The following is a 111,414-nucleotide window of genomic DNA, read 5'->3' as shown; positions in this document are numbered from 1 at the left end:
ACGATGGCCATGCCGCGATTGAGGCGCAGGGAGTCGAAACCGCCCATGACCATGCGCCAATCGGCGTCGGCTTCGACGTAGCCCTTGCCGTAGCCGGCCTTTTCGATGCTGGTTATCTCCAGCCGGGCGCAGGTGTTTGCCCAAACAATCGGCTCCATCCAGTCGAGCGAGTCCACCACAAGAGTGCCGTACGGGTGGTCTCCATGCAGGGCCTGGATGGCCTCAATGATCTCGGACATGGACGTGACCAGGCTGGAAAACGTCGGCACGTCGATGGCGGCTGCGCCATCCTCAACGCGAAGCAGGATGGGTCTGTCGAACGTGCATGCGAACGTCGTCTTTCCCAGGCCCTGCACCCCGTAGATGAGCGCTTTTTGCGGGCCGAACGTCGCCGCAGCGCTAGTGATGGTGTCAAGCGAGAAGGTCATGGCCTAGTCCTCCTTGCGCTTGTAGGTCACCGCCGGAGCGCCGCCGGTAATGGTCATGGCGGCGCGCGCCTGGTTGGCGAACGCCTTGTCGCCGTACTCGAGGAACGCGTCCAACTCCTTCTTGGAGCGGGGCTCGAACTTGAAGCCGAATGGCTTAAGGAATGCGTCGTTGCCCATGGCCAGGCGCAGGGTGTTCAGCTTCCCCTGGTCGAACTTCACGTACTCCTTACGCTGGATGGTCACGTCGATGCCCTGGCCTTCGATCTTCGCGGTGTTCTTGCCCGGAGGGAACGTGGCCAGCTCTTCCAGCCGGCGATGGATTTCACGCAGCCTGGCGGTGGATTCGTCGATTTCGTCCTTGAGCTCCGCGCCTTCACGGATGAGGGCGACGGCTTCCGGTTCCTTCGGGAATTGAAGAACGCTTGCTTGGGCCGTCTTCATGGGACTTCTCCTGGTGTTAGAGGGTTTATTCTTGTCCAGCGCACTTCTGCGCTTCCAGAACGCGGGCCTCACGCACGCCCTGGGACTGGCTCGCCATCCGCTTCACGTCGTTCCAGTCAATCCCCAGGGCCATGCGGACAGCATCGCGCACGGCGTTCCGGTCTGACGGGTCATCTATCTTGACGTTGTTCAGTTCCACGACTCACACCCCCGAAAGGCTGGCTGGGAAGTCTATGCCAGGAGTCAGGCCGTACAGCGCAGCCGTGGACGGCGCTCCCCATTGGGCCGGCGGGACACAAAACGCCACAACAACTTGGACTTCCCCTTCCGCATCCGGTCCAAACTCCTTGGCGAACAAGGTGGCCTTCTCGAAGGTCTGGAACTCGTCCACCGTGAACCACCCGAGGTCCCGGCGCATACGTTGCTGCACAAAATACAGAGCTTCCATGGTTACCCTCCCACCTTGTTTTTGTGTGGTCGCTCGCTTTCTCTGGTGGGGGCGGGAGCCGGCCTTTCGGCTCAGGGGGATGCGCTCCCGCCCTTTGGCTGGGGGGAGGATGACGCCACCAGAGACAGCGAGTTGTTTTTGTTGGCGGCCCAGACCACCCGTTGGTTGGGCCGCCGTTGTCCATATGGCCGGGCTTCCCCTGTCCGGCCGGTTGCCACGCATGTAAAGCGCTGTGGTGCTAGGTCATTTGGCTCCTCCTCGGGGTTGGCGTTTTGTTCAGGGCCTCAAATCGCCTGGTTGCAGACGGGAGCCAGAGCGTCAGGAGTAGTTCCGCATCCGCCGGCATCGCCGGTGCTCCACCCGTCCAGGACGGTCTTCACCGCCCCCTCCATCGGGGTTCTGCATCTTCATTCAGGCTCCGACCTTCCGAGGCTCGGAAGAGTGGCGGGCCGGGAGCCTACTCCGGCTTTTTGCTCCCAAGAACACACCATTTGTAACGTGCATCCCCGTGATCGGGCATTCGCCGTGGCGCGCTTTCCACGCCGCCGCCACTCTTCCAAGCCTCGAATTTTCAAACATCGTCTCAGCTTGCGCCCGCTAGCTTGTGGTCTTCCCTCTCTCCCGCCTCGCCCGCCGTTATTGGGGCTCGGGGCCTTGCGGCCTTGGGTCTGCCGGTACCGGCCTCACCGCGTTTAGCGCTCGGCGGCGCGCCGTGGCCGTTGGGCCGGTGCGCGTCGTCGTCGGCTTACTTTTACCACATGGCAAAACAAGGTCAATAATTATTTTGCCAATAGGCAAATTAAAGGGCGCAGTTTTCCATCACCTAGAGCACAAGCCCATTTCAGACCATGGCCAGGCTGTTCAGGCGAGTTCAGTTCGCGGGCGAGGGGTCAGGCGGGAGGAGCGTAAAACGGCAGGAGCAACCGAGAAGTTCAGGAGCAACCGAGAAGTGCAGGAGCAACGAAAGTCGGGTTTACTGGTGGTAGGTCGGCGTCGGGCGCTCGTAGTCAGAAGGGAAAAGAAAAGGCCCTCCGGGGAGGGCCTTTTATTCTTCGCGATTATATTCGTCAGTTCGTTTACTTACTATCTTAATGTACTCGTCTTTTTTCATTGAACATTTTAAGAACAGGTCAAACTCCTCCACCTCAAGTCCCAACTGTGTGGCCATTGACTTATACGTTTTTGGGGGAACGCCTTTTTTCCCTTTAGGGATGGTGACGCTGGCGACATGTACATCTCCAACATACACCTTCCCCTTCAACTCCTTGGATCCGTCGAATTTCGCGCAAGCTTTGTTTTCGCAGATCTTTTTGATCTGCTCGCAATTGAACGATGCATTAAGCATGGCTTGCAATTACACCACTCAAAAAGTTAAACATAGCAAAAAGGCGTTTTGACATTTTAGCCTCTCCCATCAGTTCGTAATATGTTGATTCGACCTCTCTTTTAAGCATCTCCACAGCTTCGTATGGCGATTCATCCGTACCATAAAGTAGTGGCAGGTCTGGACATCTTGCTATCCAATACTCCTCATCCGGCTCTATTATCACATGAAGAGGTATTTTTAAAAACAAATCTATCAAGCGATGAATATCAATCGTCATAGGCCCGTGGCCATGTATAAAAAGAGTTCCCGACATGGCCTTGAAAAAAATACGCGTTCCTGGAGTAAGCAAAGAAGAAGAAGAAGAAGGTTTTGAGTATGTGGAAAGATTATGCCGTGAGCGCTCTTCTTCAGCTATCTTTTTCAAATCAACAGCAATCATCTTATTGGTTCTCAGGTGTGACGTTTTGAGAAACTATTCTTGTCCGTTCTTCAAATTGTCCAATCTGTTCCCCTAGCCATTGATGCAATATTTTTGCAGTTACATAATTAAAAACCACACCAGTCTGAACACATCTAACCATCAATTTTTCTTCAATATCTTGCCTTACCCTATCGGTTATTATGCCCTCTCCTGTAACTTCTTGATATGTGTTTTTTGGAACTGGCAACCTGTCAACAAAAAAGTTCATATTAAATTCTCCAGACGGAGTCACCCCTCCCCAGACACCATTTATATACTTTAGATTATACTGCTCGTCATAAATAAACTTGAACCGAATCTCATTTTCTTGCTTTTTCATAACAATCCTCCAAGGCGGGAACGCAACGATACTTTAAGAGCAAAAAAGTCCACTCGCCACGCCTATGCAACATTTCCCCCTTCTTGGCAACGGATTTTCATGTTAGGTGATAGTCTATCCGGCATTCCACACCACCCCCACCAACTCCTCCACCGTCCGCACAATAACCCAGCAGCTTCCATAGATTATGGCGTTGACGCACGCGCCGGGCACGTCTCCGTCCTGGCATAAGTCGGTGCGGATGCCCGTCAGCGTTGGCACCGAGGCACCAAGTGGCGGACATCGCAAGACACTGGTCCGGCGAGGTAGATGGCGGACATTATTTCCTCGTCAAATCCGACCATGCCCACACGCACTTACCCACGATAGCCCTGGTGATGTCGTCCTGGTAGTCGGTGCCCAGATTGTACAGCATGGGCGAATATGACCGCTTGTCGGGGTTGTCCGAAACAAACTGGAGCATGGTGTCCCCGTTCTTGCGCTGCACGTAGACGCGCTTGACGGTAACGGAATCGTCAGGATCGCGCACGAGAAAAATTTGCCCATCTGGCTCCGGCCGGCGGTCGTCCTTGTCTACCAGCACAATATCCTGGGGATGCAGCGTCGGCACCATGGACTCCTGGCCTCGGCCGATCTCCACGGCCACCAGGTTCGTCCTGAATTTGACGCTCGGATGGTCGCGGAAAACGAGCACCCATGACTTGATCTTGTCTTCCGGCACCATGCCCGGCCCTGCAGCAACCGGCCCTTCGGCCAGTGGCACGGCCAAGTATTTCTCGGCGAGGGGCGGGGGCGCGCCGTTTTCGGCGCTGATGATTTTGGGTTCGACCCAACAGACATCGCGGGAAGATGGTTCGCCACCAAGCTCCCCGTAAGGCCGCCCAGGCTCGTGAAAAGAGTAGATCCCGGCCGGGCCTTCGGAAAGTGGGTAGGCTTGGTCCTCGCCAGGGAAGATGACTCGAGCCCCTAGCATATCCAAAATTGGCCCGAGCTTATCGAGTTTGGGCACGCGTTCTCTTTTGATCCAGCGCGTAAGAAGGCTCGGGGCTTCACCTGCTGCTTCCGCTAGACGTGAGACATTCCCCTTGGAAACGACAGCCCTTTCCAAGCCACGCAGAATGTCCTCATACGCTCCCATTTTGTCTTGATGCATAAGCTTTTACCATTTGGGAATAGCCAGTTGGCAAATTTGGGTTGCTTTTATTTTGCCTATCGGTAAAATGTCTCCATGGAACTCAAAGAAGCCATCGAGGCGTGCCTGGCGGCACGAGGTTGGACGGTGACCCAGCTTGCCGAGGCCTCGCATGTCCCTATCCCGTGCATCTCGCGTGTTCGCACGGGGGAACGCAAGGGGATGCACTCGTCAAACCTGCTGAAGCTGGCCCCATTCCTGAACCTTCAGGCCGGTGGAGCGCTCAAGGAGCCAGCATGCCCGAACTGATCCCCCACACCTGCCTCAACTGCGGCCTGGCCAAGCGCCTCGCCGGCGACTGGCCACGTCGCGGAGCGGCGACCTGCGCCATTACTCCCGACATCGCCAGGGCCATGTTGCCCGGCGCGTACCGGGCCGCGTCGTCCGTCCGTGCCCTGCCGATCTACTCATCCGAGCCTTACGAAGCATGTGCTGCGTGGCGCCCGGTGGAAGCGGCTTGGTGGGTTGATGAGTGTACGGAAAAGAATTTTCAGCCAGGCCGTAAGGTCGAGGAGTAGCTTATGAACCCTCGCGAACAGTTCTTCAAGCGGTGTGGCGTGTCCGCTTCCAATGTCATCCAGCACTATTTGTGGGACCTGTCGTTTGCCGACCAGATATCCACCATTGTGCAACAGGGGTTTGGTGTTTTGAAGTGGAAGGGCATGGGAAAAAAGAATTTTGAACGTGTGGCGTTCGCCCTGGAGGCCCTTGGGTATGTAAAAAATGCTCATGATTGGATGTGCACTGCTCCGAAAAAAGAGAGCTAGTTTGCCGCCCAACATCACCACTGAATATCACGTTTCCCACAGGAACCCCTGGCGCTGGTGCCCCTGGCCCTCATCGAGGTGCGCCCAAATGAACGCGACGATATTTTCGATTTCATCTTCAAGAGGGCCAGCCAGCGGAAGATTGCGGAACTCGGGGAGTTTCCCCGGCTCCTTCATGCGGAGAAGCGCCAGGGTCCCGGAAGGTCCGGCCTGGAACGTGACTCGGATGTCCATGGGAACAACCTGCACGAGGGCTGAAACCCCTGCCAAGGAAATAAACAAGAGGATTTTTCCATGAGCGGAGAAGACCGCGAAGCACGCAAGAAGCATTTCCACCGTTCTGCGCATGTGCTCTATCACATTTTTCGGTACGACGGCCTCTTGACCCCGAAAGAGGCCGAGTTTGCCACGGAAATACCCAGACAAACCTGGGAAAAGTATATCCTTGGTGAAGTGGCATGCCCCATCGAAGCGTTCGCATCTCTGTATCAACATTTCCCTCCGACTCGTGCTCACTTACACGATGTCCTTTGTCCTCGCGGACATAAGATCGTCCCTGCTGACGAAGCCGATCAATCTATTCGCCAAACAGTCGAGGGGTCCATCTGTGAAACGATACGTCATTTGTCCAATCTCGAACGTGTCATCATCGAGAGCTGGGAAGATGGTAAGCTCACCGAGATCGAGCGTCAGAATATCCGCGAGCACGTCGTGAAACTCTCCCAGGCGGTCGGCGGCATCGAGTTGCGCGCCTACGCAGGAAACCTGGCGAATCTCGAAGCAGCAAAAGCGGGTGACATTGGTCACGTCATCGAACTCGGGCAGTCAAAAAAAGTCCGTGTCTGAGGGGTTGAATAGCATGGACCAGATCAACCCAGCCGGCCTTTCCTCCGTCTCCACTGTCGATCCGCTTTTCAAGAGCACGCTCGGCGCGGCCGACTCTGCCGCAATGAAAACGACTAGGCTCCAGAAGCAGAACCGGCCCTGGATATGCTCCAAGCGCAAAGTGCGCGTGACCAACGCTCAGTGCCGAGCTGCCCATCTCGCCGGCGAGGACCGCCTGTGCGCGGGCTGCTCCATCCCGAATATTTTGCCAAAAACTGAGGAGGCAGAAGTGCCCAGCGTGAAAAAAGGAATCTGCGAAGGCTGCGGAGACGAAAATGTCATGGTCTACCTCACGAACGGAAAACGTCTGTGCCATGCCTGCCGAGCGCTCCATACGTTACCCAAGGCCCAGCTGGCCGACGAGCTGCCGGAGCCGAAACAACCCGCCGAATCAGCGCGCTCCGTGGAGATTCCCCCTTCCTGGGACGACTTCACGCCGTACACCTCGTCCAAGACCAGGCCCAACAGCTGTCACGCCTCGATCCGGGCGGGGAAAATCGACCTGTCCGTTGCTGTGCTCGAACTTTCCGGCCTCGCTGTCGGCGACCGACTGGAACTCGCTTACCGCCAGGGGACCAGCGAAATCGCCATCAGGAAGGCCCCTCCAGGAAGTCCTGACCAGAACACGGCGAAGCTGTGTGGAAAGCCCGGATCGAGCCGTTACATCTCTTGCCGTGCGCTGATCGAGCGGTTGGGCGTCGAAAACCGAAAGCGGCTCCCCGTCGAGTTCTACCCCTGGGGCATTGTCATCAAGGCCGGAACGGAGCCGGCTGCCTAGAGCCATGATCGACCTCAACAGCTACTCATCCAACGCCGTGTCCGAGCGCGTGGACTGGCACATCAACACCGCCATCGACCGCGAGGCGCAGGCAGAGCCCAAGCGCACGTACCTCGGTGCGTCGATCCTGGGCGACCCCTGCGAGAGGGCCGTCCAGTTTTACGCCATGCAGGCCCGTCAGGATCGTGTGCCTACAGGCCACAAGCACGACATCTTCGCCCGGGGCCATTGGATCGAGTCGCTCATGATTCGTCGCCTGCGCGGCGCCGGCTTCCTGCTGGCCGACGTGGACCCGCGTACCGGCCAGCAGTTCGAGTGCTCCTGGCCAGGCATGGGCGGCCAGGTCATGGGGCATCCTGACGGGATGCTCCTGCACTGGTTGGGCGAAGGGGCCTCACCCGTGGAACTCCCCGCCATCTGGGAATGCAAGGGGTTGGGCGCGAAGTGGTGGAAGAAAGGCATCAAGGACGGGCTGCGCTGGGCGTTCCCGCGCTACTTTGGCCAGGTGCAGCTCCTCATGGGGGGCTTCAACCTGCCCAGGACGCTCTTCACTTCCGTCAACGCCGACACCATGGAGCGCCACCACGTGGTGGTCCCCTTTGACCAGGCCGCCTACGACAACCTCCTGGCCCGGGCCGCACGCGTCTTCCTGGCCATCCAGGCCCAGAAACTGCTTCCCCGCGGCTACGGACAGGAAACCCGCATGGAGTGCCGCATGTGCAACTTCGCAGCCACGTGCTGGGCGACAAAATGAGCGAAGAGGAGCGGCCGCCCATGAGCCGGGTCATCGACCTGAACCTCGCTCGTCGCCAGGACGAGGATCCATCGCCTCCGGCCAGGCTGTCTTTCGGCCAGGTGGTGGAGGGATTCCGTGACGCCATCGCAGCGGCCGGCCTGGGGCGGCCCGAGATCGTGGCAGATGGGAGCAGGCGCGTTCATCGGTTTGACCTGCCGGACGAAAAACCGGGCAAGAGAGGCGGCTGGTACGTATTTTACCCTGACAATAACCCATGCCCGGCTGGTGCGTTCGGAGCATGGAAGCACGAATTTTCCGAGTCATGGAGTTCCAAGGCCAATTGGGAACTGTCTTCGCAGGAGCGGGACCAACTCACCGAACACCTACGCCAAGCGAGGCTTGTTCGGGATGAGGAACGCAGGCGCGAGGCTGACGAGGCGGCAAGCAAAGCTACCGCGCTACTCTCAGCATCACCTGACGCGTCCGATGAGCATCCCTATCTTCAGCGCAAGCGGATCCATGCCCTGGGGCTCAAACTCGGAGAGCGCAACCAACTCCTGGTGCCCATGTTCGACATGGCTGGCCAGGTTAGAGGGTTGCAACGAATCACGGAGAACGGCGACAAGCTGTTCCTGAAAGGCGTGGACCCCAAAGGGGTGTTCGGCTGGATCGAGGGCGACAAATCCACGATCTACCTCACCGAAGGCTACGCCACTGGTGCAAGCGTCCACATGGCCACCGGTCAAGCCGTGGCCCTGGCGTTCAACGCCGGCAACCTCGAGCCGGCCGCAACGGCGGTCAAGGAGGTTTTCCCCCGAGCACGCATTATCGTCGCAGCGGACAACGACCGCTGGACAACCAAGCAGGACGGCACACCCTGGAATGTGGGCATTGAGAAGGCCCACCGGGCAGCAGAAGCGGTCGGGGCCACTATCATGGTCCCGGAGTTTCGTGACCTGTCTACCAGGCCCACGGATTTTAACGATTTGCACGTCCTGGAAGGGTTGGATTCGGTCCGCACCCAAGTCAAGGGCTACAGCACGCGCATCCGCGAATACGACCTCGCCCAGCTCAACGGGCGCCAGGTACCCCAGCGGGAATGGCTGGTGGAAGACGTGATTCCGATGAACGGTGCGTTCATCCTGGCCGCCCCGGGGGGGACAGGCAAGGGGCTCCTGACGCTCGATCTGGCCATCAAGGTTTGCCTGGGGCCAGGGAAAGGGATCGACTTGAACGCCTCGGCCGGAGCCCTGGGACACAAGGTCCTGCAGCATGGGCCCGTGATCATCTTCTCGGCGGAAGACGACATCGACGAAATCCATCGCCGCGCCGCCGGTCTCTGCGGTGAGTTTCCTCGAGGCCTCTACGTCCTCTGCCTCCCCGACATGGACGGGCTCAAGGCCATCGCCACGGAAACGCGCGGCGGTTGCGAGCCAACGGCCTGGTGGCTTGAAATGGTTGAGCAGATCATCCAGATCAAGCCCAAACTGATCATTATCGACCCGCTGGCCTGCTTCGTGTGGGCAGACCTCAACGATCGCAAAGTGGGCGCGTCCGTGATGGGTATGCTCACGCACCTCGCCAAGCAGGCTCAATCCGCCGTGGTTGTCATCCACCATCTCAACAAGCTTCCGGACGGGATCAAGGATCTGGACGCCGCCAAAGCCAAAATCAGCGGCTCTGCGGGGTTCGTAGACCACGTGCGCGGGGCCTACGTCCTCTGGCCGGAAGAGGAGAGCAGAGCCAAGAAACTCTGCAAGGACCTCAAGGTGGACTACAAGCGCGGAAACGTCGTTTGCGGGGGGCTGGCAAAGTGCAACTACCCTGGAGACCAGGAACTCAAGACGTTCCTGCGGGACGAACGGGGCCTCCTGGTGGTTTCCACCGACCGCGTGAAGCAGATGGAGGCCGTGACCATTTCGAAAGCGCTCAAGCTGTTGGTCCGAGCCATCGAGCACGCCGCAGCCCAGGGCCACCCCTTTCAGCACAGTGGACGATACGGACTCTATGAGCGTCGGGAAATGCTCCCTGAGTCCCTGCGTGCGTTCGGAAAAGACAAACTCCTTTGGCTGGGGCGTGTGCTCCTCGATGAGAATAAAATCGCCAAGTACCGGGCAGCCGGAAGCAAGGCCGAGGTGTGGCTCGACATTCCTACCGGACCCTTCGCCCAGGGGATCGGAACCCTCGAGCATGGCGACTACGAAGGGTTGAATAATATCGAAGGGGAAATTGATAATGGTTGAGAATATCGTTTCGGACGAATTAGCCGGAGTTGTCCGGAACGCCCGTAACGGAGGGGTAAAATCCAGCATCCATGCAGGTTCCCGGTTACGGGCTGGATCGCACATACTAGCGCCTAGCCTCTTAGGCTAGGCGCGTATGTGTGCGCGCAGGCACGCACGAGCGCACGTGAAAAGCAAAAACGAGGCCAAAATGAGCGACGAGAACAAGAAAAAGTGGTCGATCTGGTTCAGGCCAGGGAAAAAAGGCTGGATCAAGGTACTCGCGAGAAAACTTCCGTTGCGAAGCAAGTCTGTGTTCCATCTGTCGTGGTCAGAAACAGAAGGACGTTTCGCAGAAGGAACGGACTTCAAAAGGCTTACGAAAGATGAACTGTCCAAACTGGTTGAATTAATGGCCGAAGCCAGGGAGGCAGGATGGTTACGCTAAAACTTCCCTGGCCGGTCTCGACCAACAAGGCCTGGAAGCCCCGTGGGAACCGTCTGAGGAGAAACCCGAAGGCAAGCGCCTACCGTATCGCGGTCAAGAGCATCGTCGTTGCCGCGAAGATACCCGGGCTGCCGCTACAAGGGCCGCTGGAAGCTTTTGTCACGCTTTACCCGCCAGACAGGCGACGGCGCGATGATGACAACTTCGCGGGCAAAGTACTCTTCGATGCTCTCACCCATGCCGGCGTGTGGTTTGATGACTCGCAGAAGCGAAAGACGGTGGTCGAATGGGGAGACGTTGTAAAAGGCGGATGCGTAGTAGTCAAAATCGCTACGTTTGGAGAAATGGCGGCATAACGCCTATTGCAAAACATTCAACAGACTCAGGAGACAGTATGACGACCAGCGAAAACATGCAGGCTGCTTTGGAAATTGTGCGCGCCCAGGCCAGCGTTCGCCCCATGACCGCCGAAGAGATCGTGGCCATGGCCAAAAGCATCGCCCAGGGAATCGACGGCATGAAGGGCCAGGCCCTGGACGAAATCGCCGCGGCTGCTCCGGCCATGGACCCGAAGAAGGCCATTCGGGAGAGCAGCATCGTGTGCTTGGAGTGCGGAAAGACCTTCAAGATTCTCACCAAGAAACACTTGAGCACCCATGGCCTCACCCCGGACGAGTACAGGGCCAAATACGGCTACAAGAAGGGCCAAGCCCTGGCCGCGAAAGCGCTCGCCCGTGAACGCCGCAAGAAGATGCAGGACATGCGGCTGTGGGAACGGCGCAAGGCCGAAAAGAAGGGCGCGTAGGCGTGAACGGTCAACCGCACATGACAGCGGCCCGAACCAGGGCCGCCCTTTCAAAGGCCAGACCGTCTGACCAAATCGTTCAGGCCCTGGTCTATGCGCGTCGGAAACACCCGGCCTTCTGCCGTGGCCACCTGCATGCCCTGGTGGTCTTGCTTGAGGAGGTCTTCGAAGTCGTGTGGGCGCTGCTGCGTCGAGACTGGCCGAATCTGCGCGAGGAACTGGCCCATGTTGCGGCTGTGTGCTGGCGATGGCTGGAGATGATCGAAACGAAGGCGAAGAAGAGTAAATAAGAACGCCTCTTTACATTCTGGACATCCACGCGTGCGGAGCGTGACGACGTTGCATAAGTCGACCAAAGGAGGCCATGTGATTTGCCCAAAATGCGGAAAAGGAAATCTCAAAGTGGTTCCAGGCCGCACGCTTAACGAGACGCCTGGCGAGACGATTCAAGAGCGAGCCTGCGACAACTGCGACTTCAAAGGCGAGGTGACAGCGGTTGTAACAGCCGAACTGGTACGCCACGAGCGGAGGGGGAGGCCTCGAAAAGCCGAGGTCAGACAGTAATTTCTCCATTTTTCTGATTTCTTGCTTTTTTTCTCTGCCGAGGACTCGCACAAGCTTGGCATGAGCACCGAAATTGATTCCCTTGTCGTCGGGACGGGCATGTCGCAGGTTATGAACTGGCCGCAAACTCTCTCCCGGCTCAAGGCCGACGAAGGCTTTCGCGCCACGCCATATCGGTGCACAAGAGGCAGGCTGACGGTCGGCTACGGTCACAACCTCGACGCCAGGGGCGAGATACCGCCCAAGCGCCCTCTTTCTCGTGAGCAGGCCGAAGCGCTTCTGGTCGAAGACGTCAAAGCGGTCGTCGATTTTGTTTTGCGCCGTTGGCCCTGGTGGGCGGACCTCGACGACGCGCGCCAATTCGTAATGCTCTCCATGGGTTTTGTTCTCGGCGAGCACGGAATGGCGGCCTTCAGGCCTACGCTCAAACTCGTCCAGTCCGGGGATTACGCCGGAGCGGCCAAGCGCCTGCGCGGCGCTCTCTGGTATCGCCAGGCCCGCAACCGCGTTGAGCGGCTGGCCAGAATGCTCGAAGCCGGGAGGTGGCCGGAATGAGCGACCACAGGACCATCGAAGAGGCTCGTGCCGACAGGAGCTGCGATCGGTGTCCGCATCGCGCTCGCTTTGGTCAGGGCGAATGCCTGCACCCCCGTCGCGACGAATCCAACACATGCCCCGGCCAGGAAGTGCCGGACGAGGAGTAGGCCATGGGCGGAGAATCGAAATCCTGGTGGAAGTCCAAAACCCTTTGGACCAACGTCGGCGCTGTCATCGGGGCCGCAGGCCTGGCCGCCGTCTCGACCATCACCCCCACGACGGCCGTTGGCGTTGCCGGGCTGGCCGCCCTCAACGTCGTTTTGCGGGCCATCACCGGCCAGCCGTTGGGGAAGTAGCCGTGCGCAGCTTGCCCGTGCCTTATCCCATAATCCGTCCGTGGTTGACCACGGGAACGGTGATTTTGTGGAGCGGCGATTCGTTGCTCTCGCGAGCCATCCGTCTTTTCACGCCATACAGCCATGCCTCCATGGCGATTCGTGGCCTGGACAGTCTCGACCGCAACCGGGTTTTCCTGGTTGAGGCGCTGGAAACAGGCCTCGAGCTGCGCCTGCTTTCCGAGCGCATCAAGGACTACGAGGGGCGGGCGTTCGCGTTTCGGCCTTTCGGGCTCACGAAGGGGGCACGGGGGCGCGTCAAGTCCTTCGCCCTCGACCAGTGCGGGCGCGGCATCCGCTACGACTACGGCGGTTTGTTTGCCAACATGTTCGGGCGCGTGAGCCAGGACGCCAGACGGTACTTTTGCAGCGAATTTGCGGCGGTCGCCCTTGAACAGGCCGGTATCAACCGAATCGCTTCATTCCGCGACGAGCGCGCAGCCAGGCCAGGAGACATCCCCGAGTGGTTTGCCGGGGAAACCAGAGAAATTGAGGTGTCCAATGGTTGAGCGCTCCGAAGTGGCGTCGGTGATGATGCAGATGGCTACACCCGTGTTGCTGGGCACCATTCTTTGGCTTGGCAAGCGCTGGGTGGACAAGATCGAAAAGGCCATTGAGGACGTGGGTAAACAGTTGCAGCAAGCCAGGCTCGATTTCGCTTGTGATTACCGCCTGAAGCGAGAGGCCGAGGCGGACAGTGCCAAACAGTGGGACAAGATTGACCAACATGAGACCCGCATCACGCGCGTGGAAACGCTGGTGATCGGCGACGGCAAGTAGCCGCAGGTACAACAAATTTTCGGGGCCGGGAAAGCCCTTGGCATCAAAAGGAGGTTGTTATGATCAGGCGCATCAGGGAAGGTATCGGCAGGGTTGTAAACCGCGTTCGTTCGGCCTTCGGCAGGCGCCGGCAGTCCGAGCCTCTGGCTCTTCCGGCCGGCCAGCGCGGCGGGGCTCAGACCTCGGGGTCCTAGTCTTCGCGGAACTTGCGCACCAAGCTGTTCAACTTTTTGTCCGGCTTGGCATTGGCTCGCATGGGCACATCAGCAGATGGAAGGTTGATGCCAAGCCGGCGGGCGAGCTCTACCCCGTCCAACACCATGGCGTCTCCAGTCATGCCCAGAGCCTCGTTGAACGCCCGCGCTTGCTCCTCGCTCTCAAAACCCAACCGGGAGTAAAACCAGGGGTTGGTCATGCCGTCAATCTTGCGGGCAACATTCTTTTCGCGGTCACGTATGGCCTTGTGCTTGGCGTCTTCGGCCGCTTTATCCATGGCGGCTTTCAGGGCGTCCAACTCGCGCGTCGCGTCCATCTCCGGGTCTCCGGTGTACTCCACGTTGGCCAGGGGGTCCGGGACTTTTGCCTTTTTTCCCAGTGAGAACTGCGTCTTCCCCATGGCTGGGCTGTCTCCTTTCAGAGAAAAGGCCTTACCCGGCTTTTTTGAGGCTTCTTTCATACCGCCATACCTCCATGTCAGCATCTGGAAACCATTCCAGGATACGCTGATAGTCCCTCGGGAAATGGTTTTTAATGTTCCACAGGTAGAGAAGATAAATCCCGTCGAAGGTTCGGCCAAAAAGCTCGTAGTCGATGGGAAGCTTGATGCATTCTTTTTGCAGGGCCTCCACCAACCTGTCCTTTCTCCAATCCCAGACAGGATAAAAATAACGCCTGGTCTCGTTTATGGCGCCATGTGTCTTGAATACCAGTGCCCGACGCGCAGAGTCCGCCGCCCTCACACCGAGGGCGGTCCAACACCTTTCGGGCAGATCGGCCGCGTCTTCCGCCGCCCGACTCAGGTCGTCATAGGTCATCTTGGGCAACTGGGCAGCGTTGATCACCGGCCAACGCTCAGGAGGTTGGAAAACTCCCTCGCGCAGCATGTCAAAGAGCCTGGGGTTGGGAAGCCGTATAATGTGCTTCCCCAGCCGGCGCTCGGCGTAAGCCAGGTAGTCTTCCACAAACTCCAGCCCCGGCACCAGGTAGTAGTAGAAGGGGGTCAGCTCAAAGTGGTCTCGGCATGCCAGCCAGGTCACCCAGGCGTCCTTGCCCCCAGAAAAAGAGAGCAGCACATGGCCGCCAGGCGTGTGGGCTTTCACGTGGGCAATAATTTCTTCGTAGCTTTGGCATTCCATAAAAACTATGGCAACCACAAATAATAAAAATAGTCAAGGCAAAAAGCCGCCAAAGGGGAGAAAGAAGGCCACAAGGCTCAAGTATTCTCAAAAGGCGATGATTGAAGCCATCAATGACACTGGCGGAATTGTCACGAACATATGCGAGCGGCTTGGTTGTTCTCGGCAAACTTTTTATGACTACCTGCGAAGATTCCCGAAAGTAGAGCAGGCATTGCAGGATGAACGTGACAAGATTCTCGATCTTGGGGAGGGATCACTCTATGCGCTTGTCCAAGGTGGAGATTTCAACGCTACGAAGTACCTCTTGAACTGCAAGGGTAAAGACCGTGGGTGGGGTGAAACCCAACAGATACAGCAGGAAACAACATCGCGTCGCGTTGTCTTCGTAGCGCCAGAACAGTTTGAGAGTCCCGAAGAATGGGCCAAGAAGCACAAGAATTCCTAGCCATCGGGCCGCAGCCGGGGCCGCAGGCCTCCCTTCTCTCCTGCCCGTGTGACGAGATCATGTACGGCGGCGCACGGGGTGGGGGGAAGAGCTACGGCATGCTGCTCGACTGGACAGCGCACGAGGCGCGCTACGGTCGCTTGGCCAAGGGCATCCTTTTCCGCCGCACCATGCCCGAGCTCGAAGACCTCATGTCGAAAGCCGAGGGCATCTTCCCGGCGTTTGGCGGGGCCTTTAGGAGTCAGCGAAAGACGTGGGTCTTCCCGACCGGGGCGACGCTCAAGTTTCGGTATTTGGACAAAGACTCCGATGCCGACAACTACCAGGGCCACGAATACAACTGGATGGGGTTCGACGAAATAGGGAACTGGCCTTCGTTCGCCCCCCTCGACCGTCTCCGCTCCTGCCTTCGTTCAGCCGAGGGCGTGAAGGTTCGCATGGTCCTGTCCTGCAACCCCGGCGGCGTTGGCCACAACTGGGTCAAGGCTCGCTACATTGATCCGACCCCGGCAATGACACCTCGGAAGACCGAAGGCGGGTGGGCGGTCTTCATCCCGGCCAAAGTTCAAGACAATCTTATCCTCATGGCAAACGATCCTGGCTACGTGGATCGAATCCGCCAATCAGGCCCGGATTGGCTGGTGCGGGCATGGCTCAACGGCGACTGGGATATTGTGGCCGGCGGCATGTTCGATGACCTCTGGCGGCAAGACGTGCATGTGCTCGCCCCCTTCCAGGTCCCGGCCACGTGGCGCATTGACCGTTCCTTCGACTGGGGAAGTTCCAAGCCCTTCAGCGTCGGGTGGTGGGCCGAGAGCGACGGCACGGAAGCCGTCATGGCGAACGGGGTGCGCCGCTCTTTTCCGCGCGGTTCTTTGTTCCACGTCGCAGAGTGGTACGGTTGGAACGGAGAGCCTGACACCGGGTGCCGCATGATTGCCGCCGACGTCGCCAAGAAGATCGTCGAGATGCAAAAGGCCATGTTCCCATTGCGCACCGTGCATCCGGGCCCGGCCGACAGTTCCATTTACGACGCCGAAAATGGGGTGTGCATCGCCGACGACATGGCCAGGGCCGGTGTGCGCTGGGTGCCTGCCGACAAGTCCCCCGGCTCCCGCAAGAACGGCGCGGAGAGAATCCGCAAGTACCTGAAGGCGGCCCTGTCCAGCCCCATGGAAGAGCCAGGCCTTTTTGTTTTTGACACCTGCCGTCATTTCCTTCGCACTTTTCCCACCTTGCCCAGGTCGCGCGTGATCCTGGATGACGTGGACACCAAAGCTGAAGATCACCCGTACGACATGACCCGGTATCGCGTGCTGGGCGTGAAGCGCACGGCGTCCGCCGTACAACAGACCGGAGGTTGGGCCAAGAAATGAGCCTGAATACCAAGAAGACCGTGGCCACGGCCCGAGACGAGATGACCGCCTACCTGCCCAAGTTGCAGGTGGTGAAGGATCTCATGGGCGGCCAAGACGACATGCGCAAGGCCGGCAAGCGTTACCTCGTGCAGTTCGAGCAGGAGCCGGCCGGGAAGTGGGAAGCTCGCGTCGCACAGGCCACGCTGCTCAACGCCTACGAGCGTACCCTGGCTTACCTGTGCGGTCAGGTCTTCTCGAAGGACCTGCGTCTTCAGGGAGACGGCGAGACGGAACAGGAGGCCAGCCTGGGCGAATTTGCGGCCATGGTTGAGAACGCGGACGGCGAGGGAAACAGCATCTCCGTTTGGTCCAAGCGCGCCTTCCACCGGGGCCTCAATGACGGCTTCGGGGCCATCCTCGTGGATGCGCCGGCCATGGTGGTGCGCCAGGGTGAAATGGGGCGCGAGTACCTGAAGGGAGAAGACGCGGTCGGAAACGAAGTGTGGGCCCCTCTCACGGCTGCCACTGCCGAGGCCGAAGGCCTGCGCCCGAGGCTCATCTACGTGTCCGCCGAAAGCGTGCTGGGCTGGCGCTACGAGCTCGTGGGTGGGGCCAAGAAACTCGTCATGTTCCGCTTCCTGGAGTCCTACAAGGAGGCTGGGGAGTGGGACTCGGGAGACGAAGAGAAGCCCCAGGTGCGCGTGCTCACACCCGGGCGTTGGCAGGTCTGGCGGAGGGTGAACGACGAGAAGGACGAATGGGGGCTTCACTCCGAAGGGGCATTGCCCATGCGGGACCTCCCCGTCGTTTTTTTTCGGCCGGGCAAGCCGCTCTCCGAGGTCACATGCGAGCCGGCCTTGCGCGCCCTGGCCGACAAGAACGTCGAGCACTGGCAGAAGCAGGCCGAGCACAACCAGCTCATGACCTGGGTGCGCAGCCCCGGAATGTACGCCGCAGGCATTGCCGAAGAATCAGACGTGCCCTTCGGCCCTGGCATCATGACCAAGCTCAGTGACCCGACCGGACGCATCGCGGCCATCGGCCAGGACCCCTCTTCTGTGGCTGCTTCCCGACAGGAGCTTGAAGACCTTGTGCGGCAGATGGCGCTGTTCGGCCTGCAACTGCTCATGCCCAGAACCGGCGACGTGACCGCCACGGAGCGGTCCCTGAGCTCAGCGGAGAACGATTCAACGCTGAAGGGGTGGGCCCTGGAGTGGAAGGACGCGCTCGAACAGGCCCTGGTCTTCGCGGCCGTGTTCATGGGGAGCACAGTCAAGCCGCCGTCCGTGGTGGTCAACACCGAATACCGGCCGCCCATGGCCGGCGACGACCTGGCCTTGCAAATCCTGGTGGACACCTACACGAAGGGGCTGCTTTCCAGAAAGACTCTGTGGGCCGAGCTGGTGAAGCGCGGAATCTTGAGCGACGACTTCGACCCCGATGCCGAGGCCGAGGCGATCACGAAGGATCAGTACCAGGCCCGTCCGTTCGGGAATCTGGCTGGTGATCTTCTTGGCGGGAAGGAACCCGGCCCGCAGGCTGGCCAGGCCCGGGGCCAGGGATCTTGATGTCCAGGCCCTCCAGGAGCTTTCGGGCCTTGCGGTGTTCTTCGGCGGCCATGCCGGCTTCCGCTTGCGCGATCTTGGCGCGACGTTCCGGCGTCATGATGGGGATATGCCCCGGTTTGCCTTCGTCCATTTCGGCAAGAAGCCGCTGGGCGAGTTCGGGCGTGATGGTGCGTTTGCGCATGATGAAGGACCGGTAGCATGGCCGTTTACAGCCCACAAGACCTCCTGAACCTCTACGCCTTGGGCCGGGCCATGGTCTGGCGCTACAAGATGGACCGCTACACGGACGCGGCCCTTGAAACCATGCTTGCCGACCTGCAAGCAGCCAGGCGCGAGATCATGGCTAAGTTCGCCGCGCAGTATTCCGGCATGGGCGACTGGACGGCCGACCGGTTGGAGCAAGTGCTTTACGCCCTGGACGACATGACGGCAGGGGCCAGGCGCGCCCTGGGGCAGGATATCCTTGAATCCTCTGCCCAGGCAGGCGCGTCCTCCTCGGCCTGGCACATGGCCACCATCACCGTGGAAGGCGCAGCCGCGGCTACGCTCTTCAACACCGTCTCCTTGCCCGCCGAACAACTCCGGTCGCTCTACGCGGAAACGCCCCTGGGCGGGGAGGCGCTGGCCGGGTGGGTGAATCGCACCTTTGACCACGCCGTGCAGGCCAAGATGCGCAGCGCCCTCAACACCGGGGCGCTCCTTGGCGAAGGCTATCCAGGCCTGGTGAAGCGCCTGGAAGAAGGCTTTGACCAGCTCACGCGCACCGAGGCTATCACCCTGGCCAGGACGTACATCCAGAGCGCCAACGTCGGGGCGCAGCGCCGCGTGTTCGAAGCCAACGCCGGTGTGGTGCAGGGCCTCCGGTGGACAACCACACTCGACACGTCCACCTGCCCTCGGTGCGCGGCCCTGGACGGCAGGATTTACAAGACGGGGCAGGATCGGCCGCCGATGCCGCTACATCCCCGCTGCCGATGCGTGATGACCCCAAGCCTCATGTCTTGGCGCGACATGGGCATACCACTTGACGAGCTTGAAGAGGCGGCCAGGCCCTTCACGATCCGAGGGCCGGGCAACGTGGACGAAGGCGGCCGGCGCGCGATCATCGAGGTTGGACAGCACAAGGGCGACTTCGGTGCCTGGTGGGAGAAACTCCCCGAGGAGCAGCAAGCGCGGGTGGTTGGCCCGCGCCGGACTGAGCTCGTGCGAAGCGGCCGGGTGGCCTTCCAGGATTTGGTGGATGGGAAAACGGGGGAGCTGAGGACGCTGAAGGAATTGGAGGAGCTATGAGCACATTTCGCTTGATCGTGTCGGTGGCCTTGTACCAACTGCTGATTTTTGTAGCCCCACGGGGTGAGCTTGCTCGGCTCGGGCAGGGACTTGTGGTCTACGGGAAATATGGGCGTGAAGCGTTTGTTCGGTACTGCAAGCAGATTGCAAACGGGGACAAGTGGTCAAGCTGACGTCTGCCCTTCTGTTTTGAATGTGATGCTTATCTTGTAGGTGCACCTGTTTAAGCACTTCCTATAAATTTTTCTTCCTTTTGGGGAGCCTTCGTCGCCGCGACACATGATCTCTCCCTCTTGCTCCGTCTTGCCGTCCCTGACCATATCTCGCAATATCCATCCGATTTGAAATCCTCCATTGTAGCATTTGTTGTTTGTGCAGCGAATGTATTCACCTATGTATTTTTTGTCTGTGATCGTGTACTTTCCTTGGTCGTATTCATCTTTTTTGGGGAATCCGCCAACGAAACTAATCTCATACTGAAGCTTTATTGTGTCAATAGTGGGGAAAGCCTTTTCAAAGGCAACCGGTTCGCCAAACACAAATCCACCCTGGTTGACGATGTCTTGCGCCCCTAGTCTTTTGTTTCTTTCGGACATGCTCACCCCTTCGATTGAAATGACACTTCGGATATCTCCCCCAAAGCCTTACCAAGCGCTTTCGCTACCGGGCAGGACTTGGCGTGGCCGGATGACTTGCTTCTTTTGCACGAAAGGCAGGTCTCGCCAGGGCCGGCCCACTCCAGCGGCTCAAGAGCCTCGAAAAGGTCAGGAGCGGCGGCAATCAGCAGAGCGTTTTCGCGGCTGACCCGAAGCACTCCTGCACAGGGCTTGCCATCGTTTGAACAATTGTCGCAAGCTTGGTTGGTCGCAAGAACCTTTTCGCAAACGGTCAGCACCACTTCGCCAATATGCTTACCTTCGGCGTTGTAGATTTCCTGGGTAAGTTCGCCAGCCCCGCCCCATGGAGTACACGAATTGTCTGGGGTTGATCCGCATTCGTCCCAAAACGCCCACGGTCCTTTGGTGAAACCAGCCATTGTCCACCCCCTCATCTTTAGATTGTGAACACCTTCCGAACCTTCCCCCTGCCTAACATCCGCGAGAACCGCTTGAAGTTCCGCGTCTCGTTCTGGACTCGTCCTGCCACGATGGCCGGGCTGATGCCCAGGGCCTTGGCCGTGTGCAGGATGAAGCTCAGGGTAGCGCGCTCGCTCGCCGGGACGGCGTCCCAAGTTTCGGGCGGTATGGCCATATCCGAGGCCAAGGCGTCCGCGTCGCGTTCCTTGTCGTCCTGGCTCTGCGCATCGAGGTCGTCCACCACGAACCCGCCGGGCTCGACATGGCCAAGCGCCAGGTGGGCAAGCTCGTGCCCGAGGGTGAACCAGAAATTATCTACGCGGTCGTAGCGGATCGTCATGCCCACGACGGCGGTCCCGTCGTCCCGAAGCATGGCCGCGCCATCGAGGTAGGTCTTCGGCAGATGCGGGAGCACCACGAAGCGGATGCCGAACCCGGCGAGATAGTCCCTGGCCCTGGCCGGACCGTCCTCGTGCACACTCAAGGCGTAGAGGCCACGAAAGAAAGAAGCGTTCAACCGGGACTTGTCGAAAGTGCCCGGAATCTCTTGCTGCGAGGCGGTGATTTGGACCTGCGACACCCAGGCAAGGATGCCGTAGGCGTCGCCGCGCGTGCCCATACGTGAGGACGCGCGAGCGCAATGCGCCAGGCGGCCATCATGGAGACCGGCGCGAGCAAGCATGTCCTGGACCTGGGCTGTGATGTCCTCAGCGCCAGCGACAGCCTCAAGCCAGCCCCGCTTGACCATCTCCTTGACCGGGAATTTCTCCCAATCCAGGCCTTCCGAGTCCACGGGCATCTCCTGGGCCAGCGTGTCCAGGGGGATGGCGAGGGCTGCATGAAGCTGGCGGATCATTGGCAGGGTGAGGGGACGCTTGCCGGAAAGGACCTCGGACACCTTGGCCTTGTTGCCGATGTAGGGCTCCAAGTCTTTCCGGGTGAGTCCCATTCGCTCCATGGCGTAGTCGATGGCTTCGACGGGCGTCGGCCTAGGGATCGGATAGTGCTCGTCTTCGTAGAGTTCAACGAGGGTGACCCAGAACTCCAAGCGTTCGGCGTCTTGGTCGTTGCGGTCGTCCTTGTCCATCAGTTCATCAATGATGGCGAGCGCATTGTCATAATCAATTTCAGTCTTTATCAAGCGTTCCATATCCACCTCCATCTGAGGTGTAGCACAATTAAATTTCGTCAATATTCTGTATCTTGTCGTATTCTGCGTGTGTGCCAATAAAGCGCACGAAAGCGATTTGGGCTTTGAAGTCAATCTTTGCAACAAGGCGGTATTCGCCCACGTTGAAAACGTAGCGCTTGCCGCCCACAAAATCCACAGATCGTGAAAAATACTGCTTCAACTCGGCAAGTCCTGCCCACCTGCGTCCTATAATGGTATCATACCAGTTCACGAGCGGGCCTTGTGCGGAGGCGTGCTCCGTCCAAAAGGCTTCCAGCGTCGCACGCTTTATCACCCGCATCTTCTTTGCCTTGCCGTTCATGGAGAGAGTTTATCATCCTCGGGCGGCTTGTCAAGAAAATAGTTCTCATTTTTGAGAACTATTTTCTTGTGCGTCAGGCCGGGGCGACCGGCAAATCATCCGGCCAGGGGTCGGGATCGGGGCGAACATCGGGCAGGGGCGCGAACTCGCCGGCCTGGTTCCAGCGCGCGCCGCAGCCGGGGCAGGTGTAGACCGTTTCGCGGCCGGCGTGGCTGTCGAAGTGCTCGACCGTGACGAATTCGAAACGGCAGAGCGGGCAGGTGGTACGAGGTTTCATACGTTATTAGGCCGTTTCGGCGGGCGGCCGGGCTTCGGGCGGTCGCTCTTCGCGTAGGCGGCGACCGCTTCGGCTGGGAATTGCCAGTCCCGGCCGGAACGAATTCCCCCCAACGTCGCGGCGATTTGGCGCACTCGTGTCGGCGATATTCCCAAACACTCGGCGACCTGGGCTGTCGTCATCATCGCCCCGCTGGGTTCGCTGGCGGCCTCGTGCGGGGGGATGATGCGGCGCCAGCTTTCCGCCCGAAATTGCCGACCGGGGGAAACGGGAAACGTGTGATCGCGAATCACGTGATCAGGACCTTCCTCGGGATCCAGGCGCACCCCCTCGACGTGATTCCCCTCCCGCATCCAGTATTCCGGGAGGAGTCGGGCCACCACCGGGGCCATGTGGCTGTCCAGGGGGTATCCGTCCAGGGCGTAGAACAGGCCGCCGTCGGTTATCCAGGGGGCCATGGGCAGGGCGAGGGCGCAGGATTTGCGGCCGGCGTAGGGGATTTTTTTTGGGTTCACCAGGGCGGCGGCCAGTTCGCGCAGCAGCGCCTCCTCGCCCCAGGCGGTGACCACAAACGGACAGTCTAGTATGTAATGCCTGTTGGAGACGATGGGTTCTGGACGATAAAATTTGGAGAGCGTCGCGTGTTGGTGGCTGTACCGCTCGACCTCCTCGCGCCTGGTGTTGCACTCGTGCAATCTCGGCTGAGAGATGGGGACCTGCGCCACATGGAAATCTATGAGGCGCTGTTGTTCGGCGACCCGGCCCCACAATTTTATTGCGAACCCGAGTTGTTGCGCCAGCTTGCCGCGTCGATCAGAGTCAAGCCCCTCGCCCAGGCAGGCGCAAAACAGGCCGACGATGTGCGAGGTCATCGGGAACGGATTTGTGTGGCGAATTTCCCCTGTCGAGGCGCTCCCGCCGAAACCAGATATGGGCGAATATATTTGGAATGTGAGATACATGCAGTCCCCAACGGTCGAGAGAATAGCCCCACAAAAGTGGGGAACTTTTCTTTGCCTTTCGATTTCGTCTTAGAGGTCCATCCCCACGAAAGTGGGGAACGCTTTTTGACCGCCTGGTTTCGCCTTGGAGGTCCATCCCCGCACAGCGGGGAAAACGAACGGGCTAGGCGCAGTTTTGCAGCTCGTCGTAGTCGGCCAGGTTGCCGCCGATGGAAACAATGTATTGGGCATACGCGCGCATGGCGGTAAAATCGGTGACGCTCTCGTCGCGATCCTCAATTTCTTCACGCTCTTGCTCCGTATACTCGGCATGGGCACGCAGGTAACGAGCGCATTCCAGTTCGTCATAGGGCAGGTTCTCGTGATTCATATCGAGGAGGCCGGAGTTGCCCAACCAGGTGATGGCGTCCTGCAGGGTGGCGAAGGTGTCGGTGCTCATGGTGTGTCTCCTGGAGTTGCCGGCGAGGGCCTGTTCCCGTCGCCGTTGAGAAAATATTTGCGCTAGCGTAAACATTTTGTCAACAAAAAAACTTGCGCTAGCGCAAGAAAATAATCAATCGCAAAATCAACATGTTGCAATAGCTACCCCACCATCTTGCCGGCTGCTTCCGGTTTGCCTCCCTTCCCTCGTCTCCTCCTGGTTGCCTCCCTCTGCTGCTCTCTCCTCCTCGCCTGGCGCTCTCGCTGGGCTGCGCTCCACGCCTCCAGGTAGGCGCACAGGCCGCTCCACGTGTACAGCCAGTCACGGCCCACCTTTGCCCCCCCGAGGGCATGGCGCAGTTGCCACACCCTTACGGGGGTCACGTCCAGGTGCCAGGCCACTTCGGGGGCTGTCAGTCTGTCTTTGTCATCGGCCAAGCTCATCTCCCTACGGCGTTGCTGCCGCCAGCCCCAATCCTGTTCAGCTTCTCCAGGAGGTCAAGACGTTTGAAGACGATATGCAGGTTCCCGTTCTTAAACCACTTGCATTGGAAATATGACGTTTCGCACCCGCAAAAACTTTTCCATTTTCTCCAAATCTTGCTTTTTTTCTCCTCTCCCGTCCCGCATCCCTAGAGGCAAATCAACTCCAACCGCCTGGCGGGGCCGGGCGTACTCCCCGGAGGGGAACATGGCGCTTGCCTTCAAAATTTCCGACCTGACCGCTGCGCCCGAGGCGCTGCGTTCGCTCTACGTCCAAAAGGACGGCGGCTACGTGCTCGATGTGGAGGGCGTGGTGCCCGAGTCCGACGTGAAGGGCCTCAAGGCGAAGAACGACGAGCTTCTTGCCGAAAAGAAGAAGCTGCTCGGGCAGTACAACGAAATCCTGGAAACCCAGAAGCTCACGGACGCGCAGCGCGCCGAGCTGCAGGGCAAGGTGGACGAGCTCGAAAAGCAGGTTATGACCGCCGACGAGCTGGCCGCCAAGAAAGTCAGGCAAGCCAAGGACGAAGCGGCTTCCGAGGTAGCCAAGGTCAAGGCCGATGCCGACCACTTCAAGGGACTCTACACCACGAGCACCATCGAGGGCGCGCTCGTGAAGGCCGCGCAGGAGCACGGGGCCGTGAACGCCGGCCAGGTGCACGGGCTTCTCGCCGGCCGAACCGTGCTTGAGCCTGTCTTGGACGACGACGGCAAGCCCACCGGTCGCTACGAACCCAAGACCACCGTGGTCACCATGGACGGCGACAAGCGCGTGGAAAAGGTGCTCCCGGCCGGGGAAGCTGTGAAGGCCTTCTTGGGCCTCCCGGAGAATAAGAACCTCGTGCAGACCAATTTTCAGCCCGGCGGCGGGGCCACCGGTGGGCAAGCCTCGCGGGGCGGGGTCTCGGACAAGAACCTTTCGAGCGTGAGCAAGATAGAGGCCGGGCTCAAGGCCCTTGGCGTTTAGTCGCGCTCGGACAACCCCATAAGGAGTAAGCCAGATGGCTTCCCAGACCCTTGTCGAAGCGAAAAAGCTCATCAACAACCAGATCGTCGTGGGCGTGGTGGAGGACATCATCTCTATCAACCCCCTCTACGGCCTGCTCCCCTTCACCGGCTACGACGGCCAGGCCATTCTCGTGAACCGCGAGAACGCTCTGGGCGACGCCGGCTTCTTCGGTGTGGACGCCACCATTACCGCCAAGGCCGCCGCGACCTTCACTCAGGCCTCCTACAGCGCCACCAAGCTCATAGGCGACGCCGAAATGGATGGGCTGGTCCAGGCTCAGTCCGCTTCGGCCGGAGTCAATCAGATCGCCGTGGAAATCTCCTCCAAGGCCAAGACCATCGGCCGTTTGTTTCAGACCGGCATGGCCACCGGGACCGGCGTTTCCCCGGACATGAACAGCCTGCACACCCTCTGCGACTCCGGCCAGTACACCACGGCCAGCGCCGGACAGGCCCTCAGCTTCGATCTCCTGGACGAACTCATGGACCTTGTGAAGTCGAAGGACGGCATGGTGGACTGGATCATGATGGCCCCGCGCACCATGCGCTCCTACAAGGCCCTCCTGCGCGCCCTGGGCGGGACCTCTGCCGATTGGGTGGTCACGCTGCCTGACGGACGGACCACCATTGGCTACGAGGGCACCCCCATCTTCAAAAACGAGTACCTTTCGGTTGCCGAAACCGCCAACGGCGCGGCCTTGACCGGCGGGGTGTTGACCTCGGTCTGGGCTGGTAACTTCGACGATGGCACCAACAAGGTCGGCGTCGCCGGCATTCACCCCAACGGCGTCCCCGCCGGCATCGTGGTTGAGAACGTCGGAGCCCAGGAAAGCAAGGACTCCAACATCTGGCGCGTGAAGCAATACGCGAACTTCGCCAGCTTCAACCGGCGCGGCCTGGCTCGGCTCGCCTCGATCAACAACTAGCCCGTGGGGGCCGCTCCGGCGGCCTTACCAACAGGAGAAACCCATGCGTGTGAAGCTGAAAGGGCAGGAATCCCCGGCGGCCCCTGGTTCCATCGAGAATCACTTCGGGTACGCCTTCGAAGTCCAGGAAGACGGCTCTCTGGTGGCCGACATATCCGACGCGCTGGCCCCTGGAGAAATCGCCTCTGGCCGAATGGTCGAACAGAGCGAAGACGGGCCTCCCAAGTCCCTTTCGGACATGACCGTCAAGGCCCTGCGCGAACTGGCCAAGGAAAAGGGCGTGCCCATCCCGGCCGATGCGACCACGAAGGATGCCGTCGTGGGCATCCTTGAGGCGGCCGGCGTGACCCTGGAGTCCCAGGCGTGAATTTCGCTGCGTTCTCCTCCTCCCCCCTGAGAGCCCAGGAACGCCCTGGGCTCGACTGAAGCGAGGAACCAAGCATGGCCCTGACTGTTGAAACCGGCGCTGGTGTTTCGGGCGCGAACACCCTGGCGGACGTGGCCAGGGCCGACGCCTATTTCTTGGCGCGTGGCCTGACGACCTGGGCCGGCGAGGCCGCCGCGAAAGAGGCGGCCCTGGCCCGGGCCATGGACTGGCTCAACGGCTTGAGCTGGAAGGGCTGCCCCGTGACCTACAACCAGCCTCTTTGCTGGCCCCGATACGAGGTCCCCATCGAAACGGGATGCAGCCGGAGCTACTACCAGGACGGCTTCGCCATGGGATCCGGCCTCACGGGTTCATGGCCTTCCGGCGAAATCCCCGCCCAGGTTCTGGACGCGCAATGCGAGGCCGCCCTGCGCTACCTGACGGGAACGGACATGATGCCCGACCTCAACCGTGGCGGCCGGGTGGTCATGCAGCGCGTGGACGTTATCACCACGCAGTACGAAGCCGGGGCCCCGGCCGGGAAGACCTACCCGGCGATCATGGCCTTGCTGCGGCCGTTCCTGCATTCGTCCGCCGGTGCGCGGATGGTGAGGGGGTAGCGCGATGGCGGCGCTGGTCTTGCGCATAAAGCTGTCCTGGTGGCTCAGGGTCTACTTGAACACCCTGTGCTCCTTGTGCCTGCTCATGGGAACCAAGCCCGACATGGGCAAGGTGGCCCGGCAGGTGGACCGAGGGGTCAGGTTTGAAATCGTGAGGGAGAAGGTGTGAGCGTGCAGCGCAACAAAGACCTATCCCGCGTGGTCGCCAGGACGCGCATTCGCGTCAAGGGCACCCCGCATTTTTGGGACGTGTTCTTGTGGCCTGACCGAAGCGCCATGCGGGTGAACACCGGGGAGGAAGACCCTCACGCTGCCGCCTTGCATCAGGCCGTCCCGGTGCTGGCGGACCCCGAAAGCGGCGACCTACTCCCTCGGCGCAAGATGGGAGAGGTGCATTTTTGTTGCGGCTGTTGGAGCATGGAGGTTGTGGCCCACGAACTCATGCATGCGGCCTTCTGGAGGCTGGCGACGCTCTGTCCGAGCTATCTTGCCATCCTCCGAGACGGCGACATGAGCCAGGAGGAAGAGGTCTGCTACGACTTCGGGCGCTGGGTGCAGCACGTCTACAAGTTCTTGTGGAAATACGACCAGCCCCAGGGGTGGGAACGCAAAGAGGGAGGCGCGCAATGATTCACGATCCGCGCAAGGCCGCCACGCTGGAAGAGGCCGCAAGGAATCCGGACGGGACCTACAACGGCGCTCGCGCCCTCGCGTGGTTGTCGGAAGCACTTTCTCCCGGCCAGGGCCTCTCCGAGCAGGAAGTGCGCAAACTTTGGGATGAGGCGCAGGCTACTTTGCAAGCACTACAGGGGGACGCCTAATGGGCGGGGCCGACGTGGTGGCTGTGATTTCGCTCTCGACGGCAAATCATGGAGAGGGAAACCCCGTGTTTAGTGGGTGCGCCCTCCTCTTCGGGCTGGGAGTTGTCCTCTACGCACTTTGGATGGAGTGGAGGGATAGGCGCTGATGGACTGGGACGCCATTTCCGCCGAAGCCCTGAACGCCATCACCGAGGTAGGGGCTGACGCCATCATGCGCCGGGCCGGTGAGCAAGGCGAGTTCGACCCGGAGACGGGGCGATATGCCGAGGGAGATCCCACGGAAACGTCGTGCAAGGCCGTGCTGACGGACTATTCCCTGAAGATGATCGACGGGGACCTGATCAAGCTCGGCGACCGCTTGGCCATCGTCCCGGCTCAGGGCCTGGCCGAACCGGACCCGACCAGGGACACGCTCATCATCAAGGGGGAATCGTGGAACGTCGTGCGGGCCAAGGTTGTTGACCCCGGCGGCGTGGCCATCCTCTACAAGGTGCAGGTGCGGAAGTGAGCAGGCCCATAGACCTCGAATCCCTGCAAGGGAAAATCAGTGCCAACGCAGACGACTTCGCCAAGGATTTGTCCGTGATTGCCGACGCCTATGCCGATTCGTTCGACCTTGTGGTGCAAAAAGGCATCATGATGTTTTTGCAGCAGGTCATGCTGCGCACGCCCAAGGACACGGGGCGCGCCACGGCCGGGTGGCAGGTGTCCGTGGACAGCCAGAGCGACTATGCGCCGCCCCCAGGCGACTACCGGGAATTGAACCCGAATGACGTAAAGCCCTTCGGCGTGGCCCAGGCCATCTACAACATTGAGAACAACGTGGCGTACATTCTCCCTCTGGAAAACGGCCACTCCCAGCAGGCCCCGCGCGGTTTCATCGCCCTGACCTTCGCTGAGTTGTCCGACTACTTCCGGCGGGCGGCCGAAAGTCTGGGGCTGGAGTACGTGGAATGACCCCCGACGCCATCACCAAGGCGATTCAGGCCTACGTGAAGGCGAACTGGACGGCCACGCCCGTGCAGTATGACAACCTGCGCTTCGATCCGCCGGCCGGGCCCTACATCAGCGTAAGCGTTCAGCTTGGCGGGGTGTTCGAGGAAGAAATGGGCCCCAATGGGGCATCACGCCAGGTCGGCGCGCTTAAGGTGCGCGTGTTCACCCCGCTGGGGATAGGCACCCGTGACGGCGACCGCCTGTCCGGCACGGTGAAAGCCCTCTTCAGAAGGAAGGATGTGGAAGATGTCTACTTCGATGAGCCCTACGATGATGGGCACCATGGCGATGACGGGCACAACCGCTACATGCACGTCGTCAACTGCCCCTTCTGGTACTGGGTGTAGCGGCGGCCAGGAATACCGCTGTCGGGCGTGTGGGAGGAAGCTCCTCCGGGCCCAGGCGGAATGGGTGGAAGTCGTCTGCCCAAGGTGCAAGGCCATGAATGTTTTTGGAGGCGGCCGGCAGTAGGCCGCCCATGCGAGGCCCGGAGTCTCTCGAAGACCGGAGGCCCTGGAACAACCAGGACTACCCGTTTCGGAGGCTCCCATGGGCACCCTCGCAAACAAAGTCGCCCTCGCACGGGCGCAAAGCTGCTTCGTCGTCATCGAGTCCGCCAAAGGGGCTCTCGAATTCCCTCTCTCCACCGGCGTCGAGGCCATTGACTGCGCCGGCTATGCCGCCATCGACCAGGACCTGAGCTTCACGGATTCCGAAGAGATTCAGAACACCCGTGGCAAGCGCAACCAGTTCGTTGACCAGACCCCGGCCGGGACCTTCTCCGTCCCCTTCTACGTGCGCCCCTCCGGCACGGCCGGCTCCGTCCCCATGGCTGACGCCCTTTGGCAAAGCCTGTGCGGGAAGAAGACCGTCAACGCCGGCGTGAGCGTCGTGTACTCCCCGGCCATGGAGAAGCCTTCCGTCTCCGTTTGGATTCGCCAGGACCACACCGTGTTCTTCGGCTCCGGCGGCGTTGCGGGGGGGAATCCTCTCTCCATCACCAACAAGGGCGCGCTCAAGTGCGAGGTCAGCGGCGAGTTCATGAAACTCGGCAAGGCCGGTACCTCGCAGCTTGCCTCCGCCGCCGTCTCTGCCGCCTCGTCCATCACCGTGGACGACGGGAAGAAGTACGACGTTGGCGCGCGTATCTGGAACAAGACCAAGGCGGACAGCGGCACCAATGGCTACGAAGTCACCGCCGTTAACAAGACCACGGGCGTGCTCACCCTGGGCGAAGGCATCGGCACGGATTGGGATGCTGACGACGTGATCGAGGGCTACCTGCCGACCGCGAACGCCCCGGGCTCCCCGCTCGAAACCCGCACCATCCAGAACATCACCCTGTTCGGCCAGACTCGCACCTGCAAGGACCTGAAGCTCACCTGGGACGACAAGCCCCAGATGGCGACCGACGAGATCACCGCGAGCGGCTTCCCGGAAGACTACTACGAGGATGACCGCACCATCGGCGGGAGCTGCACGGCCGGATTCCGGCGCAACGACCTGGCCCTGTTTGACAGCATCTACGGCGGCGAAGAAGGAGCGGTGTCGCTCCTGTTCGGTTCCGCGGCTGGAAGCAAGTTCCAGGTCGACGACCCCCGTTGCCAGTTCAAGATGCCCAAGCGCTCGACCAGCAAGCCCATCGTCAACATCGCAATGGAATGGACCGCCCTGGAGACCAGCGGCGACGACGAACGGACCTACACGTTCAAGTAGCCGTTGCGCCTTAGATATTCGGTGCGCGGCTACTGTCCATGGCAGGAAGAGGGATTCCCGGCCCCTGCCGCGCTCCGGAACCAACCGGGAGTTTCCTGGGAGGAAACACACCATGAGCACCGCTCTCAAGGCCTTCTCGACCGCTCCTTTCGACGTTCGCATCCTGTCCGTCCCCGGGGCAGTGTTCACCGTGCGGCGTCTTGGCAACAAGCGCCTCAAGGAACTGCGCGTCCAGCATACCACCAAGTCCTTCGATCGGCGTTCGCATGCCCCTGTCGAGAAGCTGGATCTCGAGGCTTTCTTCGATGCGAAAGCCGAAGAACAGATCACGGGATGGAACGACCTGGAAATCCAGGGAGAACCGATCCCCTTTTCCAGGGAAAATCTCCTCGGACTCTGCGAATTTCACTACGGAATCGTCGCCGAGGTGATGGCGGAGGCGGAACGCGTTGACCCGATGCTTGCGGAGGAGCGCGAAAAAAACTTGTCGACTGGGGCGAATGGTTCCTCGACGGAATAGACTGCGACGAGTGCGAGGCCACCTACGGGGGGGAGTCGCCATGCGAAGACTGCCCCTGGCCGGACCTCAAGCCTCTCCGCTCAACCATTGAGGACGACCCAGCATGGAAGATTTGGCTCCTGTGCGACGGCTTCGAGCGCCCGCCGCCGGGCGGCATGGGGGCACCTGTCATCAACACGTTCCCGGCCACCAGGGCAATGGACCTCTGCCGGGGATATGACGAGACCCTCGAAACATTCGAGTTGGTCATGAAAGTGGAAAGACGCCTTTTCCCGCTCCGGGCCGAGCAAGCGGTTGAAGCCGCCAAGGCCAGGGAAGATCAGGACTGAGGCGAGAGCAAGCGGCCTGCGGTCGCATAGCCTTGAAGCTCTTTGACAACCGAAGGATGCGTTATTCGCTGAAAAGGGCGGCCCGGTGTTGGCCGGGCCGCCACTACAGGAAAGCCTTGTACGAAAAGCCCAGGGCTTCCCCGAGCTTCTTGGCCATGGCCTTGCCGATGGGTCTGCGGTTGTTCTCCATGTCGGAGATGATCGTGGCCCGGACGCCGATCTGCGTTGCAAGCTGAACCTGGGTCATCTCGCGCAGGCCACGCGCTCCTCGGAGGATCATTCCAGGGGTCTTTTCGGGGAAGGCCTCCTCAATGGAGACGTTCGGCCCGGCGGCCTCCTCGATGGCGAGCGTGACAGCCTCAACCTTGGTGGCGGGAATCACCACGGTAAGGGCCACGGTCCCGTCAGTACGGGGCACCTTCGTGAGTTCCAACATAAAACACCTCCACTGTCACAACTTCGCGCTCAACACGCCAGACCACCACATACGTGGGTCGCCCCTTGTTCAGGTGGCAGTGATAAATTTCACCTGGGCGGCCCTTGAGCCGGCCGAAGTGGGGCATGGCCGGCTGCAAGGGGCCAGACGTCCGCATTTCAACCAGCAAGGCAAGCAACCGGGCGCGAATTTGCGCCGGGAGCTTCTTGGCCTGCTTGTTGGCCTTGCCAGAAAGTTCAACTGTCCACCTCATGCGGTCAATATACACTTTTTTTGTGTAGTGTCAAGCACGCAAAAAAAACCCGCCTCAAAAAGGCGGGGCCGGTGAAAGGCGGGGCCGGTGAAAGGCGGCAAGCTACCCCTAAGCGTCTAGGTACTGCTGCGCAGACTCAATGAATTTTTCAGTAAATTCGTACAGGTCGTCAACGGAATCAACCATGAATTTTTCTTCCTTCTTATCTTTCCCAAATATTACGACATACTTCTTCTTCCCGTTGAAATAGAACCTGCAAATCGGCTTCCTGTTGTTATCGTCTAGGATTATTGAGCAATAGCTTTTTGCATCTCGAATGAATATCCTGTCTGGGGAAACAGTACGCCGGAGTATTGTTTGGACAACAAGGAATGAAATAACTTCGTCGTCTGTGGTTTCGATTCCGTCATGGGCTCCTGACTCTAAGTCGTCCTGTTGGGGACCCGCAGGTTCATCCCTTTCATCGACCTTTGCAGACTCAAGCCGCATGTTGATTTGATCGTTAACAAATTCCTGTATGGCGCGTCTTACAATCGAAGAAAATTGCTCTCGCACCTTCGCCGTAAGATGGCCAGTGTAAACGCGTGTTGCAAAGTAGCGTATGAAAGCGTCTGACGGGGAAGACACCTCTTCAGAGAATACCTTTTTCACCTCGTTGATGTATTTCAAGCTGTTAGCAGATGACAAGGCGCTCTCTATGTCCCATCTCTCTTTTGACAATTTTTGAAGGTCTGGGAGATGTCTTTCGTTGAAGTTGTTGAGGTCAATGACCATGAACGGCTTCGTGTCCATTATGTTCGGCTGTTCAAGGTCAGAAAAGAACATATACTTTGCCCCGTCAGTAAGAATTCCAATTTTCACCGTCAGATGTGAGGGAAAGTACCTGAGAAGCTGATTGCACTTCCCGGCATCGAGCGGACACCCGAGCGCCTTGCACTCAATGATTATTACGGGCTCTCCGTTCCTGATAATCGCGAAATCAACCTTCTCTCCTTTCTTCGTCCCTACGTCAGAGGTAAATTCGGCTACAACCTCATTTGGGTCGAATACATCGTACCCAAGGGCTTGGATGAAAGGCATGACAAGTGATGTTTTCGTCATGGCCTCGCTAAGTTGCTTGTCTTGATTTTGACGGACCCTGCTGCTCAACTCGAATATTTTTGTCTGATCCATTAGGGTTCCTGCCCTTGCGTTAAAGTGGTGCTTGTCAACATTAAGGGGCTTTCAATCCGCATTTCGTACAGGAAGATGCTGCTGCATCATTCCATGTGTTACACACTGGACAGCGTTTCATTATGTGTCCAGAAAATACCATGGACTCCCATTGCCCGTCTAAACTTGACGGCGAACATTCTTCTTTCGTTGGACCACGCTTCATTTTCCCCTGCCTTATCTCCCTGGACAATGCACCAAACACACCCCAGCCCCCGCTATTTGTTGGAGTGCCGCATGCAGTACATCGATATGGAGTTCCTGTGGAATCTGCGCACCGCATTATCCAAATAATAACCCAAACGCCGCAGGTAAGTATGGTGAGTATCAAGTGAAAGAGGTGGTTTGGCCCAGACTCACGGACATGAAGTGTCTGCTTTCCGCAATTCTTGCATATATATGATCCGTATTGTGGCATGCCATGCCTCCTTTCCCTCTCCCCATACCGACCAGCCGACGGGAATGGCAAGACGGAATCGAGGACACGAAACCAGCGAATGACGCACCTCCGGTTGTCCCGGACACTGAACCGTTTGAGGTGCAACATGCCTGGAATTCGTATTAGCGTAGATATTTCAAGGGGGACATCCTCCCTATCAGAATTTCGCCAGGCATTGAAAGAATCCGGCGCTGAAAGCAAGCTCACCGAAAACGAAATCAAACGCCTCGAAGAACGGTTTAAGCAAAAGCTTCAGGCAGACAAGGCTGCCTCCGCCCTGGACCAGTTCACCCGTTCTGCCGGCCTGAGCGCCAAGGAGGCGCAGGGGCTCTCCGTGTCCCTTGGCTTGGCCTCTGACGCGGCTAAAAAGCTTTCTGTTGGTCAAGACGCCCTGGCCAAGACAATAAGCGACCTCGACGCCAAACTGGCAAGCCTCAACGCCGTGGTCACGAAGACATCTGCGGCGTTCTCCTCGTTCAAGTTTGACGAGGTGGCCAATCAGTCAAGCAAACTGGCCTCCAGCCTTGGGGCTACTTCAGATGCGGCCAAGAAGCTTGCACAAAGCAAAGAAGACCTCGCGCGGTCAGCCGGAGCGCTTGACTCCAAAACGCAGGGCTTGACCGGCTCGATTGGCAGTGCGGTTTTGAAAATCGGAGCCCTAGCAACGGCCTATATTTCTCTTCGTGAGGCCATGCGCGGAGTTAAAGGTTTTGTGGAGATGGGAATAGGGTTCAACTCTTCCATCGAATCCGCCCAACTCGGTATTGCTTCCGTTTTGTCCGCTACCCAAAATATCGCCAACGCAGAGGGTCGGCGACTGAGTGGCATGGAGAAGCTCAATGCCGCCCAGGCCATTTCCCGCGATCTGATGAAAGACATTCAGCGCATGGGATTGGAAACGACCGCAACAACCCAACAACTTGTTGACGGTTTCCAGGCACTTGTCGGCCCCGCAACGTCCGCAGGCCTTACTCTCGACCAGGCAAAAGACACTATGGTTGGGATCGTTCAGGCCTTCGCGGCCCTGAAAATTCCCATGGAGCAGCTTTCCGCAGAAGCCCGCAGTCTCTTTGATGGCGACATAAAACTTGGCCAGGACCGCCTGGCCGGTGTTCTTGGCATTACCAAGGAGATGGTGCTGACATGGCAGAGGCAGGGGACCTATGTTGAGAACCTGAACAAGAAGCTTGAGTTCTTCAGGCTTGCCGGCGCGGAATCGGCCAAGACGTGGGCAGGCCTGGCATCCAACACCAAAGAAGTGCTTGAGGTGTTCGCCGGAAGCGCCACACAGGGTCTTTTCACCGGGGCAAAGCAGGCCATGTCCGAGTTCGCGGCCTTCGCCCTGGACACGAAGAACGCCGGACTTGGCGGCGAGATGCAGCAGATATCCGCAGGAATGCGTGAGATCGGCGAGTATCTTGGAAAGGAACTGGTTTCCCTGACGCGCGAGTTCATCGACTACCTGAAATCTGCTTCCAAGGACTTCGACGCGGACGAAGTGCGAAAGAAGATGGAGGAGATCGGCAAGTCCGCAAAAGAGACGGCAAGCGCAGTTGGCAATGTTGCCGTAGCGGTGGGCAAGCTGTTGAACACAACGCTCACCGGGTGGAACTCTCTTCCCGAGCCGATAAGAGATGTTGGACTTGTCGCAGCGCTTATCGGCGGCGCTAAGATAAGGGCTGCAATCGTTGGCCTTGCAACTGCCGTTGGCTATGTGAAAGAGCTCTGGCAATATGCGTCCAATATAGCGAGCCTCGACAATCCAGGGGCAGTTGCCGGAATAAAAAGGGCAGACTTCAATATAAGCAGAATCGATGAAGACATCTCGAATGCCAAAGGTTTTTTGAACGCCAACGGACGCTTCGTTTCAAAAGATAAAGAAATTGAACTCCTGAAAAAGCAAAAGGAATATTGGGAGGATTGGAAAAAAGGTGCGAAATCAGCACTAATCGCGGAGAAAGAAGTGGCCGGGGTATACAGCACGGAAAGGGCCTCAGCGGAAAAAGCGTTCGCCGACGGGTCCGTGCCCAAGGGTGCCGGATACAAAGTGTCCCCGATTGTAGACAAGGCAAAGGAGCAAGGAGAAAAGGAGGCAAAGGAATATACTGATGAATATCTAAAGGGATGGGCCAAGGGAACAACAAACAAGAAGGAAAGAGCCTCCAGGGAAAGAGACAAAGCCATCTGGGAACTGATGGATGACTACAATTCTGGGAAGTACGGCAAGGGAGAGAAGGGACTTGAGCGGTTCAATTCGCTCAAGGGCATAATCGACAACGAGTACAACGCAGCCATCGAAGCGACAGAAAAGGGCGGCAAAGGCGTTGCCAAAGCCGACGCCGAGGCCGTCAAGCTTATCAACGAGGCCAGGGGCAAGGCCCAGGCCGCCGAAGCGAATCTTCTCGGCGACCCGTGGGGCCAGAAGGAAGCCCAAGCGACCACCGAATACCAGAAGTCCCTGGACGAACTGAACGTCAAACTCGCCGGCTACAAAGGCACCCAGAAGGAGGCCCTTTCCGAAGGCCTCAAGTATTGGGCCGAGTACGAATACGGCATCAAGAAGGCCCAAATCGCTTATGACGCCTGGAAGGAGGACATGACCTTCTGGGCGAACAACTTGAAGTTTGTGGGGCAAATGAGCTTCGACCCGTCCAAGACCATGGCGGGCGATACCATGGGCATCGACCAGCAGACCACGGACACCCAGCGCCAGATCGACTCGCGCGCTTCGGCCCAGGCCCGGCGAATATGGGATGATGCCGTCGAAGCCAGCCGGAAGGACGGGGCCGACATTTCCGCCATATGGGCCGGCGTCAACGACAAGTGGCTTGCCACGGAAAAGAGGCGTCTGGACCAGACGGAGGCCAACAACCAGGAGGCCGAACTCAAAAAGGTCAAACTCCACGAAGATAACTTGGGCGACCTGGCCAAACTCGATGACGCGTATCAGGCGCGCCGTGAAGAGGGGTTCAAGAACCTTGAAAAGGCACTCCGCGAGCTTGGCGTAAGCGAGACCCACATTGCCCAGGAAGTTTCGCTGAAGAAGGACAAGAACGCCAAGGAATTCCTTGAAACACGCCTTCAGTATGAAAACTCCTTCTCAGACTATCTATCCGATGCTCTCGCTCTTCAGTATGGAGCATACAAGAGCGCTTACGGAAAGCAGCTTGACCTATGGAAGCAATATTCCGATTCAATCATTAAGTTGTTTGACGGGATTTCAGATGCCATAGGCAGTACGTTTGGTGATGCCCTCGGTGATGTCATTACTGGACAGTTCAAAGGAATTGAGTCCTACACTACGTCGCTGCTCAACTCACTGAAGCAAGCGTTTAGCCAATGGATCACGGAAATGGTCAAATTGGCTGTGCTGAACCCTATAAAGGTCAGCATACTGGCATCCATAACGGAGTCGTCTTCCGATTCTTCGTCGTCTAGCTTGCTGTCGAGTATCAAAAGCCTTGGAAACAAAATCTCTAATACCGACAGCCTTGGAGACACGTGGAGTTCAATAACAGACCTGTTCTCCGCTGGTTCTGTAGCCGCAGACGCCGACACCGTTGTTAGCTCGTTAGCGTCCGGCGAAGCGCTTGTTGATACGACTGGAATTTTTTCGAGTTCGTTTACAGAGGCAACTGCTTCTGCCGCGTCTGCTATAGAGTCCGCAGGGGGGCTCTCCCTTAGCGCGATTGAGGGCGCGGGAACGGCCGCGCTTGACGCGACAGCCGCAGCGGCGACTACGACAACTGCGGCCGCTACGACACTCGGCTCTACCTTGGCTGCTGCGGTTCCTGTTGTAGGGGCTGTTGGGGCGTTGGTTGGTCTGGGCGTCAGCCTTTTTGGAAGCACTGGCCAGACAAGCACCACATGGACAAACCTCCCCGGATCGCAGGCCGCGATTGCCCTATACAACGGGCAACTTGTAACCGGGAGCTATGGGACAACCAAAACTACAACGTCCGGGATGTTTGGCTCATCGTCAACTTCCCACGCTATTTGGTTTTCTCAGGCCGACGCGGAAATGGCTGCTCAAGAAGAGGCTGCGTGGGAGGAGGCAACGGCCGGATTGACGAGTTTTACGGACGCTCTTGGGCTTTCCGATGAGCAAATTGCAAAAGCGTCCGAGGGCTTTACTTCCGACTTCATGAGTACGTCCGTTACAGACGCGTACGGAATCCTTTCCAATATGCTGGCGAAATATATCGCTGACAACCTTGGAATGGGGGAGGACCTGGCGTCTGTTGTTCAAAGCGATGAGTCATATCAGGATGCCCTGTCTCGCCTGGCTACGGCCTTGACAGGCATGGATTCCATAGCTCGCGCAACAGGATTCGATTTTGACAATCTTACTGCTGGAATGTCCAAGCTCAAAGCGGCCGACTATGTTTCGCAGCTTGCTGATTCGGTTGGGTCGCTTGAGGGCGTTCAAACGGCGCTGGGCCTCCTTGTAGAGCACACAACCGACGACGCTGGTCTAATACGCGCCCAGATAGCGCAGACAGAGCAGTCTGTAAGCCCAACACTCTCTAAGCTTGGTACGGACATAGAAAATTTTTGGAGTGCATTTGATGCTGCAACGGCAAATGGAGCCATTGATCCAGATGTATTTGCCGAATGGGCTGACGCCGCAAGTAAAGTTGATAGCATTGACACCCTGACAGATAGCCTTGAAGATGCTGAAAACGCGGCCCTACAAACGGCATCTGGCATAAGACAATTTCAGCTATCCCTTGAAGCTCGGTTCCTTACGGCACAAGGACTGACCTATCAGGCATCTATCGTTTCTATGCTCGCCTCACAAGAGCAAGAGCTTACCCAGGCGCGCGTTGACGGTTATGATGCGGCCACAATCGCCCGCCTTGCTGAAGTGCAGCAGATGGAAATGGCCGCCCTAGTTGCGCAGCATGCTGAAGAGTATGCGGATGCGGTGCGCAGCGCCGAATCCCGGATTGCCGACGCCTTGGGCGACACGGCGGCAGCGATTGCGGCCCAAGTCGCAGAGAATGAGCGAGCACTTGTGGAATTGACAAAAACCTACGACTGGTCTCCGGGCAGCAGCGAAGAGTACCTATTCATCGCCACATGGCGCGCCCAAACGCTCGAACTGGTGAACACGATTCAGGAGGTGGCTGAAGCCACGGCCAAAGCCACTGAGTCCATGCGTCTTGACCTTGACGCACGCCAGGCCACCATTGCCGGCTACGACCAGGAGGCCTCCGCGATTCAGAAGGTCGCCAGCTTCACCAATGAGCTGACCCAGGCTTACGAAAACGGCCTGGACAGCGACCTGATTTCCGAGTTGGTGCAGACTCAGCTCGACGAATTGGCGAAGTATTGGTCAGACACGATCAGCGACATGAAAACTGCGTTGAACGACCTGTACGCAACACAGTCTTCTCTTCTTGGCACTCTCACCGGAAACACGCAGACCGCCGTACAGCAACTCTACGCGCTGTTTGACAGGTATAATGCCGGAGAAACGGATCTTGCCGATTCAATCGTCTCCTCCCTTGAATCAATTGCCTCCGCCGTGTCCAGCATGGTCGAAAGTATAAACTCGACAATCTCAAGCATTCGCACTGGAGATGACTCTACCCAGACAGCCGACGTAAAAGCGGCCACAGCGAAGAGCTATTTTGACGAGCAGTATGCTGCGGCCGCTGCTGGCGACACAACCGCAATGTCCAATGTCACGAGCTATGCCACGCAGTACCTTACGGCGCTGAAGTCTAGCACGGCGGACGCATCTGTGTACCAGACTGGCGTGGATTACGTGACAAACCTGTTGGGTAAGCTCGCGTCCGGGGCCACGTCTACGACATCTGGCCTCACCGACATCGCTACTCAGGTGACGAACGACCAGATAGGCGAGGCCGAAACCGCTTTGAAGCAAGCGGAAGTCGCCCAACTCAAGACCACCTACGAGACGTTGTACGGGCAAGCTCTCGCCGCGTTCAAGGACAGCTACGCCGGGACATACACAAGCGGAATGGCCGCTACTGGGGCGGGGTGGCAGACTGTTTCCGACATGTTCAATGTGTACGCTCCATACAATGTAAGCCAGCTACAGCGAATATTGAACGGCTCGCTTTCATGGGCGGATTATGTTGGCTGGTTCATGAACGCCTACGGAACTGGATCGGGCTACGTCGATTGGGATAGTGCCATAGCTCTGTGGGCAAGCAAGAGCGCTCTTCCTGGAAACGTGTCTGCCCTCTATTCTCAGGCACAAGACGCATACACCTCGTGGCAGGACCTCAAGAGCCAGTATGGGTTCGCCTTTGGCGGTGTTGTTTCTACTGGAACTACCAGTGGGGACAACACGATGCTTTTCGCAAACAACGGCGAGCGCGTTTTGACGGCGCAACAGAATCGCGCGTTTGAAGCCTTGGTTTATGGTAGTGGAGACAACAGCCTCATAAAAGACCTACTCGCAGAAATAGCGGCCCTGCGCCAAGAAGTACGCGATCTGCGACGCGCCAATACGGAAGAGAACCGGGGCATTGCAGGCCAAGTGTTGAGCCTGAACAGGCGAACGGATGAGTGGACCGTAAACGGCCTGAAGACAAAGAGTGACGATGAGTCTGCGATTCGAACAACGGTGGACAATTGGGACGCTGAAGGCCTCCCGGCTACCCGCGAAGAGGCGACAGCATGAAGACTATCATACCCGTCGTGATGGATGATGCGCGCCTCATTGACTCTTCTCTCGTAGAGGACGTTGAGGCTTATGACCCGGATACTGTGTACAGCCTTGGAGGCACATGTCACGTCGAACACATAGTCTACACATCGCTTGAGAACTCAAACGTAGGTATTGAGCCGAGCGCTAACGTATCGGAAACATCGCCAGTATGGTCTAAAGGCACATACACAAATAAGTGGAAGCCGTTTGACGATTATACGAATACGCAAGGAAAGAGCGCTGATGGTTCCCCAATAACGTACACGCTGGATAGCAGTTATTGTAATGGAATTGCTCTGTTGAATCTGGACGCTGCGTCTGTATCTGTGGTTGTAAAAAACGCATATGGCGATGAAATTTTTTCACAATCAACGTCATTAATGACTACAGTAATAACGAACATTGAAGAACTCTTTTTTTCTGCACGGAGGTTTTCTAAGTCTGCGTGGATAGAGTTCCCGCTACGGGCGCATTCCACAATAGAAATAACAATTACTGGGGCGTCTCCTGCCGCCGGTATGATAAGACTGGGGGAAGTTAAGAATTTAGGAAGAACAAGGTATGAACCTAAATTTTCTACAACTGACTATTCTGTATATTCTACCGACACGTTTGGGCAGATTTATCTTTCACGCGGGAACTATGCACGAAACCTTAGCGGAGACGTTTATGTAGACTCTGTAGACATACAGGACATAGAAAACACCAAGTCTGAGCTTCGTGCCACGGTTACAGCCTTTTTCTGCGCAAATAAAGACGACAAGTACAACCTTTATAACTATATGATTATTAGCGGGTATTTGAAGAACTTTGACGTTGTTATACCGAGAATGACAGTTCTTGAGTGCAGCGTAGAAATATCTGGAACGGTGTAAGGGGTGTATCATGACAATACCTTTGGTAGACGAAATGGCCGAGTTTCCTAATGAGGAGCTTTCGACATTTAGGGCAGACGCGCTTGAGTATCTTGCCGCACTTGTTGTTTTTTCCCAACAAATAAACACCTGGACGACAGCGGTCAACGCGTTCGGAGACAGCCTTGGCTCCCTTTCGAACGTGATACTTAATGGAACGGTCGCACCGGATTCCACGCTGGGGCAGGCCGGAAACTACTTTCTCGACACTAGCAGCGGCGACCTCTACTATCGGGCCTCAGACACCTGGGAGCTTAAAGGGAACCTCCTTGGGCCTGCCGGCGACCCGGGCCTTATATACGCCGCCGATACCGGCGCAACCGACGCCTATGTCATGACGCCCGACCCGGCCCTGGCCGCCCTCGACCCGGCTCGTCTCTATCTATTCAAGGCTGCTAACGCCAACACGGGCGCGAGCACGCTCAACGTCAGCGCCCTCGGAGCCAAGGCCATCGTGGACAGCGCCGGGGCCGCCCTGTCCGCCGGGGCCATCGTCGCCGGTCAACTTGTCCTGGTGGGCTACGTCTCCGCTCTCGACTCGTACATGCTGGTTGGCGGTGGAGGCTCGTCCGGGGCGGCCAGCGCCGGGCCCTGGACCGACTTCGGCGCCCTTCCCGCCCGCACCGATGATTCCACCGTCTCCGTCGCAGACACCGCCGATAATCAGGCGGTTTTTGTGGCCGGGCGGCCGATCCGGTTTCGCGCCAATTCGTCCACGTCCTGGGTCTACGCCCTGGTCACGGCCTACAACGCGGGCGTGGTAACCATCGCCGGAGCGCCCTACACGTCCACTATCGGAGCCGATTCGGGGCGCGAGATGCACTCCGGCGACATGGCCCGCCTGGTACAGGAGACCGTCGCCTTTGCCGGCCGCTTCGCGGCTGTGGCCACCACCCAGGCCATCCAGGATATGCTTTTGCTCCGGTACGTCTGGACGCGCGGCGCGGCGCATTGCGTGGGCTTCCGGGTGCGCCCGCTGGTGGACGATTCCGGGGCAGACCAGCCCCACGTCAACGTCTCGTGCAACGGCGCGCTGGTCGGGACGGCCAACGCGGGTGCCGGCCTGGCCGTGAGCGATGCGGCCTGGACAGCCACCACCACGGACATCTCCGTGGCCAACGCGGCGATTGGGTTTGGTCAGCCGCTCGAAGTGGTCATCGACGCGGCCGGAACCAACGACGACGCACGCGACCTCACCGTAATCGTCAACCTGGTGTTGGAGTAGATTATGGGCGTGATCGTTTCTCCTCCCGGCCAACGCGGGCGCGATCCCTACACCAAGTTGCTCCTGACCGGCGACGCTGTGGCAGACGCGTCCCTGTCGGGCCGGACCCTGACCAACAACGGCGTCACCGTGATGGACGCCACCGGAACGGACAAGCCGGCGGGTGTAGCCAAATCGTTATATTTCAACGGAAGCAGCGCGAAGCTGGCGATTCCGTATTCCGACGACTTCAACTTCGGATCTGGCGACTTTACCCTTGATGCGTGGGTGTGCCCATATAACGCATTACATAACAACTATGCACTATTTCAACAATACCTTGATAACAGCAATCGGGTTGACTTCATGATTCTTGGAGGGAATTTCCTTAGATGTCAGCACGAAGTCGGCGGGTCGCAGTATTATGCACAAGGATCTTGCGCCGCTCTGGCAGCGAATGCATGGTCGCATCTGGCATGGGTACGATCTGACGGCGCGATGCGTATATATAAAGATGGGGTGGCCATTACGTTCAGCGCCGATACACTCGCCGGGAGTGAGCCGTTTTCAGTGTCTGATTCTGCCGTGTATCACATAGGCTACTGGACTGTTAGCTCGTATTATTTTCCGGGCCAAATCGCTAACCTGCGCATCTCCAAGGGCATCGCCCGCTGGACGCGCGATTTCACGCCGCCACAACGGGCGTACTAGAGGGGGGGAGCTATGGATCGTACATATCAGCATCTAATACAGATGGACGGGACGTACATCGTGCAGGAGGTCCGCGCGGACGGCCTGACGCGCATCGTGGCTGCGGCTCACCCTACCTATCTGGCCTGGCTGGCGGCTGGGGGCGTGGCCGAGGAGGTGGCGTATGTCGCGCCGGCCGGTCCGACACTGGAGGAGGCCAAGGCGGCCAGATGCGCGGAGGTCAACGCCTTGCGCGACGCCAAGATTGCGGCCGGGGTTACAGTGACGTTCCCGGACGGCTCGGCCGTGGTGCAAACTCGGGACGAGGCGGATTTGCGCAACGTCCAGGGGGTGGCCTCTCAAGGCCTGGCCTCCCTGGTGCAGGGCAAGACCGATCCGCTTGTTTTTCGGGACGCCGCCAACAACAACCACACCATGAGCCCAGCCGAGGCGGTTGATTTCGGCCAGCAGGTGGCCGATGGCATCCAGGCTGTCTACAGCGCTTCTTGGGCTCTCAAAGAATCAATTAATGGCTCGGCATTGACGGACGTGGCCGCCGTGCAAACCCTCGACATTACCGCCGGCTGGCCGGAGGCATAAAACGCCCTTCAGATTTGGAGCGAGACGAACGAAAACAAAAAGGATGACCAAAGACATGCGAAAAGCGCCAGGATTGATTCTAGGCCTGTTTCTGGCCTTGTGCGTGGCCACGAGCGCCTTTGCGTTCCAAGCCACCGTCACCGCGGTTCATGATGGCGACACCGTGACCCTGGACACCGGCCAGAGGGTGCGCTTGTGGGGTGTGGACGCCCCCGAGGAGCCGTCCCGCAAGTGGGCCCGGCAACCGGGCGCGGACCAGGCGCGAGACTTTCTCGCCGGGCTCGTGCTTTGGCAGGTCGTCGAGGTGGAACAGAAAGGCCGAAGCTACGATCGGATCGTGGGTGACATCACCTTGACCGACAGCCGGCACGTCTCGGGCGAGATGGTGGCCGCCGGGTGGGCCTGGGTCGATTTGGGGTACTGCCGGAAGAAGGCCTTGTGCGGCCCATGGTCGGATGCTCAGGCCAGGGCACAGGCGCAGGGGGTTGGATTGTGGGGTCTAAGCGAGGCCGTCCCGCCGTGGGATTGGCGGAAGGGGCGGGAGTGAGTTATAAAGGATTCCTTATAAACTGGATAAACTGGCCGCTCCAAGGGGCGGGAGTGAACTGTTCGAAATTTTCGAATGGTTGCAAAAAATGCAACGGTTGAACCTGTAAGGATTTCTTACAAGCTGGGCCATCCTTCGGGGTGGCCTTTTTCGTGGCGTCACGAAAATGGTCAAGGCGCGTGTTTTCGCGGATGCGCGCAAAAGGGTAGGGCAAGCATGTTTCGTGCCTGGGCGAACCTCAAGGTTTGCAAACAGTATGCATGGTGCATACTGTTTTGACCAAAAATGACCTCATTTGACCACTTCACGGAAACGGCTTGACTGGCCTCTAGGCCCCGTGTATCAAGCATTTCCGCCCAATCGCCAGCATAGCTCAGTTGGTAGAGCAGCTGATTCGTAATCAGCAGGTCAGGAGTTCGAGTCTCCTTGCTGGCTCCAGAAAAGACAAGGGGTCAAGCCGAAAGGCCTGACCCCTTTTTCGTTGGTGTTGAATTATTTTCCCACATTGAGGATTGTTAGAACGCGCACTTCAGTTTGAGAAATCCTTCTGCCCCATGCAGCAGGTGTAAGGCGGAGCGCGATTCGGCACGCCGCCTCGGGAGATAGGGCGTAGTAGCTGGTCGCGTTTCAATCCACGCCCTTGCGCGGGGGGCGAGCTGGACGCGGTTCCTGTCGCCTCGCTTGGGCCGCCCCCGCTTGTGTTCCACGGGGAAAGGCCGCCACGGGCCTTTCGTGGCGGGGTTGTGGAACTCCACCACGTCCGCCACGCCGGAAAGGCCAAGCCTGAGCGAACGCAGGTGCAAGGCAAAGGCCGTGCGGACGCCCGGTTCGCTACGACCTCCGCCCCCGGGGACCCGCTCGTGCGCCACCGCGCCTTTCGCCGTGAAGCGGTTGTCGGCCCACAGCCCCTCCACATGGATGAGGCGCGCACTGGCGCTCGCAGTAGAGAAGATGCTGCAAGCCCGACAGGGGCAGAAGGTCGTTCTCGTCGTACGTGGGCTGAGAGACGCCGGATTTGCCGCTATTTCGCCTTCGCGTCGAGAAAAGGAGGACCGGCCGTTTGTCGTATGACGACCGGCCGGTCTTCGTGAGGCGCGGGCGGGCGCGGAGCGGCGCGCCCTGGGGCTGAGTCCCGCCGCTTGGAGGGGACGGCGGGACCCGAGTCGATCTATTTGGCCCTGGGGAAGGGCCAAGCCACCAGGCCGCCCTCCATGACCAGGACATTGGTGTATCCGTTGGCCCAGAGCACTTGCTGGGCCTCGTAGCCGCGCATGGAGACCTTGCAGTAGGTCACCACCTTGGTCGTCTTGTCCGCGGGCAGTTCGCCCAGGCGGGAACGCAACTGGCCCAGGGGGATGAGCGTCTCTCCAGCGCCCAGGAGCATCTCCTCCTGCTCGGCGGGTCCGCGCACGTCCAGCAGATAGGGCTTGTCCGCCGACTCGAGCATGTCATGCACCTCCAGGCTGGAAACGCCGAGCATTCGTCCGCGCATCTTGTTTTCCAGCACGTGGGCCGTGGCGATGAAGTGATCGATGGCCTGGGAGTAGGGCGGGGCGTAGGGCAAGTCGGCCATGACCAGGTCGGAAACCTTGAGTCCGGCCATCACGGCCACGGCGGCTTCGGCCACCTGCCGGTTGACCTCGCCCAGTCCCACGCAGGCATAGCCCAGGACGCGTCCGGTCGCGGCGTCCGCGATGATTTTGGAGATGATGGGTTTGCCGCCCATGAATCCCGGCTTGTCCGGCCCGGCGTTGACCGCGGTCATCACGTTGAAGCCCAACTGGCGCGCCTTGGCTTCGGAAAAGCCCGTGGAGCCGGCCGTGAAGTCGAACACCTTGCAGATGCCCGAATAGATGGTGCCGGGAAACTCCACCTGGGCGTCCAGGGCGGCGTTTTCGCCGGCCGCGCGGCCTTCCAGGTTGGCCAGGTCGCCGAAGGGGGCCAGGGTCTTGCGGCCCGTAATGCGGCAGGTCACTTCGGCGCAGTCGCCGGCTGCGAAAATGTCCGGGTCCGAGGTGCGCATGGTCTTGTCGACCAGAATGCCGCCGGTGTCACCGATGGCGAGTCCGGCTTGGCGGGCCAGGTCCACGTTGGGCGTCACGCCCAGGGCCACCACGGCCAGTTCGCAGGGCAGTTCCTGGCCGTCTTCCAGCACCACGGAAGAGAGCTTTCCGTTTTGGCCCTTGAAGGCGGACACGCCGATTCCTGTCAGAAGGCGCACGCCCTTGGATCGGGCATGGTTTTCCACCAGCATGGCCAGTTCGGGATCGAGAAAGGGCAGCACGTGGGGCAATTTTTCCACCACGGCCACATGCATGCCGCATTCGGTCAGGGCCTCGCAGGCTTCCATGCCGATGAGTCCGCCGCCGCAGACCACGGCCGGCCGGCCCTTGGACGCCTGTCCGGCGGCGCGCAGGCGGTCGGCGTCTTCCATGGAGTGCAGGGCGGTGACGCCTTCGAGTTCGATGCCGGGAAATTTCGGCATGCGCGGCTTGGCGCCCGTGCAAAGAATGAGTTTGTCATAGGGCAGGGTGCCGGCCTCGCCGGTAGCGGCGCAGGCGTAGCTCACGGTCTTTTCGGCCCGGTTCACGGCGGTGACTTCGGTGTTCACCAAGGCCTTCACGCCCTTGGCCCCGCCAAAAAAGGCCGGGTCTCGTACGACGCCCACGGGGGTGCTGAGCAGCTGGTTGCGCTGGGCCACTTGGCCCGACACGTAATAGGGGTATCCGCAAGAGGCCATGGAAAGTTCCGGGGCCTTTTGCACGAGAACCACTTCGGCTCCCTGGTCCAGTCGTTTGGCCCTGGCCGCGGCCTTGGGCCCGGCGGCTGTGCCTCCGATGACGACGATGCGCTTCGCGCTCATGTGCGTGCTCCTTGCTTGGAAGTCGCCGGGACGGTCCACGAGCGTCCGTCCCGAACGACCTGTCGATTCTTCGCGCCCCCCGTCGGCGCTCGATCTTAGCTCTTGGTTTGCCCCTTGGCGATGTCGCCCAAACCAAGGACCTTGGACACTACGTTCTTGAAAGCCAAGGCGGCCGGAGTGGTGCCCTTGACGGCCAAGGCCGCCTGGCCGTGATCGGCCTCTTCCGCCACGCCGGGTTCGAGGGGGATGCGTCCCAGGAAGGGCACTCCGGTTTCCTCGGCCAGCCGCTCGCCGCCGCCCGACCGGAAGATGTCGTGCACCGTGTTGCAGTTGGGGCAGGTGAACCCGGAAAAGTTTTCGACAATGCCCAAAATCGGGTTACCCAGTTCGCGGCAGAAGCTCACCGAGCGGCGCACGTCGTCCACGGCCACCTGCTGGGGCGTGGTGACGATCAGGGCCAGGGCGTCCTGGCCGAGGAACTGCATGACGGAAAGCGGTTCGTCACCCGTTCCGGGAGGGCAGTCCACCACCAGATAGTCGAGGGGACCCCAGTCCACGTCTTCGAGAAACTGCTTGATGACCCCGCCCTTGACCGGGCCGCGCCAGATGACCGGGACGCCCGGGCCGGGCAGGAAAAATCCCATGGAAACCACCTTGAGGTTCCAGCTCCATTCCACGGGCAGGATGGCCTTGTCCGTGGTCTTGGGCTTGGCTTCCTCCAGGCCCATGATGCGGGGAATGCTCGGACCGTGGATGTCCACGTCCAGAAGGCCGGTCTGTTTGCCTTCGAGGGAAAGGCCCACGGCCAGATTGGCGGAGACGGTGCTCTTGCCCACCCCGCCCTTGCCGGAGAGCACCACGATTTTGTGGCGAATGTGGTCCAGGGAAAGGCTTTCAGGGGCCGAGTTGGGCTCGTGGCCGGGGCAGGAGCCCCCGGCGTCGCAGGACTGGTTGTTCATTGCTGCTTCGCTTTGTTTTCAGGTTGCTGTGAGTGTTATTGAACGTTGGCCTTGCCGCAGCACGACCCGGGACCGGCGCATCCGGCCGCTCCGGGAGTCGACCCGCAGCATCCCGTGTCCTTGGGGCCGGGCAGGCGTTGCCCGGTCTTGCCGGTCAGGCTGCTGGTGGGAGACATGAGCCGGGCCAGGGCTTTTTCGCCGCAGGCCGGGCAGGGGGGCAAGTCGCCCGCCGCCAGGGTGATCGTCTCGCAGGTATGGCCGCAGGAACGGCATACGACGTCATAAATGGGCATGAATATCCTCCTTCGATTCGGCGGCCGGGTCAGTGCGGCGATCAGAGGCGTTTGAGTTCGACCTTCAGGGTCCGATCCGGCACGGCCAGGTCGTAAATGCGCGCCCAGGCGCGCCCGAGTTCTTCGGCCATGGCGTTATTGCCCGGCATTTCCGTGACCGCCTTGCCCTGGAGCATGGCCTGGAAGAAAATGTCGTCGTGGGCCAGGCGCGCCACCACTTCACAGTCCCTGGCCTTGGCCAGGGTTTCGATTTCTTCGGCGGCCTTCTCGTTCAGGTCGCTCTTGTTCACGATCACGCAGGCCCGCATCCTGAAGTGCGCGCACAGGTCAAGCAGCCGCCCCAGATCGTGGAGGCCCGCGGCCGTGGCCTCCGGGACGCACACGGCAAGGGTGGCTCCGGAAAACGAGCTGATGACCGGGCAACCGATGCCGGGCGCGCCGTCGCACACAATGGTGTCGGCGCCGCGCTCGCGGGCGATTTCCCGGGCCTGTTTCTTGAGCAGGGCCACCAGGCGTCCGGAATTTTCCTCGCCCGGTATGAGCTGGGCGTGGGCCATGACGCCAAAGCGCGTTTCGCTGACGTACCATTCGCCGCAGCGCTTGGGCACAAGCGTTATGGCCTTGGCCGGACAGAAGGCCTCGCACACCGCGCAGCCCTCGCAATACATCGGGGAGACGACCGCCCGGTCTTCCACCATGGAAACGGCGTCGAACCGACACATGTCCGCGCACACTGCGCAGCCTTCGCACTTCTGGGGGTCCACCACCGCCTCCAACCCGGACACGAAATCCTCGCGCTTGAAGACTTTCGGGTCAAGCAGCAGATGCAGGTCTGGAGCGTCCACGTCCAGGTCGCAAAGCACGGCGTTTTTGGCCATGTGGGCCAGGGCGGCCGTGACCGAGGTCTTGCCCGAGCCGCCTTTCCCGCTCACGATCACGATCTCACGCATGGTCGCCCCCCTGGCCGGCCACGCGGCGCAGACCGTCGCGCAGGGCCTCGAAGGCCTTGCGCAGGGCGGGGTCGCGCTCATGGGCCACTTCGGCCTTGGCGCTGGCCGCGGCCACGGTTCGGTCGTAGGGTATCTTGCACAACACGGGCAGTCCCTTTTCCCGGCAGAACGACTCCACGGACGTGTCCCCCGTGCCCGCCCGGTTTATGACCACGGCGAGGGGTCTGTCCAGGGTGGAGAAGGCCTGCCAGGCCAGGTTGAAGTCGTGGAACCCGAAACGGGTGGGCTCCACGACGATGAGGATCAGGTCGCTGTCCCGGGCGGCGTTGATCGCCGGGCAGCTCACCCCCGGAGGGCAGTCCAACACCGCGTCCATGGCGGCGCTTGGTCCGTAGTCGTCCACGCGGTGTTTCACCGCCCGGATCAGCGGGGGGCTCATGGCTTCGCCCACGCGCAAATCGCCCATGAGAAAGTCGCCGTAGGGCGATTTGCCCGAGAGGAGCGAGCCCAGCAGGCGTTTACCCGGGGTCAGCGCTCCCTCCTCGGGGCAGATGGCCAAGCAGCCGCCGCAACTGTGGCACAGGTCGGGAAAAACGAGCAGCTTTTTCCCCATGACCGCGATGGCGCCGAACTGGCAAAGTCGCGAGCATTTCTTGCAGAACACGCACTTCGACGCGTCGGCCACGGGCACTTCCATGTACACGTCTTCCCCGGGGTTCAGATCGGGGCGCAGAAAGAGGTGGAGGTTGGGCTCTTCCACGTCGAGATCCACGGCCACCACGGGCCGATCCCACACGCTGATCAGGCCCGAGGCCACAGTGGTCTTGCCCACTCCGCCCTTGCCGCTCACCACCGCCACGCGCATGGGGAGCCTACTTGTTCGGGGCGTCGGCAAAGGCGACGTTCCCGGCTTTGAAACTTTCCACCGCGTCCCGGACGCTGCCCCCGTCCAAGCCCTGGCCGACTTTGACGCCGGCCGCCTTGAGGGCCTGAAAGGCCTTGGGGCCGACGAACCCCGTGAGCAGGACGCCCGCTCCGGCATCGGCCACGCGTTCGGCGGCCTGAATGCCCGCGCCGTGCGACATGGCCTGGGAGGCGCCGTTGTCGACCCAGGAACATTCCATGGTTTGCGTGTCCACGACGACAAAACCGGCGGCCCGTCCGAAACGGGGATCGACCGGGCTGTCCAGGCCCGGGGCCTCCGCTGTGACTGCAATGCGTTCCATGCTGATTCTCCTTGAGGATTGCGCCTCGGCCACGCCCTCCCCGCGCTCCGGGAAAGGCGTTTCGCCTTCCTCGATGCGCAGGGCCAGGGCGTTGACCAGGGCATTGGCCACTTGACGGCGGGCCTCGCCCAGAATGCGTCCGAACGTGTGTCGCGAAATCCCCATGCGGGCCGCCGCCTCGGAGGTGGTGAGGCTTTGCAGGTCGGCCAGTCTGAGGGCTTCGAGCCCTTCAAGGGGCAGGTAGACCTCGGCCAGATCGCTTAAGGGGATTCCCCTGGGCTTGAAGTAGGTGGCCCGGGGTTTAGCGGACACCTTCCGACAGAGGCGGGGCCGTGCCATGGCCACTCCTTGATTTTGCTCAAACGAGCGTTATGACCGATCGATCGACTTGTCAACCGCTGCTGCCGTCAGGACGGCTATCTGCCCTGTTCCCTGAGGCAACTGCCGTCGCGGCGGCGGCGTCGCATACCGCCTTGGCCTTGGCCGTTCCCGTAGCCGTTGGCTCCTTGGCCGGCGAACTCGGAACCCGCGGGCAGGCTGGTCGCGGAGTTGTCTTCGAAGGCCGCTGCGTTGCGGCCCATGCCGCGTCCGCCCTGGCCCTGACCGACGCCCATGCCGCGTCCGCCCTGGCCCTGGCCGGCACCCATGCCCCGGCCGCCCTGGCCTTGACCTTGACCGGCGCATCCACGACCGGAACCTTGTCCTCGACCGCATCGCGTTTGATTCATTTGTCTCATGATGTTTCCTCCTTGGGAGCTTGTCCCGTTTCGTTCCGGTTGGCGCGCCCCTGGCCTCGTCCGCCCTGGCCGCGCCGGCCCGGACCCCGACCGTTGCGCGTGGGAACCGTTTCGATTGCGTCCTCTTCGGTCTCCACACGAATGGCCCAACCGTTGCTTATGGCCCTGGCCACCACGCAGCGGGCTTCGGCCAGCACCCGGCACAGAGTGGGACGGGAAACGCCCATGCGTTGGGCCGCTTCTTCCTGGCTCAGGCCCAGGGCGTCCACCAGGCGCATGGCCTCGTATCCGTCCAGCGGCAGGGTGACCCCGCGCAGGTCGGCCAGGGCCACGCCCTGGGGCTTGTAGAACAGGGCGGGCGGCAGGGCCTGGATGCAACGGCGTTTCCTGGGACGGGGCATGTGTGCTCCTGTTTTGAAATTATGTTCATAACTAGTTCCGGAAGAGGGGGCTGTCAAGGAGGGACGAATTTGATTTCTGGCGATGGTGAAATTTTCTTGGAAAAGCGGATAAGCGTGGCGCGCGTGATTCAGGTTGGAAATAGATCTGGTGAGTTTGATATAAAGGATGGAATGCCCTGTAGGCTGGAAAGATATACCAACGATTAGCCCAAGGGTGAGAAGTAGTAGAAGAAAATGTCATCAAACAAGGCAAGTGATTTGCCTTGTTTGATGTGTGAAAAGGACTGTTATTTCATTTTAAAGTTGATAAGGCCAACCTGAGAGATCGAAGGCAAAAAGCTAATGCCAAAGTTAGCCCTGCGAACGAACTCGTCTCCGGTAACCTCTTGTGTCTCTCCGTTGGCAGGATCAAGTAAGACAACCTTGTCAAGGCACATTTGAATTTTTCTTTTGACAAGACTGTCGGCGAAGGTTGGCTCAATATATGAAAAATACAGTGCAATAACAATTTCAATGTGTCCAATGTCCTGATTTGGGTTTTGAAACCCAACTAAGAGAAGGTGATCCATGCCTATTGAGCCATAAAGCATGTCTCCTGTTATAGGCCTTGTGTAGGTGACTTTTTTGAACGAGTTGATAAGCTTGGCAAAAATATCGGCCTCATTCTTTGGGGAGTCTGCATGGAAAAGTTCATCTCGAATTCGATCAATGTCTTTTGATGAAAATTTTACCTTGTCATGGTTTAGGAGCATAATGGAACATGCTGCCCAACAGTCGTTATCTGTCTTTTGAATATATACATCTGTCGAATTGTTGAACGATGTTTTCAGATAAAAATAATTGTTCTCAAGCCGTTTTACACAGTCTGATCCGTTTATGCGCTGCAATTCTTTGTTTGTCGGAATGTATGAGGTGCGGGATTTTGGGTACTCCGCAGAGGTATAGACCTTGTCAAATATGCCGAAAGAGTTGTCAGATACTTCAAATTTATGCTGTCCAGCCGTTGCAACGCATCCGGAGAGAGCTAACATAATAAACAAAATAACATAACACATGGCAGAATGATAGATGTAGAGGGGCTTAATTGGCTTGACATTTTTCTGCGTCAAAAGGGAAATCTTGTGGCTTTTCATTAATAGTTACACCTGGTTGTGTTTGAAAAAGTAACGCCATATGAGTAGACACGGAACACGTGCCGTAATATTTATATGTCATAGGCGTATATCACCGCGCGGTAAAAGTCAAGGGATTTATAGAATCCCAAATCTTTTCCTGGCAGTGATGAATGGATTTGTTTTGTTTTTTTGTCGTAGAAAAATTTTTATATGCTTGTGAGTGATGTGTTTTGATGCTGCCTAGTGTGGCCATTCTGTTTTTCGCGAGTGCTCTTTCGTTCAGCGCTGTGAATTTTGCCCATCGATTTCGCGCGTGTAGGCCACGAAGTCCTCATGCACCTGGCGGATGACCATTTCGCGCAGTTCGGCGATGGTTTCAGGTGCTTCGCGGTCCATGATGGCGCGGTGGTACTGGGCCATGGCGTCGTAGGAGTCCAGAAGCTCTTCGTGCAGGGTGGGTTTGTCGGGAAAGATGTCGTCCGTGGCCACCACGCGGCAGTTCATGCGCGCGGCCAGGTAGCGAAGCGGCATGATGGACTGGCAGGCCTGCATGAGGGGTAGAAGGGTCTCCACCCCGAGCTTGGCCCCTTTGTCCTCGGTGTTTATCTCGCGCATGAGCGTGGAGTAGGGCTTGCCCGCCTCCTTGGCCAACTGCTTGGCGGGTTTGTCCGAGGTGTCGATCATCTTTCGGATGACATCGTATATGGTCTTGGGCATGAGAAAATTTCCTCCGCAATCTCATGGCGCGCGGGATACGAAGCGGATAGGGGGAGAAGTGACTCTCCTCAGGAGCGCCGCGCGTTTCGCCGGTCGCCGCATGCGCCGCGGCCGCAAAACGCTTTCGCCACCCCCCCCCCATCCCCGGACGATGGCGTCCACCGGCGGGATGCGCGGCGCTATCCCGTGAAACGGTATCTGGAAACTCTCGATCCGTGTGCTCTTCGGCCGGCCGGCCCTGGGATTTGTTCGTCAGGGGGGACGCTTCAAGAGCGTCGCATCATTCCCGAGCGTGGGCCTTCTCATACCTCAAGGGCAACCTCTTGTCATCCGTAGGAAATTTTGCCTCGCGCCACGTCCGTGCGCGGGGAGCCGGCCTGGCGACGGCGATATCGCGCTGGCGGGCGCGATGACGGCCTCCCGCTTCCGGGGCGTCGGGCCAAGCCAGGGCGCGCGCCTGGCGAAGCCGAGCGCATGGACCCGTTCCGCCCGCGAATTTGCGGACTGGGGGGAGCCACGGCCAGCGGTCGATCTGGGCCGAGCTCGGGAATTTCATGGAAAATTTGAAACGAGGGTGGTCAATCCTTGGCCGGTTTGGTAGGATAATTTGAATCGTCGTATTCGTGGCGTGAGCGCCGCGTCTCCCCCGGCGAGGCGCTCAGGGGCTCGGATTCGGGAGAAAACGGCTTGGCTCCGGGCAGATGCGCAAGGATCGCCTTGACACCATGCATTGAAGGAGGACTCTCGTGAGCATTCGATTTCGTCTTATGGCCTCGGTCATAGGCATGTTGGCCATCGCTCTGGGAGTGTTTTTTTCGCTCTGGACCCTGGACAAACACCAGGAAGGGGTAAGCGCATCGGTCAACCTGGCCGGGCGCCAACGCATGCTTTCCCAGCGGATCGCCAAGCAGGCCATGGCTTCCGTGTGGAACGTTCAGGAGGACAAAGCCAAGGCCAAAGCCACGTTGCAGGCTTTGATCGAGGTGTTTGAAGCCACGCAAACGGCCCTTGCCCAGGGTGGAGCGGCCCCGGCGAGCCTTGATCCCAGAGGGAGTTCCATGACCCTGGTCGAGGCGTCCCCCGAGGTCAAGACGCTGTTGCAGGCCGTCGTTCCCGCGTGGAACAACCTGCGCGCGGACGTTCTGGCCGCGACGGCCGCTTCCGTGGGCCAGGCCGAGGCGACGCCACTTTCCCGCAAACTGCTTGCCGACAGCGATGCCGTGACAGGGGCCGTCAACAGCGCGGTGTCGCTCATGCAGAGCCAGGCCGAATCCCGTTCCCGGTTGTCGGTTGTCGTCCTCCTGGCGGGAGCGGCGGGCTTGGCCTGCGTGGGGCTGATCATCGTGTTGGGCATGAGCCGGCACGTGCTCGCCCCGCTTCGGGAAGTGCATCGCTTCGCCGTCAGCAACGCCTCGGGCGATTATTCGGTCACGCTGGAAGGGGATTTCCAGGCCGAATTGCGCGAAACCGTGGTGGCGCTCAAGTCCATGAGCGTCCAGTTGCTCAAGTCCTTGGGATTCGCCCAGGGGGTTCTTGACGGCATCAAGACGCCCTTTCTCGTGGTGGACGAAAATCAGAAGCTCACCTTGACCAACCAGGCCCTGCTCGATCTTTTGGAATGCGACGGCGCGCCCGAAAGCTACTATGGCCAAAGCGCGGCCCTGTTCTTTTACGGCGACGAAAATCGGCGGACCTACCTTGGCGAGGCCATCACACGGCGCTCCTCCGTGGTGCACGAGGTGGAGACCGTGGCCAAAAAGGGGTCGGTGCGCCAGATTCTCACCGCGGCTTCGCCCATTTTCAACAAGATCACCGGGGACCTCATGGGCGGCCTGTGCCTGTTCACGGACCTTTCGGCCGTGCGCGCGCAGGAGGCCGAGATCACCCGACGCAACCAGGCGATCACCCAGGCGGTGCAGTCCGCCGAGGTGATTTCCGCCCAGGTGGAAGAGGACGCCAAGACCCTCGAACAGCGGTTGGACGCCGTGGTCGAAGGCTCCAGCAGGCAAAGGGACCGGCTGGACCAGGCCGGGGGGGCCGTCGGTCTCATCGACGAGAACGCGGCCCAGGTGGCCTCCGGGGCCAAGCGGGTCGCGGAAACGTCGGCCGACGCCGGGCGCAAGGCGCGCGAGGGCGAAGGGATGGTGGCCAAGCTGGGCGACGCCATGGAGCGGGTGCGCGACCTGGCCACCGGGCTGCGGCACGCCATGGGCGGTCTGGGGCAGCAGGCCCAGTCCATCGGGCAGATCATGACCGTGATTTCCGACATCGCGGATCAGACCAACCTCTTGGCGCTCAACGCCGCCATCGAGGCCGCCCGGGCCGGAGAGGCCGGACGCGGTTTCGCCGTGGTGGCCGACGAGGTGCGCAAGCTGGCCGAAAAGACCATGAGCGCCACCAAGGAGGTGGGGTCGGCCATCGCGGATATACAGCACGGGGTGGGCGTCAATGTCGAGCAGGTGGACCAGGCCGTGGAAGCCGTCGGCCAAACCTACGACATGACGCGCGATTCCGGCCAGGCCCTGCGCGACATCGTGGTGCTGGTGGAAGGAGCGAGCACGCAGATGTTCGACATCGCCCACAACGCCGAAAGCCAGTCCGAAGCGGTGCGCGACGTGAACCAGTCCTTTTCGGACATCAACCATCTGGCTTCGCTTTCGGTGGAGGCGGCAGGCGAGGCCGAGCAGGCCCTGGTGACCCTGCGCGACAACACCGAGCGTCTCAAGCGCTTGATCGACCAGTCGGAACAGGGAAGTCCGGCTGCCTTGACTTGAACCCGACCCGAGCATAGTTGAGGCGACTTTTCCTGCGGCCGCCTTCCCTGCGGCCGCACGTTCTTTCAAGACCCGACGGGGGGTGCCCAATGTGTCTGGCCGTACCCATGGAAGTCAAACGTGTCGAAGGCGAAGTGGCCGATGTGGAAATCGGCGGCGTGCGCAAGCAGATCCGTCTCGACCTGCTGGAGGAAAAACCCCGGGAGGGCGAATTCGTCATCATCCACGCCGGATTCGCCATACAGAGCTTGAGCCGCGAGGCCGCCCTGGAGACCATCCAGATTTTTCAGGAAGGCTGGAACGTTGAACTCCTTTGAAGCCTTGCGCGACCCTGACCGTTGCCGGGCCGTTCTCGAACGTATCGAGAAATCCCTGGACGGGCGGCGCATGCGCTTCATGGAAGTCTGCGGTACCCACACCGTGGCTCTGTTTCGCAGTGGGGTGCATTCGCTTTTGCCCCGATCCGTGGTCCATCTGACCGGACCCGGCTGTCCCGTCTGCGTCACCCACGACTCCGAAGTGGCGGCCTTTCTGGAGGCCGCCCGCATGCGCGGCGTGGTGGTGGCCACCTTCGGCGATCTCATGCGCGTGCCCGGACCGGACGGGGCCAGCCTCAAGGACGCCCAGGCCGAGGGGGCGCGTGTCGAGGTGGTCTATTCGCCCATGGACGCGCTGGAATTGGCCAGGAGGAACCCGGGGGACAAGGTGGTTTTTCCGGGAGTGGGCTTCGAGACCACAACGCCCACCGTGGCCGCCACCTTGCGTCTGGCCAAACGGGAAGGAGTGACGAATTTTTTTGTCCTGCCCTTTCATAAGATCGTGCCCCCGGCCCTGGAAGCCTTGGTGCAAGATTCGAACATGGCGGTCCAGGCCTTCATGTTGCCCGGGCATGTCTCGGCCATCATCGGCGTGGAGCCCTACCTCCCCCTGGCGGAAAAGTACCGCTTGCCGTCGGTCATCACTGGTTTCGAGCCGCTCGACCTCTTGCAGTCGATTTTTCTCATGGTCGAGATGCTTCGCACCCAAAATCCCCGGGTGGTCAACAACTACCGGCGCGTGGTGCCCCCGGAGGGCAATCCCAAGGCGCGAGCCATCGTGGACGAGGTTTTCCAGCCCTGCGACGCCCTGTGGCGCGGCATTGGGCTCATTTGCGGCAGCGGCCTGGCCTTGCGACCCGAATACAAGGCCTTCGACGCCTTCGAAGCGCTGGGAATCACACTGCGCGAAACGCCGGCCATTCCGGGCTGTCGATGCGGAGACGTGCTCAAGGGCCTGTTGCCGCCGAACAAGTGCCCCCTCTTTGGCAAGGTGTGCACGCCTTCCTCTCCCGTGGGACCGTGCATGGTCTCCACCGAGGGCGGGTGCGCGGCGTACTTCAAGTACCGGTTGGCGGACTAGAAGGCGGCCACGGAAGAAGAAACGCTTCCCCCGGACCGGTTTTTCCCCCCCCCCCGCGCGAGGGGGAGGCGGGCTTTTCGGACGGTCAACCAGGTGGCGATGACGGACCCGGCGCGCGAGGCGCCATGGAAGGATGCACGGGTGGGCAAGAAGATTCTTCTCGATTACGGCAGCGGCGGACTGGCTTCGCAACGTCTGGTGGCCGAGGTGTTCGTCAAACATCTTTCCAACGCCTTTCTCGCCCGCATGGACGACGCGGCGCTTGTCAAGCTGAACGGTCCCGTGGCCGTGAGCACAGACAGCTTTACCGTGGATCCGATTTTTTTCCCCGGCGGGGACATCGGGTGCCTGGCCGTCCACGGAACGGTCAACGACGTGGCCATGATGGGGGCCAGACCCCGCTACCTGACCTGCGGTTTCATCCTGGAAGAGGGGTTCGAATTCGACGACCTGGAGCGCATCGTGGCCTCCATGGCCCAGGCCGCCCGCCACGCGGGAGTGAAGGTGGTGGCCGGCGACACCAAGGTGGTGCCTCGGGGCATGGCGGACAAGATTTTCATCAACACCACGGGCCTGGGCGAGGTGGTGGCAAAACCCGCGCCCGGAGGCCGACGGGCCAGGCCGGGGGATGTGGTCCTTCTCAGCGGCACGGTGGGCGATCACGGGCTGACGGTGTTGTCCTGCCGCCAGGGCCTCGGCTTGGACGCACCGGTGCGAAGCGACTGCGCCTCGCTTAACCATGTGGTGCTCAAGCTGTTGCGCGCCGGGGTGCGTCCCCGGGTGCTGCGCGACCCCACTCGGGGCGGGCTGGCCACCACGCTCAACGAAATAGCCCTGCAGTCGGGTGTGGGCGTCGAAATCGAGGAGAGCGCCGTGCCCGTGGACCCGGCCGTGGCCTCAGGCTGCGAGATCCTGGGGCTTGACCCGTTGTATTTGGCCAACGAAGGCAAGTTCTTGTGCGTTGTGGAGCCCGGCCAGGCCGAAAAGGCCCTTGGGATTTTGCACATGGACAAATTGGGGCGCAGGGCCTGCGCCATCGGCAGGATCACGGCGGAAAACGCGGGCAAAGTGGCGTTGCGCACGTCTCTGGGCGGCCGCCGGCTGCTGGGCATGCTGGAAGGGGAGCAACTGCCGCGAATCTGCTAGCGTCGCACCCTCAAAAGAAAACAACGTGCGACGCTTCACGCCCGGTTCGCATCGGGATGGAGCGAGGGGCAGAAACGGTCCTCGTCGTGACGAACGGGCGGGGCGAAAAAACGCGGTTGCGGGAAGCGTCGGCCGTCAGCGACTGACCAGGCGCAGACAAGACCTGAGCATGAGTTCGTGCAGGATGATGCGCTCGTATTCGACATGACTTTCTCCCGCGGGCGGGGCGTCGTCCAGAGCGCGCTCAAGGTGCTGGGTTTCCTCCCAGAAGTCGAGCAACTCGTCGTCGGCCAGCGTCTTGAGTTGGTCTTCCAGGGGGTACTGATCGTTTTCGGGGAAAAATTGACCCATTCGCGCGATGCCTCCAAGACCGGACCTTCGTCGGGAAGGGCAGAGCATAAAGCAGTTTCATTTTTTTGCAATACCCGGGACGGTCGGGATTTTCGGTTCGACGAAGACGTTTTTCGTATTGCCACAAGCACCTTTTAGGGCTAGAAAGGCGGTGTTGTGAATATCAGACGCGATCGTCCCGGGCGGGAAACCTAATCCACCTGGAGGAGACTACGGATGGATGAGGCTCAAAAAAAGCAAGACGCCGAACTCATGCAACTGGTGACTTTTAGCATCGGTGAAGAAGAATTTGGCGTCGACATTCTCAAAGTGCAGGAAATCATCCGCATGATGGAAATCACCAAGGTGCCGCGCGCTCCCGAATTTGTCGAGGGCGTGATCAATCTGCGCGGCAAGGTGATACCCATCCTGGATCTGCGAAAACGATTCGGGCTCATGGCTCGCGGCCACGACAAGCATACGCGCATCATCGTCATCGAGATCAACAACATGATCGTGGGCTTTGTGGTGGATTCCGTCTCCGAGGTGCTGCGCATACCCTCGAGCACGGTGGAGCCGCCGCCGCCCGTTGTTTCCGGACTCGAGAGCGAATACATAAGCGGCGTGGGCAAGCTGGAGGACCGGCTGCTCATCCTGCTTGATCTCGATCGCCTGCTCTCCAACGAGGAGCAGGAAACCCTGGCCGGAGTCTAGGCCGAAACCTTCCGCTACAGTGCGGCCGCCGCGTTCCTTTCGGAGCGCGGCGGCTTCTTTCCTTTTTTCACGACATGAACCGCACCCCCTCGCCCCTGGCGGATATCCTGGCCGGGAAAACCGCAAGCGTCAGCCTGTACAAGGCGGGCCCCGGCGCCGTGGTTTCGCTCTGCCGCGACCTGGCCGCGGCCGGGCGCACGGTCGCCTTGGCGGTCCCCGGCGCGGCCGACATGGCCCAGATGACCGCCTTGCTCGAGCTTTTTCTTCCCGTGGGCGACGAGCCCCTGGAAGAAAGGCCCTGGCTGTCCCTGCCGTCCTTCATGCCGGGCCTGCCCTTGGTTTCGGCCTGGGCCAGAAGGTGGGCCTTTCTGCATGCGGCGGCCCATTCCGGGCGCGGGCGCATTCTCTGCTTCACGGTGGACAACCTGCTGCCCAAGTGGCCGCCCCTTTCGGCCCTGGCTCACAACCTGCTCGAATTGCGCCAGGGCGAGGAAATCTCGCCCGAAATGATCATCGAGCAGACCGTGGGCTGGGGATATCGCCGCCAGGGCATGGTCTCGCAACCGGGCGACATCGCCTTGCGCGGAGACCTGCTGGACGTGTTTCCCCCCGGCTACGGCCATCCGGTCCGCCTGGAGTTTTTCGGCGACACTCTGGAAGCCATCCGCCTGTTCGACGAGGGCACCCAGCGCTCCCGGATGGAGACGCGCCAGGTGCAGATCTTGCCCGTGGTTCCGGCCGTGCCGGGCAGCGACTTCCAGGACCAGGCCCGCGCCCTTTGGGCCAGGATGGCCCAGACCGGCGAGTTGGACCGGGGAACCCAGGCCCACCTGGAGGAAAAGCTGCTTCGGGGCGAGGGCGACATCTGGCCCGGCCTCTATTACGAATCCCCGACCACCCTGGACCAGTGGTTCGCCGGCGACGTGGTCTGGGTGCTGGCCCAGTCGTCCAACTTGCGGCCCCGGCTCGAGGAGCAGGAGTTCGCCTGGCACGAGCACCTGCAAAAACTCGCCCGCGACACGGGCATGCCCTGGCCCCGCAACGTGGCCGTATGGCCCGAAGCCATGGCGCGGCGCGCTTGGCGCGACAAGCCCCAGCTCGTGTTCGAGGATCTGGTCATCGGCCGCGAGAAGCACGGTTTTGATCTGCCCGAGCGCAAGATCGAAAATTTTTCCGACCTGTTCTGGCGTCCCGACGAGGCCCGTCGGCCCTGGAGCACCCTGGTCGCCGGCCTGAAGGAGTGGGAGCAGCAGGGACGCCAGGTGCTCTTGTCCTTTCGTTCCCATCAGTCGCGGCGCAAGTTCCTCAAGCTGGCCGAACACGAAGGGCTCTCCCTCAGCCAGGAGCCTTCGCGGGGCAAGGGGGGGCTTCACGCCCTGGTTTCGCCCCTGCGTCGGGGCATGGAGCTCACCTGGAGCGGGACGCTCATCCTGCCCGAGGACGTGCTGGCCCCGGGCGCGGGCCGCGCCGCCAAGCCCAGGCCGGACAAGGGATTCAAGGGCCTGGCCGCTTTCGAGGACATGAGCCCCGGCGATCTGCTCGTGCACCGCGACTACGGGCTGGCCCGCTTCGAGGCCCTGACCCGGCTTTCGGTGGACCAGAACGCCAACGACTATCTGCTGTTGCTTTTCGACGGCGACGACAAGCTTTACCTGCCCGTGGACCGCATCGGCCTGCTTCAGCGCTACAAGGGGCCCGAGGGGCTTGTGCCGCCGTTGGATCGTCTGGGCGGCTCCCGATGGAAATCCAGCCGGGAAAAGGCCCAAAAGGCCATCGAGAAGATCGCCAACGACCTGGTGGAGATGTACGCCTATCGCCGGGTGGCCAAGGGCTACGCCTACGGTCCGCCGAGCGAGCTCTACTGGGAGTTCGAAGCCACCTTCGGTTTCGAGGAGACCCCGGACCAGGACCGGGCCATTTCCGAGGTGCTCGCGGATATGGAGCGTCCCGAACCCATGGATCGCCTGGTCTGCGGCGATGTGGGCTTCGGCAAGACCGAGGTGGCTTTGCGCGCGGCTTTCCGGGCCGTTCTGGAAGGCCGTCAGGTGGCGCTTTTGTGTCCCACCACGGTGCTGGCCGAACAGCATTATCAGAATTTCGTCAAACGACTGGAGAGCTTTCCCGTCCAGGTGGGCATGCTCAGCCGGTTCGTGCCGCCCAAGCGGGCCAAGATGGTCATCCAGGCGGCGGCCAAGGGCGAGATCGACATCCTTATCGGCACCCATCGTCTGCTCTCCAAGGATGTGAGCCTGCCCAAACTCGGGCTCATCATACTCGACGAGGAGCAACGTTTCGGGGTCAAGCACAAGGAAAAGCTCAAGAGCCTCAAGCGCAATGTGGACGCCCTGACGCTCACGGCCACGCCCATCCCGAGGACCTTGCAGCTCTCACTTTCGGGTATTCGCGGGCTTTCGGTCATGGAAACCCCGCCAGCCGACCGCAAGGCCGTGGAAACCGCCCTGGTGGACCGCAACGAAACCATGCTCAAGAACATCGTGGCCCGAGAGCTCGAACGCCAGGGCCAGGTGTTCTGGGTGCACAACCGGGTGCAGAGCCTGGCCGCTGTGGCCGACTTTGTGCAAAAGCTGGCCCCGCAGGCGCGCATCGGCATGGCGCACGGCCAGATGGCCGAAAAGGAACTCGAAGAGGCCATGCACAAGTTCTGGCACGGCGAGATCGACGTGCTGGTGTGCACGGCCATCATCGAAAGCGGGCTGGACTTTCCCAGGGCCAACACCCTGGTGGTGGACAACGCCCAGATGTTCGGCCTGGGCCAACTCTACCAGCTGCGCGGCCGGGTGGGACGCTCCGAACGCCAGGCCTACGCCTATTTCGTAGTGCCTTCGCTCGATCATGTGCCCGAGATGGCCCGCAAACGCCTTCAGGTCATTCTCGACATGGACTATCTGGGCGCGGGCTTCCAGATCGCCATGGAGGACCTGCGCCTGCGCGGAGCCGGCAACATCCTGGGCGAGAGCCAGTCCGGACACATTGCCAAGATCGGGTTGGACATGTTTCTCGAAATGCTCGACGACGAGGTGCGCCGCATCAAGGGCGAGCCGGCCCGCGAAGTGGTGGAAACCGAACTCAACCTGGCCATACCGGCGCGCATTCCCGAGACTTTCGTGCCCGACTCCAAGGAACGCCTGCGCCTCTACAAGAACCTGAGCGCCAGCCAGGACCAGGCCGAGACCGTGAACATCGTGGCCGACCTGAAGGACCGTTTCGGCCATCTTCCGGCCGAGGTGGACAATTTCGTGGCCGTGCTCGAACTCAAGCGCCTGCTCGGCCGCCTGGGGGTCAGACGGGCCGACGTGCATCCCACCAAGGTGTCGCTCACCTGGGAGGAAAACGCGCAAGGCCCGGACCCGGAGGCGCTTTTGGCCTGGTTGTCTCCCCGTCGGGAACGGGCCAGGCTTTTGCCGCCGGCCAAGCTGGAATACCGCTTCGAGGCGGGCGTCCCCCTGAAGGCGGCCCTGGAAGACGCGGCCTCGCAACTGGCGGGACTTGCTCCGTGAGACGGTGGTGGCTGGCGTTGGCCGTGCTCCTGGTCGCCGGATGCTGGCGCGATCCCCTGGAACAGGGCGTGGTGGCCCGGGTGAACGGCTCGCCCATCCCCCAGACCGATCTGGAGTTCCTGCAGGCCCAGGCTCCCGCCGCTCCGGCCGGCGACCTGAACGGCGTGCTGGCCGCCCTCGGGGACCGCTACGGCCAGGCCCTGGCCCAACTCGTTGTGCAGGAACTGGTGGCCCAGGATCTGAAACGCCGGGGCATGGCCCTGACCGAGGCCGACCTGCGCGCCGTGGAGGCGACCGCGCGGCAGGGCTATCCGGGACGCGCGTTCGAAGACACCTTGGCCGAAGAGGGGCTCGACTACCAGCTCTGGCGTCGCCAACTCAAATCCCGGGCCGATCTGGACAGGTTCGCCGCGCGCGTCCTCAGACCCCGGGTGAGCGTCAGCGCGGAAGAGGTGCGCCAGTATTACAAGGACCACGCCCAGGAATTTTCCCAGGCCGCTCGGGTGACCTTTCTCTGCGTGGAGTCCAAGCACGCGCAATCGTTGCGCGCCGCCCTGGACGCCGCCCTGGCCTCCCGGGACCCGGCGGACATGCTGCGGGCCTTCGACGACGTGTCCGTGCAGGCCCAGACGGCCCCGGAGGAAAAGCTGCCCCCGAACTGGAAGGACGTCCTCGGAAAACTTTCGCCCGGCCAGGCCAGTGCGGTGCGCTCCGGCGGATTGGGGTTTCAGGCCTTTATCCTGCTGGAACGGGTCGGGGCCAAGGTCGATGGGCTGGTTCGGGCCTATCCCCTGGTGGAAAAACGCCTCATCGAGGGCAAAATGGAACGGGCGTTCGCCGGCTGGCTGGAGGATTCCCTGTCGGTCGCGCGCATTGAGATCAACCCCGCCCTGGAGCCGAAAAAACCGGGCTCGTGATCGGGAGGGGCGCATTGCATCGTCAAGTAAAAAAGCATAGAAGGGGCTGGCTTTCAGGCCTCGTCAGCAAGGCAGCACCACAACCGTCCGGGCCGAGACGGCCCTGTCGCCCTGGAGGGAGCCTTTGACCGTCTTTATCCGCACTCTGCTCGCCGCCGTTATGGTTCTCGCGCTTACTCCCGCCTTCTCGTCCGCCCAGGTGGTGGACAAGATGGTCGCGCAGGTCAACGGCGAAATCATCACTTTGTTCGATCTCAACCAGCGGGTGAAGATGTACGTCACCCAGGTGGAAAAGAAACCGTTCAACCCGTCCGATCCGCAGATCGGCGAGTTGCAGAAGCGCATTCTGCAATCCATGATCGAGGATATCCTCGTCCGCCAGGAAGCCAAACGCCTCAAGGTGAACGTCTCCGACGCCGAGGTGGAAAACCGCATGCGCGAGCTTCGTGAAAAAGGCGGTCTGAACGAAGAGCAATTCCAGCAACAATTGCGGCTGGAAGGCTATACCCGCAAACAGTTCGCCGAAAGCCTGAAGAAAGAAATCGTCAAGAAGCAGCTCCTCGGCTACATGGTGCAGCGCAAGGTCCTGGTGACCGAAGCCGAAGCCCGTCAATACTACGAAGCCCACAGCGGCGACATGAAGACCCAGACCGGCCAGCGCATCGGGCTCATCATGGTGAACAAGATGGACGAGGCCAAGGCCCTGCGCGCGCGCATCGTGGGCAAGCAGATCTCCTTCGAGGACGCGGCCCGCAAGTATTCCGTGGGGCCCGGCGCGGCTCAGGGCGGCGACCTGGGACGGGTGGCCTGGAAGGACCTCGCGCCCGAACTGCAACGCGCCTTGACCGGCCTTCCCTCGGGAGGCGTGAGCGAACCCGTGGTGCTCGACGGAAAGCCTGTGCTCTTGACCATGAGCTCCGCTCCAGACCCCAAGGCCGAGGCGTCCGCGTCCGCGTCCTCCTCGCCGTCCTTTGAGAGCGTGCGGAGCGAAATTATGGAGCGGCTCTACCGGGAAAAGCTCGAAAAGCAGTTCACCGAATACATGGATAAGCTTCGGGCCAAGTCCGTCATCAAAACCAATTTGTAACCAGGTCCGGCCTGGGCGGCCCGGTCACGCAGAATGTCCGGGCGTACGCCGGTTCGCCGGCGTCCTGGAGGATATACACGGATGAATCTCGAAGAAATGGGCTTGCTGCTTCGTCAGGAGCGGGAACGACGCGGGATCAGCCTGGAAAAGGCGGCCGGCGCCGTGAGGATCAGCAAGAAATATTTGGCTTCCCTGGAGGAAGGACGTACCGACGGCCTGCCGCATCCGGTGTATGCGAAGGGGTTCGTCAAAAACTACGCCCGGTTCCTGGAACTGGACCCCGAGGAATTCGGCGAGGTCCTCGGCCGCTACTACGTCGTGGACGACAACCACCTGCGCGACGCCCCCCGGTACGAGGTGAAGGAGTCGTCCCCCAGCATCCGCGAGCGGGGCACTTCGTCCTCCTCGTTCAAGCCTTCGCTGTGGCTGGGCATTCCGGTTGTGCTGGCGGCGTTTGGCCTACTGGCCTGGTTTTTCTTCACGTCCTCGTTTTGGAAGGGCTTTTCCTTCGACTCCGTGACCCAGTTGTTTTCTTCCAGCGTGACCCAGGCCCCGGCCACATCCGAGCCGGCCAAGGCCGACTCCAAGACCGACGCCAAGGCCGATGCGGGCGCAACCGAAGCCGCGCCCGCGACGCCGGCCAAGCCCCAGGCCGCCGAGTCCGCTCCGACCGTGCAGCGCGACCTTCTGGCGCTCACGCCCTCGAGTTCGGCTTCGGGGAAGGCGCAGTCCGATTCCGGCGGTGACCTCTTGTCCCAGATGGCGGCCGAGGCCCAGTTCGCGGACAAGGGCTCCCAGGTGACGGAGTTGACGGCCAACCAGCCGGCCAAGCTGACGGTTACCGACGAGTCGGGCCAGAGCCGGGACTTCTCCCTGGTCAAGGGCCAGCGTCTGACCTTGCGGTTTCAGAACAAGTTGACGGTCCGTTTCGGTTCGGCTCCGTCCATGTCGGTCAAGCTCAACGGCAAGGATTACTCCCTGGGGGGCGGCAAGGCCGACGGGCGTACGATCCAGTTCCCCTAGCGGGCGCGATCGCGTTTCGCACCGGGCGGGGCGCGGCTCACGCGAGGACATATGGAATCCACCGAAACGGCCCTGGTGCTCAAGGTGGGCAAATTCCGCGAAGTTGACGCCTGGGTGCGGCTGTTTTCTCCGCGACAGGGGGTCTTTACAGCCTTCGCCTTTGGCGGCTGCGTGAGCCGGCGACGGTTTTGCGGCTGCCTGGATCCCTTCAACCTCGTGCGTTTCAAGCTCAAAAAAGACCGCAAGGGTTACGCCACGCTGCTCGAAGGCGCGCTCATGGAAGGCCACAGCCGGCTGCGTCGGGAAGGCGAGCGCCTGGGCATGGCCGTGAACTGCCTGAAATTCGTCGAGGCGGCCCACATTGGCCCCACCGGCAGCCAGGCGGCCTACGCCCTGCTTACCGACACCCTGGCCGCCCTGGACGGCCAGGAACCGCCCACCCGGCTGCTGCCGCTTTTTTTTCGGGCCAGGATGGCCTTTGACCAGGGATTTCGCCCGGAATTGGCGACCTGCGCCGTCTGCGGCTCTCCCCTGGAACGGGGCGGGCACTGCCTGCTCTTTGTGGAGGAGGGACGGATGCGCTGCCCGGATTGTCGCCGGACGGGGCGAGGGGCGTTCGCGGCCCTGGGGCGGGAAGCCCTGGACGCCCTGCGCGCCGTAAGCGCCGAGCCCCCCGCCGTCTGGGCCCACCGCGACGTATCCGCCCAGGCCCGCATGGAGCTCGCCCGGGCGCTCGACCTTTTCGTTTCGCGCCATCTGGGATTGACCTGGCGCCACGGCTCCTTTACCCGCATCTGACGCCACGCGTTCGTCCAACTTGAGGAGATGACATGCACTTTCAAGACGTGATCATGGCCCTGCAACGCTACTGGGCCGACCAGGGCTGCCTGATCGGCCAGCCCTACGACCTGGAGGTCGGGGCCGGCACTTTCAATCCCGCCACGTTCTTTCGGGTCATCGGACCCGAACCCTGGCGCGTGGCCTATGTGGAGCCATCGCGCCGTCCCACAGACGGACGCTACGGGGAAAATCCCAACCGTCTTCAGCACTACTATCAGTTCCAGGTGATTCTCAAACCCTCGCCCGACAACGTGCAGGAGCTTTACCTGGACAGTCTGCGGGCGCTGGGCGTGCATCCCGAGTCCCACGACATCCGCTTTGTGGAAGACGACTGGGAGTCGCCCACCCTGGGCGCCTCGGGTCTGGGCTGGGAAGTCTGGCTCAACGGCATGGAGGTCACGCAGTTCACCTATTTCCAGCAGGTGGGCGGCATCGAGCTGTCGCCCGTGTCGGTCGAGATCACCTACGGTTTGGAACGCATCAACATGTACCTGCAGGAAAAGGAGTCGGTCTACGATCTCATGTGGAACGACACCGTCACCTACGGCCAGGTGCACCACCAGGGCGAAGTGGAGCATTCGAAGTACAACTTCGAATACAGCGACGCGGACATGCTGCTGCATTTTTTCAACGCCTGCGAGGCCGAGTGCCGCAAACTCTGCGAGCTGGGTCTGCCCTGGCCGGCCTACGACTACTGCCTGCGCTGCTCGCACACGTTCAACATGCTCCAGGCGCGCGGGGCCATCTCCATAACCGAGCGCACCGGCTACATCGGCCGGGTGCGGGCTCTGGCTTCGGCCCTGGCCCGGCTCTACGCGGCCCAGCGTCGCGACATGGGCTATCCTCTGCTCGCAAGCTAAAGGAACCGACACCATGCCTTCGTTTCTTCTGGAAATCGGCTTCGAGGAAATGCCCTCGCGCTTTCTGGCCCCCCTGGCGGAGGAATTGACCCGGCTCATCGACTCGGGACTGGAACAGGAACGCCTTTCCCACGGCGCCGTGCGCGCCCTGGCCACCCCCAGGCGCCTGACGGCCCTGGTGGAAGACTTGGCCGAGGTGCAGCCCCGCCAGGAGGAAACCCTCACCGGTCCCCCGGTGCGCGCGGCCTACGATTCCTCCGGCAACCCCACGTCGGCCGCCCTGGGCTTCGCCAAGGGGCAGGGCGTGTCCCTGGAGAGCCTTTTTACCATCGACACTCCCAAGGGCCAGTACCTGGCGGTGAAAAAGCAAAGCGGCGGGGCCGGGGCCATGGACATCCTGCCCGGAGTGTGCCTGGCGGCCATCAAGGGATTGAGTTTCCCCAAGAAGATGCGCTGGGGCTCCCTGGACGTGACCTTCGGCCGGCCCGTGCGCTGGATCGTGGCCCTGTTGAACGACCGGGTCGTTCCCTTCGAGTTCGCCCGCGTGGCCTCGGATCGCCTCACCCGCGGCCATCGGGTCATGGGGCCGGGACCGTTCGCGGTGTCCGATCCCGCCAGCTATTTCGACGTGCTGCGCGACCAGGCCAAAGTGGTGCTCGATCCCGCCGCCCGGCGCGAAGCCGTGCTCACCCAGTGCGCCGAAGCGACCGGCCGGGTGGGCGGCAAGCCCATCATCGGCGAACGCCTGCTGGAAGAGGTCTGCGGCCTGGTGGAATATCCCCTGGTGGTCATGGGCAACTTCGACAAGCGGTACCTGGAATTGCCCCGCGAGGTGCTGCTCACCAGCATGGAGACCCATCAGAAGAGCTTCGGCGTGGAGGACGCCTCGGGCCGGCTCATGGCCCACTTCCTCACCACCGTGGGCTTGATTCCCAAGGACGTGGCCCTGGTGCGCAAGGGCTGGGAACGGGTGCTCAAGGCCCGTCTGGAAGACGCCCGGTTTTTCTGGGAGACCGATCTGGCCCAGGACTTCGACGCCTGGCTGGCCAAGCTGGAAAACGTGATCTTTCTCGCCCCGCTGGGCTCCATGGGGGCCAAAACCCGGCGCATCACGGCCCTGTGCGACGTCCTGTCCGGCCGGGTCAAACCCGAAATCACCCTGGATCTGCGCCAGGCCGGTCGCCTGTGCAAGGCCGATCTGGTCAGCGAGATGGTGGGCGAGTTCTCCGACCTTCAGGGAATCATGGGCGGCATTTACGCCCGGCGCAAGGGCGAAACCGAGCAGGTGGCCCAGGCGGTATACGAGCACTACCTGCCCCTCGGGCCCGAAAGCCCGGTCCCGGCCAGTCTGGCCGGGGCGCTTCTGGCCATTGCCGACAAATTCGACACCCTGGCCGGGTGTTTCGGGCTGGACATGATCCCCACCGGCGCGGCCGACCCCTATGCCTTGCGCCGTCAGGCCCTGGGCGTGTGCCGCATCATCGTGGAGCACGGTCTGCGCCTGGATCTGGCCGAACTGGCCGAGCGCGCCCTGGCCGGCTACCAGGGGGTGTCCTGGAAGCTCGATCCGGCCGAGGCCAAGGCGCGCCTGCTGGAGTTCTTCGGTTCGCGCCTGCGCGCCTGGTACCTGGGCAAGGGCGAACGTCCCCAGGTGGTGGACGCCGCGCTCGGCGCGGGATTTGCCGACGTGTGGGCCCTGGACGCACGGCTGTCGGCCCTGTCGCGCTTCAGCAAGCGCGAGGACTTCGACCAGGCCGTGCTGGCTTTCAAGCGCGCGGCCAACATCATCCGCAAGCAGGGAGACGGGCAGACCCTGTCCGGCGACTTCGACAAGTCCCAGCTGACGGAGGAGGGCGAGATCAAGCTGGACGCCGCCCTGGACGCCAACGCCGCACGGTTCGAAGCCCTGTGGGGAGCCAGCGACTTCGACGGGCTCTTCGGCCTGTTGGGCGAGATTCGTCCGGCCGTGGACGCCTTTTTCGACTCCGTCATGGTGATGTGCGACGATCAGACCCTGCGGCAAAACCGCCTGAACCTGCTCAAGTCCTTGGTGGACCGGTTGGGGCGCTTGGCGGACTTCGGGGCCTTGCAGATGTAATGGGGATGCGGTGTTTCGAAACCGGAAAGGCGGGCTCCCGTCGGGGAACGATCGTTTCCCCCCGGGCCGGAGCGGGCCGCGTCTTCGGCGCTCTTTTGGGCCGAAAGGCGCCGCTTTTCCGGCGTATGCCGCTTGACAGAAACACGGGCTTGTGCGTAAACAACCCGTCTTTGAACATGACCTTTCGAGGAGGGCTTTCCCTTGGCCAATCATAAATCCGCGTTGAAACGGCATCGTCAGAGCCTGGTGGCTCGCGCCCGTAACCGCTCCGAAAAAACCCGCGTGAAGAACGCCATCAAGGCCGTGCGCGCCGCCCTGGACGACAACAACGGCGAAGCCGCCCAGGCCGCCTTGCGCGCCGCCACCGCCGTTCTGGACAAAGCCGCCGGCAACAAAGTCCTCCACTGGAAGACCGCCGCCCGCAAAGTTTCCCGGTTGAGCCTGGCCGTCAACAAGCTTTCGGCCTAGCCGTTCGTCGCACCAAGCGAATTTTCATCCGCAAGCAAAGAGCCCGCCGCCACGCGGCCGGGCTCTTTGCCGTGTTTCCTTTCCGTTCCTTCGGCCTTTCCTCTTTTTCCCCACCCTTCGTTTCCTCCGGTGTTTTTCCCTTTCGCCAGTCGATTGAAAGCGTTCGTTCGTATGTGACGTTCTTCCGACATGTCGGTGAACCGCTTCCTGTCCGCCAGACAAAAGGATAGGGAAGGACGTTTTCCGAAAAGGCGGGTCCGCCGGAGCGGCGGCCCAAAACCGGTTGTGGCCGACGGTGTTGGGCCACACGTTTTTCGAGGTGCGACATGAACGCCTTTCTGGGCAATCTCTCCGTGCGGATGAAGATTTTTTGCATCATCGCTCTGCTCATTGGAGCCATGTTGGCGTTGGGAACCTACGCCTGGCTGAGCGTGAGCGCCATTGTGGTCAACGGGCAGGTGTACGAGCAGGTCGTAAGCGACAAGGACCTGGTTGCGGACATTTTGCCGCCACCCATGTTTTTGGTGGAAACCTATGTCTGGGTGCACCGCTTGGGCGACTTGCGCGATCCGGCCGAAATCGGACGCGTCGTGGCCAAGCTCAAGGAATTGAACGCCGATTTCGAGGAGCGCAAAACATACTGGATGGGCTCGACCCTGCCGGAAAACATCAAGCGAATGGTGGGAGGCCGCGTCTACGCCACGGGGCGGGCCTTCTACGACACGCTGTTCAATCAGGTGGTTCCGGCCATGACCAGTGGCGATTCCGTCCGGGCCGGCGAAATTATTTCCACGACCTTGCGCGACCAATACGATGCGCACCGCAAGGCCGTGGACGAGCTGGTGACCGTGGTCAACGCCCGGGTCAAGGACACGGAGGCCCAGGCCGATCGCGACATCCGGCGGATTGTGCTCCATGTCGGTCTTGCCGGTCTGGCGACGGTGCTGTGCATGCTTGGATTGGGGCTGGCCATCACTCTAAGGATCACCCGTCCTCTGGGCAAGGTGATGCAATATGCCAACGACCTGTCGGAAGGCCGTCTGGATTCCGAGCTTCACGTGACCCAGCGGGACGAGATCGGTCTTTTGGCTGATCACCTGCGCTTGATGGTGCGAACCCTCAAACTTCAGATGGAAAAGGCCCGCGAGCAGAGCGACTTGGCCTGCCAGGAGGCGGAAAAGGCCAAACAGGCGGCCTGCGAGGCGGACGAGGCCAAACTTGTGGTGGTGAGCAAGCAGGACCAGATAGTCCAGTTGGCCAGGGAGATAACCGATGTGGCCAAGGTGGTGGAACATTCTTCGGACAAACTGGCCGATCAGGTGCGCGATTCCAGCGAGGGGGCCAGCCGGCAGGCCGAACGGGTGTCCGAGACGGCGGCGGCCATGTCCGAAATGACCCAGAGCGTGTTCGAGGTGGCCAAAAACGCCTCCCAGGCGGCCGACGCGGCGGGTCAGGCCAAGCAGATGGCCCAGGAGGGCGCTCAGGTCGTGGACAAGGTGGTGGCCGGCATCGGTCTGGCCGAACGCCAGGCCTTGGGGCTCAAGGAGGAAATGTCGACCTTGGGCCAACAGGCCGAGGGCATCGGCCGGGTGATGGACGTGATCTCGGACATTGCGGACCAGACCAACCTGCTGGCCTTGAATGCCGCCATCGAGGCCGCGCGCGCCGGAGAGGCCGGACGCGGTTTCGCCGTGGTGGCCGACGAGGTGCGCAAGCTGGCCGAAAAGACCATGCACGCCACCAAGGAGGTGGGACAGGCCATAGCCGCCATTCAAAGCGGCACGCGGTCCAACGTGGAGCACATGCAGCAGGCCGTGGTCACCATTCAGCAGGCCACGGGCCTGGCCACCACCTCGGGAGAGGCCTTGGCCGAAATCGTGCGCCTGGTGGACTCGGCCACCGATCAGGTGCGTTCCATCGCGGCGGCTTCGCAGCAGCAGTCGGCGGCGTCCGAGCAGATCAATCGTTCCATCGAGGAGGTCAATCGCATCTCGGCCCAGACTTCCAAGGCCATGCGCCATTCCGCGGACGCCGTGACCGGGCTCAACGACCAGGCCCTGGCCCTGCGCAATCTGTTGTCCGCCATGGACAACGGCGCGTGAGCAGAATTTTCGGGACGGACGCGTGCATCACCGGAACCGGGGATGCGAAAAAAGCGCCCTGGCCGCAATGGCCGGGGCGCTTTTCGATTGCGCGTGAACGCGGGTCCGGCGGCGCGACGCAAACGGCCTGGCCGCCGGATCGAAAGGCGAAACCAGGCCGGGCTCGCCCGGCCGGACGAAGAATTAAGCCAACTTGGCGAGCAGGGTGTCCCTGATGGAGTCGATGGTGCCTTCGCCGTTGAGCTCGATGTAGGTGGTTTTGCCCTGGGCGGCCAGATCCTTGTAGTAGTAGGCGGCGGCCAGGGTGCCTTCCTTGGTGTCGTAGTAGATGTCGTGGCGCACGTTGATGGCGTTCTCGTCCTGGTCGTCGGAACGGGCGGAGAGGTCGCCGCCGCACACCCGGCACTTGTCGCCGTTGGGCTTGATGGCGTCGATGAAGATGTTGTTGGGATGGTTGGGGTCGTTCTTGCAGATGCGGCGGCCCATGATGCGGTTCTTGGCCACTTCGCGGGGCAGAAGGATCTCGATCACGAAGTCGAGCTTCATGCCTTCCTGCTGGAGCACTTCATAGAGCTTCTTGGCCTGAACCATGTTGCGGGGGAAGCCGTCGAGCAGCCAGCCGTTCTTGCCGCGTTCCTTGAGGGTGGCCACCACCATGGGGATGGTGATGTCGTCGGGCACGAGCGCGCCGCGGTCGATGAATTCCTTGGCTTTCTTGCCGAGTTCGGTGCCGCCGCTGATGTGTTCGCGGAAGATCGCGCCGGATTCGATGTGAGCCAGATCGTATTTTTTCTTGACCAGGGCGCCCTGGGTGCCCTTGCCGCTGCCGTTGGGTCCGAAAATGAGGATGTTCACGCTCCCCGCCTCCTTGTGATAAAATGGAACAATCGAAAGTTTCTATCCGCAAGCCTCTGTTCTGTCAACGCGTCAAGGGGCCGTGAAGCGTTGAAAGAGAACGCCTTCGCGGGTGATCTTGGCCTGCTTCGATCCGGGGAATTGAAAAACCTTGCCGGATTGTCCGGCCTCCCAGGCCAGATCCAGCCGGTGCAGGGTGTCGGCCAGGGCCTGTCCGGGGCCCAAAGACGACACGGCCCGCTTGTACAAGCGAAGGCGCAGGGCCTGGGGCCAGGTCGAAAGTTCTTTGGCCGGCAACAACACCGGCCTTCCGGCCGAAGGCCAGTGGGGGACGGCCTGATCCATGACGTGGTCCCAGTAGACCCGGTCGGTTTCGCCCTGGCGGCGGATTTCGGAAGCGGCGCGGAGAAAATCCGGGTTTTCGCGAAGAAACAGAGGCAAGACCTCTGCGCGCACCCGGTTGCGCAGGAATGTTCGATCCGTGTTGCTCGCGTCCTCGCGCCAGGCCAAGCCCGTCTCTCGGGCCAGACGCAGCAGGTGGGCCTTGGGCGTCTCCAGCAAGGGGCGGGCCAGGCGCCGGTGCGGATCAAAGGCCCGCATGCCGGAAAGGGCTGGCCAGCCGGCCCCGCGCATCAGGCGCATGAGCACGTCTTCGGCCTGGTCGTCCAGGTGATGGGCCGTGAGCACGGCGAAGGCTCCGGTTTTTTCGCGTACCGTTTCGAACAGGGCGTAGCGGGCCAGGCGTCCGGTTTCCTCCAGGCCCGCGCCCAAGCGTTTGGCCTGGTCGGCGATGTCCTGGCGTTCGAGAACGAAATCGAACCCCAGGTCGGCGCACAAGGCGGCGCAGTGATCCGCGTCCAGGGCGGATTCGGGACGCAGGCCGTGATCCAGGTGCACGGCCGTGACGCGTGCGCGCACCCGCCCGGAGAGCAGGCGCAGCATGTAGGCCAACACGGACGAATCCAGCCCGCCGGAGAGGCCCAGCACCAGGCGCGGTTTTGGAGGCGGGCAGGCCGTGGCGCGCAGGAAGGCTTCCACCCGCAGGCACAGGTGGGCCGACCAGGGAGACAGCGCGGAAAGGCTCAAGGGCGGGGGCATGGGAAAGTCCTGACGGATGGGCGTTTCGTCCGCGAAAGCCGCCTTGGGGAAAGCCGGAGTCTTCGGGGGCCGGGTGCGCCCCGGGTCAGACGGCGATGTCCAGGTCCTTGATCCAGGCGTCGAGCTGCTTGATCATGTGCTCGCGCAGGGGGGCGCAGGCGTAGGCGATGCACGAGCAGCGCAGCCTTTGGCGCGAACGCACGAGCAGTTCCAGGCGCACCCAGGTGTCGCCGGTCTCCAGGGCCATGAAAAAGGGCCCGCAGGAGTCCTTGTGGGCGATCTGCTCCGGCGTGAGAAATTCTTCCGGCACGGGCAGATAGTAGATGCCGGCCAGGGAGCCGCTCATGTTCTTGCGGTGCAGGAATTCCTCGATGCGCTCCACGTCCTTGGGGTCGAGTTCGTCCACGATGTAACCGCGCATGGGCTAAACCTCCTCGCCGTCCCTGGCCCCGGGCTTGCGGTCCTGATGAGCGTCGGGGGGCGGACATTCGTCGTCGAGGTTGAACATGCGCCGGGCCAGGTCGAGAAACCGTTCGCCGCCGTCTTCTTCCTCGGCTCGACGCTTGAGAAAAAGCATGGGTTCCCGATAGAGCTTGCGGGCCAGCGTCAAGGCCATGACCTCCACGGCCTGGCGCGTTTCCTCGGGACAGGACGGGCCGAGCCGACGCAGGGTGGTGGCGATTTCCTTGCGGGCCAGGATTTCGCCGCGCCCCAGCAGGTCGACGATGGTGGGTTGCAGATCCAACGACCTGAGCCACAGGGAAAACTTGTGGGTCTCGGCTCCGATGATCTCTCGGGCTTTTTCGGCCTCGGCCTGGCGTTGGGCCTTGTTTTCCTCCACCACTTCTTTCAAGTCGTCTATGTCGTAGAGGTAGACGTTGTCCAGGCTGTTCACGTCCGGGTCGATGTCGCGGGGCACGGCGATGTCGATGAAGAACATGGGCTTGTTCTTGCGTTTTTTCAGCACGCTCTTGATGTCGCGCGCCCGGATGATGGGCTCGGGCGATCCGGTGGAGCTGATGACGATATCCACCTCGGGCAAGGCGTCTATGACCCCGGAAAAGGTCACGGCCTTGCCTTTGAATCGTTTGGCCAATTCCTCGGCGCGTTCGAAGGTGCGGTTCGCCACCAAAATCGAGCGCACGCCGGCGCCGGCCAGATGGGTGGCGGCCAGTTCGGCCATTTCTCCCGCGCCGATGAGCAGGGCTTTCTTGTCGGTCATGGACCCGAAGATGCGCTTGGCCAGCTCCACGGCGGCGTAGCTGATGGAGACGGCGCTGGCGCCGATGCCGGTTTCCGTGCGCACGCGTTTGGCCGTGGAAAAGGCCTTGTGCAGCAGACGGTTGACCACCACCTTGGCCAGTCCCTTGTCCACCGCGGTGCGATAGGACTGCTTGAGTTGCCCCAGAATTTGGGGTTCGCCCAAGACCAGGGAGTCGAGTCCCGAGGCCACGGTGAAGAGATGGCGCACGGCTTCGAGGCCGGTCTTGTGGTAGACATGGGGCGTGAGCCTGGCCACGGATTGTCCCGAGGCCTCGGCCCAGCAGGCGAGCACCTCGCGGCGCACGTCGATCCGGGGCGGGGCCACGGCCAGGATTTCCACCCGATTGCAGGTGGAAAGCACCATGGCCTCGTTGACGGCGCTCGAAAGTCCGGCCAGGGCCAATTCAAAGCGCTCCTGGGCGCTCAGGGCGAAGCATTCCCGCTCTTCCACGTCTGTGGTGCGGTGATTGAGTCCGAAGAGATGGATTTCGTGCTGCATCAGGCCAAACTGTGGTGCGATCTCACCAGGAAGTTGATGATGAGTATGGACGCCAGGCACAGGCCGAAGACCCAGATGGCCAGCCAGGCGGTTTTGCGTCCGCGCCAGCCCACGGTGAAGCGCTGGTGGAACAGGAAGGCGAACAGCACCCAGATGGCCACGGCGGTGATTTCCTTGGGATCGAAGGAAAAAAAGCGGTTCCAGGTGACCGCGGCCCAGGCGAACCCCGAAACCAATCCGATGGTGTAGAGGGGAAAACCCAGGGCCACGGCCAGGCGGTTGGCCTTGTCCAGGCTTTCCAGGGGGGGCATGGCGGCCCAGGGGCCGGTGAGTTTCTCTTTGCTTTTTATTTTGCGGTGCACGATGAGATAGCCCACTCCCGCGCCGCAGGCCACGGCCAAAAGCCCGATGGCCGCGAACAGCGCGCAGATGTGCAGGCCGAAAAACAGGCCGGAAAGGGCGGTGGGCAGCTTGACGCCGGCGAAGGTCACGGCTCGGGAGCCCATAAGCAGCACCATGGCCAGGGGCGTGGCCACCAGGGCCAGAAAGGAAAGGCGCAGCTTGAACCAGAGCAGAAACAGGATGAGCAGCACGCTCCAGGAAAGCAGGCTTACGTAGAATTCGCCGCTGGAAAGTCCCCAGCCGCCCAGAACCATGCGGGCCAGGGCCGCGGTGTGCAGGACGAAGCCCGCGGCCGTGACCGCTCCGCCCGCCATCTTGGGTCGCTGACTGCGCAGGAGCGCGCCGGCGATGTGGCCGCAACTGCCCAGAAAGTACGCCGCCAGGGCGGCGAGTTGCAAGGCGTCAACAGAGTCCATCAAGAAGCTCCGCAATCCGGGCGTGGAGCGCCTCGGGGAGAAATTGGGCCAGTTCCCGGCCGGCCGCGTCCCGGTCGGCGCGTTTCAGGGCGTCCAGCAGTCCCGAGTGGACCAGTCCCTTGAAAATCGCGCCGTTGGCCGGCGAACCCAGGCCCAGGGCCAGCACCATGGGCCGCAGACGGCTCATGAGCGTGAGCACGGCTCCGTACTGGCTTCCCAGGTAGTCTTCCATGTCCTGGCGGATCTTGCGGGCCAGGGCCGGGGAGCCCCCGCCGGTGGAGATGGCCACCGTGAGGTCGCCCTGGGTGTAGAGGGCCGGCACGATGAAGCTGCACTTTTCGGGCTGGTCCACAATGTTGCACAGGATGTTGCGTTCCCGGCAGGCCCGGCTGATACGCCAGTTGAGGTCTTCGTTCGAGGTGGAGGCGATGACCAGGAACCGTCCTTCCAGGTCGGACTCGTCGAAGGGGCGTTGCTCGAAGCTCACGGCCGGATGGGCCAGAACCTCTTCGAGTTCGGAATCAGGCGGACGGATGTCGAGCACCAGCACGCGTCTGGCCCCGCAGGCGGACAGGGAGCCGATCTTGCGACGGCCCACCTCGCCCGCGCCCACCACCAGGCAGTCCTTGCGGGTCAGGTCGGCGAAGAGGGGATAATAACGCATGGGCGGCACCCTAGCAAAACACCAGCCGGCCGAAAACCGCTTTCTTTCCCCGAGACCTTGGGCTAACAGCCTGAAACGTAACGCCGGAAGAGGACACGCCCGCCGCCGGAGAAAGACGGGGCCGGGAAATCCGCCGTCACACCGGGGCGCGCGGCGACAGGATTTTTCCCAGGTTGCGCCGTTTTCCGGTCGCCCCGCGACCCTTTCGCAAGCTGGGTTTCGCGCGGAGCGCCCATGAAAAACGTGCTTGTCATTCAACTGGCCCGGTTGGGCGATCTGGTGCAGACCAAGCGGCTGGTGCGCTCGCTTTCGGCCCAAGGCCCGCGCGTCCACCTGCTGGTGGACCGGAGTCTGGGCGGGCTGGCCGTGCGGATCTACCCCCGGGCCGAGGTCCACGTCGTGGACGCCCATTCCCGGCCGGACCCCCAGGCGCTGCTCGCGCATCTGTCCGAGTTGCGCGACATCGATTTCAAGGCTGTCTACAATCTCAATTTTTCCGGCCTGAATTTGGCCCTGTCCACACTCTTCGACCCGGACCGGGTGCGCGGACACGTTTTGCGCCAGGGCCAGCCCCACCGCGACCCCTTGACCGCCCTGGCCTTTCGTCTGACCGCCAGGCGCAGGCCCTGGGGCGTCAACCTGGCCGATTTGTGGGCGGCGCACGCCGTGCCCATGGTCGATCCGGGCGCGGTCAATCCCGAGGCCGAACCGGGCGGGCGGGGCCTGGGCGTGGTGCTGGCCGGACGCCAGGCCAGACGCTCCCTGCCACCCGAAGCGCTGGCCTGCCTGGTGGCGGCTTCGGCCGGAGGGCTGGGCGGCAAGGCGCGCATCGTCCTGTTCGGCTCGTCGGCCGAGCGGAGCGCGGCCAGAGCGCTCATCGCCTTGTTGCCCGCCCGTCTGCAAGGCGTCATCGAAGACCTCACCGGCCGCACGTCCCTGGCCGACCTGCCCGAAGCCCTGTCCGGCCTGGACCGTCTGCTCACCCCGGACACCGGGCTCATGCATGTGGCCGCGCACGTGGGCGTGCCGATCACGGCGTTTTTTCTTTCGTCGGCATGGTGCCACGAGACCGGCCCCTACGGCCGGGGACACACCGTCTGGCAGGCCGTGACCGAGTGCGCCCCGTGCCTGGAGTCCGCGCCCTGCGAAAACGCCCTGGCCTGCCTGGAACCTTTCAAGAGCCGCGAGCTGTTGCGCCAGGCCGCCGGAAGGGGCGGCGAGCCCCCGGCCGGTCTGTCCGGGTATCGCACGGACCTGGACGCCCTGGGCGCGGTGAACGCGCTCTTTGCCGGCCGGGACCCCGGCGCCGGAAGCCGGGCCAGGCTCAGGGGCTATCTGGCCAGACGTTTGGGCGTCGAGGCCGGACAGGCCTTGCCCGCGGCCCCCGACCTGGAGGAGTCCCTGTCCGCGGACACGGACGTCTTTCTGCCCCATCGTCCCGGCCCCTTTCCCGGGCCTTGGAGTGACGCATGAACGCCGCTTCCCCCCTGCGCGTGCTGGTGGTGCTGCCGCTTTACGGCGGCTCCCTGTCCGTCGGCTTGAGCTGCGCCAGAGCCCTGGCTTCCATGGGACATCTGGTGGAGGTGTTCGAGGCCCCGGACTTTTACGGAGCGTTTTCGGCTCTCAAGACCCTGCGGGTCACCTCCGAGCGGCTCGCCTATCTGGAGCAGTCCTTTCTGCAGGTGGTGTCCCAGGCGGCTTTGGCCAAGGCCGAGACCTTCGTGCCGGATTTGGTGCTGGCCATGGCCCAGGCGCCGCTCACCCGGCAGGCGCTCAAGAGGCTGTCCAAGGCCGGCGTGCCCACGGTCATGTGGTTCGTGGAGGATTTTCGTCTTTTCACCTACTGGGAGTCCTACGCGCCGTTCTACGACGTGTTCGCGGTGATCCAGAAGGAACCGTTGCTTGGCAAGCTGGCGGAAATCGGGGTGCGAAACGCCCTGTACTTGCCCCTGGCCGCCGATCCGGACTTCCATCGCCCCCTGGAGCTTTCCCCGGTGGAACGCCGGCTCTACGGCGCGGATGTCTCGTTTTTGGGCGCGGGCTATCCCAATCGTCGCCTGGCGTTTCGGGAACTCATGGAGTTCAAGCCCAGGATATGGGGCTCGGACTGGGACGGCGAAGAGGTGCTGGCCCCCTACCTGCAACGGCGCGGGGAGCGCATAGCGCCCGAGGAGGCGGTGAAGATCTTTGGCGCCACCGCCGTGAACCTCAATCTGCATTCGAGCGTTTCCGTCAAGGACCTGGTGAGCCGCGGCGACTTCGTGAACCCGCGCACCTTCGAGCTGGCCATGTGCGGGGCCTTTCAACTGGTGGACGAACGCACCCTCTTGCCCGAGCTTTTCGCTCCGGACGAGCTGGCCACCTTCCGCACCGTGGAGGAACTCAAGGCGGCCATCGTCCATTTCCTGGCTCATCCGCAAGAACGCCAGGCCTTCGCGGATCGGGCCCGCGCCCGGGCGCTTCGCGACCACACCTATCAGGCGCGCATGCAAACCCTTCTCGACTTCGTGGCCGATCGCTTTCCCGGCTGGCCGACGCCCCGAAGCGGCCAGGCGGCCTTGTCCGCCCTGCCCGAAGCCTATCGCCAAGAGGCAGCCGACCTGCTGGGCGGCCTGGGCCTGACCGAATCCGCGCCGTTCGACGACCTGGTGTGGGCCGTACGGGCCAAGGCCGGACGCCTCACGCCCCTGGAAACGGCCATCCTGTTCCTCGACGAGTGGCGCAAGCAGTACGGATGACGCGCCGGAGGCATGCGGCGACGCGAGCCGCAACCCCGGACAGTCGTTTTCCTTTTCGCACGGGGGGTTCCCGGTCGTGGAAGAGCCGCCGGACACGGGGCGTGGCCCCCTTGCCTGTCTGGCTGGGAAGCCGTATCAAAAGCATAGGGCGCGCACGGCATCCGGTCCTGGCGCTCAAGATTCCCCAATGACGAACGACCTGAACCCTCCTCTTTCCTGGTGCGGCGAATTCAAGGACCATGTTCTCGAAGCCGCCTATCGCGCCCAGCGTTTGCCGGAAACCGCGCGGTTTGTCCGAACGGTTTTCGCCTGCGCTGTGGCGTGCAACGCGCTGTTTTACGCCAACGACCTGCGCTATCTGGACACGCCGCATTTTCTGCCGGCGTTGGCGGGGCGCACGGTCCTGGTACTGATTTCGGCGGCGTGTTTCGTCCTGGCGTCCCGGGCGGGAACCTTTCGCAGGCTGCAAAACCTCTGCGTGGCCTGGTGTGTTCCGGCCATCGCGGCCTGTTCGGTGCTCGTCAGCATTGGCACGACCGTGGCCCTGGTCGTGATCTTCCTGTTGCCTTTGATCTTTCACCTGCTGTTACCCATGTCCTTTCGGCTCACGCTGGCCGCGGGCCTGGTGTGCGGGGTATCCACCCTGAGCGCCTATCTCATGACGGTCCCGGAATGGGGAACGCGCGTGGGCCTGGCGCTGAGCCTGTTGTTCGCCAACGTGCTCCTGGGCTTGGTCCGCCTGCAATCCAACCGGCTGCGTCGTACGGAATGGGCGTCCACCCGTCAGCTTCGGACCGTCAACCGGGAGCTTTCGGAGCAGCATCATATGCTGTCGGCCCTGGTGCGCGCCGTCCCCACGCCGTTGGTGGTCATGTCCATGATCACCGGACGCGTGATTCTGGCCAACGACGCGGCCCGCACCTACTTTCATGAGCTCATGCCGGACTCCACCCTGGACGTGACCAAAATCTTCGACAGAAAGGAGCTGCTCAGGCTTGCCCGCAACCAACCTCTGGACGGGCGGTCCAAGGAGTTCGAAACCCGCCTGCGTCTGGGCGACGGCACTTGGCTGAACGTGCTGTTGGCCACGGCCGTGGTGCGGGTGCACGGCGAGCGGGCCCTGTTGGTTTCGGTGGTGGACATCACGCCGCACAAGCTCCTGGAAGCCCGGTTGCATCATCTGGCCAGCGTCGATCCGCTCACCGGCCTGTACAACCGGAGCCGGTTTTTCGCTTTGGCCGACGAGGAGATCAGACGCGCGGAACGCTACGGCAGGTCGCTGGCCGTGGTCATGTTGGATATCGACTATTTCAAGGATATCAACGACACCTTTGGCCACGAAGCCGGCGACAAGGCGCTCAAGGCCTTTGCCAGGCTCTGCCTGGGGCTTTTGCGCGACTGCGACGTGGTGGGACGCCTGGGCGGGGAGGAATTCTGCCTGCTGCTGCCCGAAACCGGCATCGAAGGGGCGTTGGCCGTGGCCGAACGTCTTCGCGCCTCGGTGGCCGGCATGACCCTGGAGGGACTGTCCCGCCCCGTGACCGTGAGCCTGGGCGTCTCCCTGGTCAGGCCGGGAGAACCCCAGGCGGATCTGGCCGTCGCCCGCGCGGACCAGGCGCTGTACAAGGCCAAGCAGAACGGGCGCAATCGCGTGGAGCTTTTCGAAAGCGACCGGGAAGCGGAGCCGGCGGGTCAGGAATGAGCGCGGCGTGCCTCGCCTTGGCCTCGGGGCGGGCACGGGCGGGCCGGAAGGCGTTTCCTCTTCCCGCCGTGGTGGCATCCTTTCGGGGGCTGCGCACGCGCGCGATCTCGGCCGAAAACCGGGGCGGAACGGCCGTGTCCGTCACCGGTTCCGTCAGGCTTGGCCTTCAGTGGGCGTCGCTTGGGGTTCGGTTTCTGGCCCGGTGCTTTCCTTTTGCGTCTTTCTGGCAAGGTTATTGAGAAATACCGGATAGTTGCCCGTGTAGGCCCGCGTCCCCACGTGGGTGAAGGTAGAGAGGGTGTCGGCGTAGACTTCGCCCCCCAGGGCTGTCCAGCGTTTGCAAAAGGCGTAGTCCTCGGGAAGGTACTCGCGGGTTTCCGGGTCGATGAAGGTATCGAAAAAGGCGTAGTTGTCGTACATGTGATCGTAGGTCGAAGCGTAGGAGTAGTGGTACTTGAGCTCGGGATAGGCCTCGATCATCTTTGTGAACACGTGGCGTTTGATGAGCATGAATCCCGTGGAGCCGTACTCCACACTGCGAAAGCCGTGGTTGTCGGCCTTGCCGCCCAGTTTGAACTTCACGGTATAGGAAAGGGCGGCCGCCTCGGCTTCTTCCGCGTTGTATTTCGTCGGAATGGAACGCAGCTTCTTCACATCCAGGTGCTTGAGGGGATAGATGCCGCAGGCGATGTCCTTGTCGGCCTCCAGGTAGCGCAACAGCACCTCGGGAGCGAACCCGATATCGGAATCGATGAACAACAGGTGGGAGTATTCCTCCTGGCGGACGAATTCGTTGGCGATGAAGTTCCTGGCCCTGGTGATGAGGCTTTCGTGCGAAGGAGTCATGATGTCCACGTGCAGGCCGTCGCGTCCCAGACGGTTGACCATGTTGAAGAGCGAGATCATGTAGTTGACGGTGACGGTTCCGGCGTAGCAGGGCGTGCCCACGAGTATCATCGCGATTGTCCTTTGCGTTGGGGGATGTCCGTTCATGGTGGGCCATGGCCGTTTTTTTGGCAAGCGGGTCCGGGCGCTTCTTTTCCCGGAGCGGACCGGTTTCGCGTTTGCGTCTTCCCCGGTCCGGCCTTTGGGGAGCCTTCGCAAGCCGAGGGCGCTTCAGGCCCTTGTGTCAGAGGATGTGCCGCAGGGCGTATCGGTTACGCCCGCGTCGTACGGTCGTGCGGGAAAGCGGGGCTTCGGCCGGGCTACGCCTTTTGGGCGGGAGAAATTTCGGTCGTCGCCGCGTAGGGCAGGCGGATGACGAAGCGGGTCCCCTGGCCGGGTGCGGTAACGGCTTCGATGGTCCCTCCGTGCGTATTGACCACGATGAAATAGGCCAAGGCCAGTCCCAAGCCGGTGCCTTCTCCCGGGGCCTTGGTGCTGAACAGGGGCTCGAAGATGCGCTGGCGGACGCTTTCCTCCATGCCGGGGCCGTTGTCCTCCACTTCGAAGACGCAGTGCTCGCCTTGGCTGTGGACGCGCAGGATCAGCCTGGGCGGGGCGTGGGGCGTCGGTTGCGAGGCCATGGCCTGGGCGGCGTTGTAGAGCAGGTTGAAGACCACCTGTTCGATTTCCGCCGCCGAGCAGGGCACGTCGGGGGTGTCGGGGGCGTATTCCCGAACGATCTCGATCTGGCGGAAGTCGTACTTCTTTTTGAGATCGTAATCCGACGAGGCGATATCCACCACGCAGTCCAGGAGTTCGGGCAGGTTTTGCGGGGTCTTGGCCGACGCGCTCTTGCGGATGAAGCCCAACATGTTCCTGACGATCTTGGTGGCCCGTTCTCCCGATTCCCGCATGGATTCGAGAAATCCCAGAATGCCCCTGGCCTCCAGGTAGGCCCGCATGGCGGCGAGATCGCATCCAAGGTCCGTCGCGGTCCGGACGTTGGCCGGCAGGTCCGGCGACAGCCGGCGCATGATGATCTGCAACGACTGCAAGATGCCCGACAGGGGGTTGTTGATCTCGTGGGCCATGCCTCCGGCCAGACTGCCCACTGTGGACATCTTTTCGTTGCGGATGAGCAGCTCTTCCATGCGCACCCGGGTGGTCACATCGTCCACGCGCACCACCACGCCCTCTTCGCCGTTGCACACCAGGGGGTAGGCCAGAACGTCGACAAATCGCTCGTCGGTCCCCTGACCGAAGGGACGCTTTTCCATGACCAGGGGCTGGTCATGACGACCGGGTAGGCGGGTCGTGTCCACCAGGGGGGCCAGCCAGGCGAAGGATTCGGACAAGGGCTTGCCCAGGGCCGCCCGGGTGGGCGTCCCGGAGAGCTTGGCCGCGTTTTCGTTCCAGTGGGTCACCCACCCCTTCGCGTCCAGCCCGATGATGGCCGAGGGCATGGATTCGAGAATGTTGGCCAGCACGCCACGGGTTCTGATCAGGCTCCGGGTCGATTCCTTCAGGGCCTTACGTTCATGGTCCAAGGCCTGGGCCATGGCGTTGAAGGATTCGCCCAGGCGTCGCACTTCCAGGCTGCCTTCCCCGGTCTTGGCCCTGGCCGACAGGTCGAGCCGGCCCAGACGGTCGGCAACGGCCATGAGGTTGTTGAGCCCGCGCAACACCGATCGTTCTCCAAAGAGCAGGGCCACGGCCAGGGCTGCCAAGCCGGCCAGGGCCGTCAGGGAAAGATTGCGCAGCATGAGCCGGTGCCCGCGCGCGAAGGTCTGGTCCATGGAGAAGACGACCAGAATGGTCATGTAGGGTGGGGAGTCCTTGTCCAGGCGCAGGCGCGAGAAGGTGAAGAGCCCGTCGTTTCCGCCGATCAGGCGTTTTTCGTAAAACAGTCCTTCATCTTCCGTCGACTGGATGACGCCGGTCAAGACTTCCTCGCGCAGGCGACCGCCCAGCTGGAAGAAATCACTACGCGGATAGGTGAACATGCGCATGCCGGCATGGTCGAAAATGCTCACCTGCGCCTTGGGCGGGAGGGAGTATTTGTTCAGAAACGCCTGGTACTTTTCCAGAAGCAGCGACATTCCCAGCACGCCCACGGCGTTCCCGTTTTTGTCCCGAACGGGATAGGAAAAAACCACGACGGGTTTGTGCGAGGTGCGTCCGATGATGAATTCCCCGACGCTGAAGGCGTTGGTGCGCATGGCGGCCTGAAAATATTTGCGGTTGTCCAGACGGAAACCCCGAAACGGCGCCAGGGCCGAAGCGATGGCCACTCCCTTTTCGTCGGTGAGAAAGATGTTGGTCAGTTCCGGATGATGCTCCATGAGCGAGGTGAAAAGCGCGTCGCACTCGGCTTGCCGTCGGTTTTGCACCATGGGCAGGCTGGCCAACGTCATGAGCAGGGACCGGGCTTCCTGGGTGATGCCCTGCTGCATGGACGCCAGGGAGCTCGTCAATTTTTTCGCCTGGTCCAGGCAGTCCTCGCGGGCGTGCTGTTCGAATTCGTACCCGGTGAAGGCGATGATGGCCATGGCCGGCAGAGTGGCCAACAAGACAATGGCGGCCAGACCGATGCGTATGGAGTGGGTGAAGAGGTTCATGGGCGATCCTGTTCCGGAGCAACGACTTCCTGCTGCCTTTCCCTCGGTTTCGCCGCGTTTCGCGCGGTCGCTCCGAGAGATCGGCTGGTTCGTCCCGCAAATTCGAAACCGCTTCTATTGTACACCGCATTTTTCAGGACATGTCCAGAGCGGATTTCTCTCGGTCGATGCGAAGGTGGGCGAATCGGCATACGCTGTGGGGGAGCACAGACGAAAGGCTTCCGGTGTCACGAAGCCTTGGTCGGCGGAGGCAATGCGCCGTGTGTGAAGCCTTTGGCGGCGGAGGGAAAGTCGCTGGACAACGGCCGGGTCAACGGGCACGGCGCGGGGGGGGCACGGCGCGGGGAGAGGACACGGAGCGGGGGGCACGGCGCGTCGGACCCGGCTGGCTCTGGGCGGAAAAGCGTTCGAGGCCGGCTCCAGCGTTCCGTTCCCCCCCTTTTGGGGGCTTGGACCGCGGAACTGGCCGCAGGGGGCTACGCGTTGGAAAACAGTTGGCCCATCAGGGTCGAGAGTTGTTCCTGACTGGCTGGTTTGTTGAGCATGGCCGTCGCGCCGGCCTCAGCACATTTGGCCCGGGTGCTCGGCTGGATGTCGGCGGTGAGAATGGTCACCGGCAGTTCCTTCGAGGTGGCGCGGATGGCCGTCAGGGTCTCCACGCCGGACATGCCGGGCATGTTGAGGTCGAGAAAGACGGCGTCAGGCGGATTTTTTTGGATTATTTCCAGCCCTTCAGCCCCGGAAGCGGCCTCCATGGTGGCGAATCCCAGAGCTTTGAGAATCTTGGCGACGTTGAAACGCTGGAACATGGAGTCGTCAATGATGAGAACGGTGGGCATGAAAATTCTCCTGGTTCAGGGGGATCGATCGCCAGTGTCCCTCCAGGACGTGCGGGCGTCACGCGACACACGCCGGGGAAACGCCCGTTCGCCGGCCGGTCTTATTGAACCGCCGCGAGTGTGGCCCGGGCTCGCGGGGCCGTCGAGACTTCCAGGGACAACGGGGGTTTTACGTATTGCCCACAGGCGAGGCAAGGGTTTCTTCCGCGAAAAGGACGGGCGGGCCGGAGTCGTCGTCCGTCCCGCCCGCGCGGTCAGCGAGGATTTTGCATCAGGCTGTTACTCCACAAGCATGTTGTCGATCAGCCGGGCGCTGGGAAATTTCACCGCGGCGGCCAAAAGGGCCGGGCCCGAAAGCTGGCTCATGGTCTCGATGGTGTCGGGATGGACGAATTCGAGGTAATCGATTTCTCCCAGCGGAGCGTTTTGGCGCAGGTGCTCCACGGCCTTTTCCAGCAGGGCGGCCGCGCTGCGTTCGCCGGAAGCGGCCACTTTCGCGGCCAGGGCCAAGGCCTGGGAGATGGCCACGGCCTGGGAGCGCTCTTCGGGGTTCAGGTTGGCGTTGCGCGAACTCATGGCCAGGCCGTCGGCCTCGCGGACGATGGGCCGTCCCACGATGTCCACCGGCAGTCCCAGGTCCTTGGCCAGTCTGCGCACCACGGCCAGTTGCTGCCAGTCCTTTTGTCCGAAGACCGCGAAGGAGGGCATGGCCGCCACCAGCAGACGCGTCACAATGGTGGACACGCCGCGGAAAAAGACCGGACGCGATTTGCCGCACAGGTTTTTGCCCAGTCCCGGCACGTCGACCCAGGTGTCGTAGCTTTTGGGGTACATGGTCTGAGCTTCGGGGGCGAAGATGAGATCCACGCCCAGGCTTTCGGCCAACTCGCGGTCGCGGTCGAACGAGCGGGGGTAGCGGTCCAGGTCTTCGTTGGGGCCGAACTGGGCGGGGTTGACGAACAGGCTCATCATCACCTTGGCGGCGTCTTCACGGGCGTAGCGCAACAGGCTGGCGTGACCCTCGTGCAGAAAGCCCATGGTGGGTACGAGCCCCGTGCGCAAACCCTGGCAACGCCAGTCCCAGCAGATTTGGCGGAATTTGTCGATGTCGTGGACGATCTGCATGGTGCCTCCTTGGTGGTCGTGCGCGTCCGCAAAGGGCAAAGCCCATGCGGCGACGGCCTTTGGGTGTGGTCGACGCGCCCGGGGGCGCGGATTGGGCCGTGTCGAAACCGGCCGGGAGCAGCCCGCATGTGCGCTCCTCACGACGGATGCCGCGGGCTATGTCCTTGAAATTTTGGCCACGAGAGGTGTTTCGTATCTGGAAACATCGAGTGATGCTTGAGGAGAGTGTCGGGGGTCTCGCGGCCGCATCCCCCGCCGAAACGGCCTGTTGCCCAGGCTGATAAGCGATAATGCCTGGCCGGTAAAGCCTTTCCGCTCTTGCGCGATCCGCGTTTTTTCGCGGCCTGCTCGAAGCCTGGGGCAGTCTTGCGCGCAAGACTCGTCACCGGTGGAGGAAAGGCGCCGCGGGCGAAATGGTCGCGCGTCCCGCCGACCGCGCGGGCGGCGTTTGCCGTGATCCGGGGCGTCCGGGGCGTTTTGAAGTCGGCGGGAGTGACAGGGGGGCTGAAAACGGCCTGGGCAGGATTCTTTTCCGGGACGCTCGGCCACCAGGCCTCAGGACGCCTGGTTTTTCGTTCCGAACGGGGAACGGAACAGGCGGGCCAGGGATCGCAAGGCCAGGCGCATATCTTCGGAAAAGCTTCTGGTCTGGCAATAGTAGACTTCCATCACCCGTCGTTCCAGGTCGTCCGGCTCCGGGCCGTCCTGGGCGTCCCAGGGGCAAAACAGGCCGGCCCGGCAGAAAAAGCGGCTTTCGGCGAAACAGCCGGAGAGCTTTTCGGTCCGGTCGGGGGCAAGGGGCTCGACGCCCACCAGGTTGATGACCCCGCGCACCACGTCCCACAGGGCGGGCAGGCGGGACAGCAGGGGGGACGCGCTGTCGAACCCGTGCAAGGTTTCCATGTGGGGGGTCCACTGCCCGTCCAGGGTGGCCAGTCCCCAGCTCACGGCCAGGGTGCGTTTCCGCCAAAGGCTCGGCCGCGCCAGGCCGCGCAAGGCCATCGCGCCGAGCGCGGGCAAGGCCAGGAGGAGAAGCAGAGCCGCCAGCGCCCGTTGCGTCAGGTCCGAGGCCAGGGCCGCAAACGACACCGCCGAGGCCGCGCCGAGGATGAAAGGGTCGGGCACGTGCAGGCACGTGGCGTCGTCCAGGCTGACCAACAGGTCCTGGCAGGCCAGGTTGCGGTCCAGGGTGGTGTTGAGCCCCGCGAACGTGCCCGGAAGGACGGCGGCGTTGCTGATTTCCACGCCGTCGTCCACGATGCAGTTGTCGCCGATGACGGCCAGGGGCCCGATGCGGCATCCCGCCCCCACCACCACGTCCTGTCCCAGGCAGACGGGCTCCTGGAGAAGCGCCCGGGGATGGATACGGCAGTTGTGTCCGCGCATGGCGGACGAATCATCGGCAAAGGGAGGTTTTTTTTCGAGAAACCGGACATTGGCCGTCCACCAGGACTCCATGTCCCAAACGAGAAGCCCCTGACTCGGTCCGAACGTCCTGGTCTTGGCGAGGCGTTCCAGCAGGTGTTCCGGCGCGTCCGCGCCCCTGGCCAGACCGGCCAGGTCGCTTGCGCCCAGGAGCAGCAATTCCGCATCCGGCGCGCCGTTTTCTCCTGCCCAGTACAGGGCCGTCGATGCGCCGGGAGCGCTCCGGGTCGCGAGCAGGTCCGCCATGGGCGCGTCCGTGAGCACCAGGCCGGGCAGAACCAGCAGGTCTTCTGCCTGCGGGGGGGAAATCAGGCGCAGAATGCGGCCAAGGTCCTGGTTGTCGCGGACGGGCAGGTAGTTGAGCTCCACTCCGAAGCGTTTGCCGTCGTCGAGCATGGTCCCCACGTAGCCGGCCTGGTTGGAAACGGCCAGGGTGACGCGGCGTATTTTGCTCGCGCTCAGGTATTCGAGCATGTGGAAAAGCAGAGGTCTGTTCCCCACGGGCAAGAGACAGGTCGGCACGCGCGCGCTCAGGGCCTGGGGAAAGCACCCGGGCTTGTCGCAAACGATCAGGGCCTGCATGGGGCTCAGACCGTTTTGGCCAGAACGAGAACGTTCTCGTCGTTCTTGCGGCGATATTCCATGTCGTCCATGAGCTCACGCACGAAAAAAACGCCCAGCCCGGACTCGTTGGGCTTGTCCAGGTCCGGTTCCGGGATCTGACAGGGATCGAACGGAGCGCCGTTGTCCCGGATGCGGATGATCACCTTCCCGGAATTTTCCCCCAGGTCGAGGTGCAAGGCGCCGGGATGGTCCTCGGGGTAGGCGTACTTCATGATGTTGGTGCAGGCCTCGGAAACGGCCAGCTCCAAATGGAAAAGGAGAAGCGGATCGGGGTTTTGGCCCAGAATGTTTTCGAAAAAACGTTTGGCGAAGGCCACAAGCCCTGGCAGCTCGTTCGGATTCGCCGAGCATTCGAATGAAGCGACATAACAGTCCTGATCGCAGACGCCCATTGGAACCTCGTCCTGCTAGTAGGCCCCCCGTCCGGAAAGAACGGCCGGGACGGTCTTGAGGAGTATTGTCAAATCCAGCGCCAGACTCTGGCTCTGAATGTAGCGCTTGTCCAAAGCCACTTGCTGGGAAAAGGACAGTTCGCTGCGTCCGCCGATCTGCCACAGGCAGGTGACGCCGGGCTTGACGGCCAGGCGTTCGCGGTCGGCCGGGGCGTACAGGTCCACTTCCTTGGGAAGCGGGGGTCTGGGGCCCACCAGGGACATGTCCCCCTTGAGCACGTTGACGAACTGGGGCAGTTCGTCCAGGGAATATTTGCGCAAGATCCTGCCTACGCGCGTCACCCTGGGGTCCTGGCGTATCTTGAAGATCACTTGGCCGGCCTCGTTGGCGTCTTCCAGGGTCGATTGTTGCGACTCGGCCCCCATGTACATGGTGCGCAGCTTGTACATGGCGAAGGGCTTGCCGAAACGTCCGATTCTGGTCTGGGAGAAAAAGGTCGGTCCCTTGTCCTCGATTTTGATGCACACCGCGCACAGGCCCAGCACCGGGGCGCTCAACACCAGACCGACAAGCCCGCCCAGGATGTCCAGCACGCGCTTGACCATGTGGCTTGTTCCCACCACCGCCCGCCAGAGCAGACGCTTGCGCCAGTACCTGGCCATGGAGGCCAGGGTGGGCAGGCCGGAGGAATAGCGCTTGTCCAGGCTTTCGAGCAGCCGCAGACGATCGGCGTCGGGCGTGGGGGAGGTCACGGCCGTGACTCTAGTCGAAAGCCGCCAGGGCGCTTTGGACGGATTCGAAGATGTCGAACACCTTGTTCAACCGGGTGAGCATGAAGAGCGACTTCACTTCCGGCGACAGACAGGCCAACTTGATGTCGCCTTTTTTTTGTCCCAAAAGACGCAGAAGCGAAACCAGCGCGCCCAGACCCGAGCTGTCCAGAAAACGCAGTTGGCTGAAGTCGATGACGAAAAAAACTTTTCCCTGCTCCGCCAGTTCGGTAAGGGCGGCCTTGAACCGGCCCACGCTGTTGGTGTCCAGACGTCCGGCCAAGGTGACGAGGGTCGCTTTTGACGAAGCCTGGGGGATCAGGTTCATGGTGAAGGCGTTTTGTCCGGTCTGGTCCACGCTGTCTCCTTGGTGTGGCATTGCCGAGCCGTTTGGGCTCGTTCAGGGAAAAAAGACGGGGCGGAAACGAATTCCCCTTGGCACATACGTGGCGCAAGTGGCGCAAGGCGCGCCGGGAACCGGAATCCGGCCCCCCGGAAGCGTTTCGCCGCGCTACGTTGTGAGGGACGGTATGGGTTTTTTCTTCTCGCAACTCTTGCGAATGTCTATAGTGGCCCAAGGCCGAGCCGATTGCAAGAAGGAGTGGAAGGGGAATTTACCCGTTTCGTTTTCGGGGGGCGCCCGTCCGGGTGGATCGGGACGTATTTCTTTTCGCGTCGTCCGTGTTCTTGAAACGCCCGGAGGAATGGCGTCGCGCCCCCGCAAAGGGGGTGGGTGCTTCCTTTCGCGCCCGCGACGGCTGTCCGTTGTGCGCGTGAGCGGTTCCTTCCTGATGGTCGATATCGTGTCGCCGTTCGGCATTTCGCCGCGGGCCGGCCAAAAGGCCGTGCTGGGCCAGGCGTCCGGCGTCGGTCGTTTCCACGTACAGGGGGCGTCCCTTGGTGTCGACCCGGGCGAAGAACATGGCGGCGGCCATGGTCCCGGGCAAGGGGATGAAGCATTGCACCTGCTCGGGTTTCCAGCCGTTTTGGCGCAGCCAGTCGGCCATGTCCCGCATGTCCTGGCGCGTGCAGCCGGGAAAGGCGCTCATCAGGTATGGTATGAGGTACTGCTTCTTGCCGGCTCTGGCGCTTTGGGCCTCGAACAGGCGGCGAAACTCCTCGAAAACCGCGAAGCCGGGCTTTCGCATCAGGGCCAGAACGTGGGGGGAAATGTGCTCCGGGGCCACCTTGGCCTGGCCGCCCACATAGTCGCGCACCATGCGCTCCATGGCCCTGGGGTCTTCCAGGGCCAAGTCCATGCGCCAGCCGCTGGCCACCCGCACGTGGCGCACATGGGGCAGGGCTTTCAGGGCGTCCAGCAAATCCACATAGCCGTTCTGGTCCAGGGAAAATTGGGGGCACAGGGAGGGCGTCAGGCAACTGGGGCGCACGCAGCGCGAGGGATCGCCCAGGCAGCGCGCCCCCCACATGTTGGCGCTCGGGCCCCCGGCGTCGCTGATGGACCCGGTGAAGCCCGCGAGGTCCCGGAAGCGCGCGGCTTCGTTCAGAACGGAGTCGCGGCTCCTGGAGCGGACGCGTCGTCCCTGATGCAGGGCCAGGGCGCAGAAGGAGCATCCTCCCGCGCATCCTCGGTGCGTGGTCAGGCTGGTGCGCATCATGGCCGTGGCCGGAATGGGTTTTGTGTAGACGGGGTGGGGCTCGCGGGTGAAGGGCAGTTCGGCCAGGGCGTCCAGGTCCGCGCCTTCGATCCCCCGGCCCGGCGGCGTGAGGATGACCAGACGGTCGCCGCTCGGCTGTACGGCCACATGAGTGTCCTGATGCACGTGGCGTTCGAGCAGGGAAGTGGCTTCGACGAGCAGTCGGGGGTCGGCGTGTATGGCTTCGTGGGAGGGCAGGGTGAGGACCGGCATCCCCTGGGGGACGTCTTCGGTCCGGCCGGCGAAGGCCGCGCCGGGCAGGCGCGACACCAGGGCGCGCAGGGCCGCCGGGTCGGGGTTGGGCGTTTGGTCCAGGGCCCGGGCCAGGGCCAGCAGGGAGTGCTCGGCCATGCCGTAGAGCACGGCCGTGGCCTTGGCGTCGAGCACGATGGAGCGGCGCAGGGCGTCGGTCCAGAAATCGTAGTGGGAGACGCGGCGAAGGGAGGCCTCTATGCCGCCAAGCACCACCGGCAGTCCGGGAAAGGCCCGCCTGGCCAGGTTGGCGTAGACCGTGGCCGCCCGGTTGGGCCGGGCGCCCGCCTGTCCTCCCGGGGTGTAGGCGTCCTCGGAGCGTTTTTTGCGAAAGGCGGTGTAATGGGCCAGCATGGAGTCGAGCGCGCCGGCGCTGACCCCGACGAAGAGGCGGGGACGGCCCATGGACAGCAGGGCCGAGGGGTCGGTCCAGCCGGGTTGGGCGCAGATGCCCGTGCGCAATCCGTGGGCCACCAGCCAGCGACCGAGCAGGGGCACGCCGAACGAGGGATGGTCCACGTAGGCGTCGCCGGAGATCAGCAGCACGTCGAGTTCCGCCCAGTCCAGGGCGTGCATTTCCTCCGCGCTCATGGGCAGAAAGCGCGGTTGCCTGAGGGCGGGGCGGCTGGTCCGGGGCGATGATTCGGGCATGGGATGGCCTTGGTGGGCGTTTGGGCGGCGCGGCTGGGCAAAGGACCGCGTTCGGTTGCGCGGCGGTGGAAATTCGCGTGCGTGCGGGTGCGTCCCGCGACCGTTTCAGGAATCTGGGGCCGTTTACGTGGGCAGCATGTGGCGCACGCAACGCACGTCGTCCACATGCACCACCACTTCCTGCCGCCCGGGCCGGCCGTTCTTGCGGCACTTGCTGCAAATGAGCACCCGGCTGCCCGCCACGGCCACCACCAGTTCGCCCTGGTGGCGGGCGGAGTTCACCCGATCGCCGCTTCTGTAGGGCTTGGCGTGGCCGGTCGGTTTGGCCTTGGGCCTATCCTTCGGCTCATCGCGGACCAGGCTGGCCGCCTTGTGCGCGGGCGCGGTCATGCCGGCGAGGATGGCGACACGGGTTGCGGAAAAGGACGTGGTGAAAAGCGCATCGCTTCTTCATGCCCGTCTTGCCGGGCTTGGTCAATGGAAAGGCCTGGCGAAAGCCCCGGGCCGTCCTGGTCTTACGCCAGGGAAAGCAGATGCTCGATGACCCGTTGGCTGTCAAAAAGCGGGTTCGTCCGGTGGCCCTTGAGGTCGCCGCGTATCACGGTGACGCCCATGGCCTCGATCTGGCCCAGGTCCAAGGGGGACTGGTAGGTGGCGTCGTCCTGGTCGAGCAGGATGAAATTCAAGAGCGCGTCGATGGGCGTGGGTTCGGTGCAGCTTTCGCGCAGGTAGTGGAGCAGACGACGCACCGATTCGCCAAGTCCCAGGGAAAGTTGTTCCGGATCCCCGGCCGGATTGGGGATGAACACCTTGGGGCAGGCCACCCGGCTCAGGGCGTCTCCCACGCCTTTGGGCAGCAGGTTGGCCACCACGCTCGAGTAGAAGCTGCCCATGGGATAGCAGACGAGCTCTGCCGAGGCGACAAGCTCGCGCACCCGGTCGTTGACCGGGATGTTCACCGGCGTGGGATCGTCCTGGGAACGGCAGAGAAACACCCGCTTGATGGGACACGAAAGCGGTGCGCCCTCCTTGCCGGTGATGAGGTGCTGTCCGGCCAGCACGGTCCCGTCCACCAGCTCGGCGGCCAGGGTGAGGTCCGCGTTGACGATGGGCTTCACCAGGCCACGGGCTTCCACCAAGCGGGAGAACATGTAGATGACCGGATCGATGCGCCGGTTGTGGTTGAAGAACCCTCCGGCCAGGATGAGGTTGCCGATGCTGGCTCCGCGCAGGTCGAAGTCTTCGGGCATGTCGCGGCGAAAAAAGAACAGATGCGCCCGGATGATCTCGCGCATGGGTTCGGGCACGGCGGCCGCCAGGGGATGTTCGGCCTGGATGAAGGAATCGAGTTCGGCTCTCAGGGCAGAGGGCGGGCTGTTTTTGGGCAGACGGTGGGCGAACAGGGCGTAGATTTCCGGATTGCCGTGCAGGGAGCGGTCGGCCAGGGCCATGAGGCGGTTGCGCAGGTCGCCCACGGCCAGCATGCCGAAGCTCTTGCGCAACTGGGCCGAGGAGCCGCCCGAGTCGAAGGGCGTGATGAGGTGGATGGAGTTGTACGTATAGCGCAGGAGCAGGGTGGAAAGATCGCGCAGGGCCGTGCCGCCGGTGAAGAAGAGCACTCTGGGGCCGAGTTCGGGGGCCTTGAGGAACCGGGCCAGGGTCAAGGGATTGGGCACCGTGGTGGTGCGCTTGACGGTGATGCGCATGGGCGTGCTCGCTTCGACCAGGGCGGTCGGGGTTGTGGTCGTGGCGCTCTTGGGTGCGCGTCCCGGTCAACCGAGTTTGTCGAGAATATGGCGGGCGAGCAGGCCGGCGGCGTCCAGGCCGCAGGCTTCGGCCAGTCCGCGAAAGCCGCCGAAGGCCGACACCTCGAACACCACCGGGCCTTGCGGCGTTTCGGCGATGTCCACGCAGGTGAATTCCAGGCCGAAGATTTCCCGCGCCTTGCCGGCCAATTCCAGCACCTCGGCCGAAGGGGCGTGGAAGGCGTAGCGTCCTCCCGAGCGGGTGGTGGTGTTCCAGCTCTTGCCGCTGGACTTTCGGGCGTAGGTGGCCAGATAGCGTTCGCCCATGAAGGTGACGCCCAAATCCTTTTCCAGGGGCGGCAGGAGCTTTTGCAGATAGAGCACCGGATTGCCGGCGGCCTGGAAGGCCTCGATCCGGGCCCTGGCTTCGGGGCCGCGTTCGATCACCTCCATGCCTCTGGCCTTGGTGGAGTACAGGGGCTTGAACACGGCTTTTTCGAACTCGTCCAGGGCGTCGAGGGCCTGGTCCACGTCTTCGGTGACGCGGGTCGGGGGCATGGGCAACCCGGCCGCGCTCAGGCTCACGGTGCACGACAGGCGGTCCACCAGGCCCAGGATGTTGGCGGGCTTGGAAAACACTGGCAGCCCGCGGGCTTCGAGAAAGCGCAGGACTTCCAGCCGGTCGAGCATGTTCGGCGAGTAGGTGGCGGCCACCTTTTTCACCACCAGGGCGTCGAGTTCGGCAAGGTCCTGGCCGTCGAAGAAGGCCGTGCCTCGGGAAAGATCCAGTCGGACCCGGTCCATGGCCACGATCCGGCCGTAGCCGGTCAGGGTCCTGAAGGCCTCGGCCAGCGCCTGGGAGGACCACCCGTCCTCGAGACCCACCACTGCGATGCGTTTCATGCGTTTGGTCCGTCGCCGTTCAATAGCGCAGAACGTCCTCGGGCAGGGTGAACGTGTCCCAGCCCGGGCCGGCCTCGCCGTGGGCGAGGAACTTGTCCATGAGGTAGACCCCGCGCAGGAACATGTCCTTGGCGAAGGCCCGGTTGAATTCGAAACGGCTGGAGGTGACGAAACTGCGAATGAGTCCCAGGCAGTTTCTGGCTTCGAAAGTGTCGTCGTCGTTTTTTGCGGCGAACTGCCGGAAAAAATTCAAGAAATCCGCAGTGACCCGGTCGAACCGCTCCCTGGAGTCGGGGTCCTGCACGGGCAGGCGGAAGATGGAGACCAAAAACACCGACACGTCCTGCACGTAGTCGTACTGCTTGGAGCGGTGCAGGTCGATGTAGTGGATGCGCTTGGATTCGTAATTGTAGATGATATTGTTGATGTTGAAATCTCCGTGAATAAACACGGAGAAGGGCGCCTCCAGGTCCTTTTCCAGGGCGGAAAGGCGCTCCATGCGTTCGGCCAGGGAGGGCAGGAGCACGCCGGCCACGTCCTGGCGAACCATGTTGAACGAGGGATGCATGCGGAACACGTCGTTGAGGCGGCTCTTGAGCTGCGGGATGAATTTGCCGCGCGCGGGCTGGCGCTTGGCCGTGGCGGTCCAGATTTCGTCCACGTTGCGCATCAGCGCCCGGGACACGTCGCCCACCACTTCTGCCGGGTCGGAGAGCACCACATCCTGAAAAGTGGAGCCGCCCAGGAATTCCATGAGCATGCTGGCCGAGTCCCCGTCGGTCTTGAAGAACTGCACCTTGGGGGCCAGCCCGGGGGAGATCTCTTCCCACCGGCCGATGTTTTCCATCTCCTGGCAGAGCTTGGCGGCGTTTCCTTCCTTGAAGAGCAGGCCGCCGGCCGAGGCGTCGGGCTCCACCCGGCTGATGCGACAGCCCGAGCGGGTGCCCCAGATGGAGTGGAACTCCACATCGGAGATGGGCACCTCATGTCCCAGTTTGGCCAGGCTGCCCTTGAGGGCCTCGTACTGGTGAATCTTGAACTTTTCCCCCACCACCGAAAAGATGATGGCTTCGCCGATGTTCAAGATGGCGTCGCCCATGCGTTCCAGGTAGCGGAAAATGTTGTGCGTGGTGATGCAGTTTTCCGGGGATTCGCCCTTGCGCAGGTCCGTGAGCATCTTTTCGAAGGCCTGCTTGAACAGGTTGTCCAGGGTGACCTCGCAACGGCAGATGCGAAAGGCCAGGGTCAGGTCCTGTCCGTACAGGGCCTTGACGATGAGGTCGAGGCTCTTGAGCGCTTCGTTGAAAAAGGCCGCGTAGTCGTAGCGCTTCACGAACCCGGGGTCGCGCAGGTACTGCATCTGCATGACGATGTTCACCGCGTGGTCGGCCACCCGCTCCAGGTTGTTGGAGATGATGTTCACCGCGCGGGCGAAGTTCATGGTGCGCTTGTCCGAGTCCTGCGTGGCGTGGATGCGCGAGAAGCAGGCGTTTTCGATGACGCTTTTCAGATTGTCGATGTAGTCGTCCCGGCTCTCGATCTTGAGGATGAGATCCGGGTCCGGTTTTTCGACCACCTTTTGCGCGTTTTCGACCTGCTTGCTGACTTCCAGCACCATGAAGCGCAGGTTTTCCTCTGTTCCCTCAAGGCCTTTCATTTCTTTTCCCCGTCGCCTGCTTCTATGCGCAAGGGGCCTTTTTGTTTTTCTTCGTGTTCCGGACGTTCGCGCCAGGAAAATTTGAGCGACAGTTTCATGCGCCCCTGCTTGGACTTGGCTTCCAGCATGAAGTTGATGAGTCCCTTGGGATGGAGAATCATCTCCAGATCGTCGCGGGAGAAGCGCATCTCCTCGTTCGAGAACCCCTTGGCCAGGGCTTCGAGGTACCCGGCCAGGGAGGCCGCGTCCTGCACCGATTCGTGGGTGAACTTGCCTTCGTGGGCCGTTTGTTGGCCCTTGGGGTCTTTTTTATCCATGGTGTCACTCCCGCCCGCGGGGCCGGGTCGGTCTGTTGCGCCGCCGGGTCCCGTGGCCCGGCCGTGGAAACCGCTTTGACGTTTTACGGCGAAATCCAATCGACTCTCGTTGAGAACTTTCGGGAACAGCCGGCGCGTTTTGGGCGCGTCTAGCAGCCTGTTGAAAAATTCTTGCTGGCTGCGTTGCTGCCAAAAGCTCAAACCTCAGCGGATGCCAACTCCGCTTCGGGCTTGATTTTTTCTTGCGCCTTGCCAGCACGTTTTTTGAACAGGCTGCAAGAAGCGACTTTTGGGGCGGGCTGCTAGGCCAGACGCTCCCGGTATTGGTCCATGACCGCCTTGCGGCTGACGCCGGTGATGATCAGGCTTTTTCGAATGAGCAAATCGTCCCAGGCGGGTTGCAGGCCCACCTCGCGACTGGCCTTCGCCGGATCCCGGTCCTCGGGCGCCTTGAGCTTTTCGCTCAGGTGACAGTCGTCGCCCATGAAAATGAGCACGTCGCGTCCGTGGCTGCGTCCGGCCTTGTTGCGCCGGTCCACCACGTTGATGAGAAATTCGGTGTACTGCTGGGATTGGGGGTTCCAGACCTCGATGCCGTCCACGTCGTAGTCGGCCAGCAGGATGGGCCAGAACTGCTCCGGGTGGGGAATGACGATCCCCCCGCCCAGTCCGCGCACCTCGTCGATGATTTCGGAGGTGCGGTAGAAATAGGCCAGGGAGAAGTGTTCCTTTACCTCTTCCTTCACGGCCTTGAGATAGACCTGGGCCTTGCCCACGAACTTGGCGCCGTGGAAGGCCCGCAGGGCGTCGCAGTAGTTGCGCACCAGCTTGTTTTTGAAGGCGTCCACAGCCATTGTGGATTCATTGAGCAATATCAATTGCTTGAGCCGTCTCGCCAGAAGCGTGCAAAATTCCACCACCTCCTCGTCGGAGCCGGCTCTCCCGGCGGCCTGGGCCCTGGCGTCCTCCCGGCGGGGGTCGCCCAGGAATTCCAGAAAATCGAAGAGCTGGGTGGCCCGGTACTTGTGGGTGTGCTCCAGCATGCTGCGCAGCACGTCCGCCTTGGGCAGGCGGTCGACATGCAGATGCACGAGCAACTGCACCTTGCGGTTGAAGCCGTGGGAGTAGCAGTCCACCTCCACTCCCGCGTACTGGCCCAGGGTCAGGAGCTGGTTGTGCTGGGTGGGAATAATCAGGCTGTCCCGACTGTTTGGAAACATGGCCGCCACCCGGGCCGCGGCCAGGTCCAGGGGAACCTGCTCCGGGTGCCAGTGCAAGGCCAGCACGGCGTCCTGGCGGGGGTGGACGGTTTCCGGCGTGACGATCGCCCGGGCCTGTTGCGGGGTGAGCTCCGCGCTGGTGAGGGCGGCGAAGACTTCCCGGTCCCAGTCTGTGGGGTCGCCTTGCAGACGGGAAAAATCCGTCGGGTCCGGTCGGGATTGGCCGGAAGGGAGACGATCGAGCGTGGCTGAGGGCATGGTGTTTGGCGTCGCTTTGGCGCGCGTTCCGACGGTCCGTTGCGAACGGGCCGTCGGGAGCTCACGCGTAGCGTTCGTGACAGGCCTTCTTGAGCCGGTCGAGTTCCTGGTAGGCCGCTTTGACGGCCTGCATGTCCTGATTGATCAGGGCCGTTTCAAAGGCCTCGATGGCCGCGACAAAGGGCGGATAGTCGGGATCGCCCTTGTCCGGGTAGCTGACCATGAGACGGGCGTCGGAGAGAAAGCTCACGGTTTCGAGCTCCGGCGGAAGGGCGTCGGCGGCCAAGGCTTCGCCGATGACCTTGAAGGTCTGCTTCATGTGTTTCTTGAGCGACTTGTAACGGGGAGTATCCGCGCTTTCGTCCTCGTCCGTCGCCTCGATGTCCGAGGAGGCCTCGCCTTCCGGCTTGGGAAACTTCACCGCGACCTTGACCTTGTACGCCTCGCCCGCGTCCTTCATGGAGATTTTCAGGGATCGGAATCCTTCCGTGGGCAGGGCTTGCCCGTCGAGCGCCGGCGCGCCGTCGGCCAGGGCGCGCAGCCAGTCGGCCAGTTCGGCCTTGGGAACCAGGCACTGGGCCTTGAGCTTGTTGGGATCGACCATAGGGACGGGCCTCCAGAGTTTGGCTCGGCGAAAAATTTCGCTTGAACGGAGCCTTCTCTAATCGCCATGCCCGTAAAGTTCATGGCGAGAACATGACGAGGATGTCACAATTTATCTAGCACCCCGGTCGCCGGCCCGCAACCGGCAACATTTTCGGGCGCGAACCGCCCGGGAGCGTCGCCAGGCCCGCGTCGCGGGTTTTGTGGACCGTTGTCGCCGAGTTGTCACATTGCTCGGCAAGCCTCGCCCGCCGGTCCGTGTTCGGCGCCTGGCGCAGACGCGCGGGGGCGCGTTTCGTCCGCGCCGAACGGGGCGGCTTCATGGAAATGTCACTTGACTCTGCTCGAAGTTTGATAAAATTTTCGTACAGAAAATGTACATTTTTTAGCGGAGAATTCACATGGGGATCTTCAAGAACGATATGGAAACAAAGCGTGTTATCTTCAACATAAACAGCGAACTGGCTGACAGGCTCGAAGCCGCGAAACAGCTTTCCAGGCGACTTGGGAAGCGGTTGGATGCGGATACGACAGTCAACAAGAGCTTGGAAAAATTTTTGAAGAAAGCGGAAAAAAAACTGGCCGAGCTCCTTCAGGAGTCCGGCCAGGACGCCCCGGAACTTCGGCCCGTTCCCGAAGATGGCCAAGAGCCGTCCCAGGAGGATGCGCCCGGAACGCATCCCCCGGAGGACCAGGGGGTGTGCTGACATTTTCCGTCGGGCTCGTCGGGGCGTTGGCCGCCCGGAGTCCGGCCGTTATTTCTGACCCCGACAGCGGACCGTGCCGGTCCGCGCGGGCTGGGCGGCCGGGAGCCGACCAGCAGCAACCGAAAGGAGACCATACCATGAGCAAGAAGGAATTCGTTCTCAAGGGACGCACGGAAGCCGACGGCATGACCGCCCTGCTTGAAGACGTGCTCAAGTGTTTCAAGGCCGGGTTCATCTGTCTGAGCAACGGGCAGGAATACCTCACCCTCAAGCCGGCGGAATCCGTGGATTTCGTCATCGAGGGTCAGACCAAGAAGGGGCGGCAGAAACTGGTGCTGGAAATGAGCTGGACCGAGGGCGAGACGTTGCAGACGCCGCCCAACTTCAGCATCACCTCGCAAGAGCCCGAAATCGCTCCGGAAGCGCCGGCCTCGGACCAAGCTGCTTTGGCCGGGGAAGCCCCGGAACAAGCCGCCGCGGAAAAGCGGAACCCCGCGCCGTTCGAGGCCCCCGGCGGTCCTTGCGACTTTATCGGCGCGGTGGCCCCGGTGGAGGAAAAAAAGGAAAAGCCCGAGAAGAAAGGCAAAAAGGAGTAGGGGGAGCTTGCGTGTATTGCGCTCCCCGTCGCGCGCGGGGAGCGGTGAATGTTTCGCGGCCGTGGCCGGGCGTTTCCGGTCGCGGCCGTGGTCGTTTGGGGGCGGCCGGGCCGCAAAACGCTACGCGCCCGACAACAAATCGTCACGGCGTCGGGCTAGCCGGGGCCAAGCGCGAGCGGCCCCTCCCGAAGCTTGACGAAACCATGTGAAACGCTCGACCGTTTATCGTCAGGGAGCGGGCAAACCCTCGGAGGCCTGCCCCCCATGAAGATAGACCTGCATGTCCACTCCAGACATTCCACCCGCCCTTCGCAATGGATTTTGCAAAAGCTCGGCTGCTCCGAGAGCTACACCGATCCCTTGCACATCTACAACACGGCCAAGACCCTGGGCATGGACATGGTCACCATCACGGACCACAACACCATCCAGGGCGCTTTGGAAATAGCCCATCTGCCCGATACCTTCATAAGCGTCGAAATAACGACATACTTCCCGGAAGACGGCTGCAAGGCGCATGTGCTGGCCCACGACATCACGGAAGCCCAATTCGCCGATATTCAGAACGTGCGCGAGAACATCTTCGACCTGACGAAATACCTGCACGACCAGTCCATCACCCACGTCTGCGCCCATCCCCTTTACGGGGTGAACAACCGCCTCACAACGGAGCATGTGGAAAAGATCATGCTTCTGTTCAAACAGTTGGAGTGCAACGGCTCGCGCGACGTGGAGTCCAACATCGTGCTGCGACGCATCACGGCCCAGCTCACGCCGGCCATTCTCGAACGCCTGGCCGACAAGCATGGCCTGGAACCCCTGGGCAGGGCCCCCTGGATCAAGACCCTGACGGGCGGCAGTGACGATCACGGCGGATTGAACATCGCCCGCATGCACACCGTGGTTCCCGAGGCGACGAATCTGGCCGAGTTTCTGGAGGGCGTGCGTGGCGGCAAGGCCCAGCCCTCGGGCAAGGCCGCCCGACCCGAGACCATGGCCCACAACCTGTACGCCATCGCCTACCAGTTTTCCAAGAACCGCTTCGGTCTGGACAAACACGTGCAAAGCGATGTCTTCTTGAGCTTTGCGGATCGGTTTCTTTCCACCGAGGCCCCGCGCGAGGCCGGGTGGCGCAACCGGGTGCAGTCGTTTTTCGGGGAACGTCGCTACAAGCGGGGCAAGGCCGCCAATCCGGGCGACCTCAAGACCCTGCTCTGGCACGAGGCGGCCAAACTCGTGCTCGAAGATCCCCTGTGGCAGGAAATTGCCAAGAACGGCCTGCCCTTGCCCGCCGACAAGGGCCAGGAGTGGATGCGCTTCGTCAACAAGGCCGCGCACAAGGTCATCAAGTCCTTCGGGGACCATGTCTTCGACCGGGTGTCCCACGGCAACCTCTTCGACATGTTCCAGGCCGTGGGATCGGCCGGGGCGCTCTATGCGGTGATAGCGCCGTTTTTCGTGTCCTATTCGGTCTTTCACGAGGGGCGCGAATTCAGTCGCAAGACCCAGGAGGCCTTCACCGGGGTCAAACGCAAAACCGGAACCAAGGTGGGGCACTTCACCGACACCTTTTTCGAGATCAACGGCGTGGCCCGCACCCTGCAACAGAGTCTGGGCATCGCGTTTCGTACCGGCAAGGACCTGACCATCATCACCTGCGATCCGCACGCCCGCGACTTCGGCCCGGGCGTGCGCAACTTCCAGCCCATCGGGGTCTACGCCTTGCCCGAGTATCCCGAGCAGAAGATGTACTACCCGCCGGTGCTGGAAATGATCCGCTACATCTACGAGCAGGGGTTCACCCACCTGCACGTCTCCACGCCCGGACCCATCGGCCTGGCGGCCCTGTTGGCCGCGAAAATTCTGGGGTTGCCCCTGCACGGAACCTACCATACCCAGATCCCCCAGTATGCCAGGCAGCTCACCGGCGACGAGGGCATGGAGGACCTCATGTGGCGTTACACCGTCTGGTTCTACAACCAGATGGACACGGTCTTCGCGCCCTCGCGCGACACCCTGGAGGAGCTTCTCGCCAAGGGCGTGCGATCCGAGAAGGTGCTGGTCTACCCGCGCGGGGTGGACATCCAGGCCTTTCATCCTTCCAAGCGCAACGGGTTTCTCGAACGCTACGACACCCGGGGCGACCGGACGCTCCTCTACGTGGGGCGTCTGTCCAAGGAAAAGAACCTGGACATCCTGGCCGACGCCTACATGCTCTTGCGCGACACGCACCCCGACGTGAACCTGGTGCTGGTGGGGGACGGTCCCTACGCCACGGCCCTGCGCGAGAAGTTGGCCGGGTCCGAAGCGGTGTTCACCGGATACCTGGAAGGCGAAGCGCTGGCCGCCTGCTACGCCTCGTGCGACCTGTTTCTTTTCCCCAGCCTGACCGACACCTTTGGCAACGTCATTCTGGAAGCCCAGGCTTCGGGGCTGCCCGTGGTGGCCGGAAATTCCGGCGGTCCCAAGGAAAACATCCTGGATGGCCGCACCGGCCTGGTGCTGCCTTCCATGAACGCCGAGGATCTGGCCCGGGCCGTGTCCGGGCTGCTGGCCGACCCGGGGAGAATGGCCGACATGGGGCGCGAGGCCAGGGCTTCCATGGAAGGGCGCTCCCTGGAAAAGGCCTTTGTCGAGACCTGGGCCCTGTACGAGGCGGCGCAGTGAGCGCCCGCGCCGGGGCGATTCCCTGGCTTCGCGTGATACGCAGCCTGGCGGCGGGACACGCTCCGGGCCAGGCGGTCATCCAGTTGAGCGACGCTTGCAACGCCACCTGCCTGCACTGCGCCATGAGCGCGAAAAACCGTTTCGTCCGCACGACCTTGCGCGTCGACGCGGTAAAGGAGCTTCTGGACCGTCTGGCCGCTCGCGGCGTGATGGCCGTTTCGTTCACCGGGGGAGAGCCGCTTTTGCGCCCCAACCTCGTGGCGGCCTGCGCGGCCCACGCCAGGAGCTTGGGAATGGCCTCGGTGCGCACGGGCAGCAACGGCTTTTTTCTGCGCGGAAGCGATCGCCCCGGATTCGCGGACAAGGTGGGATGCCTGGCCGATCTGCTGCTGGAAAACGGCCTGACCAGCTTCTGGTTGAGCCTGGACTCGGCGGACACGGCTTTTCACGAAAGGCATCGGGGCCTTTCCGGCGTGGTGCGCGGCATGGCCGAAGGGCTGCCCGTTTTCGCCCGACATGGGCTGCATCCGGCCGCGAATCTCTGCATAAACCGCCGAATGGGCGGACGTGATGTCGACACCCGGGGCATGACCCCGGACGCGTTGCGCGAACACTACTACAAAGATTTCGTCCTCTACTTCGCCCATGTTTTGGAGTTGGGGTTCTGCTCGGTCAACATCTGCCACCCCATGACCCCGCAGGTGTGCGAGCCTGGCCAGACCGTGTACCAGGCCGCTTCGCAAGCCGCGTTCATCACCTTTCGTCCCGAGGAGCAGGTCCCGCTCTATCGGGCCCTGTTCGACGCCGTGACCGACTTCCGCAAGCGCTTGCAGATCTTCACGCCCAGGAGCACGCTGCTTTCCATGATCCGTCACCGCCTGGGCGTCGGGTTCGCGGGGTACGGCTGTCGAGGCGGCATGGATTTCTTCTTTGTGGACAGCGCGGGCATGGACGCCTTCCCCTGCGGGTATCGCGGCGGGGAAAAACTCACCGAGTTGCTGACGGCCGCGCCCAGGGCCGACACTGGGCTCGAACCCTGCGCGCGCTGCGACTGGGAGTGTTTTCGCGACCCTTCTCACCTCTTCGGCCCGCTTCTCGAGCTGTTCGCCAATCCCCTGACCCTGGCCCGACGGTTTGTCCGCGACCCCAAGTGGGGACGCCTCTGGCTGGGGGATGTCCTCTATCTGCGTTCCTGCCACTGGTTCGACGCGCGTCGAACTCCACGCTACGGCCCGCGTCCCACCTGACGAAAGCCAACGCGCCAATGCGTCGACCCGCGCGGGGCTTCTCGCGCAACCGTGTGACATGCCCCGGAGACGCAAATGTCACCGACGCGTAACACGCCCGGGGGCGTCCCGCGTGGATTCACGGGCTGGTTGCGTGTATAGCCAAGGCGCGCAAACCGGATACGCAAAAATCGGGCGCTCGTTTCGATTCGTGTTCGGGCCGCGCAGGCCATGGGGGTGTCCGCGAATTTTCCCAGGGCGATCAGCCCCGTCGAACCCGGCGGGAACCAGGCAACAGTCCCCGGAGGACTCCAGAATGCGTCAGTTGAGCGAAACCGAACACGCCATCCTGCTGGTGGCTTGGGATTTCAGCAAGGTGCAGCGCTACCTGGGCATCGTGCCGGAGCGCCATCTTTTGTGTTTCGACACCAGGGACCTCGTCCGTCTCGTGGACGAGGGGCTGCTCATCCGAATCAAGCTCAAGGCCTTTTCCCAGAAGATCAAAGGCTACAGGATCACGGACGACGGGCTGCGCCAGGTGGGGGATTGCCGCCAGGATTGCGACGAACCCGGACCCCTGGCCCATCTCGAAGGCCTGCTGGTGGATGTCTATTGCGTATCCCGTCTGTCCTGGAACGACGGCGTGGCTCCCAAGGACGTGATCGTCAAACGCCACAAGAGCAAGCTGCGCCTGGAGGCCTACACGCGGGGGCTCATCGCCAAGGTCAAGGTGCAGACCAAGGGCAAGGACAGCGAAAAGGGCTACATTCTCACCAACGCCGGGTACGCCTTTCTCAGAGGCAACACCATCATCTGACCGAAGATCCGTGCGGCGTCGCGAGCCGTCTTCCCACCGGAAGAGGGCTCGGAGGTGCGCGCTTCGACCGACCGAGATCTGCGCTGTTTTCGTGACGTCTCGCGCTTTGCGCGTTTTTCGCGGTCGGGACGCTTCACTCCCGCCACGCCAGGGCGTTGTCGCGCTGACCACGGGCAAGACCCTCGGAGCCCGGCGGGCGCGGTGACCGGTCGCCTGCTCCTGCGGGATCCCCCTTGGGCGGAACTCAAAAAGAAATACGGATTGCGGTAGGATTCGAAGCGGGGATTTTTGCGCAAACGCCCGGCCTCACACGGGGCGAAGCCGGGCCACGGGGTGACGTCAGTCCCGCAAAAGAAGCTTGAGCTCCCCGAGGGTCAGGCCGGAAAAACGCCGTCCCCGGGGGCTTGTCTCGTTCGCGGGCGTTCCCGCGTTCGCGCGGGGCGTTTCCTCCAGGCAGAACGGAGCCATGGCCAGGCGGGCCGCCTCCACCTGGGCCGGGGCCACCAGGAAATGCAGTTCCACGGCCGCGCTGTCCGTCTTGCTCGTGCGCATGAACGATCTCCCTTTGTGTCGCGTCCGCGTCTCTCCGGGATATTGCAGGAAGCGGGCGCTGATCATTTGCTATGTAAGACCGCGCGGTTTGCGGGACGGTTACTTTTCTCGGCTGGAACCGGGATGACAATACTTTCATAGCGTTGCAATTCTTGCGAAATGCGGCCATTTGCCCCGTTTGCCGAACGCCTGGAGCCACGCGTAACAATTTCCAGGTGTTATGGGCCTAGCACCTTTCATGCCGGTTGGTTCGAGACCGGCCGGGAGCAAGGCGCCGGCGCGGGGCGTTCGGCGTCGCTACCGGCCGGCGCGGGGGACCGGAGCGCGAGCGCGTGGTTTGACAATCGGTCCTGGAGGGATAGAAAGGGAAAAGAGAAAGAGCTCGCGGGAGCGGGTTCCTTTGCGCTTGGTTCGAGAAAACAAGGGAGGGCACCCGGGAGCCAAGCGAAAGCCTGTGGGGAGTGGCGTTGTCCGTCGTGATCCACACCCGGCCGCAACAACGGGTGCGACACCCCGGCCCAGGAGGGACTATGAGCAAGATGGCGTCTTTTACCAAGCTTGAACACGAATTGTCCCCGAAACTGCGCGAGCGCATGGGCCTGGCCGAATCCACGGCCGATGCGCAAAAGTTCTTTGTCTACAGCGTGTTGGAGCTCCTGAATGGCGTGTTGGCCGAGTCCGAGGAGCAAATCGAGATCGAATTCGAGGAAATCCGGCTGACGCCCGATCAGGCCCCCGGCTATGCGCTCTCGACCCGTTTGACCGACTGCGTGCCCCTGGCCGCCGCGCTCCGGGAGTCCGACCTGCCCGCGATCCTGGCCCGTTTTGCCGAAGTGGCCGGCAAGCGCTTCAACGCCTTGAAAAAGAACCCGGCAAAGACCGAGGCCAAGATCTACCACGGCACGGATCAGGCCCCTCGCTGAGGGCCGCCGGAAAAACACCGCAAGGAAAAAAACGGACGTGTTTGGCCGCCGCGTCCGGCGAGTGGAGGGGCTTCCAGACGCGGCGGCAACCAAGGGGAGGATTCCGGGGTAAGGGCTACTTGTCGAACATGACCAGCGCTTCGCCGTCCACAACGGCCTTGCCGTCCTGGTTTTCGACCCAGGTCTTGAGCTTCAGGCGCTTCTTTTCATCGTTCTTTTCGAAAACTTCGACCCAGGCGGTCAGTTCGTCGCCCAGGTAGACGGGGCGCTTGAAGTTCAGGCTTTGGGACATGTAGATGGTTCCGTTTCCGGGCAGCTTGGTGCCCAGGACGGCCGAGACGAGTCCGGCGCTGAACATGCCGTGGGCGATGCGCCGCTTGAACGGCGTGGTCTTGGCGAACTCCTCGTCCAGGTGGACGGGGTTGTTGTCCGTGCTGATCTTGGCGAAGAGCTCGACATCTTCGCCGGTGACGACCTTCTTGACGCAATCCTTGCTGCCGATCTTCAAAGTGTCATAGGTCCAGCTCACGATGGTCTCCTTTGCGTTTTACTTCAGTCCCATGGGTTCGGGGCGGAAAATCCGGGCGTCCATCAGCTTGGGCGGGGTGTCCATCTTGGGCACGAAGTCCATGAGATCGAGAATATCCTTCTGGATGTTCACGCCGGGAGCCACTTCGATCAGATGCAGGCCGTCCTTGCGCAGTTCGAACACGGCGCGTTCCGTGATGTAGAGAACGGGCTGGTTGACGGACACGGCGTACTGGCCGCTGAAGGTCACATGCCCGACCTTCTTGACGAACTTCTTGTTGGAGCCTTCGCTGACGATGTTGAGCTTGCCGTCTTCCACGGCGATCTTGAGGCCCTTGGCCGTAAAGGTGCCGCAGTAGAAGACCTTCTTGGCGTTCTGGGTGATGTTGATGAACCCGCCGCAGCCGGTCACGCGCGGGCCCAGCTTGCTGACGTTGATGTTGCCTTCCTGGTCGCACTCGGCCAATCCCAGATAGGCCAGGTCGATGCCGCCGCCGTCGTAGAAGTCGAACTGGGAGGCCTGATCCAGGATGCAGTCCGGGTTGAAGGCCACGCCGAACAGGGAGCCGCCGGCCGGAATGCCGCCCACGGGACCGGACTCCACGGTCAGGGTCATGTACTCCCCGATGCCTTCCTCGTTGGCCACCATGGAGACCATTTCGGGCATACCGATGCCCAGGTTGACCACCGCGCCCTGGGTGAGCTCCATGGCGCCCCGGCGGGCGATGATTTTGCGCTCGTCCAGTTCGATGGCCGGGATGGAGCTGGTGACCATGCGGATGTCGCCACAGGCGGCCGCGCGGGTGTATTGGTCGCCGGGGTTGGCGTTTTCTTCGGCCGTGACCGCGACCACCACGTCGACGTAGATGCCGGGAATCTTCACCAGCCTGGGATCGAGGGTGCCGGCCTTGACCACGCCTTCCACCTGCACGATGACCAGCCCGCCGCAGTTGCGCACGGCCTGGGCTATGGGAAGCACGCCCAGGGTGATGCCGTCCTTTTCCAGGGAGATGTTGCCCTTTTCGTCGGCGTAGGTGCCGCGCAAAATGCAGGCGTCCAGGGGAAAACCCTTGTAAAAAAGCTGTTCCTTGCCTCCCACGGTCACCAGTTCGACCAGGTCTTCCTTGGTGACGGAGTTGATCTTGCCGCCGTCCAGACGGGGATCGACAAAAGTCATGAGGCCCACGTGGGAGAGTGTGCCAGGGCGTCCCCCGGCGATATCGCGATACATCTGGGCGATAACGCCCTGAGGGAGGTTGTAGGCTTCGATCTTTTCTTCGCTGGCCAGCTTGCCGAGCTTGGGGCAGAGGTTCCAGTGCCCGCCGATGACGCGCTTGATCAGCTTTTCGTGACCGAGATGGTTGAGACAGCGGTCCTTGCCGTCACCTTGGCCCGCCGCATAGACAAGCGTGAGGCCGGTGGGGCCGCCCGTCTCAAGAAACCGCTGTTCCAGGGCGGTGAGGAGGACTTCGGCGCCGTTCTGGGTGACGAAGCCTTCAGCCACTACCGTGGAGTTGTCCTTGATGAGGGCGACTGCTTCTTTTGCTGTCAGAAATTGGGGCATAGAATCCTTCTCCGGTCTTGAGGTGTATGAAACAATTGGATACTCTCGGATCAGCAATTCACATGCCACCGGCGGCGAGCCAGCATTGGCGCGGCTTCCGGCCTTATCAGCCTTTTTTCGCCTTCTTCACGGATCGGTGAGTTGGTGATTTTCTTCACCGCCTGTTCCCAAACAGCCTTGAATTTATGAACTTGTTTTAGTGGTGAAACTTTTCACCATGTGGAGTAAAAAAATCACCATACTCGGCTTCCGTTTGGGGAGTCGGCCTATGGAGTCGCCATGAGCCATTTCTGCCCCGGCAAAACCACGTGCCTGTTGCTCGATAAAAAGGGGCGGTTTCTCCATGTGGGAGAAAATCCGGATCTTGATCTGGCGGTCGTGCGGAAGTCCGTTCTGGAGCTGATCAACAAGGCGGGGAAAGTTCCAGCCAGCAAAGTGGTGCGCTTGGGAACGGCCACCCTGGAAATCCACCACCTCACGCATGAAGGGGTGAGCTTTTTCTTTTGCCTGCTCCATGAGCAGACATCGCCGGGCGAACATTGGCGCATCGCCGACCTTGTGCAGTCCAATCGCGAGCTCAACGACATTCTCGAAACCTCGCACGACGCCATCGTGGTGGCGGACGGCAAGGGGATCTACTTACGGATCACGAAGAACTACGAGCACATAACGGGGATACCGCCCCTGGAGATCATCGGCCGAAGCACCTATGAGATCGTGGAAGACGGTCTGGTGAGCGATTCGCCCACCTCCACGGTGGTCGAAACCGGCAAGGTGCACAGCCTGAGCCAGACGTTTCGCACCGGTCGGGTGAGTCACATCACGGCCAGTCCGCTTTTCGACGACAAGGGGGAGCTCTACCGTGTGGTGGTCAACATCCGCGACACGACCGAGCTTTCCAAACTGCGCATGGCCCTGGCCTCCTCGCAGGAGCAGCTCGACCAGTACAGCCAGATCGTCTCATCGCTCATGCAGGGCCAGCAGGACGACCCGACCTTTTCCAGCCCGGCCATGCGGCAGCTCAAATCCATGGCCGTGAAGTTCTCCCAGGTGGACTCCCATCTGCTTATCGAAGGCGAAACCGGCGTGGGCAAGGAGGTCATCGCCGACCTGGTGCACAAGCACAGCCCGCGCAAAAACGACGTGTTTCTC

The 111,414-nt window shown here is 61.7% G+C and carries 118 protein-coding genes and 1 tRNA gene (2 of these 119 cut by a window edge); 61 read left to right on the top strand and 58 right to left on the bottom strand.

What is annotated here, in order from left to right:
* From ACYQ01_RS03755 to ACYQ01_RS03725, 7 genes are all read right to left on the bottom strand, one after another.
* Positions 1-428 carry the 5' portion of an ATP-binding protein gene (locus ACYQ01_RS03755; RefSeq protein ID WP_459932495.1) on the bottom strand. It extends 409 nt beyond the left edge of the window, so only the first 428 of its 837 coding nucleotides appear in the window; the start codon lies at positions 426-428; its stop codon lies off the left edge, out of view.
* Between the two features lie 3 nt (positions 429-431).
* Positions 432-869 (bottom strand): hypothetical protein, encoded by a 438-nt coding sequence (locus ACYQ01_RS03750; protein ID WP_459932494.1) that lies wholly within the window; start codon positions 867-869, stop codon positions 432-434.
* 25 nt (positions 870-894) lie between these two features.
* Positions 895-1,068 carry a hypothetical protein gene (locus ACYQ01_RS03745; RefSeq protein WP_459932493.1) on the bottom strand — a complete coding sequence of 58 codons (174 nt, stop codon included), beginning with the start codon at positions 1,066-1,068 and terminating at the stop codon, positions 895-897.
* A 3-nt stretch (positions 1,069-1,071) separates the two neighbouring features.
* Positions 1,072-1,317, bottom strand: coding sequence for a hypothetical protein (locus tag ACYQ01_RS03740; RefSeq protein WP_459932492.1), 246 nt, complete (start codon positions 1,315-1,317; stop codon positions 1,072-1,074).
* 1,337 nt (positions 1,318-2,654) lie between these two features.
* Entirely contained in the window at positions 2,655-3,083 is a 429-nt protein-coding gene (locus ACYQ01_RS03735; RefSeq protein WP_459932491.1) for a type II toxin-antitoxin system HicB family antitoxin, read from the bottom strand.
* Between the two features lies 1 nt (position 3,084).
* Positions 3,085-3,444, bottom strand: coding sequence for a hypothetical protein (locus ACYQ01_RS03730; RefSeq protein WP_459932490.1), 360 nt, complete (start codon positions 3,442-3,444; stop codon positions 3,085-3,087).
* Between the two features lie 319 nt (positions 3,445-3,763).
* Positions 3,764-4,453, bottom strand: a complete 690-nt coding sequence (locus tag ACYQ01_RS03725; RefSeq protein ID WP_459932489.1) for a S24 family peptidase — start codon at positions 4,451-4,453, stop codon at positions 3,764-3,766.
* A gap of 419 nt (positions 4,454-4,872) precedes the next feature.
* Here ACYQ01_RS03725 and ACYQ01_RS03720 point away from each other — a divergent pair, with 419 nt between their 5' ends.
* Both ACYQ01_RS03720 and ACYQ01_RS03715 read left to right on the top strand, forming a co-directional pair.
* A complete protein-coding gene (locus ACYQ01_RS03720) occupies positions 4,873-5,154 on the top strand; it encodes a hypothetical protein (protein WP_459932488.1) in 282 nt (93 codons plus the stop codon).
* A gap of 3 nt (positions 5,155-5,157) precedes the next feature.
* Positions 5,158-5,403 carry a hypothetical protein gene (locus ACYQ01_RS03715; protein ID WP_459932487.1) on the top strand — a complete coding sequence of 82 codons (246 nt, stop codon included), beginning with the start codon at positions 5,158-5,160 and terminating at the stop codon, positions 5,401-5,403.
* A gap of 27 nt (positions 5,404-5,430) precedes the next feature.
* Here ACYQ01_RS03715 and ACYQ01_RS03710 read toward each other — a convergent pair whose 3' ends face one another.
* Positions 5,431-5,637, bottom strand: coding sequence for a hypothetical protein (locus tag ACYQ01_RS03710; protein ID WP_459932486.1), 207 nt, complete (start codon positions 5,635-5,637; stop codon positions 5,431-5,433).
* Positions 5,638-5,697: 60 nt separating this feature from the next.
* Between ACYQ01_RS03710 and ACYQ01_RS03705 the strand changes: the two genes are divergently transcribed.
* The 13 genes from ACYQ01_RS03705 (at position 5,698) to ACYQ01_RS03645 (ending at position 13,553) form a co-directional block, all read left to right on the top strand.
* Positions 5,698-6,249, top strand: coding sequence for a hypothetical protein (locus ACYQ01_RS03705; RefSeq protein WP_459932485.1), 552 nt, complete (start codon positions 5,698-5,700; stop codon positions 6,247-6,249).
* 13 nt (positions 6,250-6,262) lie between these two features.
* On the top strand, positions 6,263-7,066 hold the full coding sequence (locus tag ACYQ01_RS03700) for a hypothetical protein (RefSeq protein ID WP_459932484.1): 804 nt from the start codon (positions 6,263-6,265) through the stop codon (positions 7,064-7,066).
* A gap of 4 nt (positions 7,067-7,070) precedes the next feature.
* On the top strand, positions 7,071-7,820 hold the full coding sequence (locus tag ACYQ01_RS03695; RefSeq protein WP_459932483.1) for a hypothetical protein: 750 nt from the start codon (positions 7,071-7,073) through the stop codon (positions 7,818-7,820).
* Positions 7,784-10,045 carry an AAA family ATPase gene (locus tag ACYQ01_RS03690; protein WP_459932482.1) on the top strand — a complete coding sequence of 754 codons (2,262 nt, stop codon included), beginning with the start codon at positions 7,784-7,786 and terminating at the stop codon, positions 10,043-10,045. The genes ACYQ01_RS03695 and ACYQ01_RS03690 overlap by 37 nt, the downstream gene beginning before the upstream one ends.
* A gap of 190 nt (positions 10,046-10,235) precedes the next feature.
* On the top strand, positions 10,236-10,472 hold the full coding sequence (locus ACYQ01_RS03685; protein ID WP_459932481.1) for a hypothetical protein: 237 nt from the start codon (positions 10,236-10,238) through the stop codon (positions 10,470-10,472).
* The gene (locus tag ACYQ01_RS03680) at positions 10,460-10,828 is read left to right on the top strand and encodes a RusA family crossover junction endodeoxyribonuclease (RefSeq protein ID WP_459932480.1); all 369 of its coding nucleotides are present in this window, start codon (positions 10,460-10,462) and stop codon (positions 10,826-10,828) included. Before ACYQ01_RS03685 ends, ACYQ01_RS03680 begins: the two co-directional genes overlap by 13 nt.
* A gap of 38 nt (positions 10,829-10,866) precedes the next feature.
* Positions 10,867-11,277: a Ros/MucR family transcriptional regulator gene (locus ACYQ01_RS03675; RefSeq protein ID WP_459932479.1), complete on the top strand. Its 411-nt coding sequence runs from the start codon at positions 10,867-10,869 to the stop codon at positions 11,275-11,277.
* A gap of 20 nt (positions 11,278-11,297) precedes the next feature.
* A complete protein-coding gene (locus ACYQ01_RS03670; RefSeq protein ID WP_459932478.1) occupies positions 11,298-11,567 on the top strand; it encodes a hypothetical protein in 270 nt (89 codons plus the stop codon).
* 334 nt (positions 11,568-11,901) lie between these two features.
* Positions 11,902-12,396, top strand: coding sequence for a glycoside hydrolase family protein (locus ACYQ01_RS03665; protein WP_459932477.1), 495 nt, complete (start codon positions 11,902-11,904; stop codon positions 12,394-12,396).
* On the top strand, positions 12,393-12,545 hold the full coding sequence (locus ACYQ01_RS03660; protein ID WP_459932476.1) for a hypothetical protein: 153 nt from the start codon (positions 12,393-12,395) through the stop codon (positions 12,543-12,545). Before ACYQ01_RS03665 ends, ACYQ01_RS03660 begins: the two co-directional genes overlap by 4 nt.
* A gap of 3 nt (positions 12,546-12,548) precedes the next feature.
* Positions 12,549-12,734, top strand: coding sequence for a hypothetical protein (locus ACYQ01_RS03655; protein WP_459932475.1), 186 nt, complete (start codon positions 12,549-12,551; stop codon positions 12,732-12,734).
* Positions 12,735-12,736: 2 nt separating this feature from the next.
* Complete coding sequence (locus tag ACYQ01_RS03650; protein WP_459932474.1) at positions 12,737-13,282, top strand: C40 family peptidase; 546 nt, start codon at positions 12,737-12,739, stop codon at positions 13,280-13,282.
* On the top strand, positions 13,275-13,553 hold the full coding sequence (locus tag ACYQ01_RS03645; protein WP_459932473.1) for a hypothetical protein: 279 nt from the start codon (positions 13,275-13,277) through the stop codon (positions 13,551-13,553). The genes ACYQ01_RS03650 and ACYQ01_RS03645 overlap by 8 nt, the downstream gene beginning before the upstream one ends.
* 190 nt (positions 13,554-13,743) lie before the next feature.
* On the opposite strand, the gene ACYQ01_RS03640 is transcribed toward ACYQ01_RS03645, so the two are convergent.
* On the bottom strand, positions 13,744-14,229 hold the full coding sequence (locus ACYQ01_RS03640; protein WP_459932472.1) for a hypothetical protein: 486 nt from the start codon (positions 14,227-14,229) through the stop codon (positions 13,744-13,746).
* Positions 14,201-14,908 (bottom strand): adenine nucleotide alpha hydrolase family protein, encoded by a 708-nt coding sequence (locus tag ACYQ01_RS03635; protein ID WP_459932471.1) that lies wholly within the window; start codon positions 14,906-14,908, stop codon positions 14,201-14,203. The genes ACYQ01_RS03640 and ACYQ01_RS03635 overlap by 29 nt, the downstream gene beginning before the upstream one ends.
* 7 nt (positions 14,909-14,915) lie before the next feature.
* Here ACYQ01_RS03635 and ACYQ01_RS03630 point away from each other — a divergent pair, with 7 nt between their 5' ends.
* The 4 genes from ACYQ01_RS03630 (at position 14,916) to ACYQ01_RS03615 (ending at position 19,572) form a co-directional block, all read left to right on the top strand.
* Positions 14,916-15,356: a helix-turn-helix domain-containing protein gene (locus ACYQ01_RS03630; protein ID WP_459932470.1), complete on the top strand. Its 441-nt coding sequence runs from the start codon at positions 14,916-14,918 to the stop codon at positions 15,354-15,356.
* The gene (locus tag ACYQ01_RS03625; RefSeq protein WP_459932469.1) at positions 15,329-16,732 is read left to right on the top strand and encodes a terminase large subunit domain-containing protein; all 1,404 of its coding nucleotides are present in this window, start codon (positions 15,329-15,331) and stop codon (positions 16,730-16,732) included. Before ACYQ01_RS03630 ends, ACYQ01_RS03625 begins: the two co-directional genes overlap by 28 nt.
* Positions 16,729-18,282 (top strand): DUF4055 domain-containing protein, encoded by a 1,554-nt coding sequence (locus ACYQ01_RS03620; RefSeq protein WP_459932468.1) that lies wholly within the window; start codon positions 16,729-16,731, stop codon positions 18,280-18,282. The genes ACYQ01_RS03625 and ACYQ01_RS03620 overlap by 4 nt, the downstream gene beginning before the upstream one ends.
* 198 nt (positions 18,283-18,480) lie before the next feature.
* A complete protein-coding gene (locus ACYQ01_RS03615; RefSeq protein WP_459932467.1) occupies positions 18,481-19,572 on the top strand; it encodes a minor capsid protein in 1,092 nt (363 codons plus the stop codon).
* 164 nt (positions 19,573-19,736) lie between these two features.
* On the opposite strand, the gene ACYQ01_RS03610 is transcribed toward ACYQ01_RS03615, so the two are convergent.
* The 8 genes from ACYQ01_RS03610 to ACYQ01_RS03575 form a co-directional block, all read right to left on the bottom strand.
* Positions 19,737-20,168: a hypothetical protein gene (locus ACYQ01_RS03610; RefSeq protein ID WP_459932466.1), complete on the bottom strand. Its 432-nt coding sequence runs from the start codon at positions 20,166-20,168 to the stop codon at positions 19,737-19,739.
* Between the two features lie 2 nt (positions 20,169-20,170).
* Positions 20,171-20,608 carry a hypothetical protein gene (locus ACYQ01_RS03605; protein ID WP_459932465.1) on the bottom strand — a complete coding sequence of 146 codons (438 nt, stop codon included), beginning with the start codon at positions 20,606-20,608 and terminating at the stop codon, positions 20,171-20,173.
* 17 nt (positions 20,609-20,625) lie between these two features.
* A complete protein-coding gene (locus ACYQ01_RS03600; RefSeq protein WP_459932464.1) occupies positions 20,626-21,798 on the bottom strand; it encodes an ImmA/IrrE family metallo-endopeptidase in 1,173 nt (390 codons plus the stop codon).
* 28 nt (positions 21,799-21,826) lie between these two features.
* On the bottom strand, positions 21,827-22,141 hold the full coding sequence (locus ACYQ01_RS03595; protein ID WP_459932463.1) for a type II toxin-antitoxin system HigB family toxin: 315 nt from the start codon (positions 22,139-22,141) through the stop codon (positions 21,827-21,829).
* A 73-nt stretch (positions 22,142-22,214) separates the two neighbouring features.
* Entirely contained in the window at positions 22,215-22,418 is a 204-nt protein-coding gene (locus tag ACYQ01_RS03590) for a hypothetical protein (RefSeq protein WP_459932462.1), read from the bottom strand.
* Positions 22,415-23,380, bottom strand: coding sequence for a type I-E CRISPR-associated protein Cas5/CasD (gene cas5e / locus ACYQ01_RS03585; protein WP_459932461.1), 966 nt, complete (start codon positions 23,378-23,380; stop codon positions 22,415-22,417). The genes ACYQ01_RS03590 and cas5e overlap by 4 nt, the downstream gene beginning before the upstream one ends.
* Before the next feature lie 163 nt (positions 23,381-23,543).
* Positions 23,544-23,819: a hypothetical protein gene (locus ACYQ01_RS03580; RefSeq protein WP_459932460.1), complete on the bottom strand. Its 276-nt coding sequence runs from the start codon at positions 23,817-23,819 to the stop codon at positions 23,544-23,546.
* A gap of 421 nt (positions 23,820-24,240) precedes the next feature.
* Positions 24,241-24,399, bottom strand: a complete 159-nt coding sequence (locus ACYQ01_RS03575) for a DUF4942 domain-containing protein (RefSeq protein ID WP_459933881.1) — start codon at positions 24,397-24,399, stop codon at positions 24,241-24,243.
* A gap of 92 nt (positions 24,400-24,491) precedes the next feature.
* Here ACYQ01_RS03575 and ACYQ01_RS03570 point away from each other — a divergent pair, with 92 nt between their 5' ends.
* The 12 genes from ACYQ01_RS03570 (at position 24,492) to ACYQ01_RS03515 (ending at position 31,257) form a co-directional block, all read left to right on the top strand.
* Positions 24,492-25,250: a hypothetical protein gene (locus ACYQ01_RS03570; RefSeq protein ID WP_459932459.1), complete on the top strand. Its 759-nt coding sequence runs from the start codon at positions 24,492-24,494 to the stop codon at positions 25,248-25,250.
* Between the two features lie 34 nt (positions 25,251-25,284).
* Positions 25,285-26,217 (top strand): hypothetical protein, encoded by a 933-nt coding sequence (locus tag ACYQ01_RS03565; RefSeq protein WP_459932458.1) that lies wholly within the window; start codon positions 25,285-25,287, stop codon positions 26,215-26,217.
* A gap of 43 nt (positions 26,218-26,260) precedes the next feature.
* Positions 26,261-26,584: a hypothetical protein gene (locus ACYQ01_RS03560; RefSeq protein ID WP_459932457.1), complete on the top strand. Its 324-nt coding sequence runs from the start codon at positions 26,261-26,263 to the stop codon at positions 26,582-26,584.
* A 74-nt stretch (positions 26,585-26,658) separates the two neighbouring features.
* Positions 26,659-27,204, top strand: coding sequence for a DnaT-like ssDNA-binding protein (locus ACYQ01_RS03555; protein WP_459932456.1), 546 nt, complete (start codon positions 26,659-26,661; stop codon positions 27,202-27,204).
* A 4-nt stretch (positions 27,205-27,208) separates the two neighbouring features.
* Positions 27,209-27,373 (top strand): hypothetical protein, encoded by a 165-nt coding sequence (locus ACYQ01_RS03550; protein WP_459932455.1) that lies wholly within the window; start codon positions 27,209-27,211, stop codon positions 27,371-27,373.
* Positions 27,374-27,375: 2 nt separating this feature from the next.
* Positions 27,376-27,834 (top strand): hypothetical protein, encoded by a 459-nt coding sequence (locus ACYQ01_RS03545; protein ID WP_459932454.1) that lies wholly within the window; start codon positions 27,376-27,378, stop codon positions 27,832-27,834.
* A complete protein-coding gene (locus ACYQ01_RS03540; protein ID WP_459932453.1) occupies positions 27,831-28,025 on the top strand; it encodes a hypothetical protein in 195 nt (64 codons plus the stop codon). Before ACYQ01_RS03545 ends, ACYQ01_RS03540 begins: the two co-directional genes overlap by 4 nt.
* A gap of 145 nt (positions 28,026-28,170) precedes the next feature.
* Positions 28,171-28,533, top strand: coding sequence for a hypothetical protein (locus tag ACYQ01_RS03535; protein WP_459932452.1), 363 nt, complete (start codon positions 28,171-28,173; stop codon positions 28,531-28,533).
* Positions 28,530-28,982 (top strand): hypothetical protein, encoded by a 453-nt coding sequence (locus ACYQ01_RS03530; RefSeq protein ID WP_459932451.1) that lies wholly within the window; start codon positions 28,530-28,532, stop codon positions 28,980-28,982. The genes ACYQ01_RS03535 and ACYQ01_RS03530 overlap by 4 nt, the downstream gene beginning before the upstream one ends.
* Positions 28,979-29,368 (top strand): phage tail terminator-like protein, encoded by a 390-nt coding sequence (locus ACYQ01_RS03525; protein WP_459932450.1) that lies wholly within the window; start codon positions 28,979-28,981, stop codon positions 29,366-29,368. The genes ACYQ01_RS03530 and ACYQ01_RS03525 overlap by 4 nt, the downstream gene beginning before the upstream one ends.
* 202 nt (positions 29,369-29,570) lie before the next feature.
* Positions 29,571-30,737 carry a phage tail tube protein gene (locus tag ACYQ01_RS03520; protein ID WP_459932449.1) on the top strand — a complete coding sequence of 389 codons (1,167 nt, stop codon included), beginning with the start codon at positions 29,571-29,573 and terminating at the stop codon, positions 30,735-30,737.
* Between the two features lie 112 nt (positions 30,738-30,849).
* Positions 30,850-31,257, top strand: a complete 408-nt coding sequence (locus ACYQ01_RS03515) for a hypothetical protein (RefSeq protein ID WP_459932448.1) — start codon at positions 30,850-30,852, stop codon at positions 31,255-31,257.
* A 432-nt stretch (positions 31,258-31,689) separates the two neighbouring features.
* Here the strand turns inward: ACYQ01_RS03515 and ACYQ01_RS03510 are convergent, their stop codons facing one another.
* Together ACYQ01_RS03510 and ACYQ01_RS03505 are read right to left on the bottom strand one after the other, a co-directional pair.
* Positions 31,690-32,022 (bottom strand): helix-turn-helix domain-containing protein, encoded by a 333-nt coding sequence (locus ACYQ01_RS03510; protein ID WP_459932447.1) that lies wholly within the window; start codon positions 32,020-32,022, stop codon positions 31,690-31,692.
* A gap of 361 nt (positions 32,023-32,383) precedes the next feature.
* Positions 32,384-33,448, bottom strand: a complete 1,065-nt coding sequence (locus ACYQ01_RS03505) for a type I restriction endonuclease (protein WP_459932446.1) — start codon at positions 33,446-33,448, stop codon at positions 32,384-32,386.
* A 584-nt stretch (positions 33,449-34,032) separates the two neighbouring features.
* On the opposite strand from ACYQ01_RS03505, the gene ACYQ01_RS03500 reads away from it, so the two are divergent.
* The 7 genes from ACYQ01_RS03500 to ACYQ01_RS03470 all read left to right on the top strand — a co-directional run bounded on the left by ACYQ01_RS03500 (position 34,033) and on the right by ACYQ01_RS03470 (position 45,004).
* Positions 34,033-40,584 (top strand): hypothetical protein, encoded by a 6,552-nt coding sequence (locus tag ACYQ01_RS03500; RefSeq protein WP_459932445.1) that lies wholly within the window; start codon positions 34,033-34,035, stop codon positions 40,582-40,584.
* A complete protein-coding gene (locus ACYQ01_RS03495; protein ID WP_459932444.1) occupies positions 40,581-41,486 on the top strand; it encodes a hypothetical protein in 906 nt (301 codons plus the stop codon). The genes ACYQ01_RS03500 and ACYQ01_RS03495 overlap by 4 nt, the downstream gene beginning before the upstream one ends.
* Before the next feature lie 10 nt (positions 41,487-41,496).
* A complete protein-coding gene (locus ACYQ01_RS03490; RefSeq protein ID WP_459932443.1) occupies positions 41,497-42,750 on the top strand; it encodes a hypothetical protein in 1,254 nt (417 codons plus the stop codon).
* 3 nt (positions 42,751-42,753) lie between these two features.
* Positions 42,754-43,440 (top strand): LamG domain-containing protein, encoded by a 687-nt coding sequence (locus tag ACYQ01_RS03485; protein WP_459932442.1) that lies wholly within the window; start codon positions 42,754-42,756, stop codon positions 43,438-43,440.
* 12 nt (positions 43,441-43,452) lie between these two features.
* Positions 43,453-44,019 carry a DUF4376 domain-containing protein gene (locus ACYQ01_RS03480; RefSeq protein ID WP_459932441.1) on the top strand — a complete coding sequence of 189 codons (567 nt, stop codon included), beginning with the start codon at positions 43,453-43,455 and terminating at the stop codon, positions 44,017-44,019.
* A 55-nt stretch (positions 44,020-44,074) separates the two neighbouring features.
* The gene (locus ACYQ01_RS03475; RefSeq protein WP_459932440.1) at positions 44,075-44,566 is read left to right on the top strand and encodes a thermonuclease family protein; all 492 of its coding nucleotides are present in this window, start codon (positions 44,075-44,077) and stop codon (positions 44,564-44,566) included.
* Between the two features lie 362 nt (positions 44,567-44,928).
* A tRNA-Thr gene (locus tag ACYQ01_RS03470) sits at positions 44,929-45,004 on the top strand.
* Positions 45,005-45,734: 730 nt separating this feature from the next.
* On the opposite strand, the gene ACYQ01_RS03465 is transcribed toward ACYQ01_RS03470, so the two are convergent.
* From ACYQ01_RS03465 to ACYQ01_RS03420, 10 genes are all read right to left on the bottom strand, one after another.
* The gene (locus ACYQ01_RS03465; RefSeq protein ID WP_459932439.1) at positions 45,735-47,429 is read right to left on the bottom strand and encodes an FAD-dependent oxidoreductase; all 1,695 of its coding nucleotides are present in this window, start codon (positions 47,427-47,429) and stop codon (positions 45,735-45,737) included.
* A gap of 95 nt (positions 47,430-47,524) precedes the next feature.
* Positions 47,525-48,388 carry a P-loop NTPase gene (locus ACYQ01_RS03460; protein WP_459932438.1) on the bottom strand — a complete coding sequence of 288 codons (864 nt, stop codon included), beginning with the start codon at positions 48,386-48,388 and terminating at the stop codon, positions 47,525-47,527.
* A 35-nt stretch (positions 48,389-48,423) separates the two neighbouring features.
* A complete protein-coding gene (locus ACYQ01_RS03455; protein WP_459932437.1) occupies positions 48,424-48,681 on the bottom strand; it encodes an FmdB family zinc ribbon protein in 258 nt (85 codons plus the stop codon).
* A gap of 41 nt (positions 48,682-48,722) precedes the next feature.
* The gene (locus ACYQ01_RS03450; protein ID WP_459932436.1) at positions 48,723-49,631 is read right to left on the bottom strand and encodes an ATP-binding protein; all 909 of its coding nucleotides are present in this window, start codon (positions 49,629-49,631) and stop codon (positions 48,723-48,725) included.
* A complete protein-coding gene (locus ACYQ01_RS03445) occupies positions 49,624-50,496 on the bottom strand; it encodes a nucleotide-binding protein (RefSeq protein ID WP_459932435.1) in 873 nt (290 codons plus the stop codon). The genes ACYQ01_RS03450 and ACYQ01_RS03445 overlap by 8 nt, the downstream gene beginning before the upstream one ends.
* Before the next feature lie 7 nt (positions 50,497-50,503).
* Positions 50,504-51,196, bottom strand: coding sequence for a NifB/NifX family molybdenum-iron cluster-binding protein (locus tag ACYQ01_RS03440; RefSeq protein ID WP_459932434.1), 693 nt, complete (start codon positions 51,194-51,196; stop codon positions 50,504-50,506).
* Between the two features lie 77 nt (positions 51,197-51,273).
* Positions 51,274-51,504 (bottom strand): hypothetical protein, encoded by a 231-nt coding sequence (locus ACYQ01_RS03435; protein WP_459932433.1) that lies wholly within the window; start codon positions 51,502-51,504, stop codon positions 51,274-51,276.
* Between the two features lie 86 nt (positions 51,505-51,590).
* Positions 51,591-51,995 carry a DUF134 domain-containing protein gene (locus tag ACYQ01_RS03430; protein WP_459932432.1) on the bottom strand — a complete coding sequence of 135 codons (405 nt, stop codon included), beginning with the start codon at positions 51,993-51,995 and terminating at the stop codon, positions 51,591-51,593.
* A 287-nt stretch (positions 51,996-52,282) separates the two neighbouring features.
* On the bottom strand, positions 52,283-53,128 hold the full coding sequence (locus ACYQ01_RS03425; protein ID WP_459932431.1) for a hypothetical protein: 846 nt from the start codon (positions 53,126-53,128) through the stop codon (positions 52,283-52,285).
* Positions 53,129-53,389: 261 nt separating this feature from the next.
* A complete protein-coding gene (locus ACYQ01_RS03420) occupies positions 53,390-53,827 on the bottom strand; it encodes a phage regulatory CII family protein (protein ID WP_459932430.1) in 438 nt (145 codons plus the stop codon).
* A 746-nt stretch (positions 53,828-54,573) separates the two neighbouring features.
* On the opposite strand from ACYQ01_RS03420, the gene ACYQ01_RS03415 reads away from it, so the two are divergent.
* The 4 genes from ACYQ01_RS03415 (at position 54,574) to hypE (ending at position 59,145) form a co-directional block, all read left to right on the top strand.
* On the top strand, positions 54,574-56,601 hold the full coding sequence (locus tag ACYQ01_RS03415; protein ID WP_459932429.1) for a methyl-accepting chemotaxis protein: 2,028 nt from the start codon (positions 54,574-54,576) through the stop codon (positions 56,599-56,601).
* An 89-nt stretch (positions 56,602-56,690) separates the two neighbouring features.
* Positions 56,691-56,918, top strand: coding sequence for a HypC/HybG/HupF family hydrogenase formation chaperone (locus ACYQ01_RS03410; protein ID WP_459932428.1), 228 nt, complete (start codon positions 56,691-56,693; stop codon positions 56,916-56,918).
* Positions 56,905-57,999, top strand: coding sequence for a hydrogenase formation protein HypD (gene hypD, locus ACYQ01_RS03405; protein WP_459932427.1), 1,095 nt, complete (start codon positions 56,905-56,907; stop codon positions 57,997-57,999). The genes ACYQ01_RS03410 and hypD overlap by 14 nt, the downstream gene beginning before the upstream one ends.
* A gap of 141 nt (positions 58,000-58,140) precedes the next feature.
* Positions 58,141-59,145: a hydrogenase expression/formation protein HypE gene (hypE, locus tag ACYQ01_RS03400; protein WP_459932426.1), complete on the top strand. Its 1,005-nt coding sequence runs from the start codon at positions 58,141-58,143 to the stop codon at positions 59,143-59,145.
* A 135-nt stretch (positions 59,146-59,280) separates the two neighbouring features.
* On the opposite strand, the gene ACYQ01_RS03395 is transcribed toward hypE, so the two are convergent.
* On the bottom strand, positions 59,281-59,496 hold the full coding sequence (locus ACYQ01_RS03395; protein ID WP_459932425.1) for a hypothetical protein: 216 nt from the start codon (positions 59,494-59,496) through the stop codon (positions 59,281-59,283).
* A 216-nt stretch (positions 59,497-59,712) separates the two neighbouring features.
* On the opposite strand from ACYQ01_RS03395, the gene ACYQ01_RS03390 reads away from it, so the two are divergent.
* From ACYQ01_RS03390 to rpsT, 9 genes are all read left to right on the top strand, one after another.
* Complete coding sequence (locus ACYQ01_RS03390; RefSeq protein ID WP_459932424.1) at positions 59,713-60,189, top strand: chemotaxis protein CheW; 477 nt, start codon at positions 59,713-59,715, stop codon at positions 60,187-60,189.
* A 74-nt stretch (positions 60,190-60,263) separates the two neighbouring features.
* Positions 60,264-63,707 (top strand): transcription-repair coupling factor, encoded by a 3,444-nt coding sequence (mfd, locus tag ACYQ01_RS03385; RefSeq protein WP_459932423.1) that lies wholly within the window; start codon positions 60,264-60,266, stop codon positions 63,705-63,707.
* Positions 63,704-64,624, top strand: a complete 921-nt coding sequence (locus ACYQ01_RS03380; RefSeq protein ID WP_459932422.1) for a peptidylprolyl isomerase — start codon at positions 63,704-63,706, stop codon at positions 64,622-64,624. Before mfd ends, ACYQ01_RS03380 begins: the two co-directional genes overlap by 4 nt.
* A 124-nt stretch (positions 64,625-64,748) precedes the next feature.
* On the top strand, positions 64,749-65,711 hold the full coding sequence (locus tag ACYQ01_RS03375) for a SurA N-terminal domain-containing protein (protein ID WP_459932421.1): 963 nt from the start codon (positions 64,749-64,751) through the stop codon (positions 65,709-65,711).
* 81 nt (positions 65,712-65,792) lie between these two features.
* On the top strand, positions 65,793-66,734 hold the full coding sequence (locus tag ACYQ01_RS03370) for a helix-turn-helix domain-containing protein (RefSeq protein ID WP_459932420.1): 942 nt from the start codon (positions 65,793-65,795) through the stop codon (positions 66,732-66,734).
* A gap of 51 nt (positions 66,735-66,785) precedes the next feature.
* On the top strand, positions 66,786-67,532 hold the full coding sequence (gene recO, locus ACYQ01_RS03365; RefSeq protein ID WP_459932419.1) for a DNA repair protein RecO: 747 nt from the start codon (positions 66,786-66,788) through the stop codon (positions 67,530-67,532).
* Between the two features lie 32 nt (positions 67,533-67,564).
* Positions 67,565-68,434, top strand: a complete 870-nt coding sequence (gene glyQ / locus ACYQ01_RS03360; protein ID WP_459932418.1) for a glycine--tRNA ligase subunit alpha — start codon at positions 67,565-67,567, stop codon at positions 68,432-68,434.
* Between the two features lie 13 nt (positions 68,435-68,447).
* A complete protein-coding gene (glyS, locus tag ACYQ01_RS03355) occupies positions 68,448-70,532 on the top strand; it encodes a glycine--tRNA ligase subunit beta (protein WP_459932417.1) in 2,085 nt (694 codons plus the stop codon).
* 201 nt (positions 70,533-70,733) lie between these two features.
* Positions 70,734-71,000, top strand: coding sequence for a 30S ribosomal protein S20 (gene rpsT, locus ACYQ01_RS03350; RefSeq protein ID WP_459932416.1), 267 nt, complete (start codon positions 70,734-70,736; stop codon positions 70,998-71,000).
* Here rpsT and ACYQ01_RS03345 read toward each other — a convergent pair.
* Entirely contained in the window at positions 70,997-71,191 is a 195-nt protein-coding gene (locus tag ACYQ01_RS03345; RefSeq protein WP_459932415.1) for a hypothetical protein, read from the bottom strand. The two genes, rpsT and ACYQ01_RS03345, sit on opposite strands and share 4 nt — an antisense overlap.
* Before the next feature lie 135 nt (positions 71,192-71,326).
* Between ACYQ01_RS03345 and ACYQ01_RS03340 the strand changes: the two genes are divergently transcribed.
* Positions 71,327-73,102 (top strand): methyl-accepting chemotaxis protein, encoded by a 1,776-nt coding sequence (locus tag ACYQ01_RS03340; protein ID WP_459932414.1) that lies wholly within the window; start codon positions 71,327-71,329, stop codon positions 73,100-73,102.
* Positions 73,103-73,285: 183 nt separating this feature from the next.
* Here the strand turns inward: ACYQ01_RS03340 and ACYQ01_RS03335 are convergent, their stop codons facing one another.
* The 6 genes from ACYQ01_RS03335 to ACYQ01_RS03310 all read right to left on the bottom strand — a co-directional run bounded on the left by ACYQ01_RS03335 (position 73,286) and on the right by ACYQ01_RS03310 (position 78,299).
* On the bottom strand, positions 73,286-73,957 hold the full coding sequence (locus ACYQ01_RS03335) for an adenylate kinase (protein ID WP_459932413.1): 672 nt from the start codon (positions 73,955-73,957) through the stop codon (positions 73,286-73,288).
* A gap of 72 nt (positions 73,958-74,029) precedes the next feature.
* A complete protein-coding gene (gene tilS, locus ACYQ01_RS03330; protein WP_459932412.1) occupies positions 74,030-75,055 on the bottom strand; it encodes a tRNA lysidine(34) synthetase TilS in 1,026 nt (341 codons plus the stop codon).
* An 85-nt stretch (positions 75,056-75,140) separates the two neighbouring features.
* A complete protein-coding gene (locus ACYQ01_RS03325; protein ID WP_459932411.1) occupies positions 75,141-75,476 on the bottom strand; it encodes a hypothetical protein in 336 nt (111 codons plus the stop codon).
* A 3-nt stretch (positions 75,477-75,479) separates the two neighbouring features.
* Positions 75,480-76,817, bottom strand: coding sequence for a glutamyl-tRNA reductase (gene hemA, locus ACYQ01_RS03320; protein ID WP_459932410.1), 1,338 nt, complete (start codon positions 76,815-76,817; stop codon positions 75,480-75,482).
* Positions 76,817-77,635, bottom strand: coding sequence for a cytochrome C assembly family protein (locus tag ACYQ01_RS03315; protein ID WP_459932409.1), 819 nt, complete (start codon positions 77,633-77,635; stop codon positions 76,817-76,819). Before ACYQ01_RS03315 ends, hemA begins: the two co-directional genes overlap by 1 nt.
* Positions 77,622-78,299: a precorrin-2 dehydrogenase/sirohydrochlorin ferrochelatase family protein gene (locus tag ACYQ01_RS03310; protein ID WP_459932408.1), complete on the bottom strand. Its 678-nt coding sequence runs from the start codon at positions 78,297-78,299 to the stop codon at positions 77,622-77,624. The genes ACYQ01_RS03315 and ACYQ01_RS03310 overlap by 14 nt, the downstream gene beginning before the upstream one ends.
* A 234-nt stretch (positions 78,300-78,533) precedes the next feature.
* On the opposite strand from ACYQ01_RS03310, the gene ACYQ01_RS03305 reads away from it, so the two are divergent.
* The 3 genes from ACYQ01_RS03305 to ACYQ01_RS03295 all read left to right on the top strand — a co-directional run bounded on the left by ACYQ01_RS03305 (position 78,534) and on the right by ACYQ01_RS03295 (position 82,739).
* Complete coding sequence (locus ACYQ01_RS03305; RefSeq protein ID WP_459932407.1) at positions 78,534-79,772, top strand: glycosyltransferase family 9 protein; 1,239 nt, start codon at positions 78,534-78,536, stop codon at positions 79,770-79,772.
* The gene (locus ACYQ01_RS03300) at positions 79,769-81,037 is read left to right on the top strand and encodes a CgeB family protein (protein ID WP_459932406.1); all 1,269 of its coding nucleotides are present in this window, start codon (positions 79,769-79,771) and stop codon (positions 81,035-81,037) included. Before ACYQ01_RS03305 ends, ACYQ01_RS03300 begins: the two co-directional genes overlap by 4 nt.
* 187 nt (positions 81,038-81,224) lie before the next feature.
* Positions 81,225-82,739 carry a GGDEF domain-containing protein gene (locus ACYQ01_RS03295; RefSeq protein WP_459932405.1) on the top strand — a complete coding sequence of 505 codons (1,515 nt, stop codon included), beginning with the start codon at positions 81,225-81,227 and terminating at the stop codon, positions 82,737-82,739.
* Positions 82,740-82,892: 153 nt separating this feature from the next.
* Here the strand turns inward: ACYQ01_RS03295 and ACYQ01_RS03290 are convergent, their stop codons facing one another.
* The 17 genes from ACYQ01_RS03290 to ACYQ01_RS03210 form a co-directional block, all read right to left on the bottom strand.
* On the bottom strand, positions 82,893-83,696 hold the full coding sequence (locus tag ACYQ01_RS03290; protein ID WP_459932404.1) for a hypothetical protein: 804 nt from the start codon (positions 83,694-83,696) through the stop codon (positions 82,893-82,895).
* Between the two features lie 248 nt (positions 83,697-83,944).
* Positions 83,945-86,242, bottom strand: a complete 2,298-nt coding sequence (locus ACYQ01_RS03285) for an ATP-binding protein (RefSeq protein ID WP_459932403.1) — start codon at positions 86,240-86,242, stop codon at positions 83,945-83,947.
* A gap of 476 nt (positions 86,243-86,718) precedes the next feature.
* Positions 86,719-87,081: a response regulator gene (locus ACYQ01_RS03280; protein ID WP_459932402.1), complete on the bottom strand. Its 363-nt coding sequence runs from the start codon at positions 87,079-87,081 to the stop codon at positions 86,719-86,721.
* Positions 87,082-87,360: 279 nt separating this feature from the next.
* Complete coding sequence (gene panC / locus ACYQ01_RS03275; RefSeq protein ID WP_459932401.1) at positions 87,361-88,206, bottom strand: pantoate--beta-alanine ligase; 846 nt, start codon at positions 88,204-88,206, stop codon at positions 87,361-87,363.
* Between the two features lie 555 nt (positions 88,207-88,761).
* Positions 88,762-90,213, bottom strand: a complete 1,452-nt coding sequence (locus ACYQ01_RS03270) for a sugar transferase (RefSeq protein WP_459932400.1) — start codon at positions 90,211-90,213, stop codon at positions 88,762-88,764.
* A 5-nt stretch (positions 90,214-90,218) separates the two neighbouring features.
* Entirely contained in the window at positions 90,219-90,647 is a 429-nt protein-coding gene (locus tag ACYQ01_RS03265) for an ATP-binding protein (RefSeq protein WP_488193206.1), read from the bottom strand.
* 15 nt (positions 90,648-90,662) lie between these two features.
* A complete protein-coding gene (locus tag ACYQ01_RS03260) occupies positions 90,663-91,400 on the bottom strand; it encodes a sugar transferase (RefSeq protein ID WP_459932398.1) in 738 nt (245 codons plus the stop codon).
* A gap of 10 nt (positions 91,401-91,410) precedes the next feature.
* The gene (locus tag ACYQ01_RS03255) at positions 91,411-91,776 is read right to left on the bottom strand and encodes an STAS domain-containing protein (RefSeq protein WP_459932397.1); all 366 of its coding nucleotides are present in this window, start codon (positions 91,774-91,776) and stop codon (positions 91,411-91,413) included.
* 256 nt (positions 91,777-92,032) lie between these two features.
* A complete protein-coding gene (locus tag ACYQ01_RS03250) occupies positions 92,033-93,979 on the bottom strand; it encodes a YgiQ family radical SAM protein (RefSeq protein ID WP_459932396.1) in 1,947 nt (648 codons plus the stop codon).
* 123 nt (positions 93,980-94,102) lie between these two features.
* On the bottom strand, positions 94,103-94,369 hold the full coding sequence (locus tag ACYQ01_RS03245) for a hypothetical protein (protein ID WP_459932395.1): 267 nt from the start codon (positions 94,367-94,369) through the stop codon (positions 94,103-94,105).
* A 125-nt stretch (positions 94,370-94,494) separates the two neighbouring features.
* Positions 94,495-95,685 (bottom strand): GAK system CofD-like protein, encoded by a 1,191-nt coding sequence (locus ACYQ01_RS03240; RefSeq protein WP_459932394.1) that lies wholly within the window; start codon positions 95,683-95,685, stop codon positions 94,495-94,497.
* 66 nt (positions 95,686-95,751) lie between these two features.
* Positions 95,752-96,627 carry a GAK system ATP-grasp enzyme gene (locus tag ACYQ01_RS03235; RefSeq protein WP_459932393.1) on the bottom strand — a complete coding sequence of 292 codons (876 nt, stop codon included), beginning with the start codon at positions 96,625-96,627 and terminating at the stop codon, positions 95,752-95,754.
* Between the two features lie 19 nt (positions 96,628-96,646).
* Complete coding sequence (locus ACYQ01_RS03230; RefSeq protein ID WP_459932392.1) at positions 96,647-98,284, bottom strand: PhoU domain-containing protein; 1,638 nt, start codon at positions 98,282-98,284, stop codon at positions 96,647-96,649.
* Positions 98,281-98,601 (bottom strand): amphi-Trp domain-containing protein, encoded by a 321-nt coding sequence (locus tag ACYQ01_RS03225; RefSeq protein WP_459932391.1) that lies wholly within the window; start codon positions 98,599-98,601, stop codon positions 98,281-98,283. Before ACYQ01_RS03225 ends, ACYQ01_RS03230 begins: the two co-directional genes overlap by 4 nt.
* 302 nt (positions 98,602-98,903) lie before the next feature.
* Positions 98,904-100,079 (bottom strand): hypothetical protein, encoded by a 1,176-nt coding sequence (locus ACYQ01_RS03220; protein ID WP_459932390.1) that lies wholly within the window; start codon positions 100,077-100,079, stop codon positions 98,904-98,906.
* A 61-nt stretch (positions 100,080-100,140) separates the two neighbouring features.
* Positions 100,141-100,683, bottom strand: a complete 543-nt coding sequence (locus ACYQ01_RS03215; RefSeq protein ID WP_459932389.1) for a GAK system XXXCH domain-containing protein — start codon at positions 100,681-100,683, stop codon at positions 100,141-100,143.
* A 115-nt stretch (positions 100,684-100,798) separates the two neighbouring features.
* Positions 100,799-101,329, bottom strand: coding sequence for a hypothetical protein (locus ACYQ01_RS03210; RefSeq protein ID WP_459932388.1), 531 nt, complete (start codon positions 101,327-101,329; stop codon positions 100,799-100,801).
* A gap of 197 nt (positions 101,330-101,526) precedes the next feature.
* Between ACYQ01_RS03210 and ACYQ01_RS03205 the strand changes: the two genes are divergently transcribed.
* From ACYQ01_RS03205 to ACYQ01_RS03190, 4 genes are all read left to right on the top strand, one after another.
* A complete protein-coding gene (locus ACYQ01_RS03205) occupies positions 101,527-101,985 on the top strand; it encodes an amphi-Trp domain-containing protein (protein WP_459932387.1) in 459 nt (152 codons plus the stop codon).
* A 264-nt stretch (positions 101,986-102,249) separates the two neighbouring features.
* On the top strand, positions 102,250-104,652 hold the full coding sequence (locus tag ACYQ01_RS03200; protein ID WP_459932386.1) for a glycosyltransferase: 2,403 nt from the start codon (positions 102,250-102,252) through the stop codon (positions 104,650-104,652).
* Complete coding sequence (locus tag ACYQ01_RS03195) at positions 104,649-105,899, top strand: radical SAM protein (protein WP_459932385.1); 1,251 nt, start codon at positions 104,649-104,651, stop codon at positions 105,897-105,899. The genes ACYQ01_RS03200 and ACYQ01_RS03195 overlap by 4 nt, the downstream gene beginning before the upstream one ends.
* Positions 105,900-106,194: 295 nt before the next feature.
* The gene (locus ACYQ01_RS03190; RefSeq protein ID WP_459932384.1) at positions 106,195-106,695 is read left to right on the top strand and encodes a hypothetical protein; all 501 of its coding nucleotides are present in this window, start codon (positions 106,195-106,197) and stop codon (positions 106,693-106,695) included.
* Between the two features lie 339 nt (positions 106,696-107,034).
* Here the strand turns inward: ACYQ01_RS03190 and ACYQ01_RS03185 are convergent, their stop codons facing one another.
* The gene (locus ACYQ01_RS03185; protein WP_459932383.1) at positions 107,035-107,247 is read right to left on the bottom strand and encodes a hypothetical protein; all 213 of its coding nucleotides are present in this window, start codon (positions 107,245-107,247) and stop codon (positions 107,035-107,037) included.
* A 530-nt stretch (positions 107,248-107,777) separates the two neighbouring features.
* On the opposite strand from ACYQ01_RS03185, the gene ACYQ01_RS03180 reads away from it, so the two are divergent.
* Positions 107,778-108,170, top strand: coding sequence for a hypothetical protein (locus ACYQ01_RS03180; RefSeq protein WP_459932382.1), 393 nt, complete (start codon positions 107,778-107,780; stop codon positions 108,168-108,170).
* Between the two features lie 115 nt (positions 108,171-108,285).
* On the opposite strand, the gene ACYQ01_RS03175 is transcribed toward ACYQ01_RS03180, so the two are convergent.
* Both ACYQ01_RS03175 and ACYQ01_RS03170 read right to left on the bottom strand, forming a co-directional pair.
* Positions 108,286-108,699 carry a MaoC family dehydratase gene (locus ACYQ01_RS03175; protein ID WP_459932381.1) on the bottom strand — a complete coding sequence of 138 codons (414 nt, stop codon included), beginning with the start codon at positions 108,697-108,699 and terminating at the stop codon, positions 108,286-108,288.
* A gap of 18 nt (positions 108,700-108,717) precedes the next feature.
* Positions 108,718-110,262: an acyl CoA:acetate/3-ketoacid CoA transferase gene (locus ACYQ01_RS03170; RefSeq protein WP_459932380.1), complete on the bottom strand. Its 1,545-nt coding sequence runs from the start codon at positions 110,260-110,262 to the stop codon at positions 108,718-108,720.
* A 279-nt stretch (positions 110,263-110,541) separates the two neighbouring features.
* Between ACYQ01_RS03170 and ACYQ01_RS03165 the strand changes: the two genes are divergently transcribed.
* A protein-coding gene (locus ACYQ01_RS03165; RefSeq protein ID WP_459932379.1) for a sigma-54 interaction domain-containing protein crosses the window boundary here: on the top strand, positions 110,542-111,414 show its 5' portion. 819 nt of this gene lie beyond the right edge of the window; the window shows 873 of its 1,692 coding nt (coding positions 1-873); its start codon is at positions 110,542-110,544; the stop codon falls past the right edge of the window.

Source organism: Fundidesulfovibrio butyratiphilus (assembly GCF_054657235.1).
The sequence above is the reverse complement of the archived record's forward strand: the minus strand, read 5'-3'. Positions and strand labels throughout refer to the sequence as shown.

Coding starts and splice junctions, on each gene's coding strand:
- ACYQ01_RS03390 (WP_459932424.1), top strand. CDS start 59,713: ATGGATGAGGCTCAAAAAAAGCAAGACGCCGAACTCATGCAACTGGTG.
- ACYQ01_RS03510 (WP_459932447.1), bottom strand. CDS start 32,022: ATGTTGGAACTCACGAAGGTGCCCCGTACTGACGGGACCGTGGCCCTT.
- ACYQ01_RS03735 (WP_459932491.1), bottom strand. CDS start 3,083: ATGATTGCTGTTGATTTGAAAAAGATAGCTGAAGAAGAGCGCTCACGG.
- ACYQ01_RS03630 (WP_459932470.1), top strand. CDS start 14,916: ATGGCAACCACAAATAATAAAAATAGTCAAGGCAAAAAGCCGCCAAAG.
- ACYQ01_RS03490 (WP_459932443.1), top strand. CDS start 41,497: ATGACAATACCTTTGGTAGACGAAATGGCCGAGTTTCCTAATGAGGAG.
- ACYQ01_RS03410 (WP_459932428.1), top strand. CDS start 56,691: ATGTGTCTGGCCGTACCCATGGAAGTCAAACGTGTCGAAGGCGAAGTG.
- ACYQ01_RS03345 (WP_459932415.1), bottom strand. CDS start 71,191: ATGTCGGAAGAACGTCACATACGAACGAACGCTTTCAATCGACTGGCG.
- ACYQ01_RS03595 (WP_459932463.1), bottom strand. CDS start 22,141: ATGAACGGCAAGGCAAAGAAGATGCGGGTGATAAAGCGTGCGACGCTG.
- ACYQ01_RS03695 (WP_459932483.1), top strand. CDS start 7,071: ATGATCGACCTCAACAGCTACTCATCCAACGCCGTGTCCGAGCGCGTG.
- ACYQ01_RS03540 (WP_459932453.1), top strand. CDS start 27,831: ATGATTCACGATCCGCGCAAGGCCGCCACGCTGGAAGAGGCCGCAAGG.
- ACYQ01_RS03185 (WP_459932383.1), bottom strand. CDS start 107,247: ATGCGCACGAGCAAGACGGACAGCGCGGCCGTGGAACTGCATTTCCTG.
- ACYQ01_RS03230 (WP_459932392.1), bottom strand. CDS start 98,284: ATGAAAGGCCTTGAGGGAACAGAGGAAAACCTGCGCTTCATGGTGCTG.
- ACYQ01_RS03570 (WP_459932459.1), top strand. CDS start 24,492: ATGGCGCTTGCCTTCAAAATTTCCGACCTGACCGCTGCGCCCGAGGCG.
- ACYQ01_RS03445 (WP_459932435.1), bottom strand. CDS start 50,496: ATGCGCGTGGCGGTGGTGAGCGGCAAGGGCGGAGTGGGCAAGACCACT.
- mfd (WP_459932423.1), top strand. CDS start 60,264: ATGAACCGCACCCCCTCGCCCCTGGCGGATATCCTGGCCGGGAAAACC.
- ACYQ01_RS03660 (WP_459932476.1), top strand. CDS start 12,393: ATGAGCGACCACAGGACCATCGAAGAGGCTCGTGCCGACAGGAGCTGC.
- ACYQ01_RS03675 (WP_459932479.1), top strand. CDS start 10,867: ATGACGACCAGCGAAAACATGCAGGCTGCTTTGGAAATTGTGCGCGCC.
- ACYQ01_RS03600 (WP_459932464.1), bottom strand. CDS start 21,798: ATGGAACGCTTGATAAAGACTGAAATTGATTATGACAATGCGCTCGCC.
- ACYQ01_RS03620 (WP_459932468.1), top strand. CDS start 16,729: ATGAGCCTGAATACCAAGAAGACCGTGGCCACGGCCCGAGACGAGATG.
- ACYQ01_RS03465 (WP_459932439.1), bottom strand. CDS start 47,429: ATGAGCGCGAAGCGCATCGTCGTCATCGGAGGCACAGCCGCCGGGCCC.
- ACYQ01_RS03430 (WP_459932432.1), bottom strand. CDS start 51,995: ATGCCCCGTCCCAGGAAACGCCGTTGCATCCAGGCCCTGCCGCCCGCC.
- ACYQ01_RS03180 (WP_459932382.1), top strand. CDS start 107,778: ATGAGCAAGATGGCGTCTTTTACCAAGCTTGAACACGAATTGTCCCCG.
- ACYQ01_RS03700 (WP_459932484.1), top strand. CDS start 6,263: ATGGACCAGATCAACCCAGCCGGCCTTTCCTCCGTCTCCACTGTCGAT.
- ACYQ01_RS03190 (WP_459932384.1), top strand. CDS start 106,195: ATGCGTCAGTTGAGCGAAACCGAACACGCCATCCTGCTGGTGGCTTGG.
- ACYQ01_RS03420 (WP_459932430.1), bottom strand. CDS start 53,827: ATGCCCAAGACCATATACGATGTCATCCGAAAGATGATCGACACCTCG.
- glyS (WP_459932417.1), top strand. CDS start 68,448: ATGCCTTCGTTTCTTCTGGAAATCGGCTTCGAGGAAATGCCCTCGCGC.
- cas5e (WP_459932461.1), bottom strand. CDS start 23,380: ATGTATCTCACATTCCAAATATATTCGCCCATATCTGGTTTCGGCGGG.
- ACYQ01_RS03655 (WP_459932475.1), top strand. CDS start 12,549: ATGGGCGGAGAATCGAAATCCTGGTGGAAGTCCAAAACCCTTTGGACC.
- hemA (WP_459932410.1), bottom strand. CDS start 76,817: ATGCAGCACGAAATCCATCTCTTCGGACTCAATCACCGCACCACAGAC.
- panC (WP_459932401.1), bottom strand. CDS start 88,206: ATGCAGATCGTCCACGACATCGACAAATTCCGCCAAATCTGCTGGGAC.
- ACYQ01_RS03300 (WP_459932406.1), top strand. CDS start 79,769: ATGAACGCCGCTTCCCCCCTGCGCGTGCTGGTGGTGCTGCCGCTTTAC.
- ACYQ01_RS03265 (WP_488193206.1), bottom strand. CDS start 90,647: ATGGGCGTCTGCGATCAGGACTGTTATGTCGCTTCATTCGAATGCTCG.
- ACYQ01_RS03295 (WP_459932405.1), top strand. CDS start 81,225: ATGACGAACGACCTGAACCCTCCTCTTTCCTGGTGCGGCGAATTCAAG.
- recO (WP_459932419.1), top strand. CDS start 66,786: ATGGAATCCACCGAAACGGCCCTGGTGCTCAAGGTGGGCAAATTCCGC.
- ACYQ01_RS03235 (WP_459932393.1), bottom strand. CDS start 96,627: ATGAAACGCATCGCAGTGGTGGGTCTCGAGGACGGGTGGTCCTCCCAG.
- ACYQ01_RS03480 (WP_459932441.1), top strand. CDS start 43,453: ATGGATCGTACATATCAGCATCTAATACAGATGGACGGGACGTACATC.
- ACYQ01_RS03290 (WP_459932404.1), bottom strand. CDS start 83,696: ATGATACTCGTGGGCACGCCCTGCTACGCCGGAACCGTCACCGTCAAC.
- ACYQ01_RS03525 (WP_459932450.1), top strand. CDS start 28,979: ATGACCCCCGACGCCATCACCAAGGCGATTCAGGCCTACGTGAAGGCG.
- ACYQ01_RS03555 (WP_459932456.1), top strand. CDS start 26,659: ATGGCCCTGACTGTTGAAACCGGCGCTGGTGTTTCGGGCGCGAACACC.
- ACYQ01_RS03220 (WP_459932390.1), bottom strand. CDS start 100,079: ATGCCCTCAGCCACGCTCGATCGTCTCCCTTCCGGCCAATCCCGACCG.
- ACYQ01_RS03685 (WP_459932481.1), top strand. CDS start 10,236: ATGAGCGACGAGAACAAGAAAAAGTGGTCGATCTGGTTCAGGCCAGGG.
- ACYQ01_RS03200 (WP_459932386.1), top strand. CDS start 102,250: ATGAAGATAGACCTGCATGTCCACTCCAGACATTCCACCCGCCCTTCG.
- ACYQ01_RS03315 (WP_459932409.1), bottom strand. CDS start 77,635: ATGGACTCTGTTGACGCCTTGCAACTCGCCGCCCTGGCGGCGTACTTT.
- tilS (WP_459932412.1), bottom strand. CDS start 75,055: ATGCCCCCGCCCTTGAGCCTTTCCGCGCTGTCTCCCTGGTCGGCCCAC.
- ACYQ01_RS03560 (WP_459932457.1), top strand. CDS start 26,261: ATGCGTGTGAAGCTGAAAGGGCAGGAATCCCCGGCGGCCCCTGGTTCC.
- ACYQ01_RS03305 (WP_459932407.1), top strand. CDS start 78,534: ATGAAAAACGTGCTTGTCATTCAACTGGCCCGGTTGGGCGATCTGGTG.
- ACYQ01_RS03670 (WP_459932478.1), top strand. CDS start 11,298: ATGACAGCGGCCCGAACCAGGGCCGCCCTTTCAAAGGCCAGACCGTCT.
- ACYQ01_RS03625 (WP_459932469.1), top strand. CDS start 15,329: ATGGGCCAAGAAGCACAAGAATTCCTAGCCATCGGGCCGCAGCCGGGG.
- ACYQ01_RS03395 (WP_459932425.1), bottom strand. CDS start 59,496: ATGGGTCAATTTTTCCCCGAAAACGATCAGTACCCCCTGGAAGACCAA.
- ACYQ01_RS03170 (WP_459932380.1), bottom strand. CDS start 110,262: ATGCCCCAATTTCTGACAGCAAAAGAAGCAGTCGCCCTCATCAAGGAC.
- ACYQ01_RS03435 (WP_459932433.1), bottom strand. CDS start 51,504: ATGGGTGCCGGCCAGGGCCAGGGCGGACGCGGCATGGGCGTCGGTCAG.
- ACYQ01_RS03720 (WP_459932488.1), top strand. CDS start 4,873: ATGCCCGAACTGATCCCCCACACCTGCCTCAACTGCGGCCTGGCCAAG.
- ACYQ01_RS03550 (WP_459932455.1), top strand. CDS start 27,209: ATGGCGGCGCTGGTCTTGCGCATAAAGCTGTCCTGGTGGCTCAGGGTC.
- ACYQ01_RS03740 (WP_459932492.1), bottom strand. CDS start 1,317: ATGGAAGCTCTGTATTTTGTGCAGCAACGTATGCGCCGGGACCTCGGG.
- ACYQ01_RS03610 (WP_459932466.1), bottom strand. CDS start 20,168: ATGTCCGAAAGAAACAAAAGACTAGGGGCGCAAGACATCGTCAACCAG.
- ACYQ01_RS03450 (WP_459932436.1), bottom strand. CDS start 49,631: ATGCGTGAGATCGTGATCGTGAGCGGGAAAGGCGGCTCGGGCAAGACC.
- ACYQ01_RS03215 (WP_459932389.1), bottom strand. CDS start 100,683: ATGGTCGATCCCAACAAGCTCAAGGCCCAGTGCCTGGTTCCCAAGGCC.
- ACYQ01_RS03485 (WP_459932442.1), top strand. CDS start 42,754: ATGGGCGTGATCGTTTCTCCTCCCGGCCAACGCGGGCGCGATCCCTAC.
- ACYQ01_RS03590 (WP_459932462.1), bottom strand. CDS start 22,418: ATGAAACCTCGTACCACCTGCCCGCTCTGCCGTTTCGAATTCGTCACG.
- ACYQ01_RS03245 (WP_459932395.1), bottom strand. CDS start 94,369: ATGACCGCGCCCGCGCACAAGGCGGCCAGCCTGGTCCGCGATGAGCCG.
- ACYQ01_RS03635 (WP_459932471.1), bottom strand. CDS start 14,908: ATGGAATGCCAAAGCTACGAAGAAATTATTGCCCACGTGAAAGCCCAC.
- ACYQ01_RS03640 (WP_459932472.1), bottom strand. CDS start 14,229: ATGAAAGAAGCCTCAAAAAAGCCGGGTAAGGCCTTTTCTCTGAAAGGA.
- ACYQ01_RS03340 (WP_459932414.1), top strand. CDS start 71,327: ATGAACGCCTTTCTGGGCAATCTCTCCGTGCGGATGAAGATTTTTTGC.
- ACYQ01_RS03250 (WP_459932396.1), bottom strand. CDS start 93,979: ATGCCCGAATCATCGCCCCGGACCAGCCGCCCCGCCCTCAGGCAACCG.
- ACYQ01_RS03705 (WP_459932485.1), top strand. CDS start 5,698: ATGAGCGGAGAAGACCGCGAAGCACGCAAGAAGCATTTCCACCGTTCT.
- ACYQ01_RS03515 (WP_459932448.1), top strand. CDS start 30,850: ATGAGCACCGCTCTCAAGGCCTTCTCGACCGCTCCTTTCGACGTTCGC.
- ACYQ01_RS03605 (WP_459932465.1), bottom strand. CDS start 20,608: ATGGCTGGTTTCACCAAAGGACCGTGGGCGTTTTGGGACGAATGCGGA.
- ACYQ01_RS03325 (WP_459932411.1), bottom strand. CDS start 75,476: ATGCGCGGTTACATCGTGGACGAACTCGACCCCAAGGACGTGGAGCGC.
- ACYQ01_RS03505 (WP_459932446.1), bottom strand. CDS start 33,448: ATGGATCAGACAAAAATATTCGAGTTGAGCAGCAGGGTCCGTCAAAAT.
- ACYQ01_RS03520 (WP_459932449.1), top strand. CDS start 29,571: ATGGGCACCCTCGCAAACAAAGTCGCCCTCGCACGGGCGCAAAGCTGC.
- ACYQ01_RS03645 (WP_459932473.1), top strand. CDS start 13,275: ATGGTTGAGCGCTCCGAAGTGGCGTCGGTGATGATGCAGATGGCTACA.
- ACYQ01_RS03205 (WP_459932387.1), top strand. CDS start 101,527: ATGAGCAAGAAGGAATTCGTTCTCAAGGGACGCACGGAAGCCGACGGC.
- ACYQ01_RS03750 (WP_459932494.1), bottom strand. CDS start 869: ATGAAGACGGCCCAAGCAAGCGTTCTTCAATTCCCGAAGGAACCGGAA.
- ACYQ01_RS03535 (WP_459932452.1), top strand. CDS start 28,171: ATGGACTGGGACGCCATTTCCGCCGAAGCCCTGAACGCCATCACCGAG.
- ACYQ01_RS03455 (WP_459932437.1), bottom strand. CDS start 48,681: ATGCCCATTTATGACGTCGTATGCCGTTCCTGCGGCCATACCTGCGAG.
- ACYQ01_RS03285 (WP_459932403.1), bottom strand. CDS start 86,242: ATGAACCTCTTCACCCACTCCATACGCATCGGTCTGGCCGCCATTGTC.
- ACYQ01_RS03475 (WP_459932440.1), top strand. CDS start 44,075: ATGCGAAAAGCGCCAGGATTGATTCTAGGCCTGTTTCTGGCCTTGTGC.
- glyQ (WP_459932418.1), top strand. CDS start 67,565: ATGCACTTTCAAGACGTGATCATGGCCCTGCAACGCTACTGGGCCGAC.
- ACYQ01_RS03460 (WP_459932438.1), bottom strand. CDS start 48,388: ATGAACAACCAGTCCTGCGACGCCGGGGGCTCCTGCCCCGGCCACGAG.
- ACYQ01_RS03495 (WP_459932444.1), top strand. CDS start 40,581: ATGAAGACTATCATACCCGTCGTGATGGATGATGCGCGCCTCATTGAC.
- ACYQ01_RS03310 (WP_459932408.1), bottom strand. CDS start 78,299: ATGCGTTATTATCCCCTCTTCGCCGACCTGACCCGCAAGGACTGCCTG.
- ACYQ01_RS03710 (WP_459932486.1), bottom strand. CDS start 5,637: ATGGACATCCGAGTCACGTTCCAGGCCGGACCTTCCGGGACCCTGGCG.
- ACYQ01_RS03680 (WP_459932480.1), top strand. CDS start 10,460: ATGGTTACGCTAAAACTTCCCTGGCCGGTCTCGACCAACAAGGCCTGG.
- ACYQ01_RS03665 (WP_459932477.1), top strand. CDS start 11,902: ATGAGCACCGAAATTGATTCCCTTGTCGTCGGGACGGGCATGTCGCAG.
- ACYQ01_RS03425 (WP_459932431.1), bottom strand. CDS start 53,128: ATGAAAAGCCACAAGATTTCCCTTTTGACGCAGAAAAATGTCAAGCCA.
- ACYQ01_RS03580 (WP_459932460.1), bottom strand. CDS start 23,819: ATGAGCACCGACACCTTCGCCACCCTGCAGGACGCCATCACCTGGTTG.
- ACYQ01_RS03715 (WP_459932487.1), top strand. CDS start 5,158: ATGAACCCTCGCGAACAGTTCTTCAAGCGGTGTGGCGTGTCCGCTTCC.
- ACYQ01_RS03730 (WP_459932490.1), bottom strand. CDS start 3,444: ATGAAAAAGCAAGAAAATGAGATTCGGTTCAAGTTTATTTATGACGAG.
- ACYQ01_RS03280 (WP_459932402.1), bottom strand. CDS start 87,081: ATGCCCACCGTTCTCATCATTGACGACTCCATGTTCCAGCGTTTCAAC.
- ACYQ01_RS03615 (WP_459932467.1), top strand. CDS start 18,481: ATGGCCGTTTACAGCCCACAAGACCTCCTGAACCTCTACGCCTTGGGC.
- ACYQ01_RS03440 (WP_459932434.1), bottom strand. CDS start 51,196: ATGGCACGGCCCCGCCTCTGTCGGAAGGTGTCCGCTAAACCCCGGGCC.
- ACYQ01_RS03225 (WP_459932391.1), bottom strand. CDS start 98,601: ATGGATAAAAAAGACCCCAAGGGCCAACAAACGGCCCACGAAGGCAAG.
- ACYQ01_RS03370 (WP_459932420.1), top strand. CDS start 65,793: ATGAATCTCGAAGAAATGGGCTTGCTGCTTCGTCAGGAGCGGGAACGA.
- ACYQ01_RS03270 (WP_459932400.1), bottom strand. CDS start 90,213: ATGCAGGCCCTGATCGTTTGCGACAAGCCCGGGTGCTTTCCCCAGGCC.
- ACYQ01_RS03240 (WP_459932394.1), bottom strand. CDS start 95,685: ATGCGCATCACCGTCAAGCGCACCACCACGGTGCCCAATCCCTTGACC.
- ACYQ01_RS03565 (WP_459932458.1), top strand. CDS start 25,285: ATGGCTTCCCAGACCCTTGTCGAAGCGAAAAAGCTCATCAACAACCAG.
- ACYQ01_RS03500 (WP_459932445.1), top strand. CDS start 34,033: ATGCCTGGAATTCGTATTAGCGTAGATATTTCAAGGGGGACATCCTCC.